General features: G+C 70.7%; 108 protein-coding genes, 2 pseudogenes and 1 riboswitch (2 of these 111 only partly in view). Of the genes and pseudogenes, 33 read left to right on the top strand and 77 right to left on the bottom strand.

The window, feature by feature from the left end:
- A protein-coding gene (locus tag OG507_RS24940) for a hypothetical protein (protein ID WP_327369398.1) crosses the window boundary here: on the top strand, positions 1-237 show its final stretch. The gene continues 657 nt to the left of window position 1, outside the view; the window shows 237 of its 894 coding nt (coding positions 658-894); the start codon falls outside the window, past its left edge; the stop codon is at positions 235-237.
- Between the two features lie 60 nt (positions 238-297).
- On the opposite strand, the gene OG507_RS24935 is transcribed toward OG507_RS24940, so the two are convergent.
- Positions 298-1848, bottom strand: a complete 1551-nt coding sequence (locus tag OG507_RS24935) for a cell division protein PerM (protein WP_327369397.1) — start codon at positions 1846-1848, stop codon at positions 298-300.
- A gap of 125 nt (positions 1849-1973) precedes the next feature.
- On the opposite strand from OG507_RS24935, the gene OG507_RS24930 reads away from it, so the two are divergent.
- A complete protein-coding gene (locus tag OG507_RS24930) occupies positions 1974-3050 on the top strand; it encodes an RNA polymerase sigma factor (RefSeq protein ID WP_327369396.1) in 1077 nt (358 codons plus the stop codon).
- Positions 3051-3202: 152 nt separating this feature from the next.
- Here the strand turns inward: OG507_RS24930 and sucD are convergent, their stop codons facing one another.
- The 8 genes from sucD to OG507_RS24890 all read right to left on the bottom strand — a co-directional run bounded on the left by sucD (position 3203) and on the right by OG507_RS24890 (position 13056).
- Positions 3203-4087 (bottom strand): succinate--CoA ligase subunit alpha, encoded by an 885-nt coding sequence (gene sucD / locus OG507_RS24925; RefSeq protein ID WP_327369395.1) that lies wholly within the window; start codon positions 4085-4087, stop codon positions 3203-3205.
- A gap of 21 nt (positions 4088-4108) precedes the next feature.
- Positions 4109-5290, bottom strand: a complete 1182-nt coding sequence (gene sucC / locus OG507_RS24920; RefSeq protein ID WP_327369394.1) for an ADP-forming succinate--CoA ligase subunit beta — start codon at positions 5288-5290, stop codon at positions 4109-4111.
- 299 nt (positions 5291-5589) lie between these two features.
- Positions 5590-6390 carry a hypothetical protein gene (locus OG507_RS24915; RefSeq protein ID WP_327369393.1) on the bottom strand — a complete coding sequence of 267 codons (801 nt, stop codon included), beginning with the start codon at positions 6388-6390 and terminating at the stop codon, positions 5590-5592.
- A 427-nt stretch (positions 6391-6817) separates the two neighbouring features.
- The gene (locus OG507_RS24910) at positions 6818-7693 is read right to left on the bottom strand and encodes a hypothetical protein (protein ID WP_327369392.1); all 876 of its coding nucleotides are present in this window, start codon (positions 7691-7693) and stop codon (positions 6818-6820) included.
- Between the two features lie 104 nt (positions 7694-7797).
- Entirely contained in the window at positions 7798-8985 is a 1188-nt protein-coding gene (locus OG507_RS24905; RefSeq protein ID WP_327369391.1) for a VWA domain-containing protein, read from the bottom strand.
- Positions 8982-11390, bottom strand: coding sequence for a DUF5682 family protein (locus OG507_RS24900; RefSeq protein WP_327369390.1), 2409 nt, complete (start codon positions 11388-11390; stop codon positions 8982-8984). Before OG507_RS24900 ends, OG507_RS24905 begins: the two co-directional genes overlap by 4 nt.
- Positions 11387-12499, bottom strand: coding sequence for an ATP-binding protein (locus tag OG507_RS24895; protein WP_327369389.1), 1113 nt, complete (start codon positions 12497-12499; stop codon positions 11387-11389). The genes OG507_RS24900 and OG507_RS24895 overlap by 4 nt, the downstream gene beginning before the upstream one ends.
- Before the next feature lie 110 nt (positions 12500-12609).
- Positions 12610-13056, bottom strand: a complete 447-nt coding sequence (locus OG507_RS24890; RefSeq protein ID WP_327369388.1) for a hypothetical protein — start codon at positions 13054-13056, stop codon at positions 12610-12612.
- A 132-nt stretch (positions 13057-13188) separates the two neighbouring features.
- Between OG507_RS24890 and OG507_RS24885 the strand changes: the two genes are divergently transcribed.
- On the top strand, positions 13189-14610 hold the full coding sequence (locus OG507_RS24885; protein ID WP_327369387.1) for an SWIM zinc finger family protein: 1422 nt from the start codon (positions 13189-13191) through the stop codon (positions 14608-14610).
- A 29-nt stretch (positions 14611-14639) separates the two neighbouring features.
- The gene (locus OG507_RS24880; RefSeq protein WP_327369386.1) at positions 14640-16232 is read left to right on the top strand and encodes a DUF5691 domain-containing protein; all 1593 of its coding nucleotides are present in this window, start codon (positions 14640-14642) and stop codon (positions 16230-16232) included.
- Between the two features lie 128 nt (positions 16233-16360).
- Here the strand turns inward: OG507_RS24880 and OG507_RS24875 are convergent, their stop codons facing one another.
- A complete protein-coding gene (locus OG507_RS24875) occupies positions 16361-16774 on the bottom strand; it encodes a cobalamin B12-binding domain-containing protein (RefSeq protein ID WP_327369385.1) in 414 nt (137 codons plus the stop codon).
- Between the two features lie 437 nt (positions 16775-17211).
- Between OG507_RS24875 and OG507_RS24870 the strand changes: the two genes are divergently transcribed.
- Together OG507_RS24870 and OG507_RS24865 are read left to right on the top strand one after the other, a co-directional pair.
- Positions 17212-18108, top strand: a complete 897-nt coding sequence (locus OG507_RS24870; protein WP_327369384.1) for an alpha/beta fold hydrolase — start codon at positions 17212-17214, stop codon at positions 18106-18108.
- A 291-nt stretch (positions 18109-18399) separates the two neighbouring features.
- Positions 18400-19965: a M23 family metallopeptidase gene (locus OG507_RS24865; RefSeq protein ID WP_327369383.1), complete on the top strand. Its 1566-nt coding sequence runs from the start codon at positions 18400-18402 to the stop codon at positions 19963-19965.
- Positions 19966-20025: 60 nt separating this feature from the next.
- On the opposite strand, the gene pcrA is transcribed toward OG507_RS24865, so the two are convergent.
- The gene (pcrA, locus tag OG507_RS24860) at positions 20026-22470 is read right to left on the bottom strand and encodes a DNA helicase PcrA (RefSeq protein WP_327369382.1); all 2445 of its coding nucleotides are present in this window, start codon (positions 22468-22470) and stop codon (positions 20026-20028) included.
- Positions 22471-22728: 258 nt separating this feature from the next.
- Positions 22729-22893: riboswitch (cyclic di-AMP (ydaO/yuaA leader) on the top strand.
- On the opposite strand from pcrA, the gene OG507_RS24855 reads away from it, so the two are divergent.
- Entirely contained in the window at positions 22892-24055 is a 1164-nt protein-coding gene (locus OG507_RS24855; RefSeq protein WP_327369381.1) for a C40 family peptidase, read from the top strand. It overlaps the preceding riboswitch by 2 nt.
- A gap of 83 nt (positions 24056-24138) precedes the next feature.
- Here the strand turns inward: OG507_RS24855 and OG507_RS24850 are convergent, their stop codons facing one another.
- The gene (locus tag OG507_RS24850) at positions 24139-24492 is read right to left on the bottom strand and encodes a hypothetical protein (protein ID WP_327369380.1); all 354 of its coding nucleotides are present in this window, start codon (positions 24490-24492) and stop codon (positions 24139-24141) included.
- A 358-nt stretch (positions 24493-24850) separates the two neighbouring features.
- On the opposite strand from OG507_RS24850, the gene OG507_RS24845 reads away from it, so the two are divergent.
- On the top strand, positions 24851-25897 hold the full coding sequence (locus OG507_RS24845; RefSeq protein WP_327369379.1) for a C40 family peptidase: 1047 nt from the start codon (positions 24851-24853) through the stop codon (positions 25895-25897).
- A gap of 40 nt (positions 25898-25937) precedes the next feature.
- Entirely contained in the window at positions 25938-26711 is a 774-nt protein-coding gene (locus tag OG507_RS24840; RefSeq protein WP_327369378.1) for a GNAT family N-acetyltransferase, read from the top strand.
- 37 nt (positions 26712-26748) lie between these two features.
- Here the strand turns inward: OG507_RS24840 and OG507_RS24835 are convergent, their stop codons facing one another.
- Both OG507_RS24835 and OG507_RS24830 read right to left on the bottom strand, forming a co-directional pair.
- Entirely contained in the window at positions 26749-27444 is a 696-nt protein-coding gene (locus tag OG507_RS24835) for a response regulator transcription factor (protein WP_327369377.1), read from the bottom strand.
- A complete protein-coding gene (locus tag OG507_RS24830) occupies positions 27428-28726 on the bottom strand; it encodes a PspC domain-containing protein (RefSeq protein WP_327369376.1) in 1299 nt (432 codons plus the stop codon). Before OG507_RS24830 ends, OG507_RS24835 begins: the two co-directional genes overlap by 17 nt.
- A 189-nt stretch (positions 28727-28915) precedes the next feature.
- Here OG507_RS24830 and OG507_RS24825 point away from each other — a divergent pair, with 189 nt between their 5' ends.
- A complete protein-coding gene (locus tag OG507_RS24825) occupies positions 28916-30253 on the top strand; it encodes a PspC domain-containing protein (protein ID WP_327369375.1) in 1338 nt (445 codons plus the stop codon).
- Here the strand turns inward: OG507_RS24825 and OG507_RS24820 are convergent.
- The 5 genes from OG507_RS24820 to guaA form a co-directional block, all read right to left on the bottom strand.
- Positions 30248-30394 carry a hypothetical protein gene (locus tag OG507_RS24820; protein ID WP_327369374.1) on the bottom strand — a complete coding sequence of 49 codons (147 nt, stop codon included), beginning with the start codon at positions 30392-30394 and terminating at the stop codon, positions 30248-30250. The two genes, OG507_RS24825 and OG507_RS24820, sit on opposite strands and share 6 nt — an antisense overlap.
- Before the next feature lie 15 nt (positions 30395-30409).
- Positions 30410-30928: a DoxX family protein gene (locus tag OG507_RS24815; protein WP_327369373.1), complete on the bottom strand. Its 519-nt coding sequence runs from the start codon at positions 30926-30928 to the stop codon at positions 30410-30412.
- Between the two features lie 123 nt (positions 30929-31051).
- Positions 31052-32320 (bottom strand): hypothetical protein, encoded by a 1269-nt coding sequence (locus OG507_RS24810; RefSeq protein ID WP_327369372.1) that lies wholly within the window; start codon positions 32318-32320, stop codon positions 31052-31054.
- A 113-nt stretch (positions 32321-32433) separates the two neighbouring features.
- The gene (locus OG507_RS24805) at positions 32434-33204 is read right to left on the bottom strand and encodes a class II aldolase/adducin family protein (RefSeq protein ID WP_327369371.1); all 771 of its coding nucleotides are present in this window, start codon (positions 33202-33204) and stop codon (positions 32434-32436) included.
- Between the two features lie 156 nt (positions 33205-33360).
- On the bottom strand, positions 33361-34956 hold the full coding sequence (guaA, locus tag OG507_RS24800; RefSeq protein ID WP_327369370.1) for a glutamine-hydrolyzing GMP synthase: 1596 nt from the start codon (positions 34954-34956) through the stop codon (positions 33361-33363).
- Between the two features lie 362 nt (positions 34957-35318).
- Between guaA and OG507_RS24795 the strand changes: the two genes are divergently transcribed.
- Positions 35319-35651, top strand: a complete 333-nt coding sequence (locus tag OG507_RS24795; RefSeq protein WP_327369369.1) for a chorismate mutase — start codon at positions 35319-35321, stop codon at positions 35649-35651.
- 353 nt (positions 35652-36004) lie between these two features.
- On the opposite strand, the gene OG507_RS24790 is transcribed toward OG507_RS24795, so the two are convergent.
- Positions 36005-37741 carry a peptidase gene (locus tag OG507_RS24790; RefSeq protein ID WP_327369368.1) on the bottom strand — a complete coding sequence of 579 codons (1737 nt, stop codon included), beginning with the start codon at positions 37739-37741 and terminating at the stop codon, positions 36005-36007.
- 283 nt (positions 37742-38024) lie between these two features.
- On the opposite strand from OG507_RS24790, the gene OG507_RS24785 reads away from it, so the two are divergent.
- Entirely contained in the window at positions 38025-39008 is a 984-nt protein-coding gene (locus OG507_RS24785; protein ID WP_327369367.1) for an LAETG motif-containing sortase-dependent surface protein, read from the top strand.
- Between the two features lie 79 nt (positions 39009-39087).
- Here OG507_RS24785 and OG507_RS24780 read toward each other — a convergent pair whose 3' ends face one another.
- From OG507_RS24780 to OG507_RS24760, 5 genes are all read right to left on the bottom strand, one after another.
- Positions 39088-40920, bottom strand: a complete 1833-nt coding sequence (locus OG507_RS24780; protein ID WP_327369366.1) for a GMC family oxidoreductase — start codon at positions 40918-40920, stop codon at positions 39088-39090.
- Positions 40921-40970: 50 nt separating this feature from the next.
- The gene (locus tag OG507_RS24775) at positions 40971-42593 is read right to left on the bottom strand and encodes a succinic semialdehyde dehydrogenase (RefSeq protein WP_327369365.1); all 1623 of its coding nucleotides are present in this window, start codon (positions 42591-42593) and stop codon (positions 40971-40973) included.
- A 141-nt stretch (positions 42594-42734) separates the two neighbouring features.
- A complete protein-coding gene (locus OG507_RS24770) occupies positions 42735-44408 on the bottom strand; it encodes a serine/threonine-protein kinase (protein ID WP_327369364.1) in 1674 nt (557 codons plus the stop codon).
- Between the two features lie 130 nt (positions 44409-44538).
- Entirely contained in the window at positions 44539-47280 is a 2742-nt protein-coding gene (locus OG507_RS24765; RefSeq protein WP_327369363.1) for a protein kinase, read from the bottom strand.
- Positions 47281-47469: 189 nt separating this feature from the next.
- Positions 47470-49455, bottom strand: a complete 1986-nt coding sequence (locus OG507_RS24760; protein ID WP_327369362.1) for a serine/threonine-protein kinase — start codon at positions 49453-49455, stop codon at positions 47470-47472.
- Between the two features lie 120 nt (positions 49456-49575).
- On the opposite strand from OG507_RS24760, the gene OG507_RS24755 reads away from it, so the two are divergent.
- Positions 49576-50673 carry a serine hydrolase domain-containing protein gene (locus tag OG507_RS24755; protein ID WP_327369361.1) on the top strand — a complete coding sequence of 366 codons (1098 nt, stop codon included), beginning with the start codon at positions 49576-49578 and terminating at the stop codon, positions 50671-50673.
- A gap of 6 nt (positions 50674-50679) precedes the next feature.
- On the opposite strand, the gene OG507_RS24750 is transcribed toward OG507_RS24755, so the two are convergent.
- The gene (locus OG507_RS24750) at positions 50680-52386 is read right to left on the bottom strand and encodes a glycerol-3-phosphate dehydrogenase/oxidase (RefSeq protein ID WP_327369360.1); all 1707 of its coding nucleotides are present in this window, start codon (positions 52384-52386) and stop codon (positions 50680-50682) included.
- 300 nt (positions 52387-52686) lie between these two features.
- Here OG507_RS24750 and OG507_RS24745 point away from each other — a divergent pair, with 300 nt between their 5' ends.
- Complete coding sequence (locus OG507_RS24745) at positions 52687-53949, top strand: nucleotide sugar dehydrogenase (RefSeq protein WP_327369359.1); 1263 nt, start codon at positions 52687-52689, stop codon at positions 53947-53949.
- A gap of 83 nt (positions 53950-54032) precedes the next feature.
- Here the strand turns inward: OG507_RS24745 and OG507_RS24740 are convergent, their stop codons facing one another.
- From OG507_RS24740 to OG507_RS24720, 5 genes are all read right to left on the bottom strand, one after another.
- Positions 54033-54575: a hypothetical protein gene (locus OG507_RS24740; protein WP_327369358.1), complete on the bottom strand. Its 543-nt coding sequence runs from the start codon at positions 54573-54575 to the stop codon at positions 54033-54035.
- Between the two features lie 263 nt (positions 54576-54838).
- Positions 54839-55963, bottom strand: coding sequence for a GuaB3 family IMP dehydrogenase-related protein (locus OG507_RS24735; protein WP_327369357.1), 1125 nt, complete (start codon positions 55961-55963; stop codon positions 54839-54841).
- A gap of 105 nt (positions 55964-56068) precedes the next feature.
- Positions 56069-57571, bottom strand: a complete 1503-nt coding sequence (guaB, locus tag OG507_RS24730; protein WP_327369356.1) for an IMP dehydrogenase — start codon at positions 57569-57571, stop codon at positions 56069-56071.
- A gap of 140 nt (positions 57572-57711) precedes the next feature.
- Positions 57712-58287 (bottom strand): sigma-70 family RNA polymerase sigma factor, encoded by a 576-nt coding sequence (locus OG507_RS24725; RefSeq protein WP_327369355.1) that lies wholly within the window; start codon positions 58285-58287, stop codon positions 57712-57714.
- A gap of 297 nt (positions 58288-58584) precedes the next feature.
- On the bottom strand, positions 58585-59196 hold the full coding sequence (locus tag OG507_RS24720) for a response regulator transcription factor (RefSeq protein ID WP_003948568.1): 612 nt from the start codon (positions 59194-59196) through the stop codon (positions 58585-58587).
- Between the two features lie 413 nt (positions 59197-59609).
- On the opposite strand from OG507_RS24720, the gene OG507_RS24715 reads away from it, so the two are divergent.
- Positions 59610-59945, top strand: a complete 336-nt coding sequence (locus tag OG507_RS24715; protein WP_327369354.1) for a WhiB family transcriptional regulator — start codon at positions 59610-59612, stop codon at positions 59943-59945.
- Positions 59946-60032: 87 nt separating this feature from the next.
- Here OG507_RS24715 and OG507_RS24710 read toward each other — a convergent pair whose 3' ends face one another.
- On the bottom strand, positions 60033-60923 hold the full coding sequence (locus tag OG507_RS24710) for a LysR family transcriptional regulator (protein WP_327369353.1): 891 nt from the start codon (positions 60921-60923) through the stop codon (positions 60033-60035).
- 117 nt (positions 60924-61040) lie between these two features.
- Here OG507_RS24710 and OG507_RS24705 point away from each other — a divergent pair, with 117 nt between their 5' ends.
- From OG507_RS24705 to OG507_RS24685, 5 genes and pseudogenes are all read left to right on the top strand, one after another.
- Positions 61041-61715: an MOSC domain-containing protein gene (locus OG507_RS24705; protein WP_327372071.1), complete on the top strand. Its 675-nt coding sequence runs from the start codon at positions 61041-61043 to the stop codon at positions 61713-61715.
- 35 nt (positions 61716-61750) lie between these two features.
- Positions 61751-62524 (top strand): SDR family NAD(P)-dependent oxidoreductase, encoded by a 774-nt coding sequence (locus OG507_RS24700; RefSeq protein ID WP_327369352.1) that lies wholly within the window; start codon positions 61751-61753, stop codon positions 62522-62524.
- A gap of 173 nt (positions 62525-62697) precedes the next feature.
- On the top strand, positions 62698-63798 hold the full coding sequence (locus OG507_RS24695) for a substrate-binding domain-containing protein (protein WP_327369351.1): 1101 nt from the start codon (positions 62698-62700) through the stop codon (positions 63796-63798).
- 171 nt (positions 63799-63969) lie between these two features.
- Positions 63970-64290, top strand: a pseudogene (locus OG507_RS24690) (extracellular solute-binding protein); the annotation flags it as partial.
- A gap of 4 nt (positions 64291-64294) precedes the next feature.
- Positions 64295-64867, top strand: a pseudogene (locus tag OG507_RS24685) (hydroxyacid dehydrogenase); the annotation flags it as partial.
- A gap of 120 nt (positions 64868-64987) precedes the next feature.
- Here the strand turns inward: OG507_RS24685 and groL are convergent.
- Together groL and groES are read right to left on the bottom strand one after the other, a co-directional pair.
- Positions 64988-66613 (bottom strand): chaperonin GroEL, encoded by a 1626-nt coding sequence (gene groL / locus OG507_RS24680; protein ID WP_327369350.1) that lies wholly within the window; start codon positions 66611-66613, stop codon positions 64988-64990.
- Between the two features lie 99 nt (positions 66614-66712).
- The gene (gene groES / locus OG507_RS24675; RefSeq protein ID WP_093540722.1) at positions 66713-67021 is read right to left on the bottom strand and encodes a co-chaperone GroES; all 309 of its coding nucleotides are present in this window, start codon (positions 67019-67021) and stop codon (positions 66713-66715) included.
- A 320-nt stretch (positions 67022-67341) separates the two neighbouring features.
- On the opposite strand from groES, the gene OG507_RS24670 reads away from it, so the two are divergent.
- Positions 67342-67824: a DUF6234 family protein gene (locus OG507_RS24670; RefSeq protein WP_327369349.1), complete on the top strand. Its 483-nt coding sequence runs from the start codon at positions 67342-67344 to the stop codon at positions 67822-67824.
- 232 nt (positions 67825-68056) lie between these two features.
- Here the strand turns inward: OG507_RS24670 and OG507_RS24665 are convergent, their stop codons facing one another.
- Positions 68057-69034 carry a polysaccharide deacetylase family protein gene (locus OG507_RS24665; protein ID WP_327369348.1) on the bottom strand — a complete coding sequence of 326 codons (978 nt, stop codon included), beginning with the start codon at positions 69032-69034 and terminating at the stop codon, positions 68057-68059.
- Positions 69035-69150: 116 nt separating this feature from the next.
- Here OG507_RS24665 and OG507_RS24660 point away from each other — a divergent pair, with 116 nt between their 5' ends.
- Positions 69151-70419, top strand: coding sequence for a THUMP-like domain-containing protein (locus OG507_RS24660; protein ID WP_327369347.1), 1269 nt, complete (start codon positions 69151-69153; stop codon positions 70417-70419).
- Here the strand turns inward: OG507_RS24660 and OG507_RS24655 are convergent.
- Positions 70416-70781, bottom strand: a complete 366-nt coding sequence (locus OG507_RS24655; RefSeq protein WP_327369346.1) for a hypothetical protein — start codon at positions 70779-70781, stop codon at positions 70416-70418. The two genes, OG507_RS24660 and OG507_RS24655, sit on opposite strands and share 4 nt — an antisense overlap.
- A gap of 124 nt (positions 70782-70905) precedes the next feature.
- Here OG507_RS24655 and OG507_RS24650 point away from each other — a divergent pair, with 124 nt between their 5' ends.
- Positions 70906-71526, top strand: coding sequence for a class I SAM-dependent methyltransferase (locus OG507_RS24650; protein ID WP_327369345.1), 621 nt, complete (start codon positions 70906-70908; stop codon positions 71524-71526).
- A gap of 17 nt (positions 71527-71543) precedes the next feature.
- Here the strand turns inward: OG507_RS24650 and OG507_RS24645 are convergent, their stop codons facing one another.
- The 7 genes from OG507_RS24645 to tsaB form a co-directional block, all read right to left on the bottom strand.
- Positions 71544-72008 (bottom strand): VOC family protein, encoded by a 465-nt coding sequence (locus OG507_RS24645; RefSeq protein ID WP_327369344.1) that lies wholly within the window; start codon positions 72006-72008, stop codon positions 71544-71546.
- 84 nt (positions 72009-72092) lie between these two features.
- Positions 72093-73382: an RNA polymerase sigma factor gene (locus OG507_RS24640; protein WP_442811008.1), complete on the bottom strand. Its 1290-nt coding sequence runs from the start codon at positions 73380-73382 to the stop codon at positions 72093-72095.
- A 41-nt stretch (positions 73383-73423) separates the two neighbouring features.
- A complete protein-coding gene (locus OG507_RS24635; protein WP_327369342.1) occupies positions 73424-73789 on the bottom strand; it encodes a YciI family protein in 366 nt (121 codons plus the stop codon).
- Positions 73790-73988: 199 nt separating this feature from the next.
- On the bottom strand, positions 73989-74273 hold the full coding sequence (locus OG507_RS24630; RefSeq protein WP_327369341.1) for a hypothetical protein: 285 nt from the start codon (positions 74271-74273) through the stop codon (positions 73989-73991).
- Entirely contained in the window at positions 74270-75376 is a 1107-nt protein-coding gene (tsaD, locus tag OG507_RS24625) for a tRNA (adenosine(37)-N6)-threonylcarbamoyltransferase complex transferase subunit TsaD (RefSeq protein ID WP_327369340.1), read from the bottom strand. Before tsaD ends, OG507_RS24630 begins: the two co-directional genes overlap by 4 nt.
- Positions 75376-75867: a ribosomal protein S18-alanine N-acetyltransferase gene (gene rimI / locus OG507_RS24620; protein ID WP_327369339.1), complete on the bottom strand. Its 492-nt coding sequence runs from the start codon at positions 75865-75867 to the stop codon at positions 75376-75378. The genes tsaD and rimI overlap by 1 nt, the downstream gene beginning before the upstream one ends.
- Positions 75864-76526 carry a tRNA (adenosine(37)-N6)-threonylcarbamoyltransferase complex dimerization subunit type 1 TsaB gene (gene tsaB, locus OG507_RS24615; RefSeq protein WP_327369338.1) on the bottom strand — a complete coding sequence of 221 codons (663 nt, stop codon included), beginning with the start codon at positions 76524-76526 and terminating at the stop codon, positions 75864-75866. Before tsaB ends, rimI begins: the two co-directional genes overlap by 4 nt.
- A 146-nt stretch (positions 76527-76672) precedes the next feature.
- Between tsaB and OG507_RS24610 the strand changes: the two genes are divergently transcribed.
- Positions 76673-77242, top strand: a complete 570-nt coding sequence (locus OG507_RS24610) for a hypothetical protein (RefSeq protein WP_327369337.1) — start codon at positions 76673-76675, stop codon at positions 77240-77242.
- 30 nt (positions 77243-77272) lie between these two features.
- Here OG507_RS24610 and OG507_RS24605 read toward each other — a convergent pair whose 3' ends face one another.
- From OG507_RS24605 to glmS, 8 genes are all read right to left on the bottom strand, one after another.
- Entirely contained in the window at positions 77273-77473 is a 201-nt protein-coding gene (locus tag OG507_RS24605; RefSeq protein WP_327369336.1) for a hypothetical protein, read from the bottom strand.
- A 132-nt stretch (positions 77474-77605) separates the two neighbouring features.
- Complete coding sequence (tsaE, locus tag OG507_RS24600) at positions 77606-78154, bottom strand: tRNA (adenosine(37)-N6)-threonylcarbamoyltransferase complex ATPase subunit type 1 TsaE (RefSeq protein ID WP_327369335.1); 549 nt, start codon at positions 78152-78154, stop codon at positions 77606-77608.
- Positions 78123-79397 carry an alpha/beta fold hydrolase gene (locus OG507_RS24595; protein ID WP_327369334.1) on the bottom strand — a complete coding sequence of 425 codons (1275 nt, stop codon included), beginning with the start codon at positions 79395-79397 and terminating at the stop codon, positions 78123-78125. The genes tsaE and OG507_RS24595 overlap by 32 nt, the downstream gene beginning before the upstream one ends.
- 93 nt (positions 79398-79490) lie before the next feature.
- Complete coding sequence (gene alr, locus OG507_RS24590) at positions 79491-80645, bottom strand: alanine racemase (protein ID WP_327369333.1); 1155 nt, start codon at positions 80643-80645, stop codon at positions 79491-79493.
- A gap of 107 nt (positions 80646-80752) precedes the next feature.
- Positions 80753-81145, bottom strand: coding sequence for a DUF488 domain-containing protein (locus OG507_RS24585; RefSeq protein ID WP_327369332.1), 393 nt, complete (start codon positions 81143-81145; stop codon positions 80753-80755).
- Between the two features lie 45 nt (positions 81146-81190).
- Positions 81191-82663: an NAD(P)H-hydrate dehydratase gene (locus tag OG507_RS24580; protein WP_327369331.1), complete on the bottom strand. Its 1473-nt coding sequence runs from the start codon at positions 82661-82663 to the stop codon at positions 81191-81193.
- Positions 82664-82667: 4 nt separating this feature from the next.
- Positions 82668-83036, bottom strand: coding sequence for a holo-ACP synthase (locus tag OG507_RS24575; protein ID WP_327369330.1), 369 nt, complete (start codon positions 83034-83036; stop codon positions 82668-82670).
- 20 nt (positions 83037-83056) lie between these two features.
- Positions 83057-84904, bottom strand: coding sequence for a glutamine--fructose-6-phosphate transaminase (isomerizing) (glmS, locus tag OG507_RS24570; protein ID WP_327369329.1), 1848 nt, complete (start codon positions 84902-84904; stop codon positions 83057-83059).
- 399 nt (positions 84905-85303) lie between these two features.
- Here glmS and OG507_RS24565 point away from each other — a divergent pair, with 399 nt between their 5' ends.
- The 7 genes from OG507_RS24565 to OG507_RS24535 all read left to right on the top strand — a co-directional run bounded on the left by OG507_RS24565 (position 85304) and on the right by OG507_RS24535 (position 94042).
- On the top strand, positions 85304-87358 hold the full coding sequence (locus OG507_RS24565; protein WP_327369328.1) for a PA14 domain-containing protein: 2055 nt from the start codon (positions 85304-85306) through the stop codon (positions 87356-87358).
- Between the two features lie 117 nt (positions 87359-87475).
- Positions 87476-88423, top strand: a complete 948-nt coding sequence (locus tag OG507_RS24560; protein WP_327369327.1) for a hypothetical protein — start codon at positions 87476-87478, stop codon at positions 88421-88423.
- Positions 88424-88427: 4 nt separating this feature from the next.
- Complete coding sequence (locus OG507_RS24555; RefSeq protein ID WP_327369326.1) at positions 88428-90188, top strand: M16 family metallopeptidase; 1761 nt, start codon at positions 88428-88430, stop codon at positions 90186-90188.
- Between the two features lie 96 nt (positions 90189-90284).
- Positions 90285-90920 carry an RNA polymerase sigma factor gene (locus OG507_RS24550; RefSeq protein WP_442811007.1) on the top strand — a complete coding sequence of 212 codons (636 nt, stop codon included), beginning with the start codon at positions 90285-90287 and terminating at the stop codon, positions 90918-90920.
- Positions 90908-91882, top strand: coding sequence for a CU044_5270 family protein (locus tag OG507_RS24545; protein ID WP_327369324.1), 975 nt, complete (start codon positions 90908-90910; stop codon positions 91880-91882). The genes OG507_RS24550 and OG507_RS24545 overlap by 13 nt, the downstream gene beginning before the upstream one ends.
- A 179-nt stretch (positions 91883-92061) precedes the next feature.
- Entirely contained in the window at positions 92062-93057 is a 996-nt protein-coding gene (gene coaA / locus OG507_RS24540) for a type I pantothenate kinase (protein ID WP_327369323.1), read from the top strand.
- A 28-nt stretch (positions 93058-93085) separates the two neighbouring features.
- Entirely contained in the window at positions 93086-94042 is a 957-nt protein-coding gene (locus tag OG507_RS24535; RefSeq protein ID WP_327369322.1) for a DUF389 domain-containing protein, read from the top strand.
- Between the two features lie 40 nt (positions 94043-94082).
- Here the strand turns inward: OG507_RS24535 and glmM are convergent, their stop codons facing one another.
- The 5 genes from glmM to OG507_RS24510 form a co-directional block, all read right to left on the bottom strand.
- Complete coding sequence (gene glmM / locus OG507_RS24530; protein WP_327369321.1) at positions 94083-95441, bottom strand: phosphoglucosamine mutase; 1359 nt, start codon at positions 95439-95441, stop codon at positions 94083-94085.
- Positions 95442-95600: 159 nt separating this feature from the next.
- Complete coding sequence (gene rpsI / locus OG507_RS24525; protein ID WP_030914197.1) at positions 95601-96128, bottom strand: 30S ribosomal protein S9; 528 nt, start codon at positions 96126-96128, stop codon at positions 95601-95603.
- Between the two features lie 44 nt (positions 96129-96172).
- Positions 96173-96616 (bottom strand): 50S ribosomal protein L13, encoded by a 444-nt coding sequence (gene rplM / locus OG507_RS24520; RefSeq protein WP_072486702.1) that lies wholly within the window; start codon positions 96614-96616, stop codon positions 96173-96175.
- A 286-nt stretch (positions 96617-96902) separates the two neighbouring features.
- A complete protein-coding gene (locus OG507_RS24515) occupies positions 96903-97781 on the bottom strand; it encodes a hypothetical protein (protein ID WP_327369320.1) in 879 nt (292 codons plus the stop codon).
- A 101-nt stretch (positions 97782-97882) separates the two neighbouring features.
- Positions 97883-99511: an ABC-F family ATP-binding cassette domain-containing protein gene (locus tag OG507_RS24510; RefSeq protein WP_327372070.1), complete on the bottom strand. Its 1629-nt coding sequence runs from the start codon at positions 99509-99511 to the stop codon at positions 97883-97885.
- Positions 99512-99569: 58 nt separating this feature from the next.
- Here OG507_RS24510 and OG507_RS24505 point away from each other — a divergent pair, with 58 nt between their 5' ends.
- Both OG507_RS24505 and OG507_RS24500 read left to right on the top strand, forming a co-directional pair.
- Positions 99570-100424, top strand: a complete 855-nt coding sequence (locus OG507_RS24505) for a hypothetical protein (protein ID WP_327369319.1) — start codon at positions 99570-99572, stop codon at positions 100422-100424.
- A 17-nt stretch (positions 100425-100441) separates the two neighbouring features.
- Entirely contained in the window at positions 100442-102349 is a 1908-nt protein-coding gene (locus tag OG507_RS24500; protein WP_327369318.1) for a hypothetical protein, read from the top strand.
- An 18-nt stretch (positions 102350-102367) separates the two neighbouring features.
- Here the strand turns inward: OG507_RS24500 and truA are convergent, their stop codons facing one another.
- The 21 genes from truA to rplN all read right to left on the bottom strand — a co-directional run.
- Positions 102368-103222 carry a tRNA pseudouridine(38-40) synthase TruA gene (truA, locus tag OG507_RS24495; protein WP_327369317.1) on the bottom strand — a complete coding sequence of 285 codons (855 nt, stop codon included), beginning with the start codon at positions 103220-103222 and terminating at the stop codon, positions 102368-102370.
- Between the two features lie 89 nt (positions 103223-103311).
- Positions 103312-103833: a 50S ribosomal protein L17 gene (gene rplQ, locus OG507_RS24490; protein WP_327369316.1), complete on the bottom strand. Its 522-nt coding sequence runs from the start codon at positions 103831-103833 to the stop codon at positions 103312-103314.
- A gap of 213 nt (positions 103834-104046) precedes the next feature.
- A complete protein-coding gene (locus OG507_RS24485; protein ID WP_003966937.1) occupies positions 104047-105069 on the bottom strand; it encodes a DNA-directed RNA polymerase subunit alpha in 1023 nt (340 codons plus the stop codon).
- A gap of 107 nt (positions 105070-105176) precedes the next feature.
- On the bottom strand, positions 105177-105803 hold the full coding sequence (gene rpsD / locus OG507_RS24480) for a 30S ribosomal protein S4 (protein ID WP_093897256.1): 627 nt from the start codon (positions 105801-105803) through the stop codon (positions 105177-105179).
- A gap of 31 nt (positions 105804-105834) precedes the next feature.
- Entirely contained in the window at positions 105835-106239 is a 405-nt protein-coding gene (gene rpsK, locus OG507_RS24475) for a 30S ribosomal protein S11 (RefSeq protein WP_003956432.1), read from the bottom strand.
- Between the two features lie 105 nt (positions 106240-106344).
- Positions 106345-106725, bottom strand: coding sequence for a 30S ribosomal protein S13 (gene rpsM, locus OG507_RS24470; protein WP_018519286.1), 381 nt, complete (start codon positions 106723-106725; stop codon positions 106345-106347).
- A 194-nt stretch (positions 106726-106919) separates the two neighbouring features.
- A complete protein-coding gene (gene rpmJ, locus OG507_RS24465; RefSeq protein WP_003956441.1) occupies positions 106920-107033 on the bottom strand; it encodes a 50S ribosomal protein L36 in 114 nt (37 codons plus the stop codon).
- Between the two features lie 60 nt (positions 107034-107093).
- On the bottom strand, positions 107094-107315 hold the full coding sequence (gene infA / locus OG507_RS24460) for a translation initiation factor IF-1 (protein ID WP_003956442.1): 222 nt from the start codon (positions 107313-107315) through the stop codon (positions 107094-107096).
- Positions 107316-107479: 164 nt separating this feature from the next.
- Complete coding sequence (gene map / locus OG507_RS24455; protein ID WP_327369315.1) at positions 107480-108316, bottom strand: type I methionyl aminopeptidase; 837 nt, start codon at positions 108314-108316, stop codon at positions 107480-107482.
- Positions 108317-108450: 134 nt separating this feature from the next.
- A complete protein-coding gene (locus OG507_RS24450; RefSeq protein WP_327369314.1) occupies positions 108451-109107 on the bottom strand; it encodes an adenylate kinase in 657 nt (218 codons plus the stop codon).
- Positions 109107-110426 (bottom strand): preprotein translocase subunit SecY, encoded by a 1320-nt coding sequence (gene secY, locus OG507_RS24445; RefSeq protein ID WP_327369313.1) that lies wholly within the window; start codon positions 110424-110426, stop codon positions 109107-109109. Before secY ends, OG507_RS24450 begins: the two co-directional genes overlap by 1 nt.
- A 224-nt stretch (positions 110427-110650) precedes the next feature.
- Positions 110651-111106, bottom strand: a complete 456-nt coding sequence (gene rplO / locus OG507_RS24440; protein WP_018550610.1) for a 50S ribosomal protein L15 — start codon at positions 111104-111106, stop codon at positions 110651-110653.
- A 1-nt stretch (position 111107) separates the two neighbouring features.
- Complete coding sequence (gene rpmD, locus OG507_RS24435) at positions 111108-111290, bottom strand: 50S ribosomal protein L30 (RefSeq protein WP_018550611.1); 183 nt, start codon at positions 111288-111290, stop codon at positions 111108-111110.
- On the bottom strand, positions 111290-111895 hold the full coding sequence (rpsE, locus tag OG507_RS24430; protein WP_030914151.1) for a 30S ribosomal protein S5: 606 nt from the start codon (positions 111893-111895) through the stop codon (positions 111290-111292). The genes rpmD and rpsE overlap by 1 nt, the downstream gene beginning before the upstream one ends.
- 47 nt (positions 111896-111942) lie before the next feature.
- Complete coding sequence (gene rplR / locus OG507_RS24425; protein ID WP_093540756.1) at positions 111943-112326, bottom strand: 50S ribosomal protein L18; 384 nt, start codon at positions 112324-112326, stop codon at positions 111943-111945.
- Between the two features lie 2 nt (positions 112327-112328).
- Positions 112329-112868 (bottom strand): 50S ribosomal protein L6, encoded by a 540-nt coding sequence (gene rplF, locus OG507_RS24420; protein ID WP_030977959.1) that lies wholly within the window; start codon positions 112866-112868, stop codon positions 112329-112331.
- Positions 112869-112889: 21 nt separating this feature from the next.
- Positions 112890-113288 (bottom strand): 30S ribosomal protein S8, encoded by a 399-nt coding sequence (rpsH, locus tag OG507_RS24415; protein WP_030351444.1) that lies wholly within the window; start codon positions 113286-113288, stop codon positions 112890-112892.
- 224 nt (positions 113289-113512) lie between these two features.
- Positions 113513-113698, bottom strand: a complete 186-nt coding sequence (locus OG507_RS24410) for a type Z 30S ribosomal protein S14 (RefSeq protein WP_003948630.1) — start codon at positions 113696-113698, stop codon at positions 113513-113515.
- A 2-nt stretch (positions 113699-113700) separates the two neighbouring features.
- Positions 113701-114258: a 50S ribosomal protein L5 gene (rplE, locus tag OG507_RS24405; RefSeq protein ID WP_093897251.1), complete on the bottom strand. Its 558-nt coding sequence runs from the start codon at positions 114256-114258 to the stop codon at positions 113701-113703.
- Complete coding sequence (gene rplX, locus OG507_RS24400) at positions 114258-114581, bottom strand: 50S ribosomal protein L24 (protein ID WP_327369312.1); 324 nt, start codon at positions 114579-114581, stop codon at positions 114258-114260. Before rplX ends, rplE begins: the two co-directional genes overlap by 1 nt.
- Before the next feature lie 2 nt (positions 114582-114583).
- Positions 114584-114614 carry the final stretch of a 50S ribosomal protein L14 gene (gene rplN / locus OG507_RS24395; protein ID WP_003966950.1) on the bottom strand. It continues 338 nt past the right edge of the window, so only the last 31 of its 369 coding nucleotides appear in the window; its start codon lies beyond the right edge, outside the window; it ends in the stop codon at positions 114584-114586.

Below are 114614 nucleotides of genomic sequence, written 5' to 3'. Positions count from 1 at the left end.
GGGTCCGCGCCCGGCGCTCCCGTCCCGGGCTACAGCAGGCAGCAGACCACGGCGGCGGTCAGCGGCCTGGTGACGGCGCTGCTGGCACTCTCGATCGTCGCCATGACGTTCACGGTGCAGCTCGTGTACCGCGACTACTACACCTGTGTGAACGACGCCCTGACCAAGTCCGGCCAGCTGGCCTGCAACGACCTGCTGCCGAAGCCGCTGGAACCCTTCTTCGGCGTCAAGAACTGACACCTCGCGGATCTACGGATCTACGGATCTACGGCTTTACGGCTTTACGGATTCACGGATTCACGGATTCACGGACGGCCCGGCCTCGTCAGGCCGGGCCGTCCGTTCGTGCCAGGGGTCGGTCGGCAGAAAGTCGTACGCCTCGGAGTCATCGTCCTCGTCAGGGGCAGCCTTCGCGGGGGAAGCCTTCGCGACGGGTGCGGGTGCGGGTACGGATACGGCAGCGGGTACGGATTCGCGTACGGGCGCGGGCGCGGCTCCCGGACCGGGCGCGGCTTCCTGGCCGGACACCGGCTCGGCGGGCGCGCCCTCGGCCGTTACCGTCTCCTTCGCCTGCCCCCCGCCCCCGCGGCCCTCCCGCAGCCGCCAGGCCCGGAGCAGCAGCGCCCCGGGGACGCCGAGCAGCAGCGCCCACGCCAGGGCCGCCGCACCCGTCAGCCACCACACCGGGCCGAACTCCGCCAGTGAGCCGGTGCCCAGCGGTCCCCCCGCGGCCGCGGCCAGCACTGCCGTACCGGCCCCGCACCCCACCGCCGCCAGTGCGGCCGTCAGCGCCGTCTCCTGCAGGCTCCACGCCCCCTCCCGTCCGGCGGAGACGGGCGCGGCCCGCCGTACCGTGAACCAGGCGACCGTCACCCCGGCCGCGACCGGCACCACCACGGCCGCCCAGTTCGGGACCGTTCCCGGACCCCGGTCCGGCAGCGCGGCGAGCAGCGGGAAGACGGGCAGCGCCGGGCGCCCGGGGAAGGCCAGCGGGGTGACCGTGGACGCCGTGCCGAGCACGAAACCCGGTCCGAGTCCGTACGCGGCGCCCCACACCGCCGCGTTCGGCACCAGCACCAGCGCGAGCAGCAGCACCACGACCCGGCCGGTCCAGTCGCTCGCGAGCTGGACGAACGACTGCTGAGCCGGCTGCGCGTGCCACACCAGCGCCACCGCGACGAGCAGCGCCCCGCCGCCGAGCAGCATGGCCACCCCGGCCGCGGCCGCCCGGCCCGCCGTCCCGGCGCACTCCCTGAACCGGGAACGCGCCAGCTTCCCGCGCAGGCGCACCGGCGCCCAGGACGGCAGCGGTCCGAGCGGGCGCCCTGATGCCGTCCAGACCCCGGCAGCCGCCGCGCCGGTCACCACAACGGCCGAAGGGAAGAGCAATGACGACGCGTCCACGGACAGCGAACCGTCTTGCGCATAGAGCGCGACAGCGGCCCCGACCAGCAGATATCCGCCGCTGACCATGACGAACGCACCCGGCGCCGAAGAGGCCCGCCGCCCCTCGTCGCACTCCAGGGCGTCCCTGGCCGCGCGGTGCACCAGCCACACCGGCACCACGGCGAGCAGCAGCGGCACGAGGCCGACGGGGGCGGGAACCCCGCTGAGCGTGTCGGTCCTGATCAGCTCGGCACCGTGGGCGAGCAGCCAGAGCGCGGCCGCCGTGTGGAGGGCCTCGCCGGGTCCGTCGTCGGGGAACGGGGAGCTGATCCACAGCACCGTGACGAGCACGGTGAGCGCGCCGAGCCCCAGCCCTGCCGCAAGGGCCCCGCGCAGGAAGGTGAAGCCCGGCACGGCGGACCGGCCCTGCTCTGCCAGCAACGACGGGCTGCGTTCGGTCACTTGGGTCACCCGGCCATGCTCCCAACGACACGCGCTTATTCCGTGTAACGGGCGAACAGCCGCCGTGTCGCCCAATATACGTTTATGTACTTTTTCACCCAGCGCGGGCCTGCAAGGGACTCTTCATGACGCGGAGGTCCACCGATGCGGCCGCCGCCCCTCCGCTCCCCTCCCCCAAGGAGCGACGCAATCCGCGTGAGGCGAAGCCCCTGAGTGAAGAGCAGGTCCCGTCCACGAAAGCGCAGTCGCCCGCACCGACCCCTGCGCCGACCCCCGTCGAAGCCACCGGGAGCACCGCCATGGCCCCGACCGAGCCGGGCCCCACCCCCGAACTGTCCGACGCACCCGCCGCACCCGCCGCACCCGGCGTACTCGACGAACCCGACGCACCGGCCGAGGCCTTCGACGCCTTGTACGAGAGCTGCGCCGCCGACCTCTTCCGCCAGACGTTTCTGCTGACCGGGCGTCGGAACCTGTCCCAGGAGTCCGTCGCGCGGGCGTTCGCGCTGGCCTGGGAGCGCTGGCCCGAGGTCGCGGTGGACCGGGATCCGGCGAGCTGGGTGCGGGCCGCCGCGTACGAGTACGCGATGTCGCCCTGGCACCGGCTGCGCCGCACGCACCGCCAACTCGACCCGCCGCCCGCCGAACCCGGTGCGCGCGCCCTGCTCGACGCGCTGCTCGATCTGCCGCCTTCGTACCGCCGCACCCTGCTGCTCTACGACGGTGTCGGCCTGGACCTCCCGGAGACCGCGGCGGAGACCGAGGCCAGCACCCCGGCGGCGGCGAGCAGGCTGATGAACGCGCGTGCCGCGGTCGCCGAGCAGCTGTCCGAGCTGGCGGAACCGTCGTCCCCCGCCGAGCAGTCGGCGCTCCTGCACCGGCAGCTCGGCGCGCTCGCCGACGCCCAGCCCCCCGCCCCGCTCCCCTCGCCGGACGAGGTCCGTACCGGCAGCGAGCTCAAGGCCCAGAAGTGGACCAGAGCGGCCGTCTCCTTCACCGTGCTGCTCATCGGTCTGACGCTGTTCACCCTGGTGACGGCTCCGGCGCGGTACGAAACCCCGCCGTCACCCCCTCAGGAGATCGGCGGGGTGCCGCCGCGCAGTGGTCCGCAGCCGCTGACGCCGCAGGACCTGAAGCTGCAGAAGCTGCTCCGGAAGGAACTCGTACAGGGTCCGTCCCGGCTGGTCCCCGAAGCCGGCTGACGGACAGTCGGGCGGAGGGACGGAAAACGGCGCGGGCCCGTACCCCTGGTCAGGGGTACGGGCCCGCGCCGTCTGTGCGGTGACGCGACACCGCGGTGCTGCTCCGACGCGGTGAGGCGATCGGGTGATCAGGTGATCAGGTGATCAGGTGATCAGGCGCCGAGGATCTCGCGCGCCAGCTTGGCGGTCTCGGTCGGCGTCTTGCCGACCTTGACGCCGGCGGCCTCAAGGGCCTCCTTCTTCGCCTGCGCGGTGCCGGAGGAGCCGGAGACGATGGCGCCGGCGTGGCCCATGGTCTTGCCCTCGGGGGCGGTGAAGCCCGCGACGTAACCGACGACCGGCTTGGTGACGTTCTTCGCGATGAAGTCGGCCGCACGCTCCTCGGCGTCGCCGCCGATCTCGCCGATCATCACGATCAGGTCGGTCTCGGGGTCGGCCTCGAACGCCGCGAGGGCGTCGATGTGCGTCGTACCGATGACCGGGTCGCCACCGATACCGACGGCGGACGAGAAGCCGATGTCACGGAGCTCGTACATCATCTGGTAGGTCAGCGTGCCGGACTTGGACACGAGACCGATGCGGCCGGGCTTGGTGATGTCGCCCGGGATGATGCCGGCGTTGGACTGGCCGGGGGTGATCAGGCCGGGGCAGTTCGGGCCGATGATCCGGGTCTTGTTGCCCTTCGAGCCCGCGTACGCCCAGAAGGCGGCGGAGTCGTGGACGGCGATGCCCTCGGTGATCACGACGGCGAGCGGGATCTCGGCGTCGATCGCCTCGACGACCGCGGCCTTCGCGAAGGCCGGCGGCACGAAGAGGACGGACACGTCCGCGCCGGTCTTCTCGATCGCCTCGGCGACGGAGCCGAAGACCGGTACCTCGGTGCCGTCGAAGTCGACGGTCGTGCCGGCCTTGCGCGGGTTCACGCCGCCGACGATGTTGGTGCCATCGGCCAGCATGAGCTTGGTGTGCTTCATGCCGGTGGCACCGGTCATCCCCTGGACGATGACCTTGCTGTCCTTGGTGAGGAAGATTGCCATGGTGTTGGAGTCCCTCGTCCCTTACTTCGCAGCCGCGGCGAGCTCGGCGGCCTTGTCGGCCGCGCCGTCCATGGTGTCCACGCGCTGAACGAGCGGGTGGTTGGCGTCGGAAAGGATCTTGCGACCCAGCTCCGCGTTGTTGCCGTCGAGGCGCACGACCAGCGGCTTGGTGACTTCCTCGCCCTTGGACTTGAGCAGCTCAAGTGCCTGGACGATGCCGTTGGCGACCTCGTCGCACGCGGTGATGCCGCCGAAGACGTTGACGAAGACGGACTTGACGTCCGGGTCGCCGAGGATGATCTCCAGGCCGTTCGCCATGACCTCGGCGGAGGCGCCGCCACCGATGTCGAGGAAGTTGGCGGGCTTCACGTTGCCGTGGTTCTCACCGGCGTACGCGACGACGTCCAGCGTCGACATGACCAGACCGGCACCGTTACCGATGATGCCGACCTCGCCGTCGAGCTTGACGTAGTTGAGGTTCTTGGCCTTGGCGGCAGCCTCGAGCGGGTTGGCTGCGGCCTTGTCCTCGAGCGCCTCGTGCTCGGGCTGGCGGAAGTCGGCGTTCTCGTCGAGCGAGACCTTGCCGTCCAGGGCCAGGATGTCGCCGTTGGCGACCTTGGCGAGCGGGTTGACCTCGACGAGGAGCGCGTCCTCGGCGACGAAGGTGTCCCACAGCGTCACCAGGACCTCGGCGACCTTCTCGGCCACCTCGGTCGGGAACTTGGCCTGCGCGACGATCTCGCGGGCCTTCTCGATCGTGACGCCGTCGACGGCGTTGACCGGGACCTTCGCGAGGGCCTCGGGGGTCTTCTCCGCGACCTCCTCGATGTCCATGCCGCCCTGCACCGAGGCCATGGCCAGGAAGGTGCGGTTGGTGCGGTCGAGGAGGTACGAGACGTAGTACTCCTCAAGAATCTCCGGCGCGGTCTCGGCGATCATCACCTTGTGGACCGTGTGGCCCTTGATGTCCATGCCGAGAATGTCGGTCGCGCGGGCGACCGCCTCGTCGGGGGTGGCTGCCAGCTTGACGCCACCGGCCTTGCCTCGGCCACCGACCTTCACCTGCGCCTTGACGACAGACTTGCCGCCCAGCCGCTCGGTCGCCTCGCGGGCTGCCTCAGGCGTGTCGATGACTTCACCGGCCAGCACCGGTACACCGTGCTTGGCGAAGAGGTCCCTCGCCTGGTACTCGAACAGGTCCACGCGCGTCCGTCCCTTTTCAATGGTCTCGCGGTTCGTTTTCAGCGTGGGCGTGCCGCGAGGGGCATCGTGACTGCTCTGTCACCAGGAAGGCGCACACGGTGACCCGGGGTACGCGGCATGTCCATCCCGCAGGTTATCCCCGCGCTCCGCAGGACCCTAAATTGCAGATCACACCTGAGCGGTGATTACGGTCACAGATCCCGCCGGAGCCCGGGACGCAGCAGGCAGAAGGGCCTTGCGCGGTGCGGCGGGGACGCGTCCCGGACCGGGTGGGGACGCCCGGTCCGGGAGCGCCGGTCTCAGACGCCCCGGGCGGGGTACCCGAGGGTGCCGAAGGAGGGCAGCGCGCCTCCCGCATCGGTCACATACGCCGGGGTGATCGAGGTCAGGCCCTCGGCGCCGTACACCGCGTTCCCGACCGTGGGACGTACGTCGTCGCCGACCGTGGCGACGAGACCGCCCGCGAACGGCTCCGCCTGGGCGCCGACGCCCTGCGCCAGCGGCATCACACGGCTGGTGACGCCCGCGGCGAACGGCTGGACCGCGCCCGTCACACCCTGGGCCAGCGGCTGGACCTCGGTCGTCACTCCTTGAACGAAGGGCACCGCGGCCTGCTGCACGACGCCCTCGGCGAACGGCGTGACCTCGGCGACCACGCCCTGGACGAGAGTGGAGACATCACCGAGCACCTGGCCGACGACCGGCAGCACCACGGAGACGGCGTCGGCGGCGACGGGCGGCAGCACGGCATCGCTGGTCTGACGGACGACCCGCGCGGCCTGGGCGGTGGCCCGGGTGACGATCCCGTTGTTCTGCGCGATGTCCTGCGCTGTGTCCTGCGCTGTGTCCTGCGCTGTGGTGAGAGCGCCGGGGGTCGCGGTCTGCGCGTGGGCGGCGTAGCCGGGGATCTGCTCGATCGGGCCGAAGAGGTAGTCGATGGGCGCCTCGGGTGCGGCCGGGACGCCCCGCAGGAGCTGTTCGTCCAGGAAGCCCTGCGGGGCCAGGACGTCGGAGCGGCCGACGGCGTCGCGGAGCGCGCCGGTGGCCTGGTCCCCGGCGCCCGTGACCGCGTCGCCCGTGACCTGGTCCCGGACCCGCATCGGCCCGGCCGGCCGGGGCGGCGGACGTGGCGCCCCTGGCCGCGGACGTCGCTTCGGCGGCCTTGGCCGCGACCGCGCCCTTCGCCCCGTCGACCTTCGTCCCGAGGGTGTCCTTGAGGGTGCCGACCGCCTCGGTCCCGTCCACACCGTTGACCACGTCGGCGGCGTCGGCGGCGTCGGCGGCGTCGACGGCGTGATCGGGGGTGGACAGCGGTACGGAGACGGGCAGTTCGTCCGCGTTGGCCGCGGCGGTGCCGAGGGCCCACATTCCGGTGGCGGTGGCGGCGACAGCTATGGAGCGGCGGATGTTCTTGTGCATGTGTGTGTCAGATCCTTCGAATTCGTTTCGGCGGTCCGGAACTGTCCGGACGGCGGGCAGACCTGTTCCGCCCCCGCGCGGCAGGTCGGGGCGGGGGAACGTGCTGCCCTAACCGGGGAATTCGAGGATGTCGCCGGATCTGTCGCGGACCGGTGCGGCGGTCGCCGGGAGGCCCGCACCCCGTATGAGTCCGAAGAAGGAGCCGCCCGTGAACGGGACGGCGTGCTGGTCGCCGTTGCCCGGCGCATGGGCCTCGGCGGATGCGGAACGGCCGGGGCCGCGGGCGGGATCGTACGGCGCCCGCTCGGACACCGGCCGGTACTCCGGCACGGCGGCCCGCTGGGCGCCCCGCACCGCTGCGTCGCGCAACGCTGCGAACCCGCCGGGACCGGCTGTCGCCGCAGGGGTGTACGCATGGATGGAGTGCGGTGCGACGGGGGTCCGCGCGCTGTCCTCGGCTGGGCCGTGGACCGTACGCGGGACGGTGGGCGGATCGGTGGGGGCCGGTGTGCGGGTGTCCGGCAGCGTCAGCCGCGCCGGCCCGACGGGGACCGCGTCGACGACGCCAGTGGCCACCGTACGGAGAAGCATCCGGGCGTCGGCATCGGCCTCTTGAACGTGCTGGACGGGTTCGGCCTGCTGCGCGAGAGGCCTGGCTGTGGCTTCGGCTGTGGCGTGGACGGCCGAGGCTATTGCCGCCTCACCGGCAGGCTCTGTGCCCAGGACGTCCGCCGGACCGGACTGCGCGTCGGCAGCCGAATCCGCGGCCAGTCGCGCATCCGGCTCAACTGCCGTGCGGATGACCGTGGTTCCCGTGCCGGAGAGCGTCGCAGCGGCCTGCTCCGACGCGTAGGCCCGCGTCCCGAAGAGAAGGACCAGGGCCAGCAGTCCACCGAGGAACAGGATCACCTGCAGCGCACGCCGGGCGACCGGCCCGCGCCGAAGGCGCGGATCGGTGGCGGCGTGAACGGCTGCGGTGGTCACGTGGAGGTGAGCCCTCTCAGGATGGCGCGGACCGCGGAACGCGGTCCTCCGCGGGTGACGGGACGATGCTTGCACGAACCTCCCGGGGTCACGCAAGCCCCTTGTTACTGATGGGTCTCCTTGTCCGGTATGGGAAGCGGCCTCTTCTCGATCGCCGCTGCCATCACCTCCGGGAAGAGGTCCGGGGTGCATGCGAACGCTGGTGCGCCCAGGGCTCCGAGGGCCGCCGCGTGGTCGCGGTCGTAGGCGGGCGCGCCCTCGTCGGACAGCGCGAGCAGCGTCACGAACTGCACACCGGAGGCCTTCATCGCTGCTACCCGCTTCAGCATCTCGTCGCGTATGCCGCCCTCGTAGAGGTCGCTGATGAGGACGACGACGGTGTCGGCGGGGCGGGTGATCTTCGACTGGCAGTACGCGAGCGCCCGGTTGATGTCGGTGCCGCCGCCGAGCTGGGTGCCGAAGAGTACGTCGACGGGGTCGTCGAGCTGGTCGGTGAGGTCGACCACGGCCGTGTCGAAGACGACGAGCCTGGTCTGCAGGGTGCGCATGGAGGCGAGCACCGCGCTGAACACGGAGGCGTAGACGACGGAGGCAGCCATCGACCCCGACTGGTCGATGCAGAGGATGACGTCCTTCTTGACGGACTGCGCGGCCCGTCCATAGCCGATGAGCCGCTCGGGGACGACGGTGCCGTACTCGGGGAGGTAGTTCTTGAGGTTGGCCCGGATGGTGCGGTTCCAGTCGATGTCGTGGTGGCGGGGCCTGTTGATCCTGGCCGAGCGGTCGAGTGCGCCGGTGAGTGTGGCCCGGGTGCGGGTCGCCAGCCGCTTCTCCAGGTCGTCGACGACCTTGCGCACGACGGTTCTTGCGGTCTCCTTCGTCGTCTCGGGCATGGCCTTGTTGAGCGAGAGGAGTGTGCCGACGAGATGGACGTCCGCCTCGACCGCCTCCAGCATCTCCGGCTCCAGGAGCAGCGCGGAGAGGCCGAGCCGGTCGATCGCGTCGCGCTGCATGACCTGGACGACGGAGCTGGGGAAGTACGTGCGGATGTCGCCGAGCCAGCGGGCCACGGAGGGGGCGGAGGCCCCGAGCCCGGCCGAGCGGTTGCTCCCGCCCCGGCCCCCGGGCTTCCCCCCTCCGCCGTACAGCGCGTTCAGCGCGCCGTCCATCGCCGCGTCGCGTCCGGTGAGGGTGCAGCCGGTGCTCTCGGCGCTGTCCCCGCCCAGGACCAGCCGCCACCGGCGCAGCCGCTCGTCGTTCGCCGGTGTGGTCCCGGCCATGTTCGTCGTCATCCCGTTGCCCCCAGCGGTTCCTCGGCGTTCTCGGCTCTGTTGTCCGGATCGTCCGGGTCGGCGTCGAGCCCGAGCAGGAGGCGCAGCACCGGCAGCACCGCGTCGGCCCGTGCCCCGTCGAGTACTGGTCCGAAGCCGGGTGCCGTGGCGCCGGAACCGGTCCCGGCGCCGAAAGTTGACGGTCCCCCGGCGGCCGGACCGCGCCGCACGAGTTCGCCGAGTGTGCGCCGTACGCCCGCTTCGTACGCCGAGAAGGTTCGGCGCAGCAGGGGCAGCACATCGGCGAAGGTGTCGGCGGGAACCCCGGTGAGCCAGGCGTCGACCAGGCCGAGCAGCCGCTCGTCGTGGACGAGGAGCATGCCGCCCCCGGCGGCACCGCCGACGAATCCCTCGATCCAGGCCGCGGCGTCGGCCGGCGGTGTGCCGGGCGAGAGGGCCAGGCCCATCAGGCGTGCCGCGTCGTCCTCCGCGAGCCGTCCTTCGTCGAGCAGCAGGCGGGCGGCTCGGCCCCGGATGACACCCGCGACCGTGTCCCGGGCGGCGAGCTTGTGCAGTACGGCGGTCCAGCGCCCGCGCAGCCCGTTAGCACCCGTGTCCGCGTCCCCATTCGGCCGAACGGCTCCGGTGAGCAGCCCGATCGCGGTGTGGACCCCGTCCACCCGGCGGCGCAGTTCGGCGGCGCCGTCGGCGTCGAGCCCGGTGCAGGCGGGTGGCAGTCCGACGCAGATCCGCTCGGCGAGTCCGGCGGCGACCTCGCCGAGGGCGGTGGTGTCCGTGGACCGCACATCTCCGTAGCGCAGGGTGCGGGCCAGGGCGGGCAGGGCTTCGGCGAGATGGCCGACGTCGGCGTCGAGTGCGGCACGGTCGGCGAGGGCGCGCATCACCACGGGCAGCGCGTCGGGCAGTTCGGCGAGGAGGCAGTGCTCGGCAAGCGCGGTGACCTCGGCTAGTGCGGTCGCCGAAGCCGCCTGGAACCCGGCCCTGGCGGTCGCCGCGGCAAGCACGGTGGTACCCCAGGTCCCGGCCTCCGCGACCTGTACGTACAGCTCGGGTTCCCAGCGCAGCCGCCAGCTCTCCCGGAAGGTGCCGGTGCTCCCCCGGCCGACGGCCGGTTCGCCCCAGCCGACTGCGAGGAGCCGGAGCCGGTGCAGCAGGCGGCTGCGGGCCGCGTCGGTGTCCTTGCGCAGGTCGAGCTCCAACTCCCGCTCCAGCGCCTCCGGTTTGAGCCGGAGCGTGCGCTGCTGCCGAATGAGGTCGCGCTGCAGGGGCACGGCGGGGGCGGTGTCCGGTACTTCGCCGAGTGTCTCTCCGACGATCAGCCGGTCCTGTACGAGCGCGAGCGGCACGTCGGAGCCTTCGCACATCACGGCCCGAATCGCGTCGGTCGTCTCGCCCAGCCCGGCGAGCGGGCGGCCACGCAGGGCGGCGAGGGTCCCGGCGAGCCGGACGGCCTCGATGACATGGGCGGACGAGACGAACCGGCCCTCGTCACGCAGGAGTCCGGCGACCTTGGTCATCCACCGCTCGATCGGGCGGTTGGCCGCCTCGAAGAGGTGTCCGTACCAGCCGGGCGAGTCGATGCCCGCCCCGTATCCGCTGTGCCGGGCGAGCCGGCGGTGCGACCAGGGCACCCAGGTCAGCTCGGCCTTGACCTTGGGCAGCCCCTTGAGCAGGGCCCGGTCGGCGGCGAGTGTGGTTCGCGTGCCGAGCGCGGGCACATGCCAGGCACCGCAGACGACCGCGACGTCGGCGCCGAATTCCTTCACCGCCTTTCGCAGTTGGATGCGCATATGCGCCTCGCGGACGGTGTCACGGGGATGGCCGCCGTCCCCGTACACCTCGCGCAGGGCCGTCATCGCCTCGGCGAGCGCGGCGAACGGGGCCCGTGGGTCGACGGCCTCGCCGCCCTGGGTGCGGTGTTCGACGACGTCCTCCCACCAGCGCTCCGGGTCGTCGTAACCCGCCGTCCCGGCCAGTACGCCGATGGGGTCGATCGGAACGTGTGCGTGCGAAGTGCCGGTGGACGGCTCCCCGTCCGGGCCCGTTTCGCGTTCCGCTGCCTGCGTCATGGCCAGGGAGTTCGCGGCGGGCAGGTCGATGAAGCGCACCGGCACGTCGTGCGCCAGCGCCCAGCGGACCGCGACCCACTCGGGCGAGAACGCGGCCAGTGGCCAGAACGCCGCCTGCCCTGGGTCGTCCACGGCATGGGCGAGGAGCGCGACCGGCGGCCGCATCTGCTCGTCGGCGGCCAGCGGCAGCAGTGCGTCACCCTCCGGAGGTCCTTCGATGAGCACCGCCCGTGGGCGGGCGGCGTCCAGGGCCGCACGGACTGCTCGGGCCGAGCCCGGGCCGTGGTGCCGCACACCCAGCAGCAGCGGTCCGACGGGACGCGCGGCCCCGGTCATGCGGATACCTCGCGGCAGGCGCGGTAGAAGTCCTTCCACCCGTCCCGCTCGCGGACCACGGTCTCCAGATACTCCTGCCAGACCACCCGGTCGGCCGCCGGATCGCGGACGACCGCGCCGAGGATGCCCGCCGCCACATCTCCGGGGCGCAGCACCCCGTCCCCGAAATGCGCGGCCAGTGCGAGGCCGTTGGTGACGACGGAGATCGCCTCGGCCGTCGAGAGCGTCCCCGAGGGGGATTTGAGCTTGGTGCGGCCGTCGGCGGTGACGCCGTCGCGCAGTTCGCGGAAGACCGTGACGACGCGCCGGATCTCGGCCATGCCGTCGGGAGCGGCCGGGAGGTCGAGCGAGCGCCCGATCTGATCGACGCGCCGGGACACGATGTCGACCTCCGCGTCGGGAGTGGCCGGCAGCGGCAGCACGACGGTGTTGAACCGGCGGCGCAGCGCGCTGGACAGCTCGTTGACCCCGCGGTCGCGGTCGTTGGCGGTGGCGATGACGTTGAATCCGCGGACCGCCTGGACCTCCTGGCCCAGTTCGGGGACGGGGAGCGTCTTCTCCGAGAGGATCGTGATGAGCGAGTCCTGCACATCGGCGGGGATGCGGGTGAGCTCCTCGATCCGTGCGGTCATGCCGTCGGACATGGCGCGCATAAGCGGGCTGGGCACCAGGGCGTCGCGGCTGGGGCCGTGCGCGAGCAGTTGTGCGTAATTCCAGCCGTAGCGGACGGCTTCCTCCGGGGTGCCCGCCGTGCCCTGGACGAGCAGCGTCGAGTCGCCACTGACGGCGGCCGCGAGATGCTCGGATACCCAGGTCTTGGCGGTGCCGGGAACTCCGAGGAGGAGCAGGGCCCGGTCGGTGGCGAGTGTGGTCACGGCGACTTCGACGAGGCGGCGCGGGCCCACGTACTTGGGTGTGATCACCGTGCCGTCCGGCAGTGTGCCACCGAGCAGGTAGGTGGCGACGGCCCATGGCGACAGCTGCCAACGGGCGGGCCGCGGGCGGTCGTCGGCCGCGGCGAGCGCCTTCAGCTCATGGGCGAAGGCGTCCTCGGCATGCGGTCGCAGGGCCTGCGCGCCGACGGCGGCGGTGGTTTCGGACACGGTCATGGATCCCCCTCCAGATCGGTCGACCTGTTGTGGTTCCCACCGTGCACCATGGCACTGACAATCGGCCCCGACGCAGGTCAGGGCCGATTCGCCCGCTGCGGGCGGAGAGTTCAGCCGCCCACCGGCGAGACGGTGATGCAGCCGCCCGCGGTGATGAGCCCCTCACCCTCGGCCTTCTTGATGACCTTGCCCTCGTGCGTGATCGAGCAGGCGACGTCGGCCCCCGCCTCGTCCAGGGCGATCGGCATGACGGCGGGCGGCATGATCCCTCGCAGCGTGACCGTCTTCCGCCACGGCAGGGTGGGGGACTTGACCGTCTCGATCTCCGGGTCCATGGCCTTGCCGCCGCCCGCGTGGAACTGGATCTCGTCGACGCTCGTGCCGGTGACCTCGTAGGTGACCTCGTACGTCTCGTCCACGGCCTTGTCCACCTGGTCGACGGCCTCGGAGCACGCCCCGAGGCCCACGGCGAGACCGAGAACGACGGCTGCGGAGACGGCAGTCCGGATGGTGCGGCCGTTACGGATGGTGTGGATGTTGCGGATGCTGTGGCTCATCGGTTGATCCCCCGGATCCATGAGTCTGGAACTCGCAGCGAATCGCAAAGAGAGAGTCAGGTCAAGCTGCTTACGAGACGACGAAAAGGCAGGTCAGGCCAATTGTCAGTGGCGCGTTCTACCGTCGTTCCCATGCTGCTATCTCACGGGGGAGAACCCTTGCGCACCGCCGCCCCGGCGGCGCGCTGGACGGCGGAGCAGGTCCTGGCCCTGGCTCCTGACGAGGCATCACGCAAGGCGGGGAGCAGACTCGGTTCGGCCGGTCCGTGGTCGGGCGGCGGGTGTGACGGTTCGGGTGCGGTGTGGGGGCTGTGCAAGGGCAGCGGGAGCAAGCCGTATCAGACGGTGATCGACACCACCGGCCCTGCGTACAAGTGCAGTTGCCCCAGCCGGAAGTTCCCGTGCAAGCACGCGCTGGGACTGCTGCTGGTCTGGTCGGCCGGCGAATCGGCCCTGCCCGCGGGCGAGGTGCCGGACTGGGCCGGTGAGTGGCTGACGGGCCGTCGCGAGCGCGCGGCGGAGAAGGAGGAGAAAGGCGGGGCGGCGGCGGGCGCCCCGGCCGCGGGCCCGGCCGACCCCGAGGCTGCCCGGCGGCGCGCCGAGCGCCGGGCCGAGCGGATCACCGGCGGCACACGGGAGCTGGAGCAGCGGCTGACGGATCTGCTGCGCGGCGGCCTGGCAGCGGCCGACCAGTCGGGGTACGGGCTGTGGGAGGAGACGGCGGCCCGTATGGTCGACGCCCAGGCACCCGGACTGGCTGCCCGCGTAAGGGAATTGGGGGCTGTCCCGGCGTCCGGGCCGGACTGGCCTGCGCGGCTGCTGGAGGAGTGCGCGCTGCTGCACATGCTGGACAGCGCATGGCTGGGGATCGACCGGCTGCCGGAGCCGCTGGCGGCCACGGTCCGTACGCGAGTGGGACTGACCGCCCCCGCCGAGGGCCCGCCGGTCCGCGACCACTGGCTGGTCCTCGCCCAGTACGACACCCCGGACGGCAAGATCGTCACGCGCCGCATCTGGCTGTACGGAAGGGGCTCGGGCCGCACGGCACTGCTGCTCTCCTTCGGGGCGGCCGGGCGCTCCCCCGGGCCGGCACTGCCGGTGGGCGTCACGATCGACGCCGAGATCACTCCGTACCGGGGGGCCGGGCAGCTTCGCGCGGAGCTGGGCGGACAGTTCGGCGCGCCGGTGTCGGCCGGCGCTCCCCCGCCGGGCTCCACGGCGGCTGCCGCGATCGCCGCGTACGGGCACGCCCTGCGGGACGATCCCTGGCTGGACGCCTGGCCGGTGACGCTGCGCGAGGTCATACCCGTGCCGTCCGGGGACGGCTGGCAGCTGGTCGACGCGGTGGGCGATGCGGCCCTGCCCGTCGCCCCGGCGGCGCTGTCCCGGCCCGGGCTGTGGAAGCTCGTCGCGCTCTCCGGCGGCCGTCCGGTCACGGTCTTCGGCGAATGCGGCCACCGCGGCTTCGACCCGTTCGCGGCCTGGTCCACGGGCACGGACACCGACGGCATCGGCGGCGTCGTCATGACGTCCGGGACCGTGCCGCTTATCTGACGCTGGATTCGACGTTCGAAGGGGGATCAATGTCTCGCACCATCACGCACGCGCCATGGGATGAGCTCGTCACCTCGGCGCTTCTCGGCACCGACCGCCGCCCGGTCGAGGGGGGCGGCGGACCGGCCGGGCTGCTGGACGCGGCGGCGCTGCACACCGTGCGGCGCAGGGCGGGGCTCCTGCCCGCCCCCGCGGCCGCCCGGCCCGAACCGGCGCCCGCCGACCCGCGGCCGCCGCTGCCCCCGGCCGCGCGGCACAGGCTCGCCCAGCTCCTCGCGGACCGGTCGGCACCGGGCGGCGCGAGCGGCCGGCGCGGTACGGCCCCCGATCTCACGGAGCTGATCCCGCAGTGGCTGGCCACCGCCGATCAACAGGGGTTCCGGGCTCCGGCCGCGCTGCTCCCGGCCCTGCTGGACGCGGCCAGGTCCCGTACCGATCTGCGGCCCCAGGCGCTGGCCTTCGCCGGACCGCGCGGGCTGTGGCTGGCCGGGCTGAACCCGGAGTGGAAGTTCGCGCTACGAGGCTCGTCCGGCGGCTCACCGCTGCCCGATGTCACCGAGCCGGAAGCGGTTGCCCGGCTGTGGGAGGAGGGTCTCTTCGCCGAACGGGTCGCCCTGCTCGGGGCCGTACGGGCGCATGATCCGGCCGAAGCGCTCGCGCTGCTCGCCTCCACGTGGCCGACCGAACGCGCCGAGGACCGGCTGATGTTCCTCGACTCGCTGCGCACCGGTCTGTCCTCGGTGGACGAGGCCTTCCTGGAACGGGCCCTCTCCGACCGCAGCCGCAATGTCCGCTCGACGGCCGCCGAACTGCTTTCCGCGCTGCCGGAGTCGGCGTTCGCCGGACGGATGGCGGCCCGCGCGACGTCCTGTGTGAGCCCGGACCTCACGGGCGACGAGGCTTGCGTCGCCGTGGAGGCCCCGCACGAATGCGATGCGTCGATGGAGCGCGACGGTGTGGTGGCGGCGGCGCCGTCCGGGCGGGGCGAACGGTCCTGGTGGCTGGGCCAGTTGGTGGAGGCGAGTCCGCTCGCCACCTGGCCGGTGCGTTTCGGTGGCCGCACCGCGCGGGAGATCGTCGACCTGCCGGTGGCCGACGGTTGGGCCGAGGAACTGCACGCGGCGTGGTGCCGGGCGGCGGTGCGGCAGCGGGATCCCGAGTGGGCCCGCGCGCTGCTCGGCGCTCCCTCCGTCCCCCCGTCGAACGGTCCCGGTACGGCGTCGCTCGCCGAGCGCTCGAAGCTCCTCGCCATACTTCCCGCTGCCGAACGGGCCGAATGGGTGGCCGACTTCATCGCGGCGCACGGCCTGTCGGAAGCCTTCCAGTTGCTCGGGGTCTGCCCGACCCCCTGGGCCGATCCCCTCGGCCGCTCGGTCGTCGACGCCCTGGACATCGCCCGGGACGCGGGCAGCTACCCCTGGAGCTTCAGCGGCGTCATGGGCCTCGCCGAGCGCTGCCTGAACCCGGCCGAGGCGGACCGCCTGGAGGTTCTCACGACCACCCCGGACGAACCGGAGAACGCCTCGCCCGGCGCGAACGGCTACTGGTCGGAGGCCTTCCAACGCCTGGTCTCCACACTGCGACTGCGCGCGGCGATGGACCGGGAGCTGATACGGGCCTGAGGGCCCTGGAGCCTCCCCGGCGCGCCGCCCCGGACACCCGGACACCCGGGCAGCCGGGCAGCCGGGCAGCCGGGCAGCCGGGACCAGGCAAACGCGTCTGTCGGCCCGCTGCCCCGGGGCGGGAGGGGTCAGGCGTCGGCGGGGTGGCGGATGTTTGCGTTGACCCAGGCGACGATCGATGCCGTCGTCGCGCCGGGGGTGAAGATCTCCGCGACGCCCTGCTCCTTCAGCGGAGCGATGTCCGCCTCCGGGATGATGCCGCCGCCGAAGACCTTGATGTCCTCCGCCTCGCGCTCCTTCAGCAGCTCGATCACCTTGGCGAAGAGCGTGTTGTGCGCACCGGAGAGGATCGAGAGGCCGATCGCGTCGGCGTCCTCCTGGATCGCGGTGTCCACGATCTGCTCGGGCGTCTGGTGGAGCCCGGTGTAGATGACCTCCATACCGGCATCGCGCAGCGCCCGCGCGATCACCTTGGCGCCGCGGTCATGGCCGTCGAGGCCCGGCTTGGCCACCACCACACGGATCGGACCGGTCACACCCATCACTGCCTCCACATGCGTCTCCCGTGCCTGAAGGGCCGGGGATGTGAACGAACGTTATCGCCAGCATCCCGCACCCCGCCGTTTCGCGGTGGACGGGGAGGGGGAAATCACACGTGGGACATGTTCACCGGGCGCCGTTCCCGCTTGACGCGGCACATCTGCCGTGCGGGACCGGCCGCCAGGGGAGCCGCCAGAGGTCGCCGTACCACCGCGCCGCCAGCCGCGCGGCACGGTGGTACGGCCTGCCGGGCCCGGTCGTCATCGGGCCCGGCAGCCGATCGCCCGCCGGTCACCGCCGGTGAGCAGGGGCCTGCGAATTCGGGGCCGCGCCCCGGCCTGACGGCCGGGCGGGCCGCCCGTACCTCCGCAACGGCACCCCACGAGGGCATACGGGGACCGGAGCCGCCTCCCCGCTTGCCGAAGCAGGAGGTCGGCCAATGAAGGTCCTGCCTTTCCTTCCCCTACTGCTGCGCCGGCCGTGTCTGTGCTGCGCGCGGCTGTCATCCGCACTGCTCAAGGCCACCGCACTGGAACTGGTGGTCCTCGCCGGGCATGTGCTCCTCTACCCCACCGGCATCACCGGCGGGCGGCCTCCCTCGCAACGCCCGGCCGGACCGGCCGCCGCACCGCCGAACACCACCGCACCCGCGGGGACCTCCGCCCTCCCCGCCGGGGACAGCGATCGACTGCCCGTCGTGCTCCTGCACGGCTTCATCGACAACCGTTCGGTCTTCGTCCTGCTCCGCCGCTCCCTCGCCCGGCACGGCTGGCGCCATCTGGAGTCGCTCAACTACTCGCCGCTGACCTGCGACATCCGCACGGCGGCCGAACTGCTCGGGCGGCACGTCGAGGAGATCTGCGCCCGCACCGGGCACCATCGGGTCGACATCGTCGGGCACAGCCTCGGCGGCCTGATCGCCCGCTACTTCGTACAGCGGCTGGGCGGTGACCAGCGGGTCCGCACCCTGGTCACCCTCGGCACACCGCACGGGGGCACGGCCGTCGCCCCGCTGGCGAGCGCTCACCCCATCGTGCGCCAGATGCGTGCGGGCTCCGCGCCGATCGAGGAACTGCGCAGGCCCGCGCCCGACTGCCGCACCCGGTTCGTCAGCTTCTGGAGCGAGCTGGACCGGGTGATCGTCCCGGCCGAGTCGGCCTGCATCGACCATCCGGATCTCGATGCGCTGAACGTACGCGTCTGCGGGATCGGCCATCTCGCACTCCCCGTGCACCCGACCGTCGCCGCCGCCGTCCGGCAGGCGCTGGAATCCCACGGCTCGACGATCGGGACCAATGGAACGACGGGGGCCACCGGAACAGCTTCGGTTGCCTGATCCGGAATAGCCCGCTCCGGAATGTCCCACCCCGCCCCATCCCGCCTCACCCCACCCCGCACCACCCCCGCCGGACACTCAGCAAATAGAACGCGTTTCGAACATAGAGCCAAGGCTGTGTGGACAGCCCGTCGAAAGACGGCCGATTGCCCGTTTCCTGAGCCACCCGAGCCGGCCGAAGATTGTCGACGTCGCGTACCGCCGGGTACAGTCGCGGCCACTGCTCCCCCCTGGGATCCCCGTGCCGGAACCCAGACCGCAGGTCCTGCTGCCGAGGCGAGAGAGAAGTTGGTGAACGACCAGCACCCCCACGCCGGGTACGCCGGATACGACAGCCAAGCCACCGGCAGCTTCGACAGCGACCCGCTCTTCGGCTCTCTTCCCGGCTCGCATGACGGCACCTACGACGGCACGTACACCGGCGGCTACGACACCGGGCAGGCCGCGGGGTACAGCGGCCAGTACGACTCCACGCAGTGGGGCACGGGCACACACCACACCACCGCGTACGACGCCTACGCCCCGTACGCGGCACAGCCCCAGCAGCCCCAGCAGCAGTACGACCCGGGAACGACGTACGACACCACAGCCACCTGGACACCCGCCGCCACCACGTACGCCGACATTCCGGCACAGGGCTGCGCCCCGGACGGCACGGGCCAGTGGGACGCCAACGGCTGGTACCAGAGCGGCCAGTGGCCGACGGCCGACACGGCCCCGTACGACACCGGCGCGTACGACGCCACCGCCTGGAACGTCGGCGTCACGCCCGAGCACGAGCAACAACACGAGCAACAACACGACCAGCAACACGAGTACCAAGCAGCACACACCACGCAAACCGCGCAGGTGTTGCACGAGGCGCCGACGACGCACGAGGCGCACCAGCCGTACGAGTCCTATGCCGACCAGGACTCCTTCGACTTCGACTTCGATCCGTACGAGCCCCACCAGACCTCCGAGTTCAGCCTCCACGAGACGGAGCCGGCGGCGGAGACGGCCACGGATACGGACGTCGACACCGACGGGTACGAAGGCGCCGGCGAAACGGGCACCGACACTCCGCCCGACACCCATCGCCCCGTCAACCGCCCCGCCACCCGCAGCGGCGGCAGCCGCAGCCGGCGGCGTTCCCCCGCGAAGCGTTCCGCGCTCCTGACCGTCGCCGTTCCCTCCGCCTGTGTGATGAGCGTGGCCGGTATCGCCGCGGCCTCCGTCAGCGGAATGGGCGGCGAGGACAAGAAGGACGACAGCACCACGATGGCGGCCGCCGACTCCGGCTCCGTCAAGCCGGTCGCAGCCAACAACAAGCTGGACACCCAGCTCGCCAACCTCAGCGCCGACGCCGAGAACTTCGCCGACCGCGCCAGCCGCACCCAGGAACGCATCGACCTGAGGGAGCGGCAGGCCGCCGAGAAGAAGAAGCGGGAGGAAGAGGCCGCCCGCAAGGAGGCGTTGCGCCCCAAATACGTCATGCCGGTCGCGCAGCACGGCCTCAGCGCGTACTTCGGCCAGGCGGGCGTCAACTGGATGTCCGTGCACACGGGCATCGACTTCCCCGTCTCCTACGGCACGCCCGTGATGGCCGCGACCGACGGCACCGTGCGCACCCAGTGGAACAACGCCTACGGGAACATGGCCATCGTCACCATGGCCGACGGGACCGAGACCTGGTACTGCCACCTCAGCAGCACCAAGATCCGCTCGGGCCCGGTCAAGGCCGGTGACGTCATCGCGTACTCCGGCAACTCCGGGAACTCCACCGGCCCGCACATGCACTTCGAGGTGCGGCCCGGGGGCGGCGCGGCGATAGACCCGCTTCCCTGGCTCCGCAGCCACGGCGTCGACCCGACCTGAGCCCGGTCGCGGGCCGGGCGGCCGGGCATCTGCCCGCCGGCCGCCTGCCCGTCTGCCCGCCTACAGCTTCTCGACCGGCGCGTACCTCAGCAGCAGCTTCTTCGGCCGCTCGTCCCCGAAGTCGACCGTCGCCTTCGCCTGGTCGCCGACGCCCTCGACCGCCGTCACCGTGCCGAGCCCGAACTGGTCGTGCGTGACCCGGTCCCCGACCACGAGCGTGATCGTCGGCTTGTCCGAGGTCCGCCGGGTCGCGAAGCCCGAGGGGCCGGAGCGCGAACGCGAGGAGGACAGCGACGAGGTGATCCCCGACGTCGGCCCGGCCGGAGCCGCCATCGGTCCGGTCCGCTTCCACTCCAGGTGCTGGTCCGGGATCTCCTCCAGGAACCGCGACGGCGGGTTGTACGAGGGCTGCCCCCACGCGCTGCGCATCGCGGCCCGGGTCAGATAGAGCCGCTCGCGGGCCCGGGTGATGCCGACGTACGCGAGCCGCCGTTCCTCCTCCAGCTCCTTGACCTGGCCGAGCGCCCGCATGTGCGGGAAGACGCCGTCCTCCATGCCGGTCAGGAAGACCACCGGGAATTCGAGGCCCTTCGCCGTGTGCAGCGTCATCAGCGTGATGACGCCGGAGCCGTCCTCGTCCTCGTCGGGGATCTGGTCGGAGTCGGCGACGAGCGCGACCCGCTCCAGGAATTCGGCGAGCGTGCCCGCGCCCTCCTCGCCCGCCTCGCCGCGCTCCTGCTCGAATTCGAGGGCCACGGCGGCGAGTTCCTGGAGGTTCTCGATGCGGGTCTCGTCCTGCGGGTCGGTGGACGCCTGGAGCTCGGCGAGATAGCCCGTGCGTTCCAGTACGGCCTCCAGCACCACCGCCGGGCCCGCGCCGGACTCGACGATCGTGCGCAGCTCCTCCATCAGCGTGTTGAACCGCTTGACGGCGTTGGCCGACCGGGCCGCCATGCCGTACGCCTCGTCGACCCGGCGCAGCGCCTGCGGGAAGGTGATCTTCTCCCGCAGGGACAGCGCGTCGATCATCGCCTCGGCCCGGTCGCCGATGCCGCGCTTGGGCACGTTGAGGATGCGGCGCAGCGGGACGGTGTCCTCGGGGTTGGCGAGGACCCGGAGGTAGGCCAGGACGTCCCGGACCTCCTTGCGCTCGTAGAAGCGCACGCCGCCGACGACCTTGTAGGGCAGGCCGACGCGGATGAAGATCTCTTCGAAGACGCGGGACTGCGCGTTCGTACGGTAGAAGATCGCGACATCGCCCGCCTTGGCGTCGCCCGCGTCGGTCAGCCGGTCGATCTCGTCGGCGACGAACTGCGCCTCGTCGTGCTCGGTGTCGGCTACGTAGCCGGTGATCCGGGCGCCCGTACCGGCGTTGGTCCAGAGGTTCTTGGGGCGCCGGCTCTCGTTGCGCTCGATGACGGCGTTGGCGGCGGACAGGATCGTCTGCGTGGAGCGGTAGTTCTGCTCCAGGAGGATCGTGGTCGCGTTCGGGTAGTCCTCCTCGAACTGGAGGATGTTGCGGATGGTCGCGCCGCGGAAGGCGTAGATCGACTGGTCCGCGTCACCCACCACGCACAGCTCGGCGGGGGCGTCGGCCTCGCCCGCCGGGCCGACCAGTTCGCGTACGAGGGTGTACTGGGCGTGGTTGGTGTCCTGGTACTCGTCGACCAGGACGTGCCGGAAGCGGCGGCGGTAGTGCTCGGCGACGTCGGGGAACGCCTGGAGCAGGTGGACCGTCGTCATGATGATGTCGTCGAAGTCAAGCGCGTTGGCCTCGCGCAGCCGGGACTGGTACATCGCATAGGCCTGGGCGAGGGTCTTCTCGAAGCCGTCCGCGGCCTGTCCCGCGAAGGTCTCCTCGTCGATCAGCTCGTTCTTCAGGTTGGAGACCTTGGCCGTGAACGACTTCGGCGGGAAGCGCTTCGGGTCGAGGTCCAGATCGCGGCAGACCAGCGCCATCAGGCGCTTGGAGTCGGCGGCGTCGTAGATCGAGAACGACGAGGTGAAGCCGAGCCTCTTCGACTCGCGGCGCAGGATCCGTACGCACGCGCTGTGGAAGGTCATGACCCACATGGCGTTGGCGCGCGGTCCTACGAGCTGCTCGACGCGCTCCTTCATCTCGCCCGCGGCCTTGTTGGTGAAGGTGATCGCGAGGATCTGGCCGGGGTGCACGCCGCGCTCGGCGAGGAGGTGGGCGATCCGGTGGGTCAGCACGCGGGTCTTGCCGGAGCCCGCTCCGGCGACGATGAGCAGCGGGGAGCCCGCGTGGACCACGGCGGCGCGCTGTTCGGTGTTCAGCCCGTCGAGGAGCGCCGCGGGGTCGATGGCGGGGCGGTGCGCGCCGTCGCGGTAGTACGCGTCCCTGGGCGGCGGGGGCCCGTCGAACACGCCCGCGAAGAGGTCCTCCGGCACCGCTTCGGGTGCGGAGTCCTCGGGGGGTGGCGGGGGCTCTTCCTCCGAGTGTTGGAGGCCGGCCAGGAAACTGTCGTCAAAGAGGCTGCTCATCGCTTGTCGAGTCTAGGCCGCCGCACCGACACACGTGGGCCGCATGGCGAACCGCACCCGGCCAGCATGCACACAACGAGAGCACACACCCACGCCGCGTGAGGAATTGAGGGTCCTAGCCCGTCCCTGCCGCCCCGCATCGCCAAGGTCACGAAAATGTATCGGGCATATCGAACATCGACCTTCACAGCGGCACCACGGGTTGGCTAGCGTGCTCGACCGGGCCGCCCGTACCTCCCTGAGGCGAACCACGCCGAGCGGGCGCCCACGCCGAATCCGGGCTGCCCTCGTGGAAGTTCGGAACCGGGGACCCACACGCACCACCGGGGTGAATCGGTCCTGATCCCCACTCGGACCGTAGGGCAGCCTTCCGTTCCGCCCGAACCCGACAGCTAACCCGGTAGGCGGTCCACGGAAGGAGATGCCGGCCTTGGCGTCGCATCGCAAACCGCGCACCCGAATGCGCACCACCGCACCGGCCGTCGGGCTCACGACCGCGGCACTGGCGTCCGTGACCCTGCTCTCCACGCAGAGCGCCACGGCCGCCCCCGCACCCAAGCCCAGCATCGAGGACGTCCAGAAGAAGGTCGACGACCTCTACCGGCAGGCGGGCACCGCGACCCAGCAGTACAACCAGGCCAAGGAGGCCTCCACCAGCCAGCGCACCAAGGTCGACAACCTGCTGGAGGACGTGGCCGAGCGCGCGGACAAGCTCAACGAGGCCCGCAGGACGCTCGGTGCCTACGCGGCCGCGCAGTACCGCAGCGGCTCCATCGCGCCGAGCGCCACCTTCTTCCTTGCCGACGACCCGCAGTCGTACTTCGACCAGAGCCAGCTGATGAGCCGGATGACCGGTCAGCAGCAGAAGGCGGTCACGGACTTCCGTACGCAGCAGGCCAAGGCGTCGAAGAAGCGTGCAGAGGCGGTGCAGAGCCTGGAGACGCTGACCGCGACCCAGACCACGCTGCGCACCAGCAAGGAGAACGTCCAGAAGAAGCTGGGCGAGGCGCGCGCGATGCTGTCGAAGCTGACGGCCGAGGAGAAGGCGCGGCTCGCGGAGCTGGAGCGCAAGAAGGAGGCGGAGGCCAGGCGCAAGGCGGAGGAACTGGCCCAGCAGCAGGCCGCGGCCAAGGTGGAGGCGGCCCGCAAGGCCGCGGAGGCCGCCGAGGAGGCGGGGACCGGCAGCGGTACGGAAACGGGCACGGGGGCCGGGACCGGCTCGGACAGCACCGCCACCACCAAGGCGGAGAAGGTCCTCGCCTTCGCCGCGGCGCAGATCGGCAAGCCGTACGTCTGGGGCGCGACCGGCCCGTCCTCGTACGACTGCTCCGGGCTCACCCAGGCCGCGTGGAAGGCCGCGGGCGTCGACATCCCGCGCACCACCTGGGACCAGGTGAAGATAGGCACCCGCATCGCGACGGCGGATCTGAAGCCGGGCGACCTCGTCTTCTTCTACGACGACATCAGCCACGTCGGCATCTACAAGGGCGACGGGATGATGATCCACGCGCCGAAGCCGGGTGCGAACGTGCGCGAGGAGTCGATCTACTACATGCCGATCTACGGCAGCGTGCGGCCGGCGTAGTACCGCTCGCCCAGGACAGCGACGAGCCCCTGCCGGACGCTCCGGCAGGGGCTCGCGCCGCGCAAGGAGTCGAGGGGGACGGCTCAGGTCCAGAGCGTGGCGATGAAGATGTTGGCGAGCGTCAGTGCGCCCACGGTCGCGAAGGCGCCCTTGTCGACCTTCTCCTCGTCCCGCTTGACGTAGACGAGCGCGAGGATCACGACCAGGAGCAGCAGCTTCACGCCGATCTTGATGTTGTTCACATGGTGGTCGTCGGCCTCGTTGAGCCCGACCAGCACGACACCGGTGACCAGCATGGTCAGCGCCCCGTGCAGCATCGCCGGGACGAACCGGGCCGTGCCCGCACCCATCGCCTTCATCTGGGTCAGGAAACCGCCCAGCAGAGAGGCGATGCCGATGATGTGCAGGGCGACGAAGACATTGATGAGTACGTCCATGGGTCCGCAGCGTAGTCCTCGCCATATCACCACTCCGCAGGCAGGGGCGGCTTCCTGTCACTTCGCTCGCGCCTGCACCAATTGCCTGACTCTGGTGCAGTTCCGCCGATCAAACGGCGACAATGCCACGCCAAATTCGGGCAATAGACTTCATTACGACTCTTCCCCGTGCCCCGGGTTTAGCGTCGCTGAGCAGGTGACCGGCTTCACCGCCGCTCCGCACCCGGACGGCAGGCCGGTCACCCCGCCGAGAGATCCGGCGGTGGGCCGCTCCCCCTGTTGGCGACCCGCCGCCGGACCTCGGGCGGGCCCGCCGGTAGTCCCCGTCGGGCAGTCGTCAGGAAGGACGCACGCCCTCGTGGCAGCGCACCGGAAACCCAGGCAGCGCCCGTACACCGGCACTGCCGCCCGCACCGCAGCCACCCTCGCCGTCGCCGGGGCCGCCACCGCTGCCGCTCTGCCGGGCTCCGCACACGCCGATCCCCAGCTCACCCCCGCCCAGGTCAGAGCGGAGGCGGACCGGCTGTACCACGACGCGGAGGTCGCCACCGAGCGGTACAACGGCGCGAAGGAGAAGGCGGCCGCCGCCTCCGACTCCGTCGACACCCTGCGCGACGAGGCCGCCCGCAGGACCGAGCGGCTCAACGTCTCGCGCAACGCGCTGGGTTCGCTCGCCGCCGCGCAGTACCGCACCGGCGGCATCGACCCCGCCGTACAGCTGGCGCTCTCCTCCGACCCCGACCAGTACCTGGAGCGCGCGTCGTACGCGGACCGGATCGGCGACCGCCAGGCCGCCGAGGTCGACACGGTCGAGCGGCAGGTCGCCGGGATCGCCCAGCTGCGCTCGCAGGCCAAGGGGAAGCTGGCCGCGCTGGCGGCGCGCCAGGCCGAACTGAAGAAGCACAAGGCGACGATCACGGCCAAGCTGGCCGACGCGCGGCGACTCCTCGCCACCCTGTCCCCCGCCGAGCGCGCCGCCTACGACGCCCAGGACAGCGAGCGCCTTGCCGACCGCGCCGACCGGAACACCGCGCGCGGCCCCTTCCAGGCGCCCAACGCCCGCGCCGCCGGGGCGATCGCGTTCGCATACGGGGCGCTCGGCAAGCCGTACGTCTGGGGCGCGACCGGCCCGTCCTCGTTCGACTGCTCCGGGCTCACCCAGGCCGCCTGGCGCTCCGCCGGTGTCTCGCTCCCCCGCACCACGTACACCCAGATCAACGCCGGACAGCGCGTTTCGCGCTCCGAGCTCGCGCCGGGCGACCTGGTGTTCTTCTACTCCGGGATCAGCCATGTCGGGCTCTACATCGGCAACGGCCGCATGATCCACGCCCCGCGCCCGGGAGCGCCGGTCCGGATCGCGCCGATCGACCAAATGCCCTTCGCCGGAGCGACGCGGGTGGCATAGGCTCCCGACTTCCGAACAACCGGCCGGAGGACTCCCGCACATGCCCATGGACGTCGAGGTCCAGATCCATGCCCGTACGCTCGCCCTGCGCTCCCCCGACCATCTCCGGGTCGGCCCCTTCACCGTGCGGTACAACCCGAACTGGTCCATCAAGTACGCCAATTACGCGATACCCGACCGGAACGCAGAGCCGACGGCCGAGGATCTCGACGCCCTGATCGCGGTGTTCCGCAAGCACGAGAGGCTGCCGCGGCTGGAGTTCCTGCCCGGCTGGGCGCCCGCGGTCGAACCCGCGCTACTCGCCGCCGGGTTCACCGTCGAGGACCGGGCCCCGCTGCTGGCCTGCGCCCCGGGCGACCTGCTGCCGCCGAAGCCGGTGGGCTCCCTCGCGATCGCCGAACCGGTCACCGACGCGGAGTTCGACGCCGCGGCGCTCGTCCAGCACCACGGGTACGGAGGGACGGGCGAGCCCGAGGGCGGCGAGGCGGCCTGGCTGCGCGACGCGGTCCGGGGCGGCGGGGTCGCGGCCCTCGCCACGGTCGACGGCGTACCGGCGGGCGCGGGCGGCTGCTCGGTCCCGGTCGACGGCCTCACCGAGCTGACCGGCCTCGCGGTCGCCGCCGCCTTCCGCCGCCGCGGAATCGGCGCCGCGCTCTGTGCCCATCTCACCGCGACCGCCTTCGAGCGGGGCTGCCGGGCGGTGTGGCTGGAGCCGGGCGACGCGGATGTGGAGCGGATCTACGCGGGCATCGGCTACCGCCGGGTCGGCGAGAAGCTGAACATCTCGCTCGATCCCGACGGCACGGCCGGCTGAATCGGACCAGCCGCGCCCGACAGCGCGGCCGGCCGGCTCAGACCAGCCGCCGGGCCGTCGCCCACCGGGTCAGCTCGTGCCGGTTCGACAGCTGGAGCTTGCGCAGCACCGCCGAGACATGCGACTCGACCGTCTTCACCGAGATGAACAGCTGCTTGGCGATCTCCTTGTACGCATAGCCGCGGGCGATCAGCCGCAGCACCTCGCGTTCGCGCTGCGTCAGCCGGTCCAGGTCCTCGTCGACCGGCGGCGCGTCCGTGGAGGCGAAGGCGTCGAGGACGAAGCCGGCCAGCCGGGGCGAGAACACCGCGTCGCCCTCCTGGACCCGGAAGACCGAGTCGACCAGGTCGGTGCCGGTGATCGTCTTGGTGACATAGCCGCGGGCGCCGCCACGGATGACGCCGATGACATCCTCGGCGGCGTCCGAGACGGACAGTGCCAGGAAGCGCACCGGGTTCGGGGCCGCGCCCATCAGCGGGGCGCAGCGGCGCAGCACCTCGACACCACCGCCGCCCGGCAGATGGACGTCGAGGAGGACGACCTCGGGGCGGGTCGCCGTGATGACGGTGACCGCCTGGTCGACGTCGGCCGCCTCGCCGACGACCTCGACGCCGGTCTCCTCGGTGCGGCCGATCTCGGCCTGGACGCCCGTGCGGAACATCCGGTGGTCGTCGACGAGCACGACCCGTACCCGGCGCTCCGGGCCGCCGGTCGCCTCAGTGGTCTCCGTCATCGCTCGCCCTCTCCATCTCCAGCTCGACTTCCGTGCCCCCGCCGGGCACCGAACGCAGCCGCGCCGTACCGCCGTTGCGCAGCATCCGGCCGATGATTGACTCTCGTACGCCCATTCTGTCCCCCGGCACGGAATCCAGGTCGAATCCCGGGCCCCTGTCTCGCACCGAGACGAAGACCGTACGGCCCTCGACCTCCGCGTAGACCTGCACGGCGCCGCCCTCGCCACCGTACTTCGCGGCGTTGACCATCGCCTCGCGTGCGGCTTGCATCTGTGCGGCCAGCTTCTCGTCCAGCGGGCAGTCGCCGACGACGACCACCTCCAGCGGGACGCCGTGCTTGTCCTCGACCTCGGCGGCGGCGCGCTTGACCGCCTCGGCGAGGGTCTCCGGTTCGTCCGCCTCGTCCTTGCCGGTGCCCTCGGGGTTGTACAGCCAGTTGCGCAGTTCGCGTTCCTGGGCGCGGGCCAGTCTGCGGACCTCGCCCGCGTCCTCCGCGTTGCGCTGGATCAGGGTGAGGGTGTGCAGGACCGAGTCATGGACATGGGCGGCGACCTCGGCGCGCTCCTGGGCCCTGATGCGCATCAGGCGTTCCTCGGAGAGGTCCTGGGTCATGCGTACGAGGTAGGGGCCGGCCAGCAGCGCGATGCCGGTGAGGACGGCTATCGCGGCGGTCAGGACGTTGCCCAGCTGGGCCGCGGAGCCGCGTACCACCATGAAGACGGCCAGGCCCAGGCCGACCAGGGCGACCCCGGCGAGCGCCCGGGCCAGGTGCAGGACCCGGCGCCGGTTGCCGACCTCCATCCAGCGGGCGCGCCGGGCGTTGTCCGCCTGCCGCCACACCAGTACGGAACCGGCGCCGATCAGCAGCGCGGGCCAGATGTAGCGGTCGGCCCCGCTGCCCATGTCGACGTTGCCGACGAAGATCAGGGCGCCGATGAGGAGCGCGATGAGGGCGAAGACCTGGCCCTTGTCGGGCTTGCGGAGCCGGCGTCTGCCGTCCGGGGCCGTCTCGAAGACGGAGCGCGGCGCCTCCACGCCGCCGACGCCGAGCGGGACGACGATCCAGAACACCGCGTAGAGCAGCGAGCCGAGGCCGTCCGCGAAGAACAGTCCGACGAAGACGAACCGCACCCAGGCGACGGGCAGCCCGAGATGCCCGGCGAGTCCGCGCGCGACGCCGCCGAGCAGCCGTCCGTCGGCGCTGCGGTACAGCTTGCGCGGCGGCGGCTCCTCCGGGTCGGCGCTGAGGGAGCCCGTGGCTCGGGGCGTGGCGGCTGGCATGACCCGATCGTCACACGTCCGCACGGGTGACGGCATCAGGGTCCACCCCCGACTGGACCCTGAGAGCCCCGCCCCTCGGCTTCCCCCGGCTTTCCCCGACTTCCCCCAGGGGGCCGCCGGGCCGAAATCAGGGATCGGCCAGGGTCGCCGCGGGTCCCGGTCGGCCGTCCGGCCCGTCACCATGGAGCCATGACCGTTCCCCAGGACGCCTCCCCCGGTGTCGCACCGCCCCCCGGACCGGGACCGCAGCTGCGGCGCAGCTCGCGGCAGAAGGTCGTGGCCGGGGTTTGCGGCGGGCTCGGCCGGTACTGCGACGTCGATCCGGTGATCTTCCGGATCGTGCTCGGTGTGCTGTCCGTCACCGGCGGCATCGGGCTGATCTTCTACGGCTTCGCCTGGCTGCTGATCCCCCTGGACGGGGAGGACGAGAACGAGGCGCGCAGGCTGCTGTCCGGCCGGGTCGAGGGTGCCTCGCTGATCGCGGTGCTGCTCGCGCTGATCGGCTGCGGTCTCTTTCTCTCCATGCTGGGCAACGGCGGCACCCTCGCCTTCTCCGCGATGCTGTCGCTCGCGGTCGTCGGTTTCGCCGTCTGGACGCAGCACCGCAGGACGGTGGCGCCCGAGGACCCGCTGCATCCGGCGACGGCTCAGGCGGTGGCGGACGCGCCGCCCGAGGTGAAGGCTCCGCCGTCGCCGGGCAGCCCGTCGTGGTGGCGGGACCCGATCGTCAAGGACGGCACGACCGGGCCGGTGGGGGCCGGCTATCTGTGGGGTCCGGCCGATGCGATGCCGGACGACCGGACGCCGCGGCCCCGGGGGAAGACGCCGGAGAACCCGTTCCGCGTGCCCCGGCAGGAGGCCGACACCCGGGGCCCGGCCTCGATCGGCGGTCTCGTGTTCCTGTTCGCGCTGATCGCGGGCGGTCTGGGCACGGGGCTGAGCTGGGACTCCCGGCCATTCGGCACGAGTCTGCAGATCGGGCTGGCCGGTGCGCTCGCGGTCCTCGGGCTCGGGATGCTGGTCAGCGCGTTCCTCGGACGGACCGGGTTCGGCACGGTCATGCTGGCGATGATCACGGCGGCCCTGCTGGCGGGCGCGTCCGCGCTGCCCAAGGACATCACCACCCAGTGGGTGCGCGAGGGCTGGCGGCCGGCCTCGGTGGCGGCGGTCCGGCCGCACTACGAGCTGGGCACCGGGGTGGCACGGCTGGACCTCACCGGGATCACGGTCCCCCGGGGCGCCACCGTCCGTACGGGGGTGAACGTCGGGGCGGGCCGCGCGGTAGTCGTCGTACCGAAGGCGGTGACGGTGAAGGTGGACGCCCGGGCGGGCCTCGGCGACATCACACTGCCGGTCACCCTGCCGAGCGAGGCACCGGCCGGCCGGGCGGGAGATGTGGACGTCAACCCGTCGCAGCACGAGCGCAGGACGCTCCCGCCGCCCCCGGGCAGCAGCCCGGCCGGCACGGTCGAGCTCACTCTCGAAGTCGGCATCGGACAGGTGGAGGTCACCCGTGCTGCGTCATGAGATCCGTCCGGGACGGGCGGTGGCGGGCGTGGTCATGCTCGCCCTGGCAGCGGGATACGCGGCGGACGCGGCGGGGATGTGGGACGCCCCGTGGGTCTTCTTCTTCCCGCTGTTCTTCGGCGGCCTCTGGCTGGCCGCCACCGTGACCTGGGTGAACTACCTGATCCGTCGCCGCCGGGACGCGAGAAGGGCGTCCAGGGAGAACGTCGCGGCGCCGCCGAGCAGCAGCGGCAGCCAGGCCATGAGGTAGACGAGGTCGTTGCCGAAGTAGTACGGGGTGACCTGCCAGCTCACGGTCAGCCACAGGCTCAGCGAGATCAGCGCCCCGCCGAGCGCGGCGAGCCGCGCCCACAGCCCGATGAGGGTGCCGATGCCGACGGCGAGTTCTCCGATGGCGATGGCGTACCCGAAGGCGCCGGGGCCCTTCAGCGCGAGATCGACGAGGGCCGGGATCGCGGACGAGTCGCGGACCGCGTGCATCGTCTCGCCGATGGAGCCCGCACCGCTCGCGCGGAAGAAGGAGCTGTCCGTCAGCTTGTCGAGCCCGGCGTAGATGAAGGTGACACCGAGAAAGATCCGCAGGGGGAGCAGGGCGTGCTCCCGCGCCAGCTCCTTGAGCCCTCTCGTCTCGCCCAGACCGCGCACGCTCGTGCCGTAACTCTGAATGTCCTGCATGTGGCTGCCCCGCTTTCCGTAGACCCGTCAACAGACCATACGTACGTGGTGAACGCGCGGCTCACCCGGTGGGGCATCCGTTCGGCCGGTATCCGCCACCCCTGCGGGAGGCGGCCACGGCGGTCAGTCCGTCACATCGATCTCGATCCGGTTCGTCTCCACTCCGGCGGCGGTCACGACCTGCACCTCCACCAGCCCCGGTTCCACCTCCACCGGTACCGGCACCGTGACCACGCTGTCGGTCGGGTTGGCAAAGCCCCCGGCGACCGGGATCAGCGGCACATGCACATGGACGCGGCCGATCCGCACGACCATGCGGGCCAGCCGGTCCGGCGCCCCGGCACCGGGCGGCACGAAGCCCGCACCGCGGATCTCGATGTCGTCACCGGTACGGATCGGCGCGTCCAGATCACCGGCCTCCCGGGCCCGGACCACCGAGAGCACCACCGGGCGCCCGCCCTCCGCGTACTTCCCGGCGAAATACGCGAGCGCCGAGACGGTGACCAGCAGCGCCAGCCCCCAGGGCAGATCGGGCAGCTGCTCGGGCCTGCGGGCGAGACGGACCGCGGCGAACAGCACGGCGACGGTGCTCACCAGCACGTACTGCACATCCGTGAAGCCGCCCCGCCCCGAGTCGTCGGTGAGCAGATCGGCGGCGCGCGGCCGGTCGGCCCGCAGCTTCTGCAGCCGCCCGGACAGAGTCCGTACGGTCACCACCCGGCGTACGACCACGGCAATGGCGCACACCAGCGCGAGCACGGTCACCACCCCGGCGCCCCTGGCCAGATCCAGCCCCTCGATCAGTGCGTCCCGCTCGGCGTGCCCGGAGGCACCGGCCAGCTGGAGCGCCAGCACGAGTACGGAGAAGACCGCGAGCAGCACCCAGGACGCGGCGACCGCCCGGGAGGTGGAGAGCCGGTTGTCCTCACCGATCACCGGGGCGAGCACGCCGCCGCGGGCCCGGTGGAAATGGGCGGCGCCGGTGAGCAGGCCCGCGGTGACGAGTCCGGCGACCAGCCCGGCCGTACGGGCGTTGGTCCAGCCCGCGCCGATGGCGGTGGCGGACTCGGCGACGGCCAGCACGGCGACGCTTCCCCACACCGCGATCAGGGTGCGCCGCCACACCCGGTACAGCCAGGCGTCGCCCGCCTCCCGGCCCCGTTCGGCGACGGTCCTGGCGGACTGGGTCAGCTCGTCCGAGACCCACTGGCGGGTCGCGGACGCGGACTGGGCGACCCCGGGAGGCAGCCCCTGACCTGCGGCGAGTTCGTCCCGCTTGGCCAGGAAGGCGGCCACCGCACGCCGGTGGCCCTCGCGCGCGCCGTGCGGGCAGTCGCCGCACGTGCAGCCACCACTGTGCGTGCTGCCCGTCCTCGCCTCGTCCAACGCCACGGAGAACGCCGCCCTTTCCAGCCCAGGTCCAGCCAACTCGGCTGCGATTGCTGCGAATTGTGCCGTACGCAGGGCCCCGGGCCCGCATCGGGGCGGCCCGTCGGCGCGTATCGTCAGAATGTGCGAGCGATCCGGCGCCACAGCGGCTGGTAGTTGATCCAGGCCACCAGGTCGCTGCCGAGCTGCTCACGGGTGGCGACCGCGTCCCGGTGCTCGATCAGCACCGGCTTTCCGGCCGCCCGCGCGGCCAGCTGCACCTGGCAGGAGCGCTCCAGCGCGATGAACCACCAGGCGGCCGCGTCCACCGAGTCCCCGACGGTCAGCAGCCCGTGGTTGCGCAGCACGATCGCCTTGCGCCCGCCGAGCGCGGCGGCGATCCGGCGCCCCTCCTCCTCGTCCACGACGACCCCGGTGTACGCGTCGTACAGGACGTGGTCCTCGTAAAAGGCACAGGATTCCTGGGTGATCGGTTCGATGAGCTCGCCGAGTGCGGACAGGGCCCGCCCGTGCACGGAGTGGGTGTGCGCGACGGCGACGACGTCCGGGCGGGCCCGGTGCACCTGCGCATGGACGGCGAACGCCGCCTGATTGACGTGATGCCGCCCTTCGACGACCTGCCCCTCCCCGTTGACCATGATCAGCTCGTCGGGCGCGAGCCCGTCGAAGGGGGCCCCGAAAGGGTTGACCCAGAAGCAGTTGGTGAACTCCGGATCCCGCGCGGTGATGTGCCCGGAGACCCCGTCCTCGTACCCGTACTCCCCGAACAGCCGGAGCGCCCCGGCCAGCCGCTCCTTGCGGTGCGCGCGCTCGTCCTCCACCGACTCGTGGACGGGCGGCATCGCGAAGTGGAGCTGGTCCACGGGCATGGGCGCGGGCTCGGGCATGGTGACTCCTCGGGGCTCCCAGGGCGTACGGGAACGGAAGTTACCGCCGGTTGCCGCAGGTTGCCAGGGGGTTCGAGCCGGCACATACGGCAATGCCGCCGCTCGGACGAATGAGCGGCGGCATCACACCGACCCTGCGGGAAGGTCCGGGGAGGGTTACTCCCACTCGATCGTGCCCGGCGGCTTGCTCGTCACGTCGAGGACGACGCGGTTGACGTCGGCGACCTCGTTGGTGATGCGGGTCGAGATCCTGGCGAGGGTCTCGTACGGCAGGCGCGACCAGTCGGCCGTCATGGCGTCCTCGGAGGAGACCGGGCGCAGGACGATCGGGTGGCCGTAGGTGCGGCCGTCACCCTGGACACCGACCGAGCGGACATCGGCGAGCAGGACCACCGGGCACTGCCAGATGTCGCGGTCCAGACCGGCCGCGGTCAGCTCCTCGCGGGCGATGGCGTCGGCCTCGCGCAGCAGGTCGAGCCGCTCCTTGGTGACCTCGCCGACGATCCGGATGCCGAGACCGGGACCGGGGAACGGCTGGCGCTGGACGATCTCGTCCGGCAGGCCGAGCTCCTGGCCGACCATCCGAACCTCGTCCTTGAACAACTGGCGCAGCGGCTCGACGAGCTGGAACTCGATGTCGTCGGGGAGACCGCCCACGTTGTGGTGGGACTTGATGTTGGCGGTGCCGGTGCCGCCGCCGGACTCCACGACGTCCGGGTAGAGCGTGCCCTGGACGAGGAACGCGACGTCCTCGCCGGCCGCGCCCGCCTCGGCGACGAGCTCGGCCTGGGCCTGCTCGAAGACGCGGATGAACTCCCGGCCGATGATCTTCCGCTTCTGCTCGGGGTCGGAGACCCCGGCCAGCGCGGTCAGGAACCGCTCCTCGGCGTCGACGACCTTCAGCTGGACGCCGGTGGCGGCCACGAAGTCCTTCTCGACCTGCTCGGTCTCACCCTTGCGCATCAGACCGTGGTCGACGTACACGCAGGTCAGCTGGGAGCCGATGGCCTTCTGCACGAGGGCCGCGGCGACCGCGGAGTCCACGCCGCCGGACAGGCCGCAGATGGCGCGCTTGGTGCCGACCTGCTCGCGGATCAGCGCGATCTGCTCCTCGACCACATTGGTCGTGGTCCAGGACGGCTCGATGCCGGCGCCGCGGTAGAGGAAGTGCTCCAGGACCTGCTGGCCGTGCGTGGAGTGCAGGACCTCGGGGTGGTACTGGACGCCGTAGAGCTTCTTCTCGTCGTTCTCGAAGGCGGCGACCGGCACGACGTCCGTGGACGCGGTGACGGTGAAGCCCTCGGGGGCGGCGGAGCAGGCGTCGCCGTGCGACATCCACACCGACTGCTCGGCGGGCGTGCCCTCGAAGAGCGTGGAGCCGGTCTTGGAGACGGTCAGCGGGGTACGGCCGTACTCACGGGCACCGTTGTCGTCGACGGTGCCGCCGAGCGTGGTGGCCATCAGCTGGAAGCCGTAGCACATGCCGAAGACGGGAACCCCGGCCTCGAACAGCGCACGGTCGAGGGAGGGCGCGCCCTCCGCGTACACCGAGGAGGGGCCGCCGGACAGGATGATCGCCCGGGGGTTCTTGGCCAGCATCTCGGCCACCGGCATCGTCGACGGGACGATCTCGCTGTAGACCCGGGCCTCACGGACGCGTCGGGCGATGAGCTGGGCGTACTGCGCCCCGAAGTCGACTACGAGGACCACATCGGTGGCGATTTCGGGGGCGGCAGGGGGTGCTGATGGCACGAGGCGGCCTTCCGGCGGTGAAAAGGGGGTCGGTTTTGTCGATTCTACCGGGGTTGCGGGGGCGGCCGTCGTCACGCTCGGACGGGGGTGCGGGAAGCGCAGGCACCCCGCCGCGGGGAGGGCGGCGTCTCAGCATCCGGGCCCCGTGTTGGCCCGCCCGTGCGGCCGGGGCCATACTGAGGACATGCGTCAGCACACGACCTTCGTCTTTACCTATGGCATCCGGCCCGCCGGCTGCCATGGTCGTGCTGCTTGATCCACTGACAAGCAACGTTCCAGGCGCCCCGGGCCGAAAGGCCCGGGGCGTTCTGGCGTTCCGGACCGGTCGGATCGGGGGCCGCACCCCACGAGGAGTCATCACCATGACCAGCACCGCCCCCGCGAAGAGCACCGCCGAGAAGACCGGTACCGCGAAGACCGCCGCCGAGAAGACCGGTGCGCACACCGATGAGGCCGCAGCGCTGATCGACGGCGCGAGGTCCCGCATCGACGCCCTCGACGCCCGGATCATCGGACTCGTCCAGGAGCGGATGGCCGTCTCGACGGTCATCCAGGAGGCCCGGATCACCTCCGGCGGCCGCCGGATCAATCTCTCCCGCGAGATGGAGATCCTCGGCCAGTACCGGGACGCGCTCGGCAAGCCCGGCACCTCCCTCGCCATGACGCTGCTGGAGCTCTGCCGCGGCCGGGCCTGACAACCCGCGGACCGGGGAGGCCAGGGCGTATCCCAGTTCGGGCCGACTCTCACCCGTACGGCGCGTGACCGGGTCCGCCGCGGCTTCGTTGGTCCCGGTGTCCGTGCCAGCCAGGGGCGGCTTTGGAAAGAAACCACGCGTGGCTCCGCTGGAGCGTGTGGCGTACTGCAGGTACGCCGTGGGACCGCGCCCCAGCGTGCGTGACCGGTCAGCAGGGGACAGCAGCCCGGTCACCCCAAGAACGGTCGGCTCCGGGGACGCCCGGAGCCGACCGTATCCGGTCTAAACGATCCGCGCGGGGATCAGCCGTCCAGTTCGGTGCCGAGACCACGGCCCGCCTCCGCGTCCGGCTGTCAGCTCCCGTGCCGGCGGCGTCGGGCCGTCGCGTACAGCACGCCGCCCGCCGCGATCGCGGCCACCGCACCTGCGGCCACCGGCAGTGCGACGGTGCCGGTCGAGGCCAGGGCGCCGCCGGTGGAGCCGCCCGTCGCGGTGCCTGAAGTGGTCGAACCGCCGGTCGAGCCGCCCGTGGTGGCGGACCCCGCCGAGCCTCCGCCCGTGGTGGTGGATCCGGAGCCGCCGTCACCACCGCTTGTGCCGGTGTCACCGTTGTCGCCGCTGTCGCTGTCGCTGTTCAGGACGAGCTGCGCGGTGTTGTTGCCCGGCTTCGGGTCGAAGGGCAGCCCGCGGGGCGCGGCGAGGTGCGGGGTGCGCACCCTGACCGCGCCGGAGGCTCCAGTCACCACCTTGTCGATCTTCAACTGGAAGCGCAGGGCGAAGTCGGCGCCGTCCCGTACGGCCATGGACGTGTCACAGACGTAGCGGGGCGCGCCGCTCGGGTTCGCGCGGTACTGCCCGTCGGCCGTCACGCCCCGGCAGGCGGCGGGGCTGCCGGTGACCGAGGCGCCCTCGGGGACGGTGAAGTCGACCGTGGCGACGGGTTCACCGGAGCGCAGGTACCCGACCCAGGCCGGGCCCTTGTTGCGGAAGCCGATGGTGGCCGCGACCGTGTCGCCCGCGGCGCCCTTCACGCGGGCGCCGTAGGCCACGAAGTCGGCGGAGTTCGCGGTGACGAAGTCCGCCTCCTGCTGGTTGTCGCCGGGGGCGAGGTCCACACCGCGGACGGCGGCGGACTCCTTCAGGGTGAGCACGGGCCCCTCGCCCGCACCGGCGCCCGCCGCCGCATGCCGCGCGCCGCGCCCCGGCACGTTCCCCTGCTCCCTGTCCGCCCCGTCCGCCTCTTCGATGCGGTAGACGAACGTGTCGTAGAGGGCGTGCTCGGTGGCCCTGAGGGAGAGCGGTACGGCGAGCCGGTAGGTCGCCCCCGCTTCGTACATGCCGGGGACGGAGCAGCGGGCGATGGTACCGGCCGGGAAGCCGCTGCCCGTTTCACCCTCGCTGTACGCGCAGTTCGCGTAGCGCTCGACGAAGTCCAGGCCGCGCGAGTACATCAGGGTGAGCACGACGCCGTCGGCCGCGCGTGTGCCGCTGTTGGTGAAGGTTACGGGGACCGGCTGGGTGTCGCCGGGATTCAGCTTCTGCTTCAGCGGGAGCCGCTCCATCACCAGGTCGGGGCCGCCGATGACGACCTTCGTGGAGAAGGCGGCGAACGTCGCTCCGTCCGCCGTGCCGGTGGCCCCGATCGTGCCCGAGTCGCCCGTGCTACTGCCCTCGGCGGCGGAGAGTTCGAGCTCGGTGAGCGTGTTCCGGCCGGGCCCGAGGCCGTGGCCGTGACAGACGGCGGTGGGCCCGGTGACCTCGCAGTCCGTGCCGCCGGTCCGGGCGAAGGAGGCGACGGCGACGCCCGCGATCCCGGTCAGGTCGAAGGTCACGGTGAAGTCGCCGTCGAAGGTGCCGTGCTCACCGTCCCGCGACGGGTTGTCGACCGTGATCGCGACCGTCGACTTCCGCGGTGCACCGCTCGCCGGGAAGGGGTACAGGGCGGTCGCCGCCGGGCCACCGATCACCAGCTCGGGACCGGCGGCCTGCGCGGGGCTGCCGAGGGCCAGCGAACCGGCGGCCAGCAGGCCGGTGGCGGCGAGACCACCGGCGGCCCGGCGCAGCACGGCGCTCGGGGAAATCGTTCTCATCGCGGACTCTCTGAGGTCGGTGGGGGCGGTGCGACTGCTGTGACAGCGATACGAGTTCGACCGCGTGACCGGGTGAACAGTTGCGCACCCGCAGGTCACGGATTGGGCACGGAGAGAAACGTGAGTGGCGTCACATAAAGGTTCTGTGAGTATCCGCGCAACCATTGCGGCCGACCGCGGGTCAATCATGCGGAACCACCCATCCCGCCCGTGCCCCGGCACGGCGGGCCCGTCCCGCTCTTCCGTACCGCCCACGGCGGTACGCCGGACCTTCGAGGCCGTCATGAAGCTTCGCCGCGCCATGGCGCTCGCCGCCGCCACGGCAGTGATCGTCCCTGTCGCGGTCCTGACTGCCCCGGCCGCGTTCGCCGGGACACCGACGCCGGGGACGGGTTCCAGTGCGTCACCCACATCGACCGGGACCGCCTCGACGGATGCGGAGCCGACGGCAGAGGCCGAGCCGACCTGCTCCGCCACCACCGGCGCAGCCACCACCGGCACGGCACCGGAGCCGGACACCGCCGTGGCCCCCGCCGCTTCCACGAGCGTGACGCCCAGCGATTCGGTCGGCCCGCCCTCCTCCCCGCCGGTTCCGGAGGAGCAGACGGACTGCGAGAAGTCCGACCTGGAGATCTCCGTCAACGGCCTGCCCGGCAATATCGCCCGGGGCAGTGGCTGGCACACCTTCAAGATGAACGTCTACAACTCCTCGAAGACCACCGTGAAGTCGATCGACTACTTTGCCGGTGCCTCCAGCGCCTACGCGGGCGAGGACTACCTCTTCAAGTCGAACCAGGTCGGCCTGCAGTTCCTCGACCCGGACACCCGCACATGGCAGAAGCTCGACGAGGACGGCCGGACCATCGGCTACGTCGGCCGGTCCGACGAGATCCCGGCGGGCCACGAGGTCGACATCCCGATGCGCCTGCGGGTGGAGGCGACCGCTCCGCTGGGTGCCGCGTTCACCCTCGGCGTCGGTTTCTACGTGGGCGACAAGGACTGCGCGGGCGTCAGCGACGTCGCGTACAAGTTCAAGATCGTGAAGTCCGGCGACAGCGGCTCGAAGCCGCAGACCGGCGGCAGCGTCCCGGTCCCGTCCACCAGGCCGGCCGACAACCCGACGGGCCGGGTCTCCGGCGCCCTCGCGGAGACGGGTTCGTCCTCCGCGGTGCCGGTGTTCGCCACCGCGGGCGGCGCGGCCGTAGTGCTCGGCGCAGGCGCGATGTTCATCGTGCGGCGCCGCAGGAACGGTGACACCGACGCGTAAGGCGTCTCGTCACCGTAAGCATGGAGGGGCTGCACTCGGAGGGGGGTGCAGCCCCTTCTGCTGTCCTGCTGCTTGTCCGCTACTTGTCCGCGCACTTGGGCGGGACGGCCGGCAGCCCGAGGAACGGCAGTTTCAGCGCGCCGAAGGCCTCCTTCGGCACCGCCGGTGCCTGCGGCTCGACCGCGGCCAGCCGCTCGTACGCCTCGCCCTGCGCCGGACGCGGGTCCGCCTCGCCCTTGTTGGGCCAGAAGGACATCGCCCGCTCGGCCTGTGCGGTGATGGTCAGCGACGGGTTGACGCCGAGGTTCGCGGAGACCGCCGCGCCGTCGACCACCGAGATGCCCGGGTGTCCGTACAGCCGGTGGTACGGGTCTATCACCCCTTCCTCGGCGCTCGCGCCGATGGGGCAGCCGCCGAGGAAGTGCGCGGTGAGCGGGGTGCCCATCAGCTCGCCGATGTTCGAGCCGGGGAAGCCGTTGATCTCGTCGGCGATCAGTGAGGCGCCGCGCGTGGCCTCCTCGATCTGCGTCGGGTTGGGCGCGCCGTGGCCCTGCCTGGCGGTGAGCAGGCCCTTGCCCAGGCCGCCCGGTTTGCGGTACGTCGTCAGGGAGTTGTCCAGCGACTGCATGACGAGGCCGATGATGGTCCGCTCCGACCAGCGGCGGTTGGAGAGCGCCCGCACGGCGAGGGTGGGGTGCTTGACCATGTTGCCGAGCCAGCCCAGCACCCGGCGGCCGCCGTACGGCACCTGGACGATGGTCAGGAAGCCCATCGCGTTGGAGCCCTTGCCGTAGCGGACCGGTTCGATGTGGGTGTTGTCGTCGGGGTGGATCGAGGAGGTGATCGCGACACCCTGGGTGAAGTCGGCCTTCGGGGTGCCGTGCTTCTTGCGGTAGCGGCGGTCGGTGGTCTGCGAGCCGACGAGTGCCTCGGAGTTGGTGCGGGTCAGCTCGCCGAGCCGGTCCGAGAGCCGGGGCAGCAGCCCCTGGTCCTTCATGGTGTGCAGCAGGGTCTGCGTTCCGTACGTACCCGCCGCGACGACCACCTTGCGGGCGCGCAGCAGCCTGGGCCCGGCCTTCTTGCGGCGGTCGGTCGGGACGGTGCTGACGTGGTAGCCGCCCTCCGGGTCGTCCGTGATCGCGACGACGGAGGTCATCGGGTGGATGACCGCTCCGGCCTTCTCGGCGAGGTGAAGGTAGTTCTCGTTGAGGGTGTTCTTCGCGCCGTGGCGGCAGCCGGTCATGCATTCGCCGCACTCGGTGCAGGCCCTGCGTGCGGGGCCCACGCCGCCGAAGTACGGGTCGGGGACCGTGGAGCCGGGCTCCGCCTTCGCCGTGCCGTCGGCGTCCTTGCCGTCCCCGAAGAAGACGCCGACCGGCGCGAGATGGAAGCTGTCGCCGACTCCCATGGCCTGCGCGGCCGCCTTCAGATGGACGTCGGAGGGGGTCATCGTCGGGTTGAGCCGGACCCCGAGCATCCGCTCGGCCTGGTCGTAGTACGGCTTCAGCTCGTCCTGCCAGTCGGTGATCGACGCCCACTGCCGGTCCTCGAAGAACGGCGCCGGGGGCACGTACAGCGTGTTGGCGTAGTTGAGCGAGCCGCCGCCGACTCCCGCACCGGCCAGCACCATCACATTGCCGAGCAGATGCACGCGCTGGATGCCGTAGAGCCCGAGGGCGGGCGCCCACAGGTAGTTCCTGATGTCCCAGGAGTTCTTGGGGAGGGTGGCGGGGGTGAAGCGGCGGCCCGCCTCAAGGACCCCGACCCGGTATCCCTTCTCGGTCAGCCGCAGGGCCGACACCGCACCGCCGAAGCCCGAGCCGACGACCAGGACGTCGTAGTCGTACGCGGCGTCGTCGTCGGTCTCTCCGGCCGGTTCGGCCTGATTCTGGGCAGGGCTGTCCTGGGACATGGCTCTCCTCGGTACGAAAAGGGCAGAACGTGCTGCGTCGTGACGGGGGTTCAGCGCAGGCGGAACGCCTTCATCGCCTTCAGGCTGCGGGTCATGAAAGCCGCGTACTTCGCGTCGTCCATGCCGAAGGACGGGGCGAGCGGAATCAGCCTCTGCTGGGCGACGGTCTGCGCCTCGGTGTACTTGAGGATGCCCTCGGAGCCGTGCCGCCGGCCGAGACCGGAGTCCTTCATGCCGCCCATCGGGGACTGCACGCTGCCGTACGCGGGGGCGTACCCCTCGTTGATGTTGACCGTGCCGGTCCGCAGCCGGGCCGCGACCTGGTGGCCGCGCCTGGAGTCCTTGGTCCAGACGCTCGAATTCAGGCCGTACGGGGTGGCGTTGGCGAGGGCGACGGCCTCGTCCTCGTCGGTGAAGCGGTAGATGGAGACGACCGGGCCGAAGGTCTCCTCGTTGCATACGGCCATCGGCGCCTCGACGCCGTCGAGGATGGTCGGCTCGTAGAACAGCGGGCCGATGTCGGGGCGGGCGGCGCCGCCCGCGACGAGCTTGGCGCCCTTCTCGACGGCCTCCGCGACATGCCGGGTGACGGTCTCCAGCTGGCGCTCACCCACCAGGGAGCCCATGTCGGCGCCGTAGGCGAGGGAGTTGCCGAGCCGCATCGCCTTCGTACGGGCGGCGAAGCGGGCCACGAAGTCGTCGGCGACGGACTCGTGGACGTAGAGCCGCTCGATGGAGATGCAGAGCTGACCGGCGGAGGAGAAGCAGGCGCGGACGGCGCCCGCGGCGGCCTTCTCCACATCGGCGTCCTTGAGGACCAGCATGGCGTTCTTGCCGCCGAGCTCCAGCGAGACCCCGACAAGGCGGGCGGCGGCGCCCCGGGCGACCTCGCGGCCGGTGCGGGTGGAGCCGGTGAACGAGACGTAGTCGGCGTGCTTGACGACCTCGGGGCCGACGACCGGTCCGTCACCGAGGACGATCTGGAACACCTCGGCGGGCAGTCCGGCCTCGATCAGGAGGTCCCGGGCCCACAGCGCGGTCAGCGCGGTCTCGGTGTCGGGCTTCATCACGACGGCGTTGCCGGAGACGAACGCGGGCAGCGCATCGCCGACGGACAGCTCCAACGGGTAGTTCCACGGCGCGATCTGGCCGATGACGCCGCGCGGCTGGCGCAGCTCGGTGACCTTGGTCAGCGTCGGTACGACTCCGGTGTGCCGCTTCGGCTTCAGATACGCGGACGCCCTGCGCCCGTAGTGCCGGGCGCAGACGGCGACCGCCTGCAACTCCTCGTGGGCGTGCAGCCGGGCCTTGCCGGTCTCCAGCTGGATGAGGTCGAGCACCTCGGCCTGCCGGCTGAGCACGAGGTCGTGGAAGCGGAGCAGGACGGCCGCCCTGGCGCGGACGGAGGTCGCGGCCCAGGCTCCCTGGGCGGCACGGGCCCGCTCGAAGGCCGTCGCCACGTCCTCGGGCGTGGACTCGGGCAGATCGGCCAGCTTCTCCCCGGTGAACGGGGTGTGGTTGGCCGTACGGCCGGAGCCGGCCACACCACGGGTCAGCCGGGCGATCACCTCGGGTGTCACCACATCGGCGGCGGTGCGCACGCCCGCGGGGGCGGGGGCCACGGGGTTGGTGCCGGCTGCGGGAGTGGACGTGGAGGCCTGCGAGTCCGTCATGAGGGCGAGAGTACGGCCAGCCGCACGCTTTGGGTACCCGTGAGTAACGGGTTTTCACAGTCCACACAAACCAGCCAGTGATCACTGGCAACAAAGGCCCTGATCAGGACCCCTTTGCCTGCCGCGACGGTCCGGAGGGCCTCAGTCGGAGCTGCCGGGCGCACGCCATCCGCGGAGCATCGTGTCGAACTGCTCCCGGGTCGTGTCCCAGTCCGATGCCGGGCCCGTCATGTACAACGCGTACTCCGGGCCGCCCGTGTCCTCGTAGTACATCTGGTCGATCGCATGACGCGGGCCGGGGTGGTTCTTGGTCTCGGTCCAGGTGAACTCCCAGAGCGAACCCGCGTGGTCGCGGTACGTGTTGGAGTGCAGGGTCTGGCGCTGGTACTCGGGCAGCCGCTCGGCGAGCTTCTTCTCCAGGTTCAGCATGTGCATATAGGAGTTCTCGAAGTCGGGTGACGGGTCGACGCTGATCCGGATGTAGTGCACGCCGTTGTCCGGGGTGTAGTCGACCTGGTTGCCGTCCGCCCGGCGCTGCCAGCCGTCGGGCACGATCAGGCTGAAGCCCTCGGGGTCGTCCACCCGGTACCAGCCGTCGGGTACGTCCTTGCCCGGAGCATCGGGCTTCGGCGTGGGTGTGGGCGTGGTGACGGGCTTTTCGCGGTTGTCGGTCGCGTGCGTGCCCGTCCCTCTGCGCTCGGCGAGCCGGTCGGCACGGTCCCCGTACTTCATCGCGGCGATCCCCACGCCGCCGCCGACCAGCGCGGCCGCGGCGATGACCAGGACCGTCGTGCGCCAGCGGCCACGGCTGCGCCCGGTCACCCGGGCCGGCATCGGGACGGCGGCGGAACCGGCGGCCGGACGGGGCAGTTGAGCCGTGCCCGCCGGGCTCGCCCCGGACGGGCCGTCCGGGGCGAATGTGCGCAGGACCTCGTCGGGGACACGCTGCGTGGGGACGTACGCCTGGGCGGCCCGGGGCTCACGGCCCTCCATGGCGTCGAGCAGCATCCGCTCCGTCTCCGCCGCCGACGGACGGTCGTCGGGATCCTTGCGGAGCAGCGCGGTGATCACCGGGGCCAGCGGGCCCGCTCTCCCGGGCGGTGGCGGTTCCTCGGTGACGACGGCCTGCATGGTGGAGATCAGTGACGTACGGCGAAACGGCGAGCGCCCCTCGACCGCGGTGTAGAGCGTGGCGCCGAGGGACCACAGGTCGGACGCGGGGCCGGGATCGCCGCCGCGTACCCGCTCGGGCGCCAGATAGTCGATGGAGCCGACCAGTTCACCGGTCCTGGTGATGGTCGAGTCGCCCTCTATCGCCGCGATCCCGAAGTCGGTGAGCAGCACCCGGCCGTCGCTGGCGAGGAGTACGTTGCCGGGCTTCACGTCCCGGTGCAGGACGCCCGCGCCGTGCGCGGCGCGCAGGGCGCCCAGCACATGGAGGCCGATCCTGGCGGCCTCGCGCGGCTCGATGTCGCCGGACTCCTTGGCCGCGTCGGCGAGTGACGGACCGTCGACGTACTGCATGACGATCCAGGGCCGGTTGTCGTACTCGATCACGTCATGGACGGTGACCACGCCCGGGTGCGTGATCCGCGCGGCCGCGCGGGCCTCCTTCTGCGTACGGGCGTGCAGCACGATCCGGTCGGCCTCGGCGACGTACAGCCCGGCGGTCAGCTCCTTGACCGCGACGGTGCGGTGCAGCACCTCGTCGTGGGCGCGCCAGACCTTGCCCATGCCGCCGCGACCGAGCACTTCGCCGAGCCGGTATCTCCCGGCCAGCACCAGTCCCGCGTCCGTTCCCTGTGATCGATCCACGTATCCCCGCCCCGTTCCTTCGAAGGCCAGATTACGGAGGGGTGCACGGCCACGGAACCTCGCATCCCCCACGAGACCGCACTGTGATGCTTGTCGCCCCGCGACGATCCGCCGGGCGCACGGCCAGTGTTCAGGGCGTCACGCGATAGGAGGCGATGGCTTGTTCATAGATGTCCGAAACCTTGTCGCGCTGGTTCTCCGGGCCGATGACCTGGAGGATGTGGTAGCGGCCGTCGACAATCATCACGAGGTTACGGGCGTACACCTCGCGGCCGTTGGCGTCCTGCCAGGTGAACTGGCCCTCGGCCATGGCCTGTCGGCCGACGTCGATCCGACGCAGTCCGCTCGACCCCGACCAGCTGGAGTCGCGGAACGGCTGCAGCTCCAGCTCCTTGTCGGCCTGGTAGGCCAGCGGGTCGTCGCCGTTGGCCTTGACGGTGTCGCGGCCGGGAACGATCAGCAGGCTGAAGCCGTCGCTGCCGTAACGGATCTGACGGTCCGCGTTGGCCGGGCTGCGCTGCCAGGCCTTGAGCACACCGACCTCGAAGCCCTCGGGATCCTTGCGCAGGACGTAGCCGGGGGCGAGCGCGACGGCGGAGCGGCTGGTCTGCGGCTGCTGCTCGCCGGAGGGCTGCGAGGGCGACGGCCCGCCGGACGCACCGCCGCCGGGCTCCGGAGAACCGGATGCCTCCGGCGGACCGGACGTCGATGACGCCGGGCCCGTGGAGCGGGCACCGGATTCGCCGTCGGCCTTGGGCATGAACATCACGGCGTACGCGATGGCGGCGACCAGGGCCAGCAGGATCAGCACCAGAAGCACCCGCCCCAGCCGGCGCGGCGCCCGGCCCTCGCCCGGCCGGGGGCGGGGCGGCGGGGTGCGCAGCGCCTTGGGGCCCTTGGGCTCGCGCGGCGGCCGCGGCTTCTCGTACCGCTCGGGTCGCTCCCTCGTCTGGCGGTGGCGGCCGTGCGCGGAAGCACTGCCGAGGCGGCCTCGGCGCCTGCGGACCAGCTCGCCCCGGCGGCGTACGACGGGAAGCCGGGTGCTGTCGACGGACGGCAGCGGCACGACGTCCAGACCGGCCTCGGGCTCGGGCGCCGACCGTACGAGCGAGCGCAGCCAGCCGCGCAGCTCCTCGAAGTCCGGGCGCTCGGTGGGATCCTGGCGCAGCAGCGACTCGACGACGGGGCGCAGCGGACCGCATTCCTCGGCGAAGGCGGGCGGCTCCCCGCACACCATCTGGACGAGCTCGGCCGCGTTCTCCTCGGGGTAGGGGGCGTGGCCCTGGACGGCGCGGTAGAGCAGCGCGCCGAGCGCCCAGAGGTCGGTGGCGGGGCCGATCGGCGGCGCCAGCTGCCAGTTCTCGTGGACGGGGCCTGCCTGCTCGGGCGCCCAGCGCTCGGTGACCGCGCCGACCACGGCGATCCGGGTCTGCCGGGCGCGCTCGGCGGCGAGGGTGGTGGCGGGGCCGCGGTAGGCGGGGCCCGTACGGCCGCTCGCGACGATGTCGTCCCAGCGGCCCGGCGGTTGCTGCTTTTCGGGCTGGTGCGCGGGCAGTGCCGGGGGGCTGGGGGTGCCGTGGCGGCGGGCGTCGGCGCGCAGGGCGTCCTCGCCCGAGCCTCCGGCGGGGACGGGGCGCCCGGCTCCGGGGCCGTCGCTCCAGGTGCCGGTGAGATGCAGTCGCCGCCCGGGCGGCGACTGTCCGTCGCCGCCATGGCCGTCGTCGTCCTCGTCGTCCGAACCGTCTTCGAACGAATCGTGTTCGTACGGGTCTGCGGTGTACGGGTCTGCGGCGTACGGGCTCTCGGCGGGCCGGTCCCAGGGGCCGGTCGGCTGTGGGCCTGCGTGGTCCGCGTCGGACGGTCGCGCACCGTCCGTCCCTTCCGGCCGTACGGGGCGCTGGGCCGGGAGACCGCCGGTGTCCTCCGCCTCGCCCGCCCCGGCCCGGCGCTGTTCCTCGCCGATCCGGGCGGCGGCGCGGGCGCCCGCGCGGTAGGCGGCGATGGCTCCGGCGCGCTCGGCCCTCAACTGCGCGGCGCTGCCCGCCTCGGGCGCGGGCGCCGGAACGACGGGGTTGCCCGGCCGCCGCACGGTCTCCAGCTCGCCGGACTGCGGCTCGTCGACGCCGGGAGCGCCGTACGGGTCACCGGCCGCCCGGCCCGTCTCGATCGCAGCAGGGCCGCGCGAGGCCGGCACCTCGGCGGGGGTCGCCGCGTACGGCCCGTCCGGACCCGCCTCGTACGCCGGCCGGCCGCCGTACCCACCCTCGTCCTCGTCGTCGGGCCGGGGCGTCGGTACGTAACCGCAGAGCGCCTCCTCCGCCGCCCCGGCCGCCAGACCGGTCAGCATGACGCGGCCGTCGTCGCAGACCAGCACCGTACGGACGGTGATGTTGCGGTGGGTCCAGCCATGGGCGTGCAGCACCCGCAGCGCCGTCAGCACGTCGGAGCCGATCTCGGCGGCCCGGAAGGGATTGAGCGGGCGCTCGGCGAGCAGGGCCGCGAGCGGGCGGGCCATGACCAGTTCGCTCACGATCCAGAGCGAGCCCGCCTCCGCGAACACATCGAAGACCTGGTCGAGCCGGGGGTGATCGGGAACCTGGGCCGCCGCCTGCGCCGCCTCGATGGCACGCCGGACCGCCGGATCCGTGGACCGCCGCACGGCCCGCCCGGTGACCCGCCGGGCCGCCGGTGCCGCACCACCCCCGTCGAGCACCTCGGCATCCACCACCTCGGGCAACGGCACCTGCCGGACCAGGACTTCCTGCCCGCTGTAGGTGTCGAACGCCCGGGTCTCGACCAGCTCGTACTCATCGGACGGCGGCAACGGAAGGCGGTAGCGGTCGGCAAGCACCCGACCCGCATAGTCGTCCACGACGCCTCCCCAGAGCGCGCTGTCCCCCGGCCACGATGACCGCACCAATCCTTCAATTGCGGTCACTTACCGTGCAATTGACCCACCATTTTGGCTGCGTACGGTCTTCAGGCTCTCACGATACGTGGCAAGTGACGGCCGCGCGGCAGGGTCGGCGCATCCAGGCCCTTTTCACCCTTCACCCGCGGATCAGTCGGTGGGCTCGAATGTGTCGAACGCCGTCTTGCGCAGTGTCCGGCATTCCTTGCCGTCCCACTCGTCGGCCTTGCAGCTGATCATGATCGCGTAGCCGTGGGTGGCGTCGACCTTGAAGCCCCGGTTCAGCACGTGAATCCGCTGGCCCTGCTGGGTGCGCTCGAACTGCCAGTCGGCGACAGTCGGGTAGCCGTTGTACTGCACCTTGTCCACACCGATGTGGCGGTAGCCGTTGCTGCTGGCCGCGACGGCGCTCCTCGCCGCGTTCCAGGCCGCGGCGGCGTCGCCGCCGGGGGAATCGGTGTAGTCGACCTGGACGCGCGGGAAGCCCCCGTCGACGTTGTAGATACCGCCGGAGTTGCGCCCGGCCGTGTCGGTGAGCCGGAAGTTCCCGGGCATCGCCATCGTGAAGTGGAACTGATTGTTCTTCACCGTCCGGTATCCGGCGGGCAGCGCGTCGGCGGCGTCCGGGGCGTCACCCTTCGAACCGTCCGCCCCCTTGTCCGAGCTGTCGTCCTTGCCCTTGCCCTGGTCCTGACTGCCGCTCTGGTCCTTGCCACTGCCGCTGCTGTCGGTGTCCGCGGTGCCCCCGCTCGTCGCCGCGGCTCCGGCCGAGGTGGACTTGTCGTCCTTGGCGCCGCCGCCCTTCGCGTCGCCCTCGCCGTCTCCGCCGAGCGAGAGCGCGAGGACCGTGCCGAGCACGGCGAGCGCGATCACGGCGGCGATGATCGCCAGGGTGCGGCGCGGCACCACGTCCGTGATGGATGCGCGGGGCGGTGTGGTGGGCGATGTGGCCGGGCGCGGCGCGGGTACGGACGCGGAGGCCGTGGCCGGCTTCGCCGTCGAGGGACCGGCAGGCTTGGTGGGGCCGGCCGTGGGAGCGGTCGGCGGGGGCGTCGAGGGACGGGGCGGCGCGGTCGTCGCGGCCGCTGCGGCACCCACAGCCGCGGCCGGCGTCGTCTTCGCGTTCCGTACGGAGCGCAGCGCGCCCCGCAGCCGGTCCCGGGCGCCCTCGCCCGGCTCCCCGGACTTCGACGCCGCCTTGGTGCCCGACGCGGCGGTTCTGCCGGGCAGCGCCATGACCTGGGTGGCGTCGGCCGGCGGGGGCACCACCGGGTCCGGCTTCTCGGGTGCGTGGATCACGTCATTGAGCAGGGCGCGGGCGCCCGCGTCGTCGAGCCGCTGATCGGGGTCCCTGGCGAGCAGGCCGTAGATGACCTCCCCCAGTGGACCGGCGTTCTTCGGCGGGTCGAGCGGCTCGGTCATCACCGCGGTCAGGGTGGCGATGGCCGAACCCTTGTCGTAGGGCGGGGAGCCCTCGACGCTGGCGTACAGCAGTCCGCCGAGCGACCACAGGTCGGCGGGCGGTCCCGGCTTGTGCCCGCGTGCGCGCTCCGGGGAGATGTACGAGGGCGCGCCGACGAGCATGCCCGTCGAGGTGACCGACGGGTCGCCCTCGACCTGGGCGATGCCGAAGTCGGTCAGCACGACCCGGCCGTCCTCGGCGATCAGTACGTTGGACGGCTTCACATCGCGGTGCAGGATGCCCTCGCGGTGCGCCGAACGCAGCACGTCGAGGATGGCGAGGCCGACCTCGGCGGCGCGCTTCGGCGTCAGCACCCCGTCCTCGCGGATGGCCTCGGCGAGTGACTTGCCCTCGATGAGCTCCATCACGATCCACGGCCGGTCGTCCTCGTCGACCACGTCGTAGACCGTCACCGCGCCGTTGTTGCGGATCCTGGCGATCGCCTTCGCCTCACGCAGCGTGCGCGTGATGAGCCGGCGCTTCTCGTCCTCGTCGATGGCCGAGGGGAACCTCAGCTCCTTGACCGCGACCGTGCGGCCCAGCGTCTCGTCGACGGCACGCCAGACCGTGCCCATACCGCCCCGGCCGAGCACCTCCCCGAGCCGGTAGCGCCCCGCAAGGAGACGTCCGTCCTTGTCCCGTTGGGGCTCCCGTGCCTGCTCCGCCTCCGACATGCGTCCCCTCTGCGATCAACCCGCCCTGGCAGAGCGTTCATTGTCCCTCACCCCGGGACCGGTCTTGGTGCCGGGTCCACCGGCCCGTCATGATGTGGCCGAAGGAAGGGACTGCCTGCCATGCCGACACTCAGGGCGCTGCTCGTCGCCCCGTTGCTACTGGTGCTGCTCGGCCTGGGAACAGCGACCCTGTCCAGCGAACCACACCTCACGCCCTCAGCCGCCTATCTTCCCCGGCTCGTCGCCCGGGGCGGCGCTCCCACGGCTGCGCTGCTGGCCCGTCACGCCCCTTCCGCCTCCTCCGCACCGTACGACACCTTCCGTTCGACGGGTCCAGGCATCCACAGGGCGGACCGGTTCCGGGCCGGCAGCATCACCAAGACCTTTGTCGCCACGGTCGTGCTCCAACTCGCCGGGGAGAGGCGGCTGCAGCTGTCGGACACCGTCGACCAACTGCTGCCGGGCCTGATCCGCGGCAACGGCAACGACGGCCGCCGCATCACCCTGCGCGCCCTGCTCAGCCACACCAGCGGCCTCTACGACTACACCGCCGCCGCCTCCGGCACCTCCGCCCGCCCCGTCTCCGCAACCGCCGCGGTCCGGGTCGCCCTGGCCCATCGTCCGACGAACGCCCCCGGCGGCTATGCCTACTCCAACACCAATTACGTCGTACTAGGACTCGTCGTTCAACGCGTCACCGGACACGACTACGCCACCGAGATCCGCCACCGCATCATCACCCCCCTCCATCTCACCGGTACCTCCCTGCCCGGCGCCCGTACCTCCCTGCCCGCCCCGCACGGCCGCGGCTACACCCGCGACCCGGCCGACGGCAGCCTCCGCGACGTCACCGTGCTCGACCCGCGCACGGCGGGCGCGGCCGGGGAGCTGATCTCCACACTCTGCGACCTGAACCGTTTCTACGCGGCCCTGCTGGGCGGGCGTCTCCTCCCGCCCCCTCTGCTGGCCACCCTGCTGAACACCGGTGCCGCACACGGCGTCTACGGTCTGGGCATCTATCCGCTGAAGCTCTCCTGCGGCACCACCGTCTGGGGCCACAGCGGCCGCATAGCGGGCAGTTACGTCCGTACCGCCGCCACGCGCGATGGCCGGCACACCCTGACGTACCGCGTCGACACGGACACCCTGACCGATGCGACGACGCTCGAACCGGGGCTCCTCGACGCGGAGTTCTGCGGCCGCGCGCCCCGCACCTGACGGGGCCTAGAGCGGCACGATGTCCGGTGCCCCGAGCCGTGCCGCGTCCGCCGTGAGGTCGTCCGGCTGCCGCTGCGACTCCCGCTCGGCCTGCACCCGCTTCTCGTAGTGCTCCACCTCCCGGTCGATCTGCCCCTCGTCCCAGCCGAGCACCGGCGCCATCAGCTCCGCGCAGATCCGGGCGCTGAGCGTGCCCCGGTCGAAGGTCTCTATGGAGATCCGGGTCCGGCGTGTCAGTACGTCGTCGAGGTGGCGGGCCCCCTCGTGGGAGGCGGCGTAGACGATCTCGGCCTTGAGGTAGTCGTCCGCCGACGGAAGCGGCTCTCCCAGCGTCGGATCGCCGACGATCAGATCGAGGAGCTCCTCGGTCATGGAGCCGTAGCGGTTGAGCAGATGCTCCACCCGGGCGACATGGAGTCCCGTACGGGCCGCGATTCTCGCCCGGGCGTTCCACAGCGCGCGGTATCCCTCCGCTCCCAGCAGCGGGACGTCCTCGGTGACGCACTCCGCCACCCGCTGGTCGAGGCCGTGCACCGCCTCGTCCACGGCGTCCTTCGCCATCACCCGGTACGTCGTGTACTTGCCGCCGGCCACGACCACGAGGCCCGGCAGCGGATGCGCCACCGTGTGCTCGCGCGAGAGCTTGCTGGTCGCATCCGACTCGCCGGCCAGCAGCGGTCGCAGCCCCGCGTAGACACCCTGGACGTCGTCCCTGGTCAGGGGCGTGGCCAGAACCGAGTTGACGTGTTCGAGCAGATAGTCGATATCGGCGCTGGAGGCCGCCGGGTGCGCCTTGTCCAGGTCCCAGTCGGTGTCGGTCGTCCCGACGATCCAGTGCCGTCCCCAGGGGATGACGAAGAGGACGGACTTCTCGGTCCGCAGGATCAGGCCGGTCGAGGAGTGGATGCGGTCCTTCGGGACGACCAGATGGATGCCCTTGGACGCCCGTACGTGGAACTGCCCGCGCTCGCCTATCAGCGCCTGGGTGTCATCCGTCCAGACCCCGGTCGCGTTGACCACCTGTTTGGCCCTGACCTCGTACTCACCGCCCGCCTCGACATCCTCCACGCGGGCGCCGACGACCCGCTCGCCCTCCCGCAGGAAGCCGATCACCCGCGCCCGGTTCGCCACATGGGCGCCGTATCCGGCGGCGGTGCGCACCAGGGTCGCCACATAGCGGGCGTCGTCCATCTGCGCGTCGTAGTACTGCAAGGCCCCGACCAGGGCGTCCTTCCGCAGCGCAGGGGCGACCTGCAGGGCCCGGCGGCGGGAGAGATGGCGGTGGACGGGCAGGCCGCGGCCGTGCCCGGACGACACCGACATCGCGTCGTAGAGCGCCACGCCGGAACCGGCGTAGAGCCGCTCCCAGCCCTTGTGCTGCAACGGATAGAGGAACGGCACGGGCTTCACCAGATGCGGGGCCAGCCGCCCCAGGAGCAGCCCGCGCTCCTTCAGCGCCTCCCTGACGAGCGCGAAGTCGAGCATCTCCAGATACCGCAGCCCGCCGTGGATCAGCTTGCTCGACCTGCTCGATGTGCCCGAGGCCCAGTCGCGGGCCTCGACGAGGCCGGTCGAGAGTCCTCTTGTCGCAGCGTCCAGCGCCGTGCCGGCGCCGACCACGCCCGCCCCGACGACCAGCACGTCCAGTTCGCGCTCGGCCATCGCGGCGAGCGCCTCGGTGCGCTCCGCAGGTCCCAGTGTCGCTGTCCTCACTGCTGCCTCCCGGGTAGATCGGGGTGGTGCGGCACGCGGTGCGGCCCGACCGAGCGGTCGGACGCACCGCGCCCATCCCTCGATTCTGTCCGCCGTCCCCGACTTCGGCCACCGCCTGTGGACAACACCAGGGCGACCGAAGCCTCGCAATGCGACATATAGGTCATATTTACGCCTAGTCTGACATTGCGCTGTCCCCAGCGGTTGCGCTTTCCGCTCTCATGGTCTTGGACCGACCGGCAATCGGAGGGTGGCGCCCTCCATCTGCCGGTCGGTCCAAGGGAAGGACGGCCCATCCCCATGCCCGCAGACCTCGCAGTCATCGGACTCGGCCACCTCGGCCTGCCCCTCGCCCAAGCCGCTGTCGCCGCCGGTGTCGAGACCGTCGGCTACGACACCGACCCACGCCCCTGCGCGGAACTCTCCGCGGGCCGCACCCCCGTCGAGGGGTCGCTCACCGCCTCCGACGTACGCCGGATGCTCTCGGGGGGTTTCCGGCCCACCACCGACCCGGCCGAACTGGGCCGGGTCCGTACCGCGGTGATCTGCGCGCCCACCCCGCTCGGCGCCGACCGCACCCTCGACCTCACCGCCGTCGGCGACGCGGCCCGGGCACTCGCCGCCCGGCTGCGCCCGCACACCACCGTCCTGCTGGAGTCGGCCGTGCCTCCGGGCAGCACCGAGAGCTACGTACTGCCCCTCCTCGAAGAGGGCTCGGGGCTGCGCGCCGGACGCGACTTCCACCTCGCCTACTCCCCCAGCCGCCTCGACCCCGGCAACAGGACCCACGTCTACGCCAACACCCCCAAGGTGATCGGCGGCCTCACCCCGGCCTGCACGGAATCCGCCGCCGCCTTCTACGGCCGTCTCACCGACAAGGTCGTCCGGGCCCGCGGGCCGCGCGAGGCCGAGATGACGAAGGTCCTGGAGACCAACTTCCGGCACGTCAACATCGCCCTGGTCAACGAGATGGCGGTGCTCTGCCACGATCTCGGCGTCGACCTCTGGGACGTCATCAGATGCGCCGAGACCAAGCCCTTCGGCTTCCAGCCGTTCCGCCCGGGCCCCGGCGTCGGCGGTCACGGCGCACCCGTCGACCCGGGCTACCTCCCGTACAACAGCCGCACCCCCGGACACCCCTTGAGGATGGTCTCGCTCGCCCAGGAGATCAACGACCGGATGCCGCAGTACGTGATCCAGCGCTGCGCCACCCTCCTGAACGAGCACGGCAAGTCCGTACGCGGCGCCAGGGTGCTGCTCCTCGGCGTCACCTACAAGCCCGACCTCGCCGACCAGGAGGCCTCCCCCGCCCGGGAGATCGCGAGCCGGCTGATGGACATGGGTGCCCAGATCGGCTACCACGACCCGCACGTCCTGGACTGGCGGGTGCGTGAACTCCCGGTCCCGCGCGCCGACTCGCTGTACGAGGCGGCTTCGAGCGCCGACCTGACGGTGCTGCTCCAGCACCACCGCACCTACGACCTCCAGGGCCTCGCGGTGAAGGCCCAGCTCCTCCTGGACACCCGCGGCGCGACGCCGGCGGGGGCGGCGCACCGGCTGTGACCGGCGTCGCCACGGCGAAGACGGCAGCGGGCCGATCACGTCCGCCAAAGGGCCCGGCGCACGCACCGGGCCCTTTCCCGCGCCTACTTCGCAGTATGCGTGTAGCGGTAGCCGACGGCCTTGCGAGCCACTCCCTTGCCGACCAGCTTGCCGTCGAACTTGCTGTAGGCCTCGAAGGAGTAAGCCTTATAGACCGGATACGCCCTGAGTGTCCCGAACTTCTTCTTCGGAACGGTCCAACTACCGGACATGCTCTTCGTCCGCGACTTGGTCACGTCGAAACCGACCGCCGCCGAAACCGCTCCGGCAGTGACATCGAACGAAGAGCTCTTGGTGTTGCTCACGGTTTCAATATTCGTGAGCGTAAGCGTCATGGGGCCACGCCCCTGCACGATCGCGATGTAGTTCTTACCCGTTTGCAGACCGATGTACTTGACCTTCTTGATGTTGCACAGGTTGTAGGCCTTGGGCCGGCCGAACTCGTCCTTGTAACGCGCCGCGCAGGACTTCTGCTTCTGGGCTGCGGAGCCAGTTCCCGCCGCCATGCCCAGGGTTCCGGCCACCAGAGCCAGGACCACCACAGAATTCCGGCCCGCACGGGCGAACGACAACGTACTACTGCTCAAGATATCCCCCGAGATTCCCGTCGCCCCGCCAACGGGGCGACGGCCGACGGCCTCGTGTTCCCCCAAGCCCGCCGACCAATTCCGTACGGCTCGAACCTAACAACGACGAGCGAGGGCTTCACCAGATCTTGATCAATCTTGATCAAGATCTGAGCCTTCGGTCTCCCCAGTTCCCAATTGCACGAGCCATCGACCTTCAAGCGGACATGGAAAGGGGTCGAAGCACCCGATCAGCACGCTTCGACCCCGGGACCCAGACTTCGTCAGCGACGGTGCTGCGAGTCCGCCACCGTCACCTCGACGCGCTGGAACTCCTTGAGATCGCTGTACCCCGTCGTCGCCATCGCGCGGCGCAGCGCACCGAAGATGTTCATCGAGCCGTCAGGGGTGTGCGAAGGACCGGTGAGGACCTCCTCGGTCGTGCCGACGGAGCCCAGGTCCACCAGCTTGCCGCGCGGCACGTCCTCGTGGACGGCCTCCATGCCCCAGTGGCGGCCGCGGCCCGGCGCGTCCGTCGCACGGGCCAGCGGGGAACCCATCATCACGGCGTCCGCACCGCAGGCGATGGCCTTAGGCAGGTCGCCGGACCAGCCGACGCCGCCGTCCGCGATCACGTGCACATACCGGCCGCCGGACTCGTCCATGTAGTCGCGGCGGGCCCCGGCCACATCGGCGACCGCGGTCGCCATCGGGACCTGGATGCCGAAGACATTGCGCGTGGTGTGCGCGGCGCCGCCGCCGAACCCGACGAGGACACCGGCCGCGCCGGTACGCATCAGGTGCAGGGCCGCGGTGTACGTGGCGCAGCCGCCGACGATCACCGGGACGTCCAGTTCATAGATGAACTGCTTGAGGTTGAGCGGCTCGGCGGCGCCCGAGACATGCTCGGCGGAGACCGTCGTACCGCGGATGACGAAGATGTCCACACCCGCGTCGACGACGGCCTTGGAGAACTGCGCGGTGCGCTGCGGGGAGAGCGCGGCGGCGGTGACGACACCGGAGTCGCGCACCTCCTTGATGCGCTGTCCGATCAGCTCCTCCCGGATCGGGGCGGAGTAGATCTCCTGGAGGCGGCGGGTCGCCGACTCGACGGGCATCTCGGCGATCTCGTCGAGCAGCGGCTGCGGATCGGCGTGCCGGGTCCACAGGCCCTCGAGGTTGAGGACGCCGAGGCCGCCCAGCTCGCCGATGCGGATCGCGGTCTGCGGGGAGACCACCGAGTCCATGGGAGCGGCCAGGAACGGCAGCTCGAAGCGGTAGGCGTCGATCTGCCAGGCGATCGAGACCTCCTTCGGGTCGCGGGTGCGACGGCTCGGAACGACGGCGATGTCGTCGAATGCGTACGCCCGGCGGCCGCGCTTGCCGCGCCCGATCTCGATCTCAGTCACGATGGTGTGGCCTTTCCCTCTACGTCTGCGCTGTCCAGTATCCCCGACACACGGCTGAGGGGCGGTCCCGGGAACCCCGGACCGCCCCTCGGCTGCGCTGTTGCGTTACTTCCTGCTGTAGTTCGGCGCCTCGACCGTCATCTGGATGTCGTGCGGGTGGCTCTCCTTGAGACCCGCCGAGGTGATCCGGACGAACCGGCCGTTGGCCTGGAGCTCCGGGACGGTGCGGCCGCCGACGTAGAACATCGACTGGCGCAGACCGCCGGTGAGCTGGTGGACGACCGCGGAGAGCGGGCCGCGGTAGGGCACCTGGCCCTCGATGCCCTCGGGGACCAGCTTCTCGTCGGAGGCGACGCCCTCCTGGAAGTAGCGGTCCTTGGAGAACGACTTGCGGTCACCCCGGGTCTGCATCGCGGCGAGCGAACCCATGCCGCGGTACGACTTGAACTGCTTGCCGTTGATGAAGAGCAGCTCGCCCGGGGACTCCTCGCAGCCCGCCAGCAGCGAGCCGAGCATCACGGTGTCCGCGCCGGCCACCAGAGCCTTGGCGATGTCGCCGGAGTACTGCAGGCCGCCGTCGCCGATGACCGGGACACCGGCCGCCTTGGCGGCGAGCGAGGCCTCGTAGATCGCGGTGACCTGCGGGACGCCGATACCGGCGACCACGCGGGTGGTGCAGATGGAGCCGGGGCCGACGCCGACCTTGATGCCGTCGACGCCCGCGTCGATCAGCGCCTGGGCGCCGTCACGGGTGGCGATGTTGCCGCCGATGACATCGACCGACGAGTTCGACTTGATCTTGGCGACCATGTCGCCGACCAGCCGGGAGTGACCGTGGGCGGTGTCGACGACGATGAAGTCGACGCCCGCCTCGATGAGTGCCTGGGCCCGCTCGTACGCGTCGCCCGCCACGCCGACGGCGGCGCCGACCAGCAGCCGGCCTTCCTTGTCCTTGGCGGCGTTCGGGTACTGCTCGGCCTTGACGAAGTCCTTGACGGTGATGAGACCCTTGAGGACCCCCGCGTCGTCGACCAGCGGAAGCTTCTCGATCTTGTGGCGGCGCAGCAGCTCCATGGCGTCCACGCCGGAGATGCCGACCTTGCCGGTGACCAGTGGCATCGGCGTCATGACCTCGCGCACCTGGCGCGTACGGTCCGACTCGAAGGCCATGTCACGGTTGGTGACGATACCGAGCAGCTTGCCCGCGCCGTCGGTGACCGGGACACCGCTGATGCGGAACTTGGCGCACAGCTCGTCGGCCTCGCGCAGCGTCGCGTCCGGGTGCACCGTGATCGGGTCGGTGACCATGCCGGACTCGGAGCGCTTCACCAGATCGACCTGGTTGGCCTGGTCGGCGATGGAGAGGTTGCGGTGCAGCACACCGGCGCCACCCTGCCGGGCCATGGCGATCGCCATGCGGGCCTCGGTGACCTTGTCCATCGCGGCGGAGAGCAGCGGGATGTTCACCCGCACGTTCTTGGAGATGTACGAGGAGGTGTCGATCTGGTCGGGCGCCATGTCGGACGCGCCGGGCAGCAGCAGCACGTCGTCGTATGTCAGCCCGAGCGTCGCGAATTTCTCGGGCACTCCGTCGACGTTTGCAGTCATGACACCTTCCCCAAATGGCCTTGATCGGTGCGGATGTCCATGCTAACGGCCTCCGGAGGTGTCTCATTCCACGAGCAAGATCACCTAGGGGTTCTGTAGCTTCATACGGAACCTTTCGTATGGAACCGGGCGGGCCCGGGTCACTGCTCCGCGAGGGCCCGCAGCCTGCTCAGGGCCCGGTGCTGGGCGACCCGGACCGCGCCCGGCGACATGCCCAGCATCTGTCCGGTCTCCTCGGCGGTCAGGCCGACCGCGACCCGCAGGACGAGCAGCTCACGCTGGTTGTCCGGGAGGTTGGCGAGGAGCTGCTTGGCCCAGGCGGCATCGCTGCTGAGCAGCGCGCGCTCCTCCGGGCCGAGCGAATCGTCCGGCCGCTCGGGCATCTCGTCGGAGGGCACGGCCGTCGATCCGGGGTGCCGCATGGCGGCCCGCTGGAGATCGGCGACCTTGTGGCCCGCGATGGCGAAGACAAAGGCCTCGAAGGGCCTGCCGGTGTCCTTGTAGCGCGGCAGCGCCATCAGCACCGCGACACAGACCTCCTGCGCCAGGTCCTCCACGAAGTGGCGAGCATCACCGGGCAGCCGGTTCAGCCGGGACCCGCAGTAGCGCAGTGCGAGGGGGTGGACGTGGGCCAGCAGATCATGGGTGGCCTGCGCGTCGCCCTCGACAGCACGGTGCACCAGTGCACCGATCACCGTCGTCTCGTCGTCGCGCATCGGACCATGGTGCCCCGGAGCCGCGTCATCCGTGGCGCCGCGTCCGTAGTTGTGCACCGAAGCGTTATGAGCGGGTGCGCCGGAAGTCATGTCCTGCGCCCTCCCCTTCCGCTCGACCGAATCGTTCCCGAGGAACTCCACATCTCAAGGATGCGGCATCGGCCGGGAAGCGTCACATACCGTCGGCGCGGAGGGCGCCACCGGCGGGGCGGAGCCCGCCCCGCACACGTCTCTCGCATCGCCCCGTCCGCCGTTGTGCGGACGGGGAGTCGACCGTCTGCCGGCCATGGCCGGCCCTCAGCGGACCAGGCCCCAGCGGAAGCCGAGCGCGACGGCGTGCGCCCGGTCCGAGGCGCCGAGCTTCTTGAACAGACGCCTGGCGTGCGTCTTCACCGTGTCCTCGGAGAGGAACAGCTCACGGCCGATCTCGGCGTTCGAGCGGCCGTGGCTCATTCCTTCGAGGACCTGGATCTCCCGCGCGGTGAGCGTCGGCGCCGCACCCATCTCGGCCGACCGCAGCCGACGCGGGGCGAGCCGCCACGTCGGATCGGCCAGCGCCTGGGTGACGGTGGCCCGCAGCTCCGCGCGGGAGGCGTCCTTGTGCAGATAGCCGCGGGCACCGGCGGCGACCGCGAGCGCGACCCCGTCGAGATCCTCGGCGACGGTCAGCATGATGATCCGGGCGCCGGGGTCGGCGGAGAGCAGCCGCCGGACCGTCTCCACACCCCCCAGACCGGGCATGCGTACGTCCATCAGAATCAGATCCGAACGGTCGGCACCCCAGCGGCGGAGGACTTCCTCGCCGTTGGCCGCCGTCGTCACACGCTCGACGCCGGGCACGGTCGCGACCGCGCGACGGAGCGCCTCTCGGGCAAGCGGGGAGTCGTCGCAGACGAGGACGGATGTCATGACCGTCCTCCGCAGCTGATGCGCGTCACCTTGAGCCTCCAGGCTGTTACAAGTCGTCACCTGAGCGGTTGACACTCTCGGACATCTGCCCGATCGCTTTTTCCGTCAACCGCCCCCGCCCTCTTAACGATGGTCACTCGAAAGAGTTACGGGTCGGACGAATGAGATCGGCACTCTACGTGAGGGCGCGCACACGGAGGAGAGCGACGCGGTTCATCCAACCGTCAACCGAAACTTCATATGAAGGTATGCCCCATTTGGCGGGTTTTCTTCCCTTTTGCTGGTGTCTGTGACTAGATTCGCAATCAGTCATATTTACATCTACTTACACCGTAGATGTAAATGTCATGGGCACGGTCAATATCGGACGACAACGATGATTCCGACTCAGCATGGTTTCGAGGGGACAAGCAATGGCAGATTTCTCCCGCCTTCCCGGACCCAACGCCGATCTGTGGGACTGGCAACTGCTGGCGGCCTGCCGCGGGGTCGACAGCTCGCTGTTCTTCCACCCGGAGGGTGAACGCGGGGCGGCACGGAGCGCCCGCGAGAACTCGGCAAAAGAGGTCTGCATGCGATGCCCGGTACGCGCGGAGTGTGCGGCCCACGCACTGGCGGTGCGAGAGCCCTACGGAGTGTGGGGCGGACTGACCGAGGACGAACGCGAGGAGCTCATGGGACGGGCCCGCAACCGGCTGATCGCGGCAGCGGCGCCGTCGGGCGCACCGTCCCCCTCGGGGCACGGTTGATACCGCCGCACCCCGCACCGTAAATAGAAAAACGTTTCTGCATCTCACCCGGCCACTGACGGGGGCCGGGTCACAGGCAGGCCCCGCTCAGCGCGCAGCCGCCTGGGACAGCCGGTCCAGGGTGGCCGCCACCGCCGGCACCCGGGCCAGGTCGGGCAGGGTCAGGGCGACGATCTCGCGCTCGATGGCCGGTTCGACCGTCACGGTACGGGCCCCCTTGGGGCGTACCGACTCGAGCGCCAGCTCCGGCAGTACGGCCACCCCCAGCCCGGCCCCGACCAGCCCGATCACAGCCGGGTAGTCGTCGGTGGCGAAGTCGATCCGGGGGGTGAAGCCGGACCGCTCGCAGACCTCCACCAGCTGGCGGCGACAGCGCGGGCAGCCCGCGATCCACGACTCGTCGGCCAGCTCGGCGATGCCGACCGCGGCCGAACCGGCCAGCGGGTGCCCCTCGGGGACCAGACCGATCAGCCGGTCGGTGAGCAGCGGGCGTACGACCAGGTCGTCCCACTCCGCGCCGGAGACGCCGTAACGGAAGGCCAGCGCGATGTCGCAGTCGCCCTCGCGCAGCATCTCGACCGAGCGCGGCGGCTCGGCCTCGACCAGGGAGACCCGGGTGCCGGGATGGGCCGCGCGCAGCGCCGCGAGGGCGCCGGGGACCAGCGTGGAGCTGCCGCTGGGGAACGAGACGAGCCGGACCCGGCCGGCCCGCAGCCCGGCGATCGCGGCGACCTCCTCCTCGGCGGCGGTGAGCCCGGCGAGGATGCCCGAGGCGTGCCGGACCAGCGCCTCACCCGCCTGGGTAAGGCGCATCTCGCGTCCCGTACGGATCAGCAGCGTGGTCCCCGCGGAGGCTTCCAGGGCCTTCATCTGCTGGCTGACCGCGGGCTGGGTGCAGCCCAGGTCACGGGCGGCGGCGGAGAACGAGCCGGTGGCGGCCACGGCGCGCAGAACACGGAGATGACGGGCTTCGATCACCCTTCAACCATAAGCGACTCTTGGGCCGGGCAAGAATTATTGGCATGCATCTTTGAGGGTGGAGTGCTTAGTTTTGACCCTATGAAGCCGATGATGCCGATGAAGCCGACGGGCCCGATGAAGCTGCTGTCCGTGAATGTGGGGCGGCCCGAGGCCGCCGCGTACACCGATGCCCCCAGCGGCGTGACCGGGATCGACAAGCGGCCTGCCGACGGCGCCGTACGCGTCACCGACCCCGGCCCCAAGGGGACCGGCGGCAGTGGTCTGGCCGGGGACACGGTGGCCGATCTGCGCCATCACGGCGGCTCCGACCAGGCCGTGTACGCCTTCGCCCGAGAGGAACTCGACGTCTGGGAGCGGGAGCTCGGCCGGCCGCTGGCCAATGGCGCGTTCGGCGAGAACCTGACGACCAGTGGTCTCGACGTGAGCGGCGCGAGGATCGGCGAGCGCTGGCGGATCGGCCCCGATCTGGTCCTGGAGGTGTCGTCGAGCCGGATTCCGTGCCGTACGTTCGCCGGTCATCTCGACGAGAAGGGCTGGGTCAAGCGGTTCACCCGGGCGGCCGCTCCGGGTGCCTATCTGCGGGTGATCGAGCCGGGCGAGATCCGCGCCGGGGACCCGGTCGAGATCGTGTACCGGCCCGACCACGACGTCACCGTGGCGCTGGAGTTCCAGGCGTCGACGACGCGTCGGGAGCTGCTGCCGAAGCTGCTCGCGGCCCGGGACGCGCTGCATCCCGAGGTGCTGCGCGCCGCCCTGAAGTACGTGGAGAAGGAGGGGGCGGACGGCTGATCACGGCGTGCCCGGCAGGCACTAACGTGCCGCCTATGACGACTGCACTGATTACGGGCGCGACCGCAGGGATCGGAGCCGCCTTCGCGCGGCGGCTCGCGGCCGATGGGCACAACCTGGTGCTGGTGGCGCGCGACACAGAGCGGCTGCGCGAGCAGGCGACCGAACTGCACGACCGGCACGGCATCGAGGCCGAGGTGCTGACGGCCGACCTGTCCGGGGACAAGGGGATCGCCGCGGTCGAGGACCGGTTGACGGACCGTCACCATCCCGTCGATCTGCTGGTCAACAACGCCGGGTTCGGCAACAGGGGCCGCTATCTGGAGGTGCCCATGGCCGACGAGCTGAACATGCTGAAGGTGCACTGCGAGGCGGTGCTGCGGCTGACCTCGGCGGCCGCGGCCGGGATGAAGGAGCGCGGGCGGGGCGGGGTCGTCAATGTGGCCTCGGTGGCGGCGTTCGTGCCGCGCGGGACGTACGGGGCGTCCAAGGCGTGGGTCGTGCAGTTCACCCAGGGCGCGGCGAAGGACCTGGCCGATTCGGGGGTGCGGCTGATGGCACTGTGCCCGGGCTTCGTACGGACGGAGTTCCACGAGCGGGCCGGGATGGGGACCGGCAACATTCCGGGCTGGATGTGGCTCGACGCGGACAAGCTGGTGGCGACGGCCCTGGCGGATCTGGCACGCGGCAAGTCGGTCTCGATCCCGGACCCCCGGTACAAGGCGCTTATGGGGCTCGTGAAGGTGACGCCGCGCGGCCTGCTCGGAGGGGTCAGCTCCAAGACGGGCCGCAAGTACGGACCGCAGTGAGCGGGCGGTTACGGCATCGCCGAAATCCTGGACCTGGTTTGATCGAATGCCAATGGATCGCGCTTGAATGATCGAAACTCTCATCATTCGATCACGTTGGTCTAGGGTCGGACAACGGCCCCGGCGCCGGCCGGACCGGGGGCCGGGCCACACACTGCGAGGGGACTGCCGCCGTGCGCGAAAGTGCTGCTGAACGTCATGACCGCCTACTGGGGCTGGTACGGGAACGGGGCTCGGCCCGGGTCTCGGATCTGGCCGCCCAGCTGGGGGTCTCGCCCGTCACGGTGCGCCGGGACGTGGAGGAGCTGGCCGGCCGGGGCCTGCTCGACCGGGTCCACGGCTCGGTGTCCTGGCCGCAGGGCGCCGCTCACGCCGCTTCCGCCGCCACCGCTGGGCCCGGCGGCCCCGGCAGCGGCCTGGTCCTCGGCATGCTCGCGCCCTCGTCGACGTACTACTTCGCCGAGGTCATCCGCGGGGCCCACGAGGCCGCCGCCAGGGTGGGCGCCCGGCTGATCCTGCGGATCTCCGACTACCGGCCGCGGGAGGACCAGGCCCGCACCGAGGGCCTGCTCTCCGCGGGCGCCGAGGGACTGCTGGTCGCGCCGGGCTGGCAGCACCCGGGCGACCCCGCCGCGTTCGGCGACTGGATCGCCTCGCTGCCCGTGCCGACCGTCCTGCTGGAGCGCAGGCCCGCCGCGGGCTCCCCGCTGGACGGCCTGGACCGGGTCTGCTCCGACCATGCGCACGGGGTGCTGCTCGCCGTACGCCACCTGGTGGACCTCGGGCACGGGGCGCCGCTGCTGATGGCCCGGGCGGACTCCCCGACCGCCGTCGCCGTGCGGTCCGGGTACGCGGAGGCGCTGTCCGTGCTCGGGCTGCGCGCACCGCAGGACGTGATCGATTCCGTACCGGCCGAACTCGCTCCGGACGCCTTCGAAGAGGCCGTGCGGGCGCTGCGCGAGGCCGTCCGCTCAGGGGTGGCGACGGCGGCGCTGATCCATAACGACGTGGACGCGATCCAGGTGGTACAGCGCCTGGCCGAGCTCGGTGTGCGGGTGCCGGACGATCTGGCGCTGATCGCGTACGACGACGAGGTGGCGGCCCTAGCGGACACCCCGCTCACGGCGGTCGCGCCGCCCAAGCGCGAAGTGGGCCGCCATGCGACAGAACTGCTGGTGGAGCGGCTCGGCCAGGGCACGGACACGCCCCGGCGGCATCTGACGCTGCTCCCGCAACTGCGGGTCCGCGACTCCTGCGGAGCGCCCCTGTCGTAGGCGGTGCTGCGGGCCTCCGCGCACCCCTCCCGCAGAGCATCCCGCAGCACTTCCGTACGCAACTCATCTGATCTTTTTTCGATCAATCGCTCTTTCGCTCTTAACTTCGGTCACGGCTGGTCCAAGGATCACGGCCAACGCCAATGTCGTCGCCTGTTCAGGAGCCTCGCTGTGAGCCGCAGTTCGAGCAGAACGTCCCTCGCCATAGTCGGCGCCGTCACCGCCCTCGCCGTTCTCACGGCCTGTGGCGGCAGCGGCGACGACTCCTCCACCGCCGGAAGCGACGGCAAGCCCGTCAGCATCACCTTCTGGGGCTGGGCCATGGGGTCCAAGGAGGTCGTTGACGCGTTCAACGCCTCGCACAAGAACATCGAGGTGGTCTACGAGGAGATCCCGTCCGGCAACGCGGGCGGCTACGCCAAGATCTCCAACGCGGTGAAGGCGGGCAACGCCCCCGACCTGGTCTCCATCGAGTATCCGCAGTTCCCGGACGCTCGCGGAGCTCGACGGCTGCGGCAACTACCGCCGTACCGTCGGCATCGTCGGTGCCTCGCGCATCGGCCGGCGCGTGATCGAGCTGCTGCGCCCCTTCGACCTGGACGTCCTGCTGTACGACCCGTACGTGGACGGTCCGGAGGCGGCGCGGCTCGGTGTGCGGCTCACCTCGCTCGACGAGCTGTGCGCGGGCAGCTCGGTCGTCTCGGTGCACGCGCCGCAGCTTCCCGAGACGCACCATCTGATCGGCGCGGCGCAGCTGTCGGCCATGGCGGACGGGGTGACGCTGATCAACACGGCGCGGGGATCGCTGGTCGACGAGGAGGCGCTGCTGCCCGAGCTGACGAGCGGGCGGCTGCATGCGGTGCTCGATGTGACGGAGCCGGAACTTCCGCCTGCGCGTTCGCCGTTGTACGAGCTGCCGAATGTGCTGCTGACTCCGCACGTCGCGGGTTCGCTGGGCGATGAGCTGCATCGGATGGCCGATCAGGCGCTGGATGAGCTGGAGCGGTTCGCGGCCGGCCTGCCCTTCGCGGACCCGGTCCGGGCGGGGGCGCTGCGGCGCTCGGCGTGACGGGGCCTCCAGCCGGGGCTCCCCCCGGATCCCGGTCCTCGAACGCCGGACGGGCTGAAAGCCGAAGCCCGGTACCCCGCGACGGGGTACCGGGCCTCAGTGGCTGGGTCGAGCTACACGCTAGTGCGAGTGGCCGTGGCCACCGTGACCGGCCTCGGCCTCTTCCTCGGCCGGCTTCTCGACGACCAGGGTCTCGGTCGTGAGCAGCAGCGACGCGATGGACGCGGCGTTCTCCAGCGCGGAGCGGGTGACCTTGACCGGGTCGATGACGCCGGCCTTCACCAGGTCGCCGTACTCGCCGGTCGCGGCGTTGAAGCCCTGGCCCTTGTCGAGCTCGGAGACCTTCGAGGTGATGACGTAACCCTCAAGGCCCGCGTTCTCGGCGATCCAGCGCAGCGGCTCGACGGCGGCGCGGCGCACGACCGCGACACCGGTGGCCTCGTCGCCGGTCTTGCCGAGGTTGCCCTCAAGGACCTTGACGGCGTGGACCAGAGCGGAGCCACCACCGGAGACGATGCCCTCCTCGACCGCGGCGCGGGTCGCGGAGATGGCGTCCTCCAGACGGTGCTTCTTCTCCTTGAGCTCCACCTCGGTGGCGGCACCGACGCGGATCACGCACACGCCGCCGGCCAGCTTCGCAAGGCGCTCCTGGAGCTTCTCGCGGTCCCAGTCGGAGTCCGTGGCCTCGATCTCGGCCTTGATCTGGTTGACCCGGCCCTTGACGTCGCCGGGCTCGCCGCCGCCGTCCACGATCGTCGTGTCGTCCTTGGAGACGGTGACGCGGCGCGCCGAGCCCAGCACGTCCAGACCGGCCTGGTCGAGCTTGAGGCCGACCTCCTCGGCGATGACGGTCGCACCGGTGAGGGTGGCGATGTCGCCGAGCATGGCCTTGCGGCGGTCACCGAAGCCCGGGGCCTTCACCGCGACGGCGTTGAAGGTGCCACGGATCTTGTTGACGACGAGGGTCGACAGCGCCTCGCCCTCGACGTCCTCGGCGATGATCAGCAGCGGCTTGGAGCCACCGGCCTGGATGACCTTCTCCAGCAGCGGGAGCAGCTCCTGGATCGAGCCGATCTTGCCCTGGTGGATCAGGATGTACGGGTCGTCGAGGACGGCCTCCATACGCTCCTGGTCGGTCACCATGTACGGGGACAGGTAGCCCTTGTCGAAGGCCATGCCCTCGGTGAAGTCGAGGTCCAGACCGAAGGTGTTGGACTCCTCGACGGTGATGACACCGTCCTTGCCGACCTTGTCCATCGCGTCCGCGATGAGCTCGCCGACCTGCGAGTCCTGCGCGGAGAGCGCGGCCACGGCAGCGATGTCGGACTTGTCGTCGATCGGTCGGGCGGTCGCGAGGAGCTCCTCGGACACGGCCTTGACCGCGGCGTCGATGCCCTTCTTCAGGGCGGCCGGGGAGGCACCCGCGGCAACGTTGCGCAGACCCTCGCGGACGAGCGCCTGGGCGAGCACGGTGGCGGTGGTCGTACCGTCACCCGCCACGTCGTTGGTCTTGGTGGCGACCTCCTTCACCAGCTGGGCACCGAGGTTCTCGTACGGGTCGTCGAGCTCGACCTCGCGCGCGATGGTGACACCGTCGTTGGTGATGGTGGGAGCGCCGAACTTCTTGTCGATGACGACGTTGCGGCCCTTGGGGCCGATCGTCACCTTCACCGTGTCGGCAAGCTTGTTGACGCCGCGCTCAAGGGCGCGACGGGCGTCCTCGTCGAACTTCAGAATCTTCGCCATGGGAGCTGAGCTTTCCTCTCAAACGAACTGCGCCCCCGACCACCCGGCTGGTTGTTCGCAGGGGGCCAGGGGCGCAGAACAGAAGCAAACGTGGGTGAATTACTTCTCGATGATCGCGAGCACGTCGCGAGCCGAGAGGACGAGGTACTCCTCGCCGTTGTACTTCACCTCGGTGCCGCCGTACTTGCTGTACAGCACGACGTCGCCGGTCTTGACGTCGAGCGGAAGGCGCTCGCCGTTCTCGAAGCGGCCCGGGCCCACGGCCAGGACGACGCCCTCCTGGGGCTTCTCCTTGGCGGTGTCCGGAATGACCAGGCCGGAGGCCGTGGTCTGCTCGGCGTCGAGCGGCTGGACCACAATGCGGTCCTCGAGCGGCTTGATCGCAACCTTGGTGCTGGCGGTCGACACGATCCGGTCTCCCCCTTCGGAGATCTCACGGGGTTAGGAGTCTTTGGGTGGCGACCAGGTGGATCCGTCGTCGCGGGTGCCGGACCTGCCAGTCGCACAGTACTGCTGGCACTCTCCAGTGGTGAGTGCCAGCACCGAGACTATGACCGCGATTAGCACTCGGTCAAGCGGAGTGCCAATTCAGCCAGTCGTGGCGTGACCTCGGCCAGGGCGCCGGAGGCCGCGACGGGTCCGAGGAACGGGGCCGAACAACGCAACGGTCCGGACACCGTAGGGACAACGCCGGGACGGACCGCACCGTTCCGTACGACCGTGGATCCGTGATCGAACCTCCGTACCGGCCGTCGGACCCGCTTCCGCCCCGCCCCTTTGTCGTACGGAACTCCACGGGCCGCGTGAACGGCTGCCTCGACGTGCTGCTCGGTCTGCTGCTGGTGGTCGTGGAGGGGCTGATCTTCGCGGCCGCCGCCTTCTGGCTGACCCTGTCCCGGTGGGATCCCGGCGGCCAGGAGGGGACGCGGCTCCCGCCGATGGACTGGACTCCCGTCCTGGTCTTCGGCGGGTTCGCCGCGGTGGTCGCGCTGATCGCCGTGGTGCTGATCCGCTCGAACCGGCCCGGGGCGGGCGCGATCCAGGTCCTGGCCGCGCTCCTGCTGTGCGTGGCGGCGGTGCTGGCCGGGCACGAGGACTACCGCCGCTCGCATCCGGCGCCCGCGCCCGCTCCTTCGTACGATCCCGGCCGGTCCGGCCACCAGTGCCTCAGCGGTGGCGACAACCGCGAGTGCCTGGACTCCGGCGGCTGACGGCAGGCGGTGACGACCGGCGGCCGCTGCACCCCGTGATCACTGTGCGGACGCCCGTGGTGGCGCGGATGCGCGGACGGGCCCGCCGCGGGGGCCGGCCGTGGCCGGGTCACCTTCTGTGCGGCCTTGCGGCCCAGCCGTTCGATCGGGTCCACCGACTGGGCGCATCCGGCGGTGGCGGTCAGCAGCGCACCGGCCACCAGCAGTCCGGCGAGCAGCCGGTGCGCCCTGCTCATACGTAGTCCTCCAGCCGCGCCACGGCGTACCCCTTGTCCGTGATGGTCTTCATGACCGCCCGGACCAGGTCGGCCATGCTGCCGTTCCAGTCCTTCGGGCCCCGGAAGTGCGTGAGGATGATGTCGCCGGGATGCAGGTCCTGGTCCGTCTCGCGCCACTCCATGCGGTCCGGGAACGCCTCCGCGTTCCACAGCGGCACGGCCTTGATGCCGCAGGACTTGGCGATGCGGAGCGTGTCCCCGTTGTAGTTGCCGTACGGCGGGCGGAAGAGCCTGGGCCGCTGCCCGTACTCCTTCGCGATGATGTCCTGCTGGCCGCAGATCTCGTTCTTCTGCTCCTCGTACGAGAGCCCCGGCAGACGGGTGTGGTTGAGCGTGTGGTTGTTGAGCCCGGTACCCAGCCGCTGCATCTCCCCGAAGTACCCGTAGCTGCTGCGCACCAGGTAGTCGCTGAGGAATGCGCTGTACGGGATGTCCAGCTCGTCCATCATCTGCAGCAGTTCGGGGTCCTTCTCGGCGCCGTCGTCGATCGTCAGGAAGACGATCCGCTCCTTGGTCGGGACGGTGGTGAAGACCGGCGGCAGCGAATCGTCGCCGCCCTCGACCTCGAACCCCTCGCGGGTGGTGATGTGCGGCTTCACGACGGGCGGCGGGGGTGCGGTCAGCGGTGGCCTCTCCAGCCCCCACTTCTTGGCGAGGGCCGCCCGTACGGCCGGGCTGAACCTCACGTTCTCCCGGCCGGCGGGTCCGCGGCCCTGGTTCACCCGTTGCCCGGGGCCCGCCCCCAGCGCGTAGCCGCCCGGGGGTCCGGCGGCGGGTCGCGCCCGGTGCTCGCCGTTGTCGCCGCTCCCGGAGGCGCAGCCGGACCCGACGGCGGCGACCAGGAGTGCGGCCAGGACCGCGCAGACCGGCCCGTGCCTGCCGGGGGGCCGCCCGCTCCCCGGGTCGGGCACATCCGGGCCGCTCCTTTTCATGGTTAATTCTTCCTTTTGTCGTACTAGTTGCATGGCCTCGGATCCTGCCAGCACGTACGGGGCGCCCCGGCCCGACACCGCCCACCGGGCCCGCCGGTCAACCCGGCTGGCTCACAATGGGACAGGTGAACGCTCTCGTCCCGAACGAACCGAACGAACCGAACGAACCGGACCAGCCATCCGGACCGGACGACCCGCTCGCCGCCTTCCTGGCCCTGCGCACCCCCGAGGGCGCGGCGCTGCTGGACGGGCTGCGGTCGTACGACCCCGCCCAGGAACTCGCCACCGCCACCCGGCTGCGCCGCACCCACCCCGCCCCGCTGGTCTCCGCGGCGCTGGGCCAGGCACGGCTGCGGCAGCGGGCGGTGGCGAAGTTCGGTGCCGAGGACGCGTACCGGATGTTCTTCACGCCGAACGGCGTCGAGCAGGCGACCCGTACATCGGTCGCCACCCATCGCGCGCAGCGGTTCGTGGAGGCGGGCGGGGTGCGGAGCGTCGCCGACCTCTGCTGCGGGATCGGCGGCGACGCCATCGCGCTCGCGCGGGCGGGCATCTCCGTCCTCGCCGTGGACCGCGACCCGCTGACCGCCGAGGTGGCCCGCGCCAACGCCGCCGCGCTCGGCCTGGACGGTCTGATCGAGGTACGGTGCGCCGATGTCACCGGCATCGACACCTCGCCGTACGACGCGGTCTTCGTCGATCCGGCCCGGCGCGGCGGCCGGGGCAGGATCTTCGACCCCGAGGCGTACTCACCACCGCTCTCCTGGGCGACCGGCGCCGCGCTCAAGGCTCCCCGCGCCGCGCTGAAGATCGCCCCCGGCATCCCGCACGAGGCGATCCCGGCGCAGGCGGAGGCCGAATGGATCTCGGACGGCGGCGATGTGAAGGAGGCGGTGCTCTGGTTCGGCGAGGGCTTCGCGGCCGGTTCGTACCGCGCCACCGTGCTCCCGGCGCGCGCCGCCCTGTGGTCCGCGGCCCCGCCGCCCGCCCCGCCCGTCGGCCCGGTCGGCCGCTATCTGTACGAGCCGGACGGCGCCGTCATCCGCGCCCATCTGGTCGCCGACATCGTGGCGCGGTGCGAGGGCCGGCTGATCGACGAGACCATCGCCTACGTCACGAGCGACGAGCGGTACGACTCCCCGTACACCGCCGGGTACGAGATCACCGACCGGCTGCCGTTCAACATGAAGAAGCTCAAAGCGCTGCTGCGGGAGCGGGAGGTCGGCGTCCTGACGGTGAAGAAGCGCGGCTCGGCCGTCGAACCGGAGGAGCTGCGCCGCCGGATGAAGCTCCGGGGCCCGAACGCCTCGACCGTGTTCCTGACCCGGGTCGCCGGGGCGCCGACCATGCTGATCGGCCACCCCGTGCGGCCGGGGATGCCTTAGGCCAGGTCGGTCAGGTCCTCCGCGTACACCTGCGAGAGCGGCTGAGGACCCACGTACTGCTGGCAGTTGCACTGCCCCGACTCGAAGCGGACCGGCTTCTTGGACTCGTCCCAGGCGGTCGGCACCTCGACCCGCTCATGGCACTTGCCCTGCTTGTCGTGCTTGGCGAGATGGTGCGTGCAGCCGCAGACGGGCTCCGGCGGCTTGTGGGCCGCCTCGACCGCCAGCCGCTCCTGCCTGCCCGCCTCCAGCAGCTCCAGCTTGCGGGTGTGCCGGTTTCGCAGCGCGGTACGGACGTTGTCGACCGCCCATCCGAAGCCGCCCGTCCAGAAGATGATGAGCACCCACCAGTACCACTCCATGTGACACTCCTCCCCCTGCGTGACTCATGTGTGCGGCCAGGATAGGTCCGGGGCCGACGGTGCGCGCCGGGTCCGCCGCAGTGCCATCCTGGAAAGGGACACAAGGGATACACGGAGGTTCGCGATGGGGTTCTACGCCAGACGGATCGTGCCCCGCATCGTGGATGCCGCAGGCGGGCTGAAGGCGGTCGAACCGCTGCGGCGCCGGGTCTGCGAGGGCCTCCACGGCGAGATCATCGAGATCGGATTCGGCTCCGGACGCAACGCCCCGTTCTACCCGGACGCCGTCACCGACGTGGCCGCGGTCGAGCCGTCCGACCTCGGCTGGAGGCTGGCCCGTGACCGTATCGGCGCGGGGCACGCCCCGGTGCGGCGCGTCGGTCTGGACAGCCAGTACCTGCCGTTCGAGGACGACACCTTCGACGGCGCCCTGTCCACATGGACACTGTGCACCGTCCCCGACGCCGACGCGGCACTGCACGAGGTGCGGCGGGTCCTCAAACCCGGTGCGACCCTGCACTTCCTGGAGCACGGGCTGGCACCGGAGGAGGACTTGGCCGTACGCCGCTGGCAGCACCGCCTCGATCCGCTGGAACGGCGGCTGGTCGCCGGATGCCGTCTGACCCGGCCGATCGCCGGGATGCTGACGGCCGCGGGGTTCAGAATCGTCGACATGGACGTGTTCTACGAGAAAGGCGTGCCGAAGCCCCTGGGCGCCGACACGTTGGGCGTCGCCGTGCCCTGAGGGGACACTAGTGGCCCTCAGGCGTTGCGCAGAGCCTCGATGTCCAGCTTTTTCATGCCCAGCATCGCCTTCATCGCCCGCGCGGCCTTCTCCGGGTCCGGGTCGGACAGCGCCTCGTCCAGCCCTCGCGGTACGAGCTGCCAGGACAGGCCGTACCTGTCCTTGAGCCAGCCGCACTGCGACTCCTCGCCGCCCTCGGTGAGCCGGGCCCACAGGGTGTCCACCTCTTCCTGCGTCTCACAGTCGACGGAGAGCGAGATCGCCTCGGTGAAGGAGAACTCGGGGCCGCCGTTGAGCGCGATGTACTCCTGTCCGGCCAGCCGGAAGTCGACGGTCATGACCGTGCCCGCCTCGCCCAGCGAGGCCTCGTTGTAGTACGCCGTGTTCAGCACCTTCGAGTCGCCGCCGAAGACGGAGATGTAGTGCTGTACGGCTTCCTCGGCCTGGTTGTCGAACCACAGGAAGGTCTTGATCTTCTGCATGGTCTGCTCCTGTCGGATGGCACGGGCACGGAGGCCGGACGGTGCCGAAGGCTGTGCAGGGCAGACAGGTCCGGCGCCCGGAACTCATCGGCCGGAGCGGTCCGAAGTGTTCGCGCGCCCCGAAGCGTTCGCGCGTTCCAGGAGCAGCGCGCGTTCCCGTTCGTTGCGGGTCAGTCCGGCGGCCCGTTCGAACTCCGCCCGCGCCTCGTCCGTACGTCCCGTCCTGGCCAGCAGATCCCCGCGGACGCTGGGCAGCAGGTGGTAGCCCTTGAGCGCCGGGTCGTCGGCCAGCGCGTCGACCAGGGCGAGACCGGCCGCCGGGCCCTGCGCCATCGAGACCGCCACGGCCCGGTTCAGCTCGACGACCGGGGAGGGTGCGATCGCGGCGAGGCGGTCATAGAGGGCGGCGATCGTCGCCCAGTCCGTGTCCCCGTACGTCACCGCCCGGGCGTGGCACGCGGCGATCGCGGCCTGCACGGCGTACGGGCCGAGCCCGGCGCCCTCCTCCGTCACCGCCACGGACCGCTCAAGGGCCGCGACACCGCGCCGGATCAGCAGATGGTCCCAGCGGGCCCGGTTCTGGTCGGCGAGCAGCACCGGCGCACCGTCCGGCCCGGTCCTGGCGGCGGTGCGCGAGGCCTGGAGCTCCAGCAGCGCGGCCAGGCCGTGGACCTCGGGCTCCCGCTCCATCAGTCCCGCGAGCACCCGGGCCAGCCGCAGCGCGTCCTCGCACAGCCCCGGGCGCAGCCAGTCGTCGCCCGCGGTCGCCGCGTACCCCTCGTTGAAGATCAGGTAGATGACTTCGAGGACGGAGCCGAGCCGGGCGGCGCGTTCGGGCCCGTACGGCACCTCGAAGGGGACGCCCTCCCGGCTCAGCGTCCGCTTCGCCCGGACGATGCGCTGGGCGACGGTCGGTTCGGGGGCCAGGAACGCGCGGGCGATCTCATCGGTGGTGAGCCCGCCGAGCAGCCGCAGGGTGAGGGCGATCCGGGCCGCGGTGGAGAGCACCGGATGGCAGGCGGTGAAGATCAGCCGGAGCAGATCGTCGTCGATGTCGTCCGCTTCCGGCGGCTCGGGCGGCGGCACGTCCTCCAGGGTCCGCCCCACCTCGGCCAGCTTGCGCGCGTACGTCTCCTTGCGGCGTACGAGATCGATCGCGCGATGTCTGGCGGTGGCCATGAGCCAGGCACCCGGCCGGTCCGGGACGCCTGACTCCGGCCACTGTTCCAGCGCGGCCACCAGGGCGTCCTGCGCGAGTTCCTCCGCTATGCCCACGTCCCGCACGATGCGGGTGACACCTGCGATGATCCGCGCGGACTCGATCCTGAAGACCGCCTCGACCGCCGCCCTCGCACTTGCTGCCGTCACGGTCACTCATCAGAGCAGCCGTGCGAGGACGCGGCAAGCCGGACACGTCAGAGGCTGGGGGCCTCGTCGATCTGGCGGAGCTCGGAGGTGACGGTCCAGCTCTCCGGGTGGATCTGGAGGAACCGCTTGGTCCACTCCATGGCCTCGGCCATGTCCTTGGCCTGGAGGATCGCGTAGCCGCCGACGACCTCCTTGGTCTCGGTGAAGGGGCCGTCGGTGTAGCTGAGCGCGCCGCCGGACCAGGTGACCCTGGTGCCCTGGGAGGTCGGGGTGAGCCCGGCCGTCTCCAGCATGACGCCGGCCTTGGTGATTTCCTCGAACAGGGCGCCCATCCGCTTCTCGAACTCGGGGCCCGGGTTCTCGGAGGGGAGGTTCTGCTCATCGATGCGGATCAGCGACATGAAGCGGGGCATGGTGACTCCTCGGTCGTGAGGGCGGGGTCCTTCCCCGCCTCTCACCCTTGCGTCGAACGGGAGACGGCCGGATCGACAGCTCCACCGGAATTCTTCTGAGAATCTTCCGGACCGGCCACCGGAGCGGTCCGCTCCAGTGCCGCGAGCAGCACCGGGGCCGCGACCGCCGCCGTCGCGAGCGGCCCCGCGCGGACCCGGATCAGCCGCGCGACTCGACGGCCCCCAGGGACTCGAACCGCCAGCGGTGCACCGGGCGGGTGATCAACCCGGCGTCCGGCTCGGGGAGTTCGGGCAGCTCGTCGCCGTACTCCCCCTCCCACCAGGTGATGACCAGGACCCGGTCCTGCGGGGCGCGCAGCAGCTCGCGCCGCAGCGGCTCGCGGGCCAGCTCGGCCGACCTGGCGCGCGCCCACTCCAGCAGTTCGGCGCCCCTGCCCGCCACGGCCCGGGCCTCCCACATCAGTGCGACGGACGTACCGCTCATGAGTAGAGGTTGTCCTTGCTGATCTCGTGTACGTGATCGTGGTCATGGGCGTGCGCGTGTGCACCCGGTACGTGCGTGTCGGTCACCGGCAGCGAGGAGTCCGCGGACAGCTCCAGGTCCGACGCCGGCCTGTTCCGGGCCACCATCTCCGCGCCCAGCGCCGCGACCATCGCCCCGTTGTCCGTGCACAGCCCCGGCCGCGGCACCCGCAGCCGGATACCGGCTCGCTCGCACCGCTCCTCGGCCAGCGCCCGCAGCCGCGAGTTGGCCGCGACACCGCCGCCGATCATCAGATGGTCGACGCCCTCGTCCTTGCAGGCCCTGACGGCCTTCCGGGTGAGCACATCCACCACGGCCTCCTGGAAGGACGCCGCCACATCCCGTACCGGCACCTCCTCGCCCGCCGCCCGCTTGGCCTCGATCCAGCGGGCCACCGAGGTCTTCAGACCGGAGAAGGAGAAGTCGTACGCGGGGTCGCGCGAACCGCTCAGACCGCGCGGGAACGCGATCGCCTTCGGGTCGCCCTCCTTCGCCAGCCGGTCGATGACCGGGCCGCCGGGGAAGCCGAGGTTCAGCACCCGGGCGATCTTGTCGAAGGCCTCGCCCGCCGCGTCGTCGATGGTCGCGCCCAGCGGCCGTACGTCATTGGTGATGTCCGGCGCGAGGAGCAGCGAGGAGTGGCCGCCGCTGACCAGCAGCGCCATCGTCGGCTCGGGCAGCGGGCCGTGCTCCAGCTGGTCGACGCAGATGTGCGAGGCGAGGTGGTTCACCCCGTAGAGCGGCTTGTTCAGCGCGTACGCGTACGCCTTGGCCGCCGAGACGCCGACGAGCAGCGCGCCCGCGAGCCCGGGACCGGCCGTGACGGAGATGCCGTCGAGGTCGCGGGCGCTGATCCCGGCCTCCTTCAGGGCGCGCTCGATGGTGGGGACCATGGCCTCCAGGTGCGCGCGGGAGGCGATCTCGGGGACGACGCCGCCGAAGCGGGCGTGCGTGTCGACGCTGGAGGCGACGGCGTCGGCGAGCAGCGTCGTACCGCGGACGATGCCGACGCCGGTCTCGTCGCAGGAGGTCTCGATGCCGAGTACGAGCGGTTCGTCAGCCATCAGCAGTTCTCTGTTTCCTGTACGTGGAGGCGCATCACGAGTGCGTCGATGTTGCCCGGCTGGTAGTAGCCGCGGCGAAAGCCGATCGGTTCGAAGCCGAAGCGTTCGTACAGCTTCTGCGCCCTGGTGTTGTCCACGCGGACTTCGAGGAGCACCTCGGCGCACTCGAAGGCCGTGGCGTGCTTCAGCAGATCGGTGAGGAGTTCGGAGCCGAGGCCGCCTCCCCAGTGGTCGCGGGTGACACCGATCGTCTGTACGTCGGCGAGGTCACCGGCCGCGGCGAGTCCGGCGTAGCCGACGATCCCGCCGGTGGCGAGGTCCTCGGCGACGACATAACGGCGGGTGGCCCGAGGGCCGCGGGAGTGCGCCAGCTCGGACCAGAACATGCCGGCCGACCAGGCGTCGTCCGGGAACAGCTCGTGTTCGAGCTCCAGCACCGGATCGATGTCCCACCAGCGCATCTCGCGCAGTACGGCAGTCGTGCTCGTCACTTCGGGGTGACCACCTTGTAGTTCTTCGGGACCTGGGCGTCGGGCCTGCGCAGGTAGAGCGGCTGCGGCGGCAGCAGTTCCGCGCCCGCGGCGAGACGCTCGGCGGCGAGGGCGGCCAGCGCACCGGCCGAAACGTGCTCGGGGCCCCGGGCGTCCGGGAACGCCTCCGGGTAGAGCACCGCGCCCGCGCCGACTACGGGGAGTCCGGAGAGCTGCTCGGCGATGTCGGCGGGCCGGTCGACGGCGGGCTCGGTGACGCGGGTACGGAAGTCCTCGTACCGCGCCCAGTACACCTCCTTGCGGCGGGCGTCCGTCGCGACGGCGAAGGGGCCTTCCAGGCCGTCCCGCCCGGCGGCGTACGCGAGTCCGTCCAGGGTGCAGAGCCCGTGCACGGGTACGGAGAGCACGGAGCCGAAGGTCGCGGCCGTGACCAGGCCGACCCGCAGCCCGGTGTACGGTCCGGGGCCGACGCCCACGACCACGTCCGTCACGGCGTCGAGTTTCACCCCGGCCTCGGCGAGGACCCGGTCGACGGCGGGCAGCAGCAGCTCCCCGTGCCTTCGGGCGTCGACCTGACCGGACTCGGCGACTACGGAGGTCCCGTCGTGAAGGGCGACGGTGACGGCGGGGGTGGCGGTATCCACGGCGAGCAGGAGCACGCAAACAGCCTACGGCTCCTTCGGCGGAGGCACGGCGTCCCGTCCGGCGTCCCGGAGCGACCTGTCCCGGCTGCTACCGTCACCGTGTACACGCGAGTACGACGTAAACGCTTGTACGACATACGGAAGCGAAAGGGGCGCGCACGGTGTCTAGGGGCAGCTCGGGAATCGTGGCCGGGCTCACTGCGGCGGCGCTCGCCGCGGTCGGTTTCCTGGCCTACCAGGCATCGGCGAACGCCCCCGACTCCGTCGCAGCGCCCAAGCCGAAGACCTCCAGCAGCGCGCCGGCCACCGGTCACGACAAGCCGGAGGACAGCAAGAAGCCTCCGGCCGAGCTTCCCGCCGGCTCCGGCACCGGGAAGCGTGTGGTGTACGCCCTGGAGGACCGTCAGGTCTGGCTGGTCGACGCCGACGAGGACGTGACCAGGACCTTCGAGGTCATGCCGAGCGCGCTGAATCCGAAGCCCGGGACGTACCAGGTGGGTACGCCGCGCTCGGGACCGCCGACCAGGGGCTCGGACGGCGTGATGATCGAGCACGTGGTGCGGTTCGCGATGGTGGACGGCGTGTCCGTGGGCTTCAGCGCGGCGGTGGACGGGTCGATGAAGAGCCCGGATCCGTCGTTGAAGACGGGTGGTGTGCGGATGTCCCGGGCCGACGGGGATGCGGTGTGGGAGTTCGCGACGGTACGCACGAAGGTGGTCGTCCTCCCGTAACGGCCTCCTGCCCGCGGCGGGTGGTTGTCCTCAATCGCCGGACGGGCTGGGCTTTCCGGCTATTGCGGACTTCTGCTCAGCCTGCCCGGGGCTCGGGGGCGGGACGGCCGCCGGGATCCTGTCGGCGGACGGCTTGGGCGGGGTCGAGACCGCCGTGGCTGCGGCGCATGCCGCCAGCAGGTCTCTCATCGATGGCGGCGGCGGCACTTCACGTTCGGCGGACGTCGTCATGGATGCCTCCTGGGGCTCCGGCGGAAGGCGTGGTTAGGTAGACCTAACCCGCTCTCGTCCTCCATGTGACCACGCCCGCCCCGCCCGGCGCAACAATTTGCCGACACCCTGTCGGAAAGTGCACTCGCGCGCTCAGCCCTCCAGCGCTTCCCGCGCCCCCCGCAGCCCCGCCCAGCGTGCGCCGATGCCGATCAGCGTCACCGAGCGCCGTTCGTCGTCCGTGTCGCCGACCGCGCGGTGGATCAGCACCTGCAGCCGGTCCTCCGACAGCTCCTCGACCTTGCCGTCGCCCCACTCCACGACCACCACCGACTCCGGCAGCGACACATCGAGGTCCAGGTCCTCCATCTCGTCGAGCCCGCCGCCCAGGCGGTACGCGTCGACGTGGACCAGCGCGGGACCACCGGTCAGCGAGGGGTGGACGCGGGCGATCACGAAGGTGGGGGAGGTGACGGCGCCCCGCACCCCGAGGCCCTCGCCGAGCCCCCGGGTCAGCGTCGTCTTCCCGGCGCCGAGCTCACCGGTGAGCATCACGAGGTCGCCGGGGCGCAGGACACCGGCGATCCGGCGGCCGAGGGCCTGCATCTGTTCGGGGGACTCGACGGCGAGACTCACGGTGACGGTGCCCGGCGCGGCGCCCTCGTCGGCCTCAGCCACCAGGCTGTTGTGCGGTGCTTCCATGCCCGCCAACGTTAGCCGTTGCCGGCACCGCACCGATGCGTACCAGCAGGTCCGCCAGTCGGTCCGTCACCGTTTCCGGGTGTTCCAGCATCACGAGATGCCCGGCGTCCGGGACGATGACCAGCTCGGCGTCCGGGAGGTGGTCCGCGATGGCCTCGCTGTGCGAGCTGGGCGTCACCAGGTCCTTGTCGCCCGCCAGGATCAGCACCGGGAGGTCACGGAAGGCGGGCACCGCGGAACTCTTGTCGTGTTCGGTGAAGGCCGGGTAGAACTCGGCGACCACATCGATCGGCGTGGACTCGATGAGCCGCTCGGCGAACCGTTCCACCGCCGGGTCCACGTCCCTCGAACCGAACGAGTACCGCTTGATCAGCCCGGCGAAGAGATCGGCGGTCGCCCGTCGGCCGCGCTCCACCAGCTCGGCCTGGGAGCCGAGCGCCCTGAGCACCCCGGGCAGTACCCGCCGCACCGCGTTCACGCCCGCGATCGGCAGCCCGAACGTGACCTCGCCGAGCTTTCCGCTCGATGTGCCGACGAAGGCGACGGCGGCGACCCGTTCCCGGATGAGCTGGGGGTACTGCTCGGCGAGCGCCATCATCGTCATTCCGCCCATCGAGTGCCCGACCAGCACCAGCCGGCCCTCGGGGGCGGCCGCGTCGATGACCGCCTTCAGATCGCGGCCGAGCTGGTCGATGCCGACCGTCACCCCGTCCGCCTGGGCCCGGCCCCGCTCGGAGCGGCCGTGGCTGCGCTGGTCCCAGTGGACGGTGCGGACCAGGCCCCGCAGCGCCGCCCGCTGGAAGTGCCAGGAGTCCTGGCTGAGGCAGTAGCCGTGGCTGAAGACGACGGTGACGGGCGCGGGCGCCTTGCGGCCGAAGAGCCTGCGGCGGCGCGTACCGGCCCCCGAGGCGGTGGCGGAGGCGCTGCTGCCGCTCTCCGCGCCTGCGGCAGTCCCCGGGCCGCCGTCCGGTTCGACCTCGTCGATCTCGTAGTACAGCTCGGTGCCGTCGTCGGCCGCGGCCCGGCCCGGCAGTCCGCGCAGCGAGCCGTACGGTCCCGAGGCGTCCAGCGCGAGTCTGGCCTTCCTGCGCATGCCCCGGCCCACGGTCAGCCGCTCGACGGCGACACCGGCGGCGGCGCCCGCGGCGATCACGCCTATGGCGGCTCCGGCGATCCCCGCCCGGCGCCAGCCGACCGCCGTAGCGGCGTCCGCCACCGCGTCCCCCGCGCTGATCTCGCTCACCGTGCCGCGCTCCTCGTCGGTCGTATCCGTCAGGTCAGGGCTGGTCTGTTCCGGTCGTGCTCAGATCGTGCCTGGTCAGGGGCGCCTGATCGGTCAGGACTCGGCCGGGGTGCCATGCAGATGGACGCGCGGCACACGGGTGCCGATCCGGGTGACGATCTCGTACGCGATCGTGTCGGCGGCCTGCGCCCAGTCCTCGGCGCTCGGCTCGCCGCGGTCGCCCGGGCCGAAGAGCACCGCTTCGCTGCCCACCTCGACCTCGTCCCCGTCGAGGTCGACGACGAACTGGTCCATGGCCACCCGGCCCGCGATCCGCCGCCATGCGCCGCCGACCAGGACGGGCGCGCGGCCGGAGGCGTGGCGCGGGATGCCGTCCGCGTAGCCGACCGGCACCAGGCCCAGGTTGGTCTCGGCGGAGGTCGTGTAGTGGTGTCCGTAACTGACCCCGTGACCGGCCGGGACCTGCTTGACCAGGGCGACCGACGCGACGAGCGTCATGACGGGGCGCAGCCCGAAGTCGGCCGGGGTGCCCAGCTCGGGGCTGGGCGAGATGCCGTACATCGCGATCCCGGTCCGTACGAGATCGAAGTGCGCCTCGGGGATCGTCAGCGTCGCCGGGGAGTTGGCGATGTGGCGCACCTCGGGGTCGACGCCCTCCTTCTCCGCGTACGCGAGCATGTCCCGGAAGACGTTCAGCTGGGCGGCGATGGAGGGGTGGCCGGGCTCGTCGGCGCAGGCGAAGTGGGACCAGAGGCCGGTGATCCTGACGGTGCCCGCGCTCTCGGCGGTGCGGGCGGCGGCGACCAGCTCGGGCCAGTCGGCGGGCTGGCAGCCGCCCCGCCCGAGGCCGGTGTCGGCCTTGAGCTGGATACGGGCCGCGATCCCGGCCTCCGTGGCCGCGGCGAGGACCTCGCGCAGGGCCCACATCCCGCTCACCGACACATCGATGTCGGCCTCGATCGCCTCGCGCCACGGCCCGCCCGGCGTCCACAGCCAGCACATCACCCGGCCGCCGAGCCCGGCCGCCCGCAGGGCGAGCGCCTCCTGCGGCGTCGCGGTGCCCAGCCAGGTCGCCCCGGCCTCCAGCGCGGCACGGGCGCAGGGCACCGCCCCGTGCCCGTACGCATCGGATTTCACGACGGCCATGAGTTGCGCGCCGGCCGCCCGCGCGCGCAGAGCGCGCACGTTGGCGCGCAGAGCGGCGAGGTCGATCTCGGCACGGGCTCGCATGGTCGCTGTCTCGTTCATCGCGCCCAGTCTCTCAGAGGCGTACGACAAGGCCCTCGGGCGGCGGGTCGGAAGGGGCCCGGCTACGGGGCCGTCCGGCGTGCCGGGGGTGCACACCCCAGCGCACCTCAGTGACGGCGCAGCTCGTGTTCCAGATGGTCCACGAGGACCGGGACATGGCTGTGCGGTACGTCCTTGACCGCCGTGACCAGCGTCACCGGGCCGCCCGCGCGGACCAGCTCCACCAGCTCCCCGACGGCCGCCGTGTGGACGGGATCGGCCAGCTCGGCGCGGTAGCGGTCGACGAAGTCGTCGTAGCGGGTGCCGCCGCGGTCCTCGTGATACCAGGCGCGCAGCTCGTTCGACGGGGTGACGTCCTTGAGCCACTTGTCGATCCGGGCCCGGTCCTTGGCCACGCCCCGCGGCCAGAGCCGGTCGACGAGGACGCGGGTGCCGTCGCCGTCCTCCTGCGGGTCGTACACCCGGCGTACGCGCACCTCGCTGCTTGCGTTGCTGCCCACGGTCGCCCCTCCTGCCTGTCGGCGTGTGACTGCGCCCAGGATCACTCAGGCCCGTACATCCCGCCACGCCGCCGGGATCGCGTCGGCGACGTCCAGAGCCGCGACGGGGGCGCCGTCGGCGGCGTGGCGGGCGGCCAGGCCGTGCAGATACGCGCCGACGGACGCGGCGTCGCGCGGGGCGAGGCCTGCCGCCAGCAGGGAGCCCGTCAGACCGGAGAGGACGTCGCCGCTGCCGGCCGTGGCCAGCCAGGAGGTGCCGGTCGGGTTGATCCGTACGGGAGTGTCCCCGGCGTCGGTGGCGACCAGGGTCGTCGACCCCTTGAGCAGGACCGTGGCCCGGAAGCGGGCTGCCAGCTCCCGTACGGCGGCGAGCCGCCCCGCCTCGACCTCCTCGCGCGGGACGCCGAGCAGTGCGGCGGCCTCCCCGGCGTGCGGGGTGAGGACGGTCGGCGCGGTGCGCGAGCGTACGGTGTCGGCGTCCAGCAGCCGCAGCCCGTCCGCGTCGACGAGCACCGGGGCGTCCGCCTCCAGCACGTCACCGACCGCCTCGACGGCCTCCGTTCCGTCACCGAGCCCGGGCCCGACGACCCAGGCCTGCACCTGTCCCGCCTTCGACGGCGGCCCCGCGTGGACCAGCGCCTCCGGATGGCGGGCGATCACCGCGCCGCCGCCGGGACCGACGTACCGCACGGCTCCCGCACCGCCCCGCAGCGCCCCGGAGACGGCCAGCACCGCCGCGCCGGGATACCGCGCCGACCCCGCGACGATCCCGACGACGCCCCGCCGGTACTTGTCGCTCTCGCTGCTCGGCTCCGGCAGCAGCGCGGCGACGTCCGCGTACTGCAGCGCCTCCAGGTCGGGCACGGCGGGCAGTTCGGGCCCGAGCCCGATGTCGACGAGGTGCAGCGCGCCCGCCAGACCGGCGGCCGGGTCGATGAGCAGCCCCGGCTTGTACGTACCGAAGGTCACGGTCGCATCGGCACGCACCGCGTCACCGAGCACCTCGCCCGTATCGGCCTCGACCCCGCTGGGCAGATCGACGGCGAGGACGGCGGCGCCGGTCGCGTCGAAGGCCCGCACCAGCGCGGCGGCGTCGGGGCGCAGCCCGCCGCGCCCGCCGATACCGGTGATCCCGTCGACGACGAGATCGACATGCCCGCCCCAGACAGCACCCGACGCGAGCAGCGCCGGGTCCGCGTCCGCCACACGTCCGCCCGCCGCGAGCAGTGCCGCGAGGCCGGACTCGTGGGCGCGGCCCGGCGAGGTGAGTACGGCGTGCACGCCCGCGCCCCGGCGGGCCAGCCGGGCGCCCGCGTACAGCGCGTCGCCCCCGTTGTCGCCGCTGCCGATGAGGAGGACGACGCGGGACCCGTACACCCTTCCGCGCCGTCGCAGCACATCGGCGCAGGCCGCCGCGAGCCCGGCCGCGGCCCGCTGCATCAGGGCGCCCTCGGGCAGCCGCGCCATCAGGGCCCGCTCGGCGGCCCGTACGGTCTGAACGCTGTACGCAGTACGCATGTGCTCAACCCTCCGCGATCACCACGGCCGACGCCACTCCCGCGTCATGGCTGAGCGAGACGTGCCACTGCCGTACACCGAGCTGGGCCGCGCGCGCGGCGACCGTGCCGCTCACCCGCAGCCGGGGCTGCCCGCTGTCCTCGACGTACACCTCGGCGTCCGTCCACAGCAGACCGCTCGGCGCCCCGAGCGCCTTCGCGAGGGCTTCCTTGGCGGCGAACCGCGCGGCGAGCGAGGCGATCCCGCGCCGCTCGCCGCTGGGCAGCAGCAACTCGCTCTCCAGGAAGAGCCGGTCGGCCATCTGCGGCGTACGCTCCAGCGCCGCGTCGAACCGTTCGATCTCGGCCACATCGATCCCGACCCCGATGATCACGCGTGTTCCTTCTCTGCTCGCTACTCCACGGTCACGGACTTCGCCAGATTGCGCGGCTGGTCCACGTCGTTGCCGCGGGCCGTCGCCAGTTCGCAGGCGAAGACCTGCAGCGGGACGGTCGACACCAGCGGCTGAAGCAGCGTAGGCGTAACGGGAATCCGGATCAGGTGGTCGGCGTACGGGACGACCGCCTCGTCGCCCACCTCGGCGATGACGATGGTGCGGGCACCGCGGGCCCGGATCTCCTGGATGTTCGACACGATCTTGTCGTGCAGGACCGACCGGCCGCGCGGCGAGGGCACGACCACGACGACCGGAAGGTCGTCCTCGATGAGCGCGATCGGCCCGTGCTTGAGCTCACCCGCTGCGAATCCCTCGGCGTGCATGTACGCGAGTTCCTTGAGCTTCAACGCGCCTTCCAGGGCGACCGGGTAGCCGACGTGGCGGCCCAGGAAGAGCACGGTGTCGTGGTCGGCGAGGGAGCGGGCCAGCGCGCGTACCGGTTCCATGGTCTCCAGGACCTGTTCGACCGCCCCGGAGATCTCGGAGAGCTGGCGGATGACGATCCGGATCTCGTCGGCCCACTTCGTACCGCAGATCTGCCCGAGGTACAGGGCGACGAGGTAGCAGGCGACCAGCTGGGTGAGGAACGCCTTGGTGGAGGCGACGGCGACTTCGGGCCCGGCGTGCGTGTAGAGCACGGCGTCGGACTCGCGCGGGATGGTGGAGCCGTTCGTGTTGCAGATGGCGAGGACCTTCGCACCCTGTTCGCGGGCGTGCCGCAGGGCCATCAGGGTGTCCATCGTCTCGCCGGACTGCGAGATCGCGATCACGAGGGTGCGGTGGTCGAGGATCGGGTCGCGGTAGCGGAACTCGCTGGCCAGCTCGGTCTCGCAGGGAATCCTGGTCCAGTGCTCGATGGCGTACTTGGCGATCATCCCGGCATGGAACGCGGTGCCGCAGGCGACGATGACGACCTTGTCGACCTCCCGGAGCTCGCGGGGGGAGATCCGTACCTCGTCGAGATGGAGCGTGCCCGCACCGTCGATCCGCCCGAGGAGCGTGTCGGTGACGGCCTTGGGCTGTTCGGCGATCTCCTTGAGCATGAAGTAGTCGTGGCCGCCCTTCTCGGCGGCGGAGACGTCCCAGTCCACGTGGTACTTGTGCACCTCGGCGGGGTGTCCGTCGAAGTCGGTGACGGTGACGCCCTCCCGGCGCAGCTCCACCACCTGGTCCTGGCCCAGCTCGATCGCGGAGCGGGTGTGCGCGATGAACGCGGCCACGTCGGAGGCCAGGAAGGCCTCGTCCTCCCCCACGCCCACCACGAGCGGCGAGTTGCGCCGGGCCCCGACCACGGTGTCCGGGGCGTCCGCGTGCACGGCGACGAGGGTGAAGGCGCCCTCCAGCTGTCGGCAGACCTGCCGCATCGCCTCCGCCAGGTCCGAGCAGGACGAGAACGCCTCGGCGAGGAGGTGGGCGACGACCTCGGTGTCGGTCTCGGAGGCCAGGTCGTGGCCACGCTCGGCGAGTTCGGCGCGCAGGACGGCGAAGTTCTCGATGATCCCGTTGTGCACGACGGCGACGCGGCCCGCGTTGTCGAGGTGCGGATGGGCGTTGGCGTCGGTGGGGGCGCCGTGGGTGGCCCAGCGGGTGTGCCCGATCCCGGTGGTCCCGGCCGGGAGCGGCGCCTCGGCCAGCGTCTTCTCCAGATTGACGAGCTTCCCGGCCTTCTTCGCGGCGGCCAGGCCGCCGTCGGCGAGGACGGCGATGCCCGCCGAGTCGTAGCCCCGGTATTCGAGGCGCTTGAGACCCGCGACGACGACGTCCTGCGCCGACTGTCCACCGACGTATCCGACGATCCCGCACATACCGTTCCCTTCCTGGTGGCCCGCCCCCTCTTTCCTCGCATAGTCGCAGAATGCGAACGCCACGGCAGAGTTCCGGCCTGTCGGGCATATCGATCCGGTCCGGCACATCAAGCCCGTCCGGCGATTGAGGACAAAGCGCGTCCGAAGGTCGCACACCCGCCCACCGCACCGGCCGCCGTGTTCGGCCCCGAGGCGAAAGCCGCCCGCGACGCGTGCTCGGAAACCCCGGCCCCGCGCAGTTCCGCCGCACCCCCGCCCGCAGCCCGAAGCCGGCCACGGTGACCGGCGCCGGTGCGGGCCTCAGCCGGTTTTCCCCGGCCTACAACCAAGCGCCTTCCCCACGAGTCGTGATCGTCGGCAGTCATATTCCGCCACAGACGATCAAGACCGAAGGAACGCATGAACCGACCCAGAGGCACGACGGTCGCCACGGCCGCCGCCGTCGTGCTCGCCACCGCGGGCGGCCTGCTCACCGTGGCCGCCGCCCCCGCCTCCGCCGCCGTGACCTGCGCATCGCCTGTCTTCAAGCGGACGTTCTACGCGAACACCACCTTCTCCGGGACCCCCAAGGGCACGGACTGCGACTCCGCGATCGACCAGAACTGGGGCACCGGCGCACCCGGCTACAAGGGCATGCCCGCCAACAACTTCGGCGTCCGCTGGGCCATGACCCGCGACTTCGGCTCCGGCGGGCCCTTCACCTTCACCGCCTCCTCCCGCGACGGCATCCGCGTCTACCTCGACGGCGCCCGCAAGGTCGACGTGTGGAAGAACGTCTCCACCACCGTCTCCAAGACGGTCAACGTGACCATCCCCTCGGGCAAGCACAGTCTCCGCGTCGATTTCGTCAACTGGACCGGCGCCGCCAACGTCAAGTTCGCGTACGCTCCCCGCACTTCGGCGACCGTAGACAAGGTCAAGCCGCTCGTCCCGGCCGGGACCACCGTCACCTACAGCACGGCGACCACGTCCACGAAGGTCAGCTGGGGCAAGAACAAGGAGATGGACCTCGCCGGGTACCGCGTGTACCGGCGGCTGAAGGGCGCCTCCTACCCCTCGAAGCCGATCGCGACGACGACGTCCACCTCGTACACCGACACGACCGTCCCGAAGGACGGCTACGTCTACTACTACGAGGTCCGCGCCTACGACAAGGCCGGCAACACCTCCTCGGGCACCGCCGACCTCGGCATCACCACTGTCGACCGGACCGCCCCCGCCGCCCCGAAGGGCGTCGAGGACAACTGGGCCATGGGCTACCCGACCAAGATCACCCTCTACTGGGACAGCAATACGGAATCCGACCTCGCCGGGTACCACGTGTACCGCTCGACGTCCACCCCGGTCGCCCTCACCCCCGAGAACCGGCTGACCGGCGACACGTTGTCGGGAGGCGGTTACACCGGTCCCCTGCCGCAGACCGGCGACATCTACTACTACGTCGTCACCGCCGTCGACACGCACGGCCACGAGTCGGCAGCATCCGGCACAGCGGAGTACTACACCGACGACCTGACGGGCCCGGTGGACACCGCCCTCAACGCGCGGGGCGCGGAGAGCGAGGCAGGTGTCACGCTGACCTGGGACGCCTCCGAGCACACCAGTGCCGACTTCGCCGGGTACCTGGTCATCCGGTATGCCCGGTCGGCCACCGGGACCGTCCGCGAGGAGGTCGGCAAGGGGGTGAAGGGCACCACCTTCACCGACGCCGCCCCGCCGCCCGGCGTCACGTACACCTACCGGGTGGTCGCCCTGGACCACGAAGGAAACGGGGGCACCCCGTCCGGTGAGGTCGTCGTCGACGTTGTGGGCAACACAACCGCCCCCGCAGCGGTCAGCGGCGTGACCGCCACCCCGAAGGAGAACGGCGTCACCCTCTCCTGGGACGCGAGCGGCGAGCCCGGCTTCGACCACTACCGCGTGCTGCGCGGCACCCTCGCCACCGACGGGCAGTGGACGTACACCCCCGTGCAGGACCCCTGGACCCTGCGGCCCCGGGAGATCACGGAGACGACGTTCCACGACATGGTGCCGGCCGACGGACAGCAGGCGCGCTACGCCGTCGTCGCCGTCGACCAGTACGGCAACCGGCTCGCCCCGGACACCGGCGCGACCGTCACCGACGTCACCGCGCTGGACCTCCGCCCGACCGCCCCGCCCGCGACCGGTGCCCCGTTCAGCTACCTCAGCGCGGACAGCGGCGGCCGGATCTTCTGGGGCCTCACCAGCATCGAGAACGAGAACGGCAGCAAGGTCTCCGCCCTCCTCGTCCGCCGCTGGAACCCGCAGACGAAGCAATTCGACCTGATCGGCGGCAAGCCCGGGGACGGCTCCAGCGACCGCTTCTGGGACCCCACCCAGCCGGCCGCCACCACGGTGTACTACCGCGTCTCGGTCCTCTACGAGGACGGCACCGAGTCGGGCGCGAGCGAAGTCGCCGCCGTGACCTACTGAGCCCGGCGCGGTCCGCGCACACCGCGCCACGGGGGGACTGGAAGCCGAGCTTCCGGTCCCCCTCGCGTCCCCCTCCTCCTCCCTCCCCCTCCTCCTCCCTCCGCTCCGAGGACTGTCATGTCTCCCACCGCTCCCCCGATACGCGCGGAGTTCGACCCGTGCGTCAACATCCCCTCGCTCGCCGATCTCCGGGCGGCCGTACGCAACGACGACTGGCCGTCCGTCGAGGCGTACTTCGACTTCCTCGACCATGAGGACGACCGGGCGATCGCATCGGGCGTCCTCTACGACCTCAGCTCCTGTGAGCGCTTCCTGGAGCGAACCGTCGCCGAGCACCCCGGGTCCGCACTTGCCCGGACCCTCCTGGCCATCCGGTACATCGGCGTCGGCTGGGACATCCGCAGCTCCTATCGCGCAGAACACGTCTCGCAGGACCAGTTCCGGCAGTTCCACGAGTGGCTGCGGCGCGCGGAGAAGCTGCTCATCGACGTGTGCGCCGAGCACCCCACGTACGCACTGGCCTGGGCGACCCGTCTGACCACCGCGCGAGGGCTCGAACTCGGGCAGAGCGAGGCGCGGCGGCGTTACGACCGGCTGGCCGAGCACCACCCGCACCACATCTACGGGCAGACCCTGCTGCTCCAGCAGCTGTGCCCGAAGTGGGGCGGCAGCTGGGAGGAGGCGGAGGGGTTCGCCCGCGCCTGTCTGGAGTCGGCGCCCCCGGGCAGCCACGCGGGCCGGCTCATCGCCGAGCTGCACCTGGAGCGCTGGCTGGACAGCGTCGAGGACCGCCACAGCGACTACCTGCGCTCGACCCGGGTCCGGGACGACATCCTGGCCGCCGCCGCCCTCTCCGTACAGCACCCCGACTACCGGCCCGGCTTCCACTGGGTCGGCGACCACAACGACTTCGCCGGGGCGCTGAGCCTGGGCGGCCACCACGGCGAAGCCGCGCCGTTCTTCCGCACCCTCGGCAACAAGGCCACCGCATCGCCCTGGGATTACGTCGGTGACAAAGAGGTCCAGTTCCTCAAGCACCGCAAGACCGCACTGTCGAAGGGCTGAGCCGATGTCCCAGGAATCCACCGAGCACAGAGCCGCCGCGGCCCTCGACCCGCACATCCGTGAGACCGAGGTCGACGGCATCCGTACGGTGCTGGCCGCGGCTCCCGGGCCGGTCACCGCGGGTCTCTTCTTCCGCGTCGGAGTCGCCGACGAGACCCTCGCCACCACCGGCATCACCCACCTCGTCGAACACCTCGCGCTGCACCGCCACGGCGTGTCCGACCTGCACTACAACGGCGCCACCGCCGCCACGTACACGCTCTTCCACGTCACCGGCACGCCGGAGGAGGTCACCACCTACCTCAACGGTGTCTGCGCGGCCCTGCGCGACCTGCCGATGGAGCGGCTGGAGACCGAGCGCGAGATCCTGCGCACCGAGGCGGCGGGCCGCAGCACCGGCCCCAACCACCAGCTCCCGCTGTGGCGTTACGGCGCCCAGGGCTACGGGCTCGGCAGCTACAGCGAGCTCGGCACCTGGCATCTGACGGCCGACGCCGTACGCGACTGGGCGCGCACCCGCTTCACCCGTGACAACGCCGTGCTGTGGATCACCGCCGAAACCGTGCCGGACGGCCTGGACCTCGCCCTCCCGGCAGGCACGCCACAGCCGCTGCCCGCCCCGACGTCGGCGCTCCCCATCACGCCCGCGTACATCACGGGCGACAGCGGCGGCGTCGTCCTGGACGGCATAGTCCGGCGCTCGACGGCCGCGTCGCTCTTCACCGAGGTGCTCAGCCGTGCGCTCTTCGCGGACCTGCGCCAAAAGGGCGGCTACTCGTACACCGCCGACGCCGGGTACACCCCACGCGACAACGACTTCGCGACCGTCACCGCCTTCGCCGACGCGCTCCCGAAGAAGCACGGCGCGGTGGTCGGCGGCTTCGTCGACACCCTGGCCCGTCTGCGGGCCGGCACCATCGAGCAGTCCGAACTCGACTCGGCCCGCGCCAAGTTCCTCAAGCAGTACGACGCCCCGGACGTCGGCGCGTCCCGGCTGCCCTCGTACGCCCTGAACCTGCTGACCGGGCACCGCAACCTCAGCCCCGATGAGCACCGGGCCGAGATCGCCGCCGTCACCCTCGACGACCTGCGCGAGGTCGCCCGCGAGCTGCACTCCACGGCGCTGCTCCAGGTCCCCGGCCGGGGCGCCGACTGGGCCGGTTTCACCGAGGCCCCCCAATGGTCCACCCGGACCGATACGAGCGCGGGCAGCCGGCACCGTTCGCTTGAGGACGACTCCGTCCTGTTGACGGTGTCTCCCGTGGCGGTGTCCCTGACCACCCGCTCCGGCCCGGTCGTCGTCCGGTACGAGGACTGCGCGGCCCTGCTCGTCCACCCGGACGGCGGCCGTCACCTCACGGGGCACGACGGTTTCCAGGTCCGCGTCGAGCCCACGCTGTACAAGGACCTCACGCCGAGCCGCCTGGCCGTGATCGACGCGGGCGTACCGTCCTCGGCGGTGGTCCACATGCCGCAACGCGACCCGGACCGCATCCCTCGCCCCCAGCGGCGGGACAGCCGCCCGAGTGGCAGACCGCAGTCCAAGGGCGCGCGGCTGGTGGGGCGGCTACTCCGGAGCGTCCTCATCCAGCTGTCCGGCTTCGCGACGACGATCTGGGGCCTGATCGCCACGGTGGCCATGGTCATGGAGCTGAAGGAGCCGGACCCGGACGCGGTCACGATCATCCTGATCTGGCTGCTGATCATCCCGCCGCTGGCCCTGTTCATCGCGCTGCGCAGGAGCCGCGACAAGCGGGGCGGCTGACCGCCGCGTGCCGCCCGGTACCCCGTGGGGGGGGGGAAGTGCCGGGCGGCACTCCGTGACCCTGTGAACCTTTCCGGGCCCTGCGGGCAACAAGGGGTGACACGCTCACCCACCGAGCCCCCAGGAGCCGATGTGACCGGACCACCAGCCGGCCCCGAGGACGATGCCGAGGTCGTCGCGCAGTCGCTGGAGCACCCCGAGGTCTTCGCCGGGCTCTACGACTGCCACGCCCCGGACATCCACCGGTATGCCGCCCGCCGCCTCGGGGAGGGCGCTGCGGACGACATCACGGCGGAGACGTTTCTCATCGCCTTCCGCTCCCGGCGCCGTTACGAGAGCACGCACCGCAACGCCCGCCCCTGGCTGTACGGCATCGCCGCCAACCTCATCGGCAAGCACCGGCGCAGCGAGGAACGCGGGCTGCGGGCGCTGGCCCGTACCGGTCAGGACCCGGTCGCCGCGTCCTGGAGCGACCGCTGCGACGACCGGATCGCCGCGCAGGCGCCGCTGGCCGGGGCGCTCGCCTCGCTCTCGCCGGGCGACCGCCATGTGCTGCTGCTCGTCGCCTGGGCCGACCTCGGGTACCAGGAGGTCGCCGAGGCACTGGGCATCCCGCTCGGCACCGTACGGTCCCGGCTCAACCGTGCCCGCCGCAAGGTCCGTGAGGCGCTCCATATGGACCCCTCGTTCACGCCCGACGTCATGGAGCTGACTCCGTCATGGACGAAATGACCCAGCTGCGCGAGCTGCGCGCGGACGCCCCCGTTCCCGACCGTTCCGCCCTGGCCCCGGGCCGGCTGCGGCTCACCGAGGCCGCCGCATCGGGCCGCCGTGCGCGCCGGCTGAGGGCCGACTGGCGGATCGCCTCGATCGGCGCGGCCGCGGCGATCACCGTGGCGGCCGTCCTCGGCACCCAGATCGTCGACGCCGCCGCCCCCGCCCGCTCCGGACCCGCTTCGAGCGCGGGAGACCTGCGGCTGGACAGCGCGGCCGAGGTGCTGAACCGGGCCGCCGACGCACTGGAGGAGCGGGAGGCGGCCCCGGAGCCGCGCGACGACCAGTGGATCTACACCAGGACGGTGATGGCCCAGCCGGAGACCTCGGGCCGTGTCCGCTTCTCCTACGAACCCGACAGCTGGGTTCCGTACGACAACTCCGCCGCGGCCCAGAACGGCAAGGACGACGACTACCGCACGTCCCGCCAGATCTACCGGGCCGCCGATGAGCTGCCCGACGACCCCGCACAACTGCTGGACAAGGTCCGCTCGTTCTACCCGACGGGCCACACCGAGGAGAGCCCGCCGGAGGGGCGGGCCCAGCAAAGCTTCCGCGCGATGGGGCTGATGGTCGAGGCGTACCCGATCGCACCGGACGCCCTCGCCCGGATCTACCGGGCCCTGGCCACCGTCCCCGGGATCCACGTCACCGATCACCTGGTGAAGGACGCCGCCGGACGCGAGGCCATCGCCATCACCCGGAAGGAGGACGGCAGGCACGAGCAGCGGGAGATCCTCCTCGACCCGCAGGACTTCGGCTACGCCGGAATGCGCTTCGTCGTCACCAAGGACTACACGTACCGAATCCCCGCGGGCAGGACGAAGATCCCGGCGCAGGAGTTCAGGGCCGGGCAGATCGTGATGAGCGAAGCCCGCGTCGAGGCTGCCGTCGTCGATGCCAAGGGCGACAAGCCCTGACGCCGCGCGGGCCACGCCCCGGGCCGATGTCCGCCACAGGGGTGCGGACACCGGCCCTGCCCTGTACTCAGAAAAGTGGGCACACAGCCATGGCCGGCAGGCCCGGAACGAGCCCTTTCGTCTCCTCACGTGACCGACCCCACCCCCCACTCCGTCAAAACTCCCGCAACAATGAACACGTGATCACTTCGCCGCCACGGAGCACCCACCGACGCACCGAGCACGCGTCGACGCCGTACGTCGACCTGTCCCGCGCCGAGTGGAGCGCCCTGCGCGACAAGACTCCGCTGCCGCTGACCGCCGCCGAGGTGGAGCAGCTGCGCGGGCTCGGGGACGTCATCGACCTCGACGAGGTACGGGACGTCTACCTGCCGCTCTCGCGGCTCCTCAACCTCTACGTCCAGGCCACCTCGGGCCTGCGCGGCGCCCTGAACACCTTTCTCGGGGACGCGGGCAACGGGCACGGAGCGCAGCGCGGAACCCCGTTCGTCATAGGGGTCGCGGGCAGCGTCGCGGTCGGCAAGTCGACCAGTGCCCGCATCCTCCAGGCGCTGCTGGCCCGCTGGCCCGAGCATCCGCGCGTCGAGCTGGTGACCACCGACGGGTTCCTGCTGCCGATGAAGGAGCTCCGGGCGCGCGGGCTGATGTCGCGCAAGGGGTTCCCCGAGTCGTACGACCGGCGGGCGCTGACCCGTTTCGTCGCCGACATCAAGGCCGGCAAGGACGAGGTGACGGCGCCCGTCTACTCGCACCTGATCTACGACATCGTGCCGGGCGAGCGGCTGACGGTACGCCGCCCCGACATCCTGATCGTCGAGGGCCTCAACGTGCTGCAGCCCGCGCTGCCCGGCAAGGACGGCCGTACCAGGGTCGGGCTCGCCGACTACTTCGACTTCAGTGTGTACGTGGACGCGCGGGCCGAGGACATCGAGACCTGGTACCTCAACCGCTTCCGCAAGCTGCGCGAGACCGCGTTCCAGAACCCGTTCTCGTACTTCCGCAAGTACACCCAGGTCTCCGAGGAGGAGGCCATGGAGTACGCGGCGACGATGTGGCGGACCATCAACGAGCCCAATCTGGTGGAGAATGTCGCGCCCACCCGGGGCCGTGCCACCCTGGTGCTGCGCAAGGGCCCGGACCACAAGGTCCAGCGGCTGTCCCTGCGCAAGCTCTGAGCCTTCGACACCTTCTGGGAGTGGCCGCGTGCTGCATCTGCGCCTGATCGTCCCCGCCTACCGCACGGGCGAGGTGGTGCACCTGGTGGAGAGCACCGTCGGTACGACCCATCTCGTGGTGATGCCCGGGGCCGCCCGCAGCCCGGCCGGTGACCTGGTGCTGTGCGATGTGGCCCGCGAGGCGGGCGACGGGCTGATCAGCGCGCTGCGCAGGCTCGACATCGACAAGTCCGGTTCGATCACCGTCGAGAACATGGACCTGACGCTCTCCGCGCACGCCGACCGGGCCGAGGCGGAGGCGCCGGGCGAGGGTGCGGACGCGGTGCTGTGGGAGGAGCTGACGGACGCCACCCACGAGGAGTCGACGTTCAGCGTCACCTATGTGGCGTTCCTCGCGGTCGCGACGATGCTCGCCGCCTGCGGTGTGATGCTCGACAACGCGATCCTGATCGTGGGCGCGATGGCGGTCGGCCCGGAGTTCGGACCGCTGGCCGGGATCTCCACGGCCCTGGTGCAGCGCGCCCCGCGCCTGGTGTGGCGGTCGCTGGTGGCGTTGATCGGCGGTTTCGCCGTCGCGATGGTGCTGACGGTCGGCTTCGCCTGGCTGATGGACGCCTTCGGGCTGTTCAACCGCTCGATGATCGAGGCGGCCCGGCCCAACACGGCGTTCATCTGGAAGCCGGACGCGATGTCGTTCGTGGTGGCGTTCCTGGCCGGCACCGCCGGGACGCTGTCGCTCACCTCGGCGAAGTCCGGGGCGCTGATCGGGGTCGCCATCTCGGTGACGACCGTACCGGCGGCGGCCAACGCGGCGGTGGCGTTCAGCTACAGCGACTACAGCCAGATGTCGGGCTCCACGACCCAGCTGCTGGCGAACCTCGGCGGAATCGTGGCCGCGGGAACCCTGACCCTGCTGGTCCAGAAGGCCCTGTGGGCAGCACACCGCCGCCGGACGGACTACGTTGCGAGCCCGTCCGGCGAGTGACACGGACAACCCGTGACCGTTGCGGCCACGCCGGGCAGGGCTACCCGAGCGCGGACTTCACCACGTCGGCCAGCCGGCCGGCGACTGCCCGTGCCTGGTCGATGTCGGCCGCCTCGACCATGACGCGTACCAGCGGCTCCGTGCCCGACTGGCGCAGCAGCACGCGCCCGGTGGAACCCAGCTCGCGCTCGGCCTCGGCGACCGCGGCGGCCAGCTCCGGGGAGGACCCGACGCGGGACTTGTCGACGTCACGGACGTTGATCAGCAGCTGCGGCAGCCGCTGCATGACACCGGCCAGCTCGGCGAGCGTACGGCCGGTGGCGGCGACCCGGGCCGCCAGCAGCAGGCCCGTCAGCGTGCCGTCGCCGGTCGTGGCGTGGTCCAGGACGATGACGTGGCCGGACTGCTCGCCGCCCAGAGCGTAGCCCTCGGCCTTCATCGACTCCAGTACGTAACGGTCGCCGACGGCGGTCTGGACGAGCTGGATGCCCTCGCGCTCCATCGCGATCTTGAAGCCGAGGTTGGACATGACCGTGCCGACCACGGTGTCCTTGCGCAGCTGCCCGGCCTCGCGCATGGCGAGGGCGAGGACGGCCAGGATCTGGTCGCCGTCGACCTCCTCGCCCGCGGCGTCCACGGCGAGGCAGCGGTCGGCGTCGCCGTCGTGCGCGATGCCGAGGTCGGCGCCGTGCTCGACGACGGCGGCCTTCAGGAGCTCCAGGTGGGTGGAGCCGCAGCCGTCGTTGATGTTCAGGCCGTCCGGCTCGGCACCGATCGTGACGACCTCGGCGCCCGCCCGGGTGAAGGCCTCGGGCGAGACCCGGGAGGCCGCGCCGTGTGCCTCGTCGAGGACGACCTTCACGCCGTCGAGACGGTTCGGGAGGACGGTGATGAGGTGGCCGACGTACCGGTCGAAGCCCTCCGCGTACTCGGTGACGCGCCCTACACCGGCACCGGTCGGGCGCTCCCAGGGCTCACCGGTGCGGTGCTGCTCGTAGACCGTCTCGATCCGGTCCTCCAGCTCGTCGGCGAGCTTGTGACCGCCACGGGCGAAGAACTTGACACCGTTGTCCGGCATGGCGTTGTGGCTGGCGGAGAGCATCACGCCGAGGTCGGCGCCCAGCGCACCGGTGAGGTACGCCACCGCGGGGGTGGGCAGCACACCGACCCGCAGGACGTCCACGCCCGCGCTCGCGAGACCGGCCACGATGGCGGCCTCCAGGAACTCTCCGGACGCACGTGGGTCACGCCCCACCACGGCTGTCGGCCGATGCCCCTCAAAGGTGCCCGCCTCGGCAAGCACATGCGCCGCAGCGACCGAGAGACCGAGCGCAAGCTCAGCCGTCAGATCCGCATTGGCGACACCGCGCACACCGTCCGTGCCGAAGAGTCGTCCCACTGGTGTCCTCCGAAGATGCTCCGAAACCGCAAAACAAAACAAACCAAAGCGCATGAACGCCTTATGCCGTTATACGCCCGGGGGTGCCGATAGACGAACGCCCCGGCAAGCACGAGGTGTGCCGCCGGGGCGAACGTGTAAAGCAGATGAGCAGGCGGTTTAGCGCTTGCTGTACTGCGGGGCCTTACGGGCCTTCTTGAGACCGGCCTTCTTGCGCTCGACCGCACGGTCGTCGCGGGAGAGGAAGCCGGCCTTCTTCAGCGGGGCGCGGTTGTTGTCCACGTCCGCCTCGTTCAGCGCGCGGGCGACGCCGAGGCGCAGGGCGCCGGCCTGACCCGAGACGCCGCCACCCGAGATGCGGGCGATGACGTCGTAGCGGTTGTCGAGCTCGAGCACCTTGAAGGGCTCGTTGACTTCCTGCTGGTGCACCTTGTTGGGGAAGTAGTCCTCAAGGGTGCGACCGTTGATCTTCCACTTGCCGGTGCCCGGAACGATCCGGACGCGGGCGATGGCGTTCTTCCGACGGCCAAGGCCGGCGGCAGGCTGCGGGTCGCCGAAGCGGGAGGCCAGCGACTCGCTGGTGTACTCGCCCTCGACGGGAACCTCGGACTCGAAGGTGGTCACCTCAGCGAAAACCTCTTCGCCCTCGGTGCCCTCGACGGGGTTCTCAACAGTGGTCTCGGCCACGATTCTCCTCAGATCTTTCTTTTGGTCTTGGGGGGAGGCCGGAACTACTGCGCGACCTGGGTGATCTCGAACGGGACCGGCTGCTGAGCAGCGTGCGGGTGCTGGTCGCCCGCGTAGACCTTGAGCTTCGAGAGCATCTGACGGCCCAGGCTGTTCTTGGGGATCATGCCCTTGATGGCCTTCTCGACAGCCTTCTCGGGGCTCTTGGCGAGCAGCTCGTCGTAACGGACGGAGCGGAGACCACCCGGGAACCCGGAGTGGCGGTACGCCATCTTCTGGGTCTTCTTGTTGCCGGAGAGGTGAACCTTCTCGGCGTTGATGATGATGACGAAGTCGCCCATGTCCATGTGGGGGGCGTAAATCGCCTTGTGCTTGCCGCGGAGGAGGTTCGCAGCCGTGGTGGCCAGACGACCCAGGACGATGTCCTGCGCGTCAATGATGTGCCACTGGCGCGTCACATCGCCGGGCTTGGGGCTGTACGTACGCACTTCGTAGCCTTCGCTTCTTCAGTGGATGAGGTCCAGACACATGGCACCCCTGAAGCGATCATGCAGCTGGGGCCCACAATGCCGGGAACACTGTCCGTATGCGAGCCACTGGTAACTGCTCCAGAGAACCTACGTAAGGGCTCTTCGCGTGAGAACGACGAAGCCGATACGTATAACAACCCCTGACAGTACCCGCACCGACCGGGACGGGTCAAAACAGCCCCGGCCCCGCTGCCACGCCTGGCTTCCGGTCACCCCGGAAACCCGTCTCCCGACCGCCCCGAAGTCAGTCCCCGGCCACCGCGAACAGCTCCTCGGCAACCTCGACGACCAGCGACCGGTCGAACCAGTCGCTCAGCACATCCAGATCACCACACGAGACGATCCGCTCCCGCACCTGCTCCGACACCACGACACCCCGCTTGGACAAAATCCGCAAAATATCCTCGGCGCGCCCCTCGGCGCGCCCCTCGGACCGCAGTCGCTCGGACGTCTCCGAGCGGAAGAAAGAGAGGTCGACAGACATCAGATCCCTCCAGATCTGTGCGGCCGGAGCGGAGCCCAGGCCGAGTTCGGTGAGTTCGGCGAAGATCATCGCGGTGTCGTCGTCAACGGTCTGCAGCGCGGCAGCCAGCGCCTTCAGTATGGCACCGGCGTTTGGATCCTTACCATGCGTGACGGCCGAGAGCGTGGCGAGGGGAATGTCCCTGGCGGCCTCGTCCGGGTCGGTCACGACCGGCACGTTGTGCGGCCCCAGCACCAGCGGGCGGAGCGAAAGCGTCGGCCATGCCGTGGGGCCGATGTCCACCGTCCGCGCCGCCCACTCGGCCGTGGTCCTGTCCTGGCATGTCACCAGGAGCAGCGGAGGGAGCCGGTACTTCGCGTAGAGGTGGGCCACGTAGTACGCCCAGCTGCCCGGTTTCGCCCGGTCCTTCTTGCCTTGTGCCTCCACCGCCAGCAGATAGCTGTCGCCCTCGGCCGCGTCGATCCGCAGCAGGGTGTCCACCCGTCTTTCGAGCGGCTGGATCTCGGTGAGATCGGTGGGCATGAGGGACACCGCGACGGGTTCCGGAAAGGGAAGCCCCAGCGTGCGGAAGGTCCGCGCGAAGACTCCGGGATCCTCCTGGAAGATCCGGTGCATCGCCTCGTGTGATGAGCTGACCATGCCGTCACGCTATGAACGCCGCGTCGGACCTGTCCGCCCTTCCCGGAGTGATCACCCGGACGGGTGATCACCACATGAGCACCCCGCCGCGCACACCCCCACTACCGCGCCCGTTCCACCCTCCGCTCGTCCCACACCGGCTCCGTCGTCTCGCGTACGACGCCGTCCGAACCGAACACCAGGTACCGGTCGAAGGACTTCGCGAACCAGCGGTCGTGCGTGACGGCCATCACCGTGCCGTCGTACGCCTCAAGACCGTCCTGCAGCGCCTCGGCCGACTCCAGGTCCAGGTTGTCCGTCGGCTCGTCCAGCAGCAGCGCCGTGGTCCCCGCCAGCTCCAGGAGCAGGATCTGGAACCGCGCCTGCTGCCCGCCGGACAGCTTCTCGAACGGCTGGTCGCCCTGTCGCTCCAGCTCGTACCGGCGCAGTACGGACATCGCCCCGCCCCGGTCCTTGGCGTGCTCCGTCCACAGGATCTCGACGAGCGTGTTCCCCATCAGTTCCGGATGGGCGTGCGTCTGGGCGAAGTGTCCGGGCACGACCCGCGCGCCGAGCTTCCACTCACCCGTGTGCGCGACCGGCTCCCCGGCCAGCAGCCGCAGGAAGTGCGACTTGCCCGACCCGTTCGAGCCGAGGACGGCGACCCGCTCCCCGTAGAAGATCTCCAGGTCGAAGGGTTTCATCAGCCCGGTCAGTTCGAGCCCCTTGCAGGTCACCGCCCGCACACCGGTCCGCCCGCCGCGCAGCCGCATCTTGATGTCCTGCTCGCGCGGCGGCTCGGGCGGAGGTCCCGCGTCCTCGAACTTCTTGAAGCGGGTCTGCATCGCCCGGTAGCGGGACGCCATGTCGGGGCTGATCGCCGCCTGCTGCCGCAGCCGGTGGACCAGCGCCTTCAGCCGGGCGTGCTCCTCCTCCCAGCGCCGCAGCAGCTCCTCGAACCGGGCGAACCGGTCCTTGCGAGCCTGGTGGTACGTATCGAAACCGGCGCCGTGCACCCACACGTCGCTGCCCGCCGGGCTCGGCTCGACGCTGACGATCTTCTCGGCGGCCCGGGACAGCAGCTCCCGGTCGTGGGAGACGAAGAGGACCGTCTTACGGGTCTCCTTCAGCTTCTCCTCCAGCCACCGCTTTCCGGGCACGTCGAGATAGTTGTCCGGCTCGTCGAGCAGCAGCACCTCGTCGGGACCGCGCAGCAGCGCCTCCAGCACCAGCCGCTTCTGCTCGCCGCCGGACAGCGTGCGCACCTCGCGCCACTGCGCCTTCTCGTACGGGACACCGAGCGCGGCCATGGTGCACATGTCCCACACCGTCTCGGCCTCGTACCCGCGGGCCTCCGCCCAGTCGCTCAGCGCCTGCGCGTACTTCATCTGCGCGGCCTCGTCGTCGACCGTGAGGATCAGCTCCTCGGCCCCGTCGACCGCCAGCGCCGCCTCCCGGATACGGGGCTGGGCCACCGAGACCAGCAGATCCCGGACCGTGCGCTCGTCGCGCACGGAGCCCACGAACTGCTGCATCACCCCGAGCCCGCCGCTCACCGACACGGAGCCGCCGTGCGGCTGGAGCTCCCCGGCGAGCAGCCTCAGCAATGTGGTCTTCCCGGCGCCGTTCGCCCCCACGAGGGCGACCACGGCCCCGTCCGCGACCCGGAACGAAGCATCGCCGAGCAGCACCCGCCCGTCCGGTAGGTAGTACTCCAGATGGCCCGCTTCAAGATGTCCCATGCACAGCATTGTCACGGCCCGCGAAGCCCTGGCCCAACCGGTTTACGTTCCGTCTAGGATTCGCCGCATGAGCTTTGGGCAAGGGGGGCCCTCCTGGGGGCCCGGGGGCACACAGACTCCGGACTGGGCAGCGCTGGCCGAAGAGTCCGCCGCGCGCGGCCGCCGCAAGAAATGGCTGCTGATCGGCGGCGGCGTGCTCGCCACCGCGGCGGTCGGCGCGATCGTGGCGACCGCGGTCATCTCGACGAACAACAACAGCCACTCCACCGGCTCCGGCAAGAACGCGAGCGAGCTGCCGGCACCGACCGACCTCCCGGACGACACCGCCGAGCCCGAGCCGTCCTTCTCCTCGGTGGCACCGCCGCCCCCGCCGGACCCGAAGGACTACATATCCGACGTCAAGAAGGACAAGGCGCCGATCACCGTCGCCGCGTTCTTCCCCGGCAAGAAGCTCACCATGGGCGACCGCGTCTACGTCAAGGGCGCGACACAGCAGACGAGGAACTGCGCCGCGACCACCAAGGGCGCGCTCGGCTCGATCCTCGTCAACAACGGCTGTGACCAGGTCATCCGGGCCACGTACAGCAAGGACGGCGTCGCCGTCACCGTCGGCCTCGCGGTCTTCGAGACGGAGGCGCAGGCCAAGAAGGCGGCCCAGCAGGCCAGCGGCAGCATCGCCACCCTGAGCGGCTCGGGTGTGCCGGCCTTCTGCCCCACCGGATCGGTCTGCCGCCGTACAGCCAACTCCTACGGCCGTTACGCCTATTTCGCCATCACCGGGTTCACCAGCGGAAAGAACGTCACCAAGGGCGACAGGAACGCCTTCGCCGCCGGTGACGACCTGACGAACTTCACGTTCCGTCAGATCCGCTACCGCGGTGATCTCCAGGCGTCGGCGGCGGCCACCGCACCCGCCGGCTGACCCGGCCGGGGGATCTCGTGCGCCTTCCGTTCCTCCTCACCCTTCCCCGTGTACTGCGCCACAGCGCGTCCATCGGCGCCGACCTGCCGCCGGACGAGGCCGTGGTCGTCGACGCCCCCGACACCGCGCTCCGTACCGCCCTGACCTCGGCCGCCGAGGGCGACCACGGCCCCGCCCGCGAGCTGCTCGCCGCGACCCGCGAGCACACCCAGTGGGAACTGAGGGACGGATACGTGTCCCGTCTCGCCGAGGCCGCCCTGCACAACCCCGGCTGGCTGGACGCCTGGCTGACCGAATCGCCCGAGGACCCGGACGCGGCCCTGGTCCGGGCGGACCTCTGTATCGACCGGGCCTGGGAGATACGTACGGCGGAACGCGCCAGGCATGTCTCGCGCGACCAGTTCCAGGCCTTCTTCGCCCTGCTGGAGGACGCGGCGCCGCTGATCGGCAGGGCAGCCGATCTCAACCCCGCCGACCCGGTGCCGTGGCGCATCGCGCTGACCCACGCCAGGGGCGGCCAGGCCCCGCGCGATGTCTTCGAGGAGTACTGGTCACAGGCCCTGGCCCGCGACCCGCACCACTACGGATGCCACGCCGCGGCCCTCCAGTACCTGTGCGCGAAGTGGTACGGCTCGCACGAGGAGATGTTCGCCTTCGCCGAGAGCGCGGCCGACGCGGCCCCGCCCGGTTCGAAACTGCACGCACTGCCGCTGTTCGCGGCGCTGGAGTACGTGGTCCTGTCCCCCTCCTCCAACACCCCGGCCGGCGCCGACCCGTACGAGCCCCGCGTCGCGGCCGCGGTCACCCGCGCCCGGGACCTCTCGGCCGCGTACGAACCGGGCAGCCACGAAGCGGCAGGCTTCCGTAACCACCTGGCACTGATGCTGCTGCGCACCGGGCGCTGGGACGAAGCGCTGGAGGCCTTCCGCAGCATCGGCGTCCATGCCACCAAGTACCCCTGGGCGCACTTCGGCGACGACCCGCGCCAGGAGTTCCTGGAGACCCGCTCGGGCATCCGCATCCACGTGGCGACACGGACCCCGTTCTTCGCCCGTCCCCCGCAGTCCCGTACCGCCCCAGCCCTCACCCCCGCCTGGACACCGGGCGCACCGTGCGCGGTCGCGATAGCGGCGGCCCGCCCGGCGGACGTGGCGCAGGCGGCACTGATGTGCGGCGTCTCCCTCCGCACCGCCCCGGCGACCGCCACGCACACCTACGTCGAGGCTGTCCCGGAGACCCGGCCCGCCAAGCGCTCGGTCCTGACCACGGAGGACCCGCTGACCACGGCGGCCGACAACTTCACCACGGGCGAGAAGTGGCCCACGCTGGTCCTGCGCCGCACGCCCGAACGCTGCGGGCTCACCCTGTTCCTCAAGGGCAGGCCCCTGGCCACCCACGAGTGGAACGCCACGTCCCCCGCCCCGGACCACACCGCGGTGACCGCCACCGCCGAGGCCCTGTCCCGCGCCTTCGTTCTCCCGGACCCCCGCCCGCTGATCCACATCCTCCGCTCCACGGGCAACCCGCCCCGCCACCAGTCCGACCTCCTGGCGGCCCTGTCCCTGCCCCCGCTCCCTGCGGGCTTCGGCGACCGCCCGGAGGTTCTCGACGCCCTCCCCGGCGCCCGGGTCCTCACCCGCCGCGGCCTGCTGGCCGGCATGCGCTCCACGATGACCACCCAGGACGGCGAACACCCCTCACCCCCGGACAGCCCCGAGACCCGCCCGACGCACTGGTGGCTGCTGCGCGCCCTGGGCCTGCTGCTGTTCACGACGGCCGCGTTCTACGGCTGGAAGGCCCCGGACGTCAGCCCGCTCCGCGCGACACTGCCCACGCTCGCGGCCCTGTTCACGGCGGGCCGGCTGACGAGGGCCTGGCGACAGCGCCGCCGGGCGCCCGGAGGGGCGACGGCCGCCGCGGAGTGAGCGAGGCCCCCTCGCCCCTCAGCAGCAACCGTCACCGGGAAGCGTCCGCACATTGCGCGCCTCCTTGGAGCGGGCGGCCAGCAACTCATCGGCCGGGTACGCCACTTCCTCCAGAGTCAGCCCATGGGGCCGCACCACATGCACCCCGGGGTCCCGCACCCGTGCCGCCAGCACCTGCGCGGGCCACGCGGCCGGTCGGCGCCCATCCCCGACGAACAGCGCCGCGCCGATCAGCGCCCGCACCATGTTGTGGCAGAACGCGTCGGCCTGCACGGTCGCCGTCAGGATCCCCGACGCCTCGTCACGTACCCAACTCAGCTTCTGCAGCGTACGGATGGTCGTCGCGCCCTCGCGCTTCTTGCAGTACGCGGCGAAGTCGTGCTCCCCGACCATCCGCGCCGCAGCCTCGTTCATGGCGTCGACGTCCAACGGCCGGTCGTGCCACAGCACATGACCACGTACCAGCGGATCCACCCCGCCGGGACGGTCGGCGACGCGGTACGCGTAGCGACGCCACAGCGCCGAGAACCGGGCGTTGAACCCGGCCGGAGCCTCGGCGATCCGCCAGATCCGTACATCGGGCGCCATCCGCCCGGCCATCCGCCGCAGCAGCTTCTCCGAGTGCTCGGCCCACACCTCGTCCGGCAGATCGACGTGGGCGACCTGACCCCGGGCGTGCACCCCGGCGTCCGTGCGCCCGGCGACCGTCAGGTCGTACGTACGCGAGGACCGCGTCACGGTCCGCAGCGCGTCCTCGATCTCCCCCTGGACGGTCCGCCTGGCGGTCTGCTTGGCCCAGCCGGAGAAGTCCTTGCCGTCGTACGCCAGGTCCAGCCGCACCCGTACGAAGCCGGGCTCTACTTCGTCACTCACCGAAGGATGTCCTTTTCTGCCGGTACATACGGAACGGGCCCGCACCGCCCCAAAGGGTGATGCGGGCCCGTCCAGTGGTCTCAGAACGCTCAGGCGTCCTTGGCTTCCGCGGCGGGCGCCTCGGCCTCGACCGGCTTGGCGTCCTCGACGACCTCGGCGGACTCGGCCGGGGCCTCTTCCTTCTTGAGGGCGTCTTCCTTGACCGCACGCTTGGTCGCGGCCTCGGCCTCACCGGTGGCCTGCTGGGCCACGGTCAGCGCCTCGACCAGCTCGATGACCGCCATCGGGGCGTTGTCGCCACGACGGTTGCCGATCTTGGTGATGCGGGTGTAACCACCGGGGCGGTTCTCGTACCGCGGGGCGATCTCGGTGAAGAGCGTGTGCACGATGCCCTTGTCCGTGATCGACTGCAGCACCAGGCGACGGTTGTGGATGTCGCCCTTCTTCGCCTTGGTGATGAAACGCTCGGCGACCGGACGCAGGCGGCGGGCCTTGGCCTCGGTCGTGGTGATGCGGCCGTGCTCGAACAGCGACTTCGCGAGGTTGATGAGAAGAAGCTTCTCGTGCGCAGCGCTGCCGCCCAGACGGGCACCCTTGGCGGGCTTCGGCATGGTTTTTCTCCTTGTGTGCTGCACCGGCCGTATCAGGTACCGGTGTCAGTTCCCGTGCGGCGGACGCCACACGGAAGATCAAGAGCCGACGGGCAGGATCAAGCCCGTCGAGCGCCCCCCATGACCCTCAGGCCATGGGAGAGATTCAGGACAAAGAGTCCTCACCCCGGTCCGGGGCACCCGCAAATCCCGGGCACCCCGGCCGGAGGCGAATCAGTACTGCTCGGTCTCCACGAACCCGGCATCCGCGTCGTCATCCGCGCCGAACGCGTCGGCCGCGGCCGTCGGGTCGAATCCGGGCGGGCTGTCCTTGAGCGCAAGGCCCATACCGGCCAGCTTCGCCTTGACCTCGTCGATCGACTTCGCACCGAAGTTGCGGATGTCGAGCAGGTCGGCCTCGGAACGAGCCACGAGCTCACCCACGGAGTGGATGCCCTCGCGCTTGAGGCAGTTGTACGAACGGACCGTGAGCTCCAGCTCCTCGATCGGCAGCGCCAGATCGGCAGCGAGCGCGGCGTCCGTCGGGGACGGGCCCATGTCGATGCCCTCGGCGTCGATGTTGAGCTCGCGCGCCAGACCGAACAGCTCGACCAGGGTCTTACCGGCCGAAGCCATGGCGTCACGCGGACGCATGGCCTGCTTGGTCTCGACGTCGACGATCAGCTTGTCGAAGTCGGTGCGCTGCTCGACACGGGTCGCCTCGACCTTGTAGGTGACCTTGAGCACCGGCGAGTAGATGGAGTCGACCGGGATACGGCCGATCTCCTGGCCCACCTGCTTGTTCTGCACGGCGGAGACGTAGCCGCGACCGCGCTCGACGGTCAGCTCCATCTCCAGCTTGCCCTTGCCGTTCAGCGTGGCCAGGACCAGGTCCGGGTTGTGGACCTCGACACCGGCCGGCGGGGCGATGTCAGCAGCCGTGACCAGGCCGGGGCCCTGCTTGCGCAGGTACATCACGACCGGCTCGTCGTGCTCCGAGGAGACGACCAGCTGCTTGATGTTGAGGATGAGGTCGGTGACGTCCTCCTTGACGCCCGGCACGGTGGTGAACTCGTGCAGGACACCGTCGATCCGGATGCTGGTGACAGCAGCGCCGGGGATCGAGGAGAGGAGCGTACGGCGAAGAGAGTTGCCGAGGGTGTAGCCGAAGCCCGGCTCCAGCGGCTCGATGACGAACCGGGAGCGGAACTCGTCAACGACCTCTTCGGTCAGCGACGGACGCTGAGCGATAAGCATGTTGCGTTCCTTCAGTCGTGGGCGCCCACTATTTGACGCCCCCAGATACTGACAAGGGTACGGGCGGCACGACCCGAAGGAGCCGTACCGCCCGGACCCACGAGCTACTACTTGGAGTAGAGCTCGACGATCAGCTGCTCCTGCACCTGGGTGTCGATCACCTGGCGCTCGGGCAGGGAGTGCACGAGGATCCGCATCGTCGACGGCACGGCTTCGAGCCACGCCGGTACGGTGCGCTCGCCGGCCTCGGCCTGGGCCACCTGGAAGGGGGTCAGGGCCTTGGACTTCTGACGAACCTCGATCACGTCGTTCACGGCGACGCGGGCCGACGGGATGTCGGTCTTCGTGCCGTTCACCGCAATGTGTCCGTGACGCACCAGCTGACGGGCGTGGTCCCGGGACTTGGCGAAGCCTGCCCGGTAGACCACGTTGTCGAGGCGGGTCTCAAGGATGCGCAGAAGGTTCTCACCGGTCTTGCCGGTCTTCTGGTTCGCTTCCTTGTAGTAGTTCACGAACTGTCGTTCAAGAACACCGTAGATCCGCGAGCACTTCTGCTTCTCACGAAGCTGAAGAAGGTACTCGCTGTCCTTGGTGCGCCCGCGTCCGTGCTCACCCGGGGGGTAAGGACGGATCTCGATCGGGCACTTCGCGCTCTCGCACTTGCTGCCCTTGAGGAACAGCTTCTGCTTCTCCCGACGGCAACGCTTGCAGTCGGCCCCGGTGTATCGCGCCATTTTCCAGTTGTCTCCGTTGCTTCAGACGGAATCAGACGCGGCGGCGCTTCGGCGGCCGGCATCCGTTGTGCGGGGTGGGGGTGACGTCCTGGATCGAACCCACCTCCAGGCCGGTGGCCTGGAGCGAACGGATCGCGGTCTCGCGGCCGGAGCCCGGACCCTTGACGAAGACGTCAACCTTGCGCATGCCGTGCTCCTGCGCGCGACGGGCGGCCGACTCGGCGGCCATCTGCGCGGCGAAGGGGGTGGACTTGCGCGAGCCCTTGAAGCCGACGTGGCCGGCGGAGGCCCAGGAGATCACGTTGCCCGAGGGGTCCGTGATCGAGACGATCGTGTTGTTGAACGTGCTCTTGATGTGCGCGTGGCCGTGAGCGACGTTCTTCTTTTCCTTGCGACGCACCTTCTTGGCTGCGCCCTGACGACCCTTGGGGGGCATGTCTTGACTCCAGATGGAGAGGGGAGGTGATCGGTCCTACAGCGAAGACCGCTGGTTGCTGCGGGTGACCGGTGATCCGGACGACCGCAGTGCGTCCGCTGAGGACTACTTCTTGCCCGGCTTCTTCTTGCCGGCGATCGCGCGACGCGGGCCCTTGCGGGTACGAGCGTTCGTGCTGGTGCGCTGGCCGTGGACCGGCAGGCCGCGGCGGTGACGCAGGCCCTGGTAGCAGCCGATCTCGACCTTGCGGCGGATGTCGGCCTGGATCTCGCGACGGAGGTCACCCTCGGTGCGGAGGTTGGCGTCCACGTACTCGCGGATCTTGACCAGGTCCTCTTCGGCCAGGTCGCGAACGCGGGTGTTCGGGTTCACGCCAGTGGTGGCGAGAATCTCCTTGGACCGGGTGCGCCCGATACCGAAGACGTAGGTGAGGGCAACCTCCACGCGCTTTTCGCGCGGGATGTCAACACCTGAAACGCGTGCCATTCAATGGCTCCAGTTGTTATTTCGGGGGTCTTCCGCAGTGCCACTCCCGACCGCCGACCTCTCGTGACGAGAGGTGGTACGCCCGGGTCCCCGGCCCCCGCCGGAGGTGTCGTCAGCCGAAGCTTGGACGGACACTGCGTATGTACGTTTTACGTGCGTCGCGCGAAGTGCTGCGAGAGGCAGGGGGTCGTACGTCAGCCCTGGCGCTGCTTGTGGCGCAGGTTGTCGCAGATGACCATGACCCGACCGTGGCGGCGGATCACCTTGCACTTGTCGCAGATCTTCTTGACGCTCGGCTTGACCTTCATGGGATGTCAGGTTCTCCGGGTCAGTGCCACCACCACGCAGAAGCGGGGTGCGGGCAAGATCTACTTGTAGCGGTAGACGATCCGGCCACGCGTCAGGTCGTACGGGGAGAGCTCCACCACGACCCGGTCGTCCGGGAGGATTCGGATGTAGTGCATCCGCATCTTGCCGGAGATGTGCGCGAGGACCTTGTGACCGTTCTGGAGTTCCACCTTGAACATGGCGTTCGGGAGGGACTCGATCACGGTGCCCTCAATTTCGATGGCACCTTGCTTCTTGGCCACGCTTCGCCTTTCGAATCGGCTACCTTGATCGACTCTCCACTCCGTATGCGGACACACGGATGCACGAGAGCCGACGAGTCAGTCTACGTCAGCGGACCCCAAAAGACGAATCCGTCAAGTTTGCCCACCTGCGGAGATCCTTAGACCTCCAAAAGGGGGCCAAATCAGCCCAGCGGGTCCGGGGCCGCCTCGATGCCGTACTGGGCCAGCTTCGCCTTGCCGCAGTCGGGGGCGGTCAGGACCAGGGGGCCCTGTTCGGTGAGGGCGATCGAGTGCTCCCAGTGGGAGGACCAGGTGCCGTCCGTCGTGATCACGGTCCAGTCGTCCTGGAGCACCTCGGTCTGCGGCGTACCGAGCGAGACCATCGGCTCGATGGCCAGGCAGACGCCGGGCACCAGCTTGATGCCCTTGCCGCGCTTGCGCGCGACATAGTTCAGCAGATGCGGGTCCATGTGCATCTCGGTGCCGATGCCGTGGCCGCCGTAGTCCTCGATGATTCCGTACTTGCCGGTGGCGGGGCGGGGCTGGCGGCGGATGTAGGACTCGATCGCCTTCGAGATGTCGACGAGGCGGTTGTTCACCTTCATCGCGGCGATCCCGGCCCACATGGACTCCTCGGTCACCCGGGAGAGCTCGATCAGCTCCGGAGCGTGACCGGTGCCGACGAACGCGGTGTACGCGGCGTCGCCGTGCCAGCCGTCGACGATCGCGCCGGCGTCGATGGAGATGATGTCGCCGTCCTTGAGGACGGTCTTGTCGTCCGGGATGCCGTGGACGACGACCTCGTTGACCGAGGTGCAGATGGTCGCGGGGAACCCGCCGTACCCGAGGAAGTTCGACTTCGCTCCGTGCTCGGCGATCACCTTGCGGGCGACCTGGTCCAGGTCCAGCGTGGTGGCGCCGGGGACCGCCGCCTCGCGGGTGGCCGCGTGAATGGCAGCGACCACCAGCCCCGCCTCACGCATCTTCGCGATCTGCTCGGGGGTCTTGATCTGCACCATTGCGCGGCGCCTCTCTGCATCGGACTGCATCGAACGGTGACGGATGCGGCCGTACCAACGATACGGCGCAAACAGTCGGCCGCGGCGCCCATGGACGCCGCGGCCGACTGCACACGTACTGCGAAGATTCTCTCTCAGCCCTTGTCGGACTTGAGAGCCTCCATCGCCCGCTCGGTCACATCGGTGACCTTGCCGAGCGCGGAGATGGTGACCACCAGGTTCTGGGCCCTGTAGTAGTCGATGATCGGCTCGGTCTGCGTGTGGTAGACCTCCAGCCGGGTACGAACCGTGTCCTCGGTGTCGTCGTCGCGCTGGTACAGCTCGCCGCCGCAGGTGTCGCAGACGCCCTCGGCCTTCGGCGGGTTGTACGTCACGTGGAAGACGTGCGAGCCGTTGTTCCGGCAGATCCGGCGGCCGGCGATGCGCTTGACCACCTCGTCCTCGGGGACCTCCAGGTCCAGGACCGCGTCCAGCTTGGTGCCCTCGTCCTTGAGCATGGCGTCAAGAGCCTCGGCCTGACCCACGTTGCGCGGGAAGCCGTCCAGCAGGAAGCCGTTCTCGGCGTCCGGCTGGGACATGCGGTCCTTGGCCATCCCGATGGTGACCTCGTCCGGCACCAGCTGACCTGCGTCCATGAAGGCGCGGGCCTGCTTGCCAAGGTCGGTGCCCTGGCTGATGTTGGCGCGGAAGAGGTCGCCCGTGGAGATCTGTGGAATCGACAGGTTCTGGGCAAGGTACGCAGCCTGCGTTCCCTTGCCGGCACCGGGCGGCCCGACGAGGACGATTCGCATCAGCGGAGGAACCCTTCGTAATTGCGCTGCTGGAGCTGACTCTCGATCTGCTTCACGGTCTCCAGACCCACACCCACGATGATGAGGATGCTCGTCCCGCCGAACGGGAAGTTCTGGTTAGCACCACCGAAGCCTGCCAACGCCATCGTCGGCACCAGAGCGATCAGACCCAGGTACAGCGAGCCCGGCCAAGTGATCCTGTTGAGCACGTAGCTCAGATACTCGGCAGTAGGTCGACCCGCCCGGATACCCGGGATGAAGCCACCATACTTCTTCATGTTGTCGGCGACTTCCTCGGGGTTGAACGAGATCGCCACATAGAAGAAGGCGAAGAAGACGATCAAGAGGAAGTACGTCGTGATGTAGTACGGGTGGTCGCCCTTGACGAAGTTGTCCTTGATCCAGGTCGCCCAGCCGGCGGTCGAGTTGGAGAACTGGACGATCAAAGCAGGGATGTAGAGCAGCGAAGAAGCGAAGATGACCGGAATCACACCCGCCTGATTGACCTTCAGCGGGATGTACGTCGAGGTACCGCCGTACGACCTGCGGCCGATCATGCGCTTCGCGTACTGCACCGGGATTCGGCGCTGGGCCTGCTCGACGAAGACGACGAGGCCCACCATCACGAAGCCGATCAGGATGACGGTGCCGAACTCGATCCAGCCGTCGGCCAGCTTGCCGCTGGTCTTGATGGCCCACAGGGCGCCGGGGAAGCTGGCGGCGATCGAGATGAACATCAGGATCGACATGCCGTTGCCGATGCCACGGTCGGTGATGAGCTCACCGAGCCACATGACGGCCGCGGTGCCCGCGGTCATCGTGACCACCATCACGATGGTGGTGAAGATCGACTGGTTCGGCACGATCTGGTCGGCGACCGGGCAACCGCTGAAGAGGGCGCCGCTGGTGGCGGTGGCCACCAGGCCGGTGCCCTGGAGGATGGCGAGCGCGACGGTCAGATAACGCGTGTACTGCGTGATCTTGGCCTGGCCGGACTGCCCCTCCTTCTTGAGGGCCTCGAGTCGGGGAATCACCACGGTCAGCAGCTGAAGAATGATGCTGGCCGTGATGTACGGCATGATGCCGAGCGCGAAGATCGTGATCTGCAGCAGTGCACCACCGCTGAACATGTTCACCAGGCCGAAGAGGCTGTTGTTGCCCTTGCTGGCCTGGTCAACACAGGTCTGGACGTTCTCGTAGCTCACTCCCGGTACCGGGATGTGCGCCCCGAGCCGGTAGAGCACGATGATGCCGAGCGTGAAGAACAGCTTCTTGCGCAGGTCGGGCGTCTTGAACGCCCGGGCGAACGCGGTGAGCACGGTGCCTCCTGCGACCCCCGCGCATTGCGTAGAGGTGACGGTCTTGAGGATCGACGAATACGTAACAGTCAAAGATTCCCGGGCGGGTGCCCAGGGGTTACCACAGCAACAGTGCACGCCACCTTACCGGCGACCATGCCCCCCTAGGAACGACCAACCGGGGATGCCCCAAATAAGAGGCATCCCCGGTCGGGTGTTCAGGCCATCGAGTTGTCCGAGTTGTCTCAGACGAGCTCAGTGACGGTGCCGCCGGCGGCGGCAATCTTCTCCTTGGCGGAGCCGGAGACGGCGTCAACCGAAACCTGCAGCGCCACGGAGATCTCGCCCTGTCCGAGGACCTTGACGAGGTGGTTGTTGCGCACCGCACCCTTGGCGACCAGGTCGGCCACGGTGACCTCTCCACCCTCGGGGTAGAGCGTCGCGAGCTTGTCCAGGTTCACGACCTGGTACTCGGTGCGGAACGGGTTCTTGAAGCCCTTGAGCTTCGGGAGACGCATGTGGAGGGGCATCTGCCCACCCTCGAAGCGCTCCGGAACCTGGTAACGGGCCTTGGTGCCCTTGGTGCCACGACCGGCGGTCTTACCCTTGGACGCCTCACCACGACCCACACGGGTCTTGGCGGTCTTGGCGCCCGGGGCGGGCCGGAGGTCATGGGCCTTCAGCGGCTTGTTCTCCGCCATGTCAGTCGACCTCCTCAACCGTCACGAGGTGGCGGACGGTGTGCACCATTCCGCGGAACTCGGGGCGGTCCTCCTTGACAACCACGTCGTGCAGGCGCTTGAGCCCGAGCGAACGAAGGGTGTCGCGGTGGTTCTGCTTGCTGCCGATGTACGACTTCGTCTGCGTGATCTTGAGGCGAGCCATTACGCACCCGCTCCCGCACGCGCACGAAGCAGAGCCGCGGGGGCGACGTCCTCGAGGGGCAGACCACGGCGAGCCGCGATCTCCTCGGGACGCTGCAGGCCCTTGAGGGCCGCCACGGTCGCGTGCACGATGTTGATCGCGTTGTCGGAGCCGAGCGACTTCGACAGGATGTCGTGAACGCCGGCGCACTCCAGAACGGCGCGCACCGGGCCACCGGCGATAACACCGGTACCGGGGGAAGCAGGCTTCAGCAGGACGACGCCCGCAGCCTTCTCGCCCTGGATCGGGTGAGGAATGGTGCCCTGGATACGCGGAACCTTGAAGAAGTTCTTCTTGGCTTCTTCCACGCCCTTGGCGATGGCCGCGGGAACTTCCTTGGCCTTGCCGTAACCGACACCGACGGTGCCGTCACCATCGCCCACCACGACCAGCGCGGTGAAGCTGAAGCGACGACCACCCTTCACAACCTTGGCGACGCGGTTGATCGCGACAACGCGCTCAACGTACGCGGTCTTCTCGGCGGCAGCTGCACCGCCGTCACGGCCCTTCCGGTCCCGCCGCTCGCCGCCACCGGCACCGCTTCCGCGGCGCTGGGGTCCAGCCATTGGATTTACCTCTCTCTGTTACGTCCGCTGTGCGTAGGAACCGGGGCTTAGAACTTCAGCCCGGCTTCACGGGCGGCGTCAGCCAGAGCGGCAATCCGCCCGGCGTACTGGTTACCACCGCGGTCAAACACGACGGCCTCGACGCCTGCGGCCTTGGCGCGCTCAGCGACCAGGGCGCCGACCTGCTTGGCCTGGGTGCTCTTGTCACCCTCGCCACCACGGATGGACACGTCCAGGGTCGACGCCGACGCGAGCGTGTGGCCCGCGATGTCGTCGATGACCTGAGCGACCATGTGGCGGTTGGACCGCGTCACGACCAAGCGCGGACGCTCCGGCGAACCGGAGATGTGCTTGCGGACACGAATGTGACGACGCTTGAGGGCCGCACGCTTGTACGCGTCGCCCTTGGCGATCTTTACACCGTATGCCATGGCTACTTACCCGCCTTTCCGACCTTGCGGCGGATGACCTCGCCGGCGTACTTGACGCCCTTGGCCTTGTACGGGTCAGGCTTCCGCAGCTTGCGGATCTTGGCCGCGGTCTCGCCGACCTTCTGCTTGTCGATGCCCTCGACCGAGAACTTCGTGGGGGACTCCACCTTGAAGGTGATGCCCTCCGGGGCCTCGATCAGGATCGGGTGGCTGTAGCCCAGGGCGAACTCCAGGTTGGAGCCCTTCGCCTGGACGCGGTAACCGACACCACTGATCTCGAGCGCCTTGATGTATCCCTGGGTCACACCGGTGATCATGTTCGCCACCAGCGTGCGGGACAGGCCGTGAAGGGCCTTGTTCTGACGCTCGTCGTTCGGGCGGACGACGTTCAGGACGCCGTCCTCACCCTTGGTGACCTCGATCGGCGCAGCAACGGTGTGCGAGAGGGAACCCTTGGGGCCCTTCACCGCGACCGTGCGGCCATCGATGGTGACGTCCACACCGGCGGGAACCTGGATGGGGAGCTTGCCGATTCGCGACATTGGCTATTCCTCCGTTCCCGACTACCAGACGTAGGCGAGGACTTCCCCACCTACGCCCTTCTTGCTGGCCTGCTGGCCGGTCAGGAGACCGTGGGACGTGGAGATGATCGCCACGCCCAGGCCGCCGAGGACCTTCGGCAGGTTGGTGGACTTTGCGTATACACGCAGACCCGGCTTCGAGATTCGCTTGATGCCGGCGATCGAGCGCTCGCGGTTCGGGCCGAACTTCAGCTCGAGGACGAGGTTCTTGCCGACCTCGGCGTCCTCGACCTTCCAGCCGGTGATGAAGCCCTCCTGCTGGAGGATCTCCGCGATGTGCGACTTGATCTTGCTGTGCGGCATCACGACGTCGTCGTGGTATGCCGAGTTCGCGTTACGCAGACGCGTGAGCATGTCTGCGATGGGATCAGTCATGGTCATGAATTGGCCTTCGGCCTCTCTCGCCGGGGTTTCCTGTATGCGCCATCCCTCTCCCCACTCAGTGGCGGGACGGGTGCGGTGCGGGGACCTACGGCGTAGTAAGTCGGTCTTGGGCGGCAGGCGCCCAACCCCACAAGCCTACGGCATGTGAGGGCGGGCTCCTGCCGACCAGATGCTTACCGAGAGCTTCCGTCAATTCCCGACGCCCAAAGGGCGAAGGAGAATTACCAGGAGCTCTTGGTCACGCCCGGCAGCTCGCCACGGTGAGCCATCTCACGAAGGCACACGCGGCACAGGCCGAACTTGCGGTAGACGGAGTGGGGCCGGCCGCAGCGCTGGCAGCGGGTGTACCCGCGAACGCCGAACTTCGGCTTACGGGCGGCCTTAGCGATCAGAGCCTTCTTCGCCACGGTCAGTTCTCCTTGAACGGGAAGCCGAGGTGACGAAGGAGGGCACGACCCTCGTCGTCATTGGTCGCCGTGGTGACCACGGTGATGTCCATGCCCCGGACCCGGTCGATCTTGTCCTGGTCGATCTCGTGGAACATGACCTGCTCCGTGAGACCGAAGGTGTAGTTGCCACGGCCGTCGAACTGCTTCGGCGACAGGCCACGGAAGTCACGGATACGCGGCAGCGCGAGCGACAGCGTACGGTCCAGGAACTCCCACATCCGGTCACCACGGAGGGTGACGTGGCAGCCGATCGGCTGGCCCTCGCGCAGCTTGAACTGCGCGATGGACTTGCGGGCCTTGGTGACGGCCGGCTTCTGGCCGGTGATCGTGGTGAGGTCGCGCACGGCGCCGTCGATCAGCTTGGAGTCGCGGGCGGCGTCGCCCACACCCATGTTGACCACGATCTTGACCAGGCCGGGAATCTGCATGACGTTCTCGAAGGAGAACTCCTCACGCAGCTTGCCGGCGATTTCCTCGCGGTACTTCGTCTTCAGACGCGGAGTGGTGGTGGTAGCCATCAGATGTCCTCACCCGTCCGCTTGGCAACGCGGATCTTGTTGCCTTCGTCGTCGAAGCGGTAACCGACGCGCGTGACGACCTTGTTGCCGTCCTTCTCCACGACGAGCTGAACGTTGCTCACGTGGATGGGAGCCTCGGTCGTGACGATGCCACCGGTCTGCGAACCGCGAGCGGTCTGACCGGCCTTGGTGTGCTTCTTGACCCGGTTGACACCCTCGACGAGGACGCGGTTCTGCACGGGATAGGCCACGATGACCTTGCCCTGCTTGCCCTTGTCCTTACCGGTGATGACCTGAACCAGGTCGCCCTTCTTGATCTTCATGCTTACAGCACCTCCGGCGCGAGCGAGATGATC

Origin of the sequence: Streptomyces sp. NBC_01217 (assembly GCF_035994185.1) — a bacterium.
Lineage (GTDB): Bacteria > Actinomycetota > Actinomycetes > Streptomycetales > Streptomycetaceae > Streptomyces.
The sequence above is the reverse complement of the archived record's forward strand: the minus strand, read 5'-3'. Positions and strand labels throughout refer to the sequence as shown.

Excerpts from the sequence above, each read along its gene's own strand:
- OG507_RS24825 (WP_327369375.1), top strand. The coding sequence starts at position 28,916 with ATGACCGTTCCCCAGGACGCCTCCCCCGGTGTCGCACCGCCCCCCGGA.
- rplO (WP_018550610.1), bottom strand. The coding sequence starts at position 111,106 with ATGGCGGAGAACAAGCCGCTGAAGGCCCATGACCTCCGGCCCGCCCCG.
- OG507_RS24930 (WP_327369396.1), top strand. The coding sequence starts at position 1,974 with ATGACGCGGAGGTCCACCGATGCGGCCGCCGCCCCTCCGCTCCCCTCC.
- OG507_RS24880 (WP_327369386.1), top strand. The coding sequence starts at position 14,640 with ATGTCTCGCACCATCACGCACGCGCCATGGGATGAGCTCGTCACCTCG.
- OG507_RS24805 (WP_327369371.1), bottom strand. The coding sequence starts at position 33,204 with ATGCCCGAGCCCGCGCCCATGCCCGTGGACCAGCTCCACTTCGCGATG.
- OG507_RS24580 (WP_327369331.1), bottom strand. The coding sequence starts at position 82,663 with ATGCGTACTGCGTACAGCGTTCAGACCGTACGGGCCGCCGAGCGGGCC.
- OG507_RS24890 (WP_327369388.1), bottom strand. The coding sequence starts at position 13,056 with ATGAGCCACAGCATCCGCAACATCCACACCATCCGTAACGGCCGCACC.
- OG507_RS24870 (WP_327369384.1), top strand. The coding sequence starts at position 17,212 with ATGAAGGTCCTGCCTTTCCTTCCCCTACTGCTGCGCCGGCCGTGTCTG.
- alr (WP_327369333.1), bottom strand. The coding sequence starts at position 80,645 with ATGAACGAGACAGCGACCATGCGAGCCCGTGCCGAGATCGACCTCGCC.
- guaB (WP_327369356.1), bottom strand. The coding sequence starts at position 57,571 with ATGACTGCAAACGTCGACGGAGTGCCCGAGAAATTCGCGACGCTCGGG.
- OG507_RS24725 (WP_327369355.1), bottom strand. The coding sequence starts at position 58,287 with ATGCGCGACGACGAGACGACGGTGATCGGTGCACTGGTGCACCGTGCT.
- OG507_RS24560 (WP_327369327.1), top strand. The coding sequence starts at position 87,476 with ATGTCTCCCACCGCTCCCCCGATACGCGCGGAGTTCGACCCGTGCGTC.
- OG507_RS24705 (WP_327372071.1), top strand. The coding sequence starts at position 61,041 with ATGAAGCTGCTGTCCGTGAATGTGGGGCGGCCCGAGGCCGCCGCGTAC.
- OG507_RS24660 (WP_327369347.1), top strand. The coding sequence starts at position 69,151 with ATGGGACAGGTGAACGCTCTCGTCCCGAACGAACCGAACGAACCGAAC.
- OG507_RS24555 (WP_327369326.1), top strand. The coding sequence starts at position 88,428 with ATGTCCCAGGAATCCACCGAGCACAGAGCCGCCGCGGCCCTCGACCCG.
- sucD (WP_327369395.1), bottom strand. The coding sequence starts at position 4,087 with ATGGCAATCTTCCTCACCAAGGACAGCAAGGTCATCGTCCAGGGGATG.
- rpsH (WP_030351444.1), bottom strand. The coding sequence starts at position 113,288 with ATGACCATGACTGATCCCATCGCAGACATGCTCACGCGTCTGCGTAAC.
- rplF (WP_030977959.1), bottom strand. The coding sequence starts at position 112,868 with ATGTCGCGAATCGGCAAGCTCCCCATCCAGGTTCCCGCCGGTGTGGAC.
- OG507_RS24760 (WP_327369362.1), bottom strand. The coding sequence starts at position 49,455 with ATGTCGGAGGCGGAGCAGGCACGGGAGCCCCAACGGGACAAGGACGGA.
- OG507_RS24655 (WP_327369346.1), bottom strand. The coding sequence starts at position 70,781 with ATGGAGTGGTACTGGTGGGTGCTCATCATCTTCTGGACGGGCGGCTTC.
- OG507_RS24875 (WP_327369385.1), bottom strand. The coding sequence starts at position 16,774 with ATGGGTGTGACCGGTCCGATCCGTGTGGTGGTGGCCAAGCCGGGCCTC.
- OG507_RS24485 (WP_003966937.1), bottom strand. The coding sequence starts at position 105,069 with ATGCTTATCGCTCAGCGTCCGTCGCTGACCGAAGAGGTCGTTGACGAG.
- rplE (WP_093897251.1), bottom strand. The coding sequence starts at position 114,258 with ATGGCTACCACCACCACTCCGCGTCTGAAGACGAAGTACCGCGAGGAA.
- OG507_RS24905 (WP_327369391.1), bottom strand. The coding sequence starts at position 8,985 with ATGACGACGAACATGGCCGGGACCACACCGGCGAACGACGAGCGGCTG.
- OG507_RS24785 (WP_327369367.1), top strand. The coding sequence starts at position 38,025 with ATGAAGCTTCGCCGCGCCATGGCGCTCGCCGCCGCCACGGCAGTGATC.
- OG507_RS24745 (WP_327369359.1), top strand. The coding sequence starts at position 52,687 with ATGCCCGCAGACCTCGCAGTCATCGGACTCGGCCACCTCGGCCTGCCC.
- OG507_RS24635 (WP_327369342.1), bottom strand. The coding sequence starts at position 73,789 with ATGCCCCGCTTCATGTCGCTGATCCGCATCGATGAGCAGAACCTCCCC.
- OG507_RS24450 (WP_327369314.1), bottom strand. The coding sequence starts at position 109,107 with ATGCGAATCGTCCTCGTCGGGCCGCCCGGTGCCGGCAAGGGAACGCAG.
- OG507_RS24515 (WP_327369320.1), bottom strand. The coding sequence starts at position 97,781 with ATGGTCAGCTCATCACACGAGGCGATGCACCGGATCTTCCAGGAGGAT.
- OG507_RS24915 (WP_327369393.1), bottom strand. The coding sequence starts at position 6,390 with ATGCGGGTCCGGGACCAGGTCACGGGCGACGCGGTCACGGGCGCCGGG.
- OG507_RS24815 (WP_327369373.1), bottom strand. The coding sequence starts at position 30,928 with ATGCAGGACATTCAGAGTTACGGCACGAGCGTGCGCGGTCTGGGCGAG.
- OG507_RS24605 (WP_327369336.1), bottom strand. The coding sequence starts at position 77,473 with ATGACGACGTCCGCCGAACGTGAAGTGCCGCCGCCGCCATCGATGAGA.
- pcrA (WP_327369382.1), bottom strand. The coding sequence starts at position 22,470 with ATGAGCAGCCTCTTTGACGACAGTTTCCTGGCCGGCCTCCAACACTCG.
- OG507_RS24665 (WP_327369348.1), bottom strand. The coding sequence starts at position 69,034 with ATGAAAAGGAGCGGCCCGGATGTGCCCGACCCGGGGAGCGGGCGGCCC.
- rplQ (WP_327369316.1), bottom strand. The coding sequence starts at position 103,833 with ATGCCGAAGCCCGCCAAGGGTGCCCGTCTGGGCGGCAGCGCTGCGCAC.
- OG507_RS24720 (WP_003948568.1), bottom strand. The coding sequence starts at position 59,196 with ATGACATCCGTCCTCGTCTGCGACGACTCCCCGCTTGCCCGAGAGGCG.
- OG507_RS24630 (WP_327369341.1), bottom strand. The coding sequence starts at position 74,273 with ATGAGCGGTACGTCCGTCGCACTGATGTGGGAGGCCCGGGCCGTGGCG.
- rpsK (WP_003956432.1), bottom strand. The coding sequence starts at position 106,239 with ATGCCCCCCAAGGGTCGTCAGGGCGCAGCCAAGAAGGTGCGTCGCAAG.
- OG507_RS24830 (WP_327369376.1), bottom strand. The coding sequence starts at position 28,726 with ATGCCAGCCGCCACGCCCCGAGCCACGGGCTCCCTCAGCGCCGACCCG.
- OG507_RS24850 (WP_327369380.1), bottom strand. The coding sequence starts at position 24,492 with ATGGACGTACTCATCAATGTCTTCGTCGCCCTGCACATCATCGGCATC.
- rpsM (WP_018519286.1), bottom strand. The coding sequence starts at position 106,725 with ATGGCACGCGTTTCAGGTGTTGACATCCCGCGCGAAAAGCGCGTGGAG.
- tsaE (WP_327369335.1), bottom strand. The coding sequence starts at position 78,154 with ATGGAAGCACCGCACAACAGCCTGGTGGCTGAGGCCGACGAGGGCGCC.
- OG507_RS24780 (WP_327369366.1), bottom strand. The coding sequence starts at position 40,920 with ATGTCCCAGGACAGCCCTGCCCAGAATCAGGCCGAACCGGCCGGAGAG.
- OG507_RS24645 (WP_327369344.1), bottom strand. The coding sequence starts at position 72,008 with ATGCAGAAGATCAAGACCTTCCTGTGGTTCGACAACCAGGCCGAGGAA.
- OG507_RS24900 (WP_327369390.1), bottom strand. The coding sequence starts at position 11,390 with ATGACCGGGGCCGCGCGTCCCGTCGGACCGCTGCTGCTGGGTGTGCGG.
- OG507_RS24855 (WP_327369381.1), top strand. The coding sequence starts at position 22,892 with ATGCCGGCCTTGGCGTCGCATCGCAAACCGCGCACCCGAATGCGCACC.
- OG507_RS24840 (WP_327369378.1), top strand. The coding sequence starts at position 25,938 with ATGCCCATGGACGTCGAGGTCCAGATCCATGCCCGTACGCTCGCCCTG.
- groL (WP_327369350.1), bottom strand. The coding sequence starts at position 66,613 with ATGGCGAAGATTCTGAAGTTCGACGAGGACGCCCGTCGCGCCCTTGAG.
- OG507_RS24650 (WP_327369345.1), top strand. The coding sequence starts at position 70,906 with ATGGGGTTCTACGCCAGACGGATCGTGCCCCGCATCGTGGATGCCGCA.
- rpsD (WP_093897256.1), bottom strand. The coding sequence starts at position 105,803 with ATGGCGCGATACACCGGGGCCGACTGCAAGCGTTGCCGTCGGGAGAAG.
- rpmJ (WP_003956441.1), bottom strand. The coding sequence starts at position 107,033 with ATGAAGGTCAAGCCGAGCGTCAAGAAGATCTGCGACAAGTGCAAGGTG.
- tsaD (WP_327369340.1), bottom strand. The coding sequence starts at position 75,376 with ATGGCTGACGAACCGCTCGTACTCGGCATCGAGACCTCCTGCGACGAG.
- rpmD (WP_018550611.1), bottom strand. The coding sequence starts at position 111,290 with ATGGCTCGCCTCAAGATCACGCAGACGAAGTCGTACATCGGCAGCAAG.
- OG507_RS24565 (WP_327369328.1), top strand. The coding sequence starts at position 85,304 with ATGAACCGACCCAGAGGCACGACGGTCGCCACGGCCGCCGCCGTCGTG.
- OG507_RS24545 (WP_327369324.1), top strand. The coding sequence starts at position 90,908 with ATGGACGAAATGACCCAGCTGCGCGAGCTGCGCGCGGACGCCCCCGTT.
- OG507_RS24790 (WP_327369368.1), bottom strand. The coding sequence starts at position 37,741 with ATGAGAACGATTTCCCCGAGCGCCGTGCTGCGCCGGGCCGCCGGTGGT.
- rplX (WP_327369312.1), bottom strand. The coding sequence starts at position 114,581 with ATGAAGATCAAGAAGGGCGACCTGGTTCAGGTCATCACCGGTAAGGAC.
- OG507_RS24775 (WP_327369365.1), bottom strand. The coding sequence starts at position 42,593 with ATGACGGACTCGCAGGCCTCCACGTCCACTCCCGCAGCCGGCACCAAC.
- OG507_RS24715 (WP_327369354.1), top strand. The coding sequence starts at position 59,610 with ATGGCAGATTTCTCCCGCCTTCCCGGACCCAACGCCGATCTGTGGGAC.
- OG507_RS24795 (WP_327369369.1), top strand. The coding sequence starts at position 35,319 with ATGACCAGCACCGCCCCCGCGAAGAGCACCGCCGAGAAGACCGGTACC.
- OG507_RS24700 (WP_327369352.1), top strand. The coding sequence starts at position 61,751 with ATGACGACTGCACTGATTACGGGCGCGACCGCAGGGATCGGAGCCGCC.
- OG507_RS24835 (WP_327369377.1), bottom strand. The coding sequence starts at position 27,444 with ATGACGGAGACCACTGAGGCGACCGGCGGCCCGGAGCGCCGGGTACGG.
- OG507_RS24885 (WP_327369387.1), top strand. The coding sequence starts at position 13,189 with ATGCTGCTATCTCACGGGGGAGAACCCTTGCGCACCGCCGCCCCGGCG.
- OG507_RS24510 (WP_327372070.1), bottom strand. The coding sequence starts at position 99,511 with ATGCTGTGCATGGGACATCTTGAAGCGGGCCATCTGGAGTACTACCTA.
- OG507_RS24505 (WP_327369319.1), top strand. The coding sequence starts at position 99,570 with ATGAGCTTTGGGCAAGGGGGGCCCTCCTGGGGGCCCGGGGGCACACAG.
- rpsE (WP_030914151.1), bottom strand. The coding sequence starts at position 111,895 with ATGGCTGGACCCCAGCGCCGCGGAAGCGGTGCCGGTGGCGGCGAGCGG.
- OG507_RS24895 (WP_327369389.1), bottom strand. The coding sequence starts at position 12,499 with ATGACCGTGTCCGAAACCACCGCCGCCGTCGGCGCGCAGGCCCTGCGA.
- OG507_RS24755 (WP_327369361.1), top strand. The coding sequence starts at position 49,576 with ATGCCGACACTCAGGGCGCTGCTCGTCGCCCCGTTGCTACTGGTGCTG.
- glmS (WP_327369329.1), bottom strand. The coding sequence starts at position 84,904 with ATGTGCGGGATCGTCGGATACGTCGGTGGACAGTCGGCGCAGGACGTC.
- map (WP_327369315.1), bottom strand. The coding sequence starts at position 108,316 with ATGGTGCAGATCAAGACCCCCGAGCAGATCGCGAAGATGCGTGAGGCG.
- rplR (WP_093540756.1), bottom strand. The coding sequence starts at position 112,326 with ATGGCATACGGTGTAAAGATCGCCAAGGGCGACGCGTACAAGCGTGCG.